Here is a 115,343-nt window from a genome sequence, read left to right on the forward strand (position 1 = left end):
ATCCCCTCCCCTCCTGTTTCCGCTATCCCCCCTGCACCCCGCAATAACCAAACCCCTAAAAGCAGCTACCGGATTTTAGGGCTGGATGGCCTACGCGCGATAGGCTGCGGCGCGGTTTTGCTTTACCACTTGTTGCCAGAGGTGGCACCGGGAGGATTCCTGGGGGTAGACGTATTCTTCGTGCTATCTGGATTTCTAATCACCGCCTTACTGCTACGAGATTACGAAAAATTCGGCAAAGTGAGGATCGCCAGGTTTTGGCTGCGCCGAATCCGCCGCCTCTTACCGGCAGTTGCCGCTACCGCTTTTTCTTGTACTATTGCAGGACTTTTCGTATCCCGCGACCTTTTGGTAGGAATAAAACTCCAGCTCTTAGGGGTTTTAACCTTTACCTACAACTGGTTAAAGATTTTCAAGGGCGAAGACTATTTCAACCTTTCCAATCCTGATTTATTTACTAACATGTGGTCACTGGCGGTAGAACAACAGTTTTACCTATTTTGGCCATTGATAATACTGCTGTTAGTGCTACTTCCGCGCCCTCTAAAAGTCCTGACCGCACTATCCTTGGCGGCAGGATCCGCCATCCTCATGGGACTATTAGCACCCGATGATTTGAATCGCGCCTATATGGGATCAGACACTCATGCTTTTGGTTTAATGATCGGAGCGGCACTGGCGTTCACAGTTCGCACCCCCTTAGCTCGCGCAGTTACTCCTGCCAAGGGAGCGCAAGTACGGGGTCTAGCTGGCACTTTCGGCTTTATTACACTGTTGGTTTGCTTCTATTTCGTTCCCGATCAAGGTCAATACACTTACCCCTGGCTAACTTTGATAGTTTGCCTAGCTGCTACCTCGGTTATCCAAGCGGTTTTAGCACCGGTAATCATCAAAAAAACTATAATTTCTCCCCTGGTTTTAATACTAGACAGCAGGCCCTTTGTCTGGTTAGGAGAACGTTCTTATGGCATTTATCTATGGCATTGGCCGATTTTAGTTATTGCACGCACCATTGCTCCTCTACTCAACCCATTAATAAACGCCCTGGTAGTAACAATGGCTTCAACATTTTTAGCTGCCGTAACTTATCGCTGGATCGAGAACCCGATGCGCAAGTGCGGAATCTTGCCTACTTTAAAACGTTGGATGAGCCCAATTAGGAAGCGCCCCTTCATTACGGTTTGCCGGTGGATAGCGGTCTGCACTTTCACTGCGGCAGTTATTGTCAGTGTAGTTTTGGCTCCAGCAAAAACCTCCGCGCAAGAGGCAGTTGAACGAGGGCAAGCCGCTAAGTCCCCCGTTCGCGAAGTACAATCCAACCCTCCTAGTAATTCACCGAATTCCCCTAAAGCATCGCCCCGCGGTCTGCCAATTCAACCGGTGGGATCTAATATAACTTTTTTGGGAGACTCGGTAATGCTCGCCTCTCAGGGCGAGATTCAAAGTGTTTTCCCGGGCGCCGTGGTAGATGCAGAGGTTTCTCGCGCCTGGCCAAAGGCGGTATCCCTGATCAACCAATACAAGAAATCTGGTCAATTGGGGCATTGGGTAGTGATCAGCTTGGCCACCAACACCGACTTAAGTACCGAAGAAATTGATCCGGTACGACAAGCCCTAGGATCCGACCACCATTTAGTTCTGGTAACCGGTTTTGGCCCAGCCAGCGCCCCTTGGATCACTAGAACCAACGAGGCTTTGATAGCTTACGCTGCCGCCCACCCTAAAGACACCCTGGTCGTCAGGTGGGATCAAGTCGCTGCTACCATCCAAGACCATTTGGCCTCGGACAGCGTACATCCGGATCAAGAGGGGGCCAAACGCTGGGTAGATACGCTCGTGCAGACACTAAAGAAATACCCAGGAGTCACTCAGGTAGGGGCGCCCTAGTCCGTTAACAGGCCAGGAAGCAAGGTAGAACCGAGTTTATTCACCGTGAACTTAGAGCGGACTCCCCAACAATACATCCCTAGTTGCCGCGCCTAATACGCGGTTTTTATCCGGACAACACCTGCGTAATAATTTCTTGGGTTTGCTCCGGTCCGGAAGTCGCGCAGGTTTGCACCCCGGTGCGTACCGCCGGGTAGTCATTTCCATCCGGATCAAGACGATCCCCCACAAACAGTACCTGCCCAGGATCAAATCCGGTTTGTTCCAGAAATTCCCCTACCCCATAGGCTTTATCAATCCCCTTCATGGTGATATCAACCGAGGTGGAACCACCTGAAAGTACCGTAAGTTCCGGCAGTAGCCTCCCAGCACAGGTGGCTATTTCTGCCCGCTTTTTGCCGCTAGGATCCCAGGCTTCCTTTTCTTCTCTACCTGCTTGTTGCCCTAAGGCGGAATAGGTTAATTGGGAGCCGCGATCCTCAATGATTTCCCCTGCCGGATGGTCGCACCAATACCCCAAGGAACGAGCTACTTCCTCGATTACTTTTTTTGCTCGCTTGGCAAGCGCTTGATCCATTTCCAAAACATACTCCGCCCGCCACTCGTCATTTTTAAACCGGTAGTAGCGAGTGCCGCAGGTAGGCATAAGATGCAGATTTTCCGGTGAAAACACTAGTGTCTGCAGGGGAGCTAGCAGCTGCCGCGAAAACTGATTAAAAGATCCCCCGCTGATCACTCCGGTTGGAAGAGTGCGGGTAAGACGGGCGAACTCCTTAGCCAACCCAGCTTGCATCTCCTGCTTTGAGGGAGCCAAAGTACCATCCAGGTCAAACACCATCGCTTTAACCGCGCCCATATCTTTTCTTTCCCTTCACCCTAGTTGCCAGCCAAACAGCTATTGTAAAGCCTAAAACCAAGCATCTCCTCCCCTGGCTGATTTAACCCCCTATATCCTGCGCATTCTTGGAGGTAGACCCTTTTAGGATCAAAAATTCAAAGCAGCCGAAGCGTCTGCTATTCAGTGGTGAATTTTCAGTATTTTCCAGCTTCCGGTAACTATGTAATCGTTTTCACATAAGTTACTTTAATCTACAATAATAGGCTCCTAGCTGCAGATTTGCTCCCTCGCAATACTCACTCCACCCCAACATTCTCATTTTCTTTTGTCCTGACATTGACCCCAAAGCAGAAGCTTCATATAGTAATCATGTAAACGTTTCCACGAGGGAGAAAGTTCAACCGGAACTTTCCGAATCGGAAGAACAGAAAGAGAGAAAATAAAAATGGCTATTTTGGTTGCACCGTCAATCTCGATGACTTCTTCTCGGCTAGAAGAGCCGAGCCTGGTTGCTGCTGTTGCGTTTATCGCGCTAATGTTCGCTGGCGCCGGAATTACCCTAGTCGGCATAGTTGCAGCTTCTGCGATTACCACCATCCTGGGCGGATTAATGACCGCCGCTAGCACTCTTGGAGTTGCTTGGACTCAGCTATACTTCGAACTCAAGGGAGAATAGGTTACTAGCGGCAACAGTTTTAGTTGCCAACAAGAACCCAATGTGCGTCGCCGCCAGCGACGCCTAAAGTCTAACCGAGCTGAGGAAAAGTGATGTAGACCCGCAACCTTGGGTGGCAGTACTAATAAATCAGGCTGCTACTAAAGTCGGGTTACCACTCAAATATCATACGATTGGCTGCAGAAAGCTCCTGAGCTTGGCAGACTCTCTCAAGACTGTTAGTTAGTGGGGCGGATGGGTATCCATCCGCCCCACATTTTTGTTTACAGTTACACTGCTCTCCCAGCCGGCAATCAGCGGCATAACCACCCACCCAGCGAGAAGCCTTTATCACCTCTATTTTCCCACCCTCTCCGAATTAACACTCTAAAGAACAGGCGCGAGCAGAATTAGCCAGAGGATATGCCCCGGCAGATGCTTAACAACAGCCAGAGGATGCAAAAGGGCGGGCACGTCCTTCCTTAATAAGAACACGCCCGCCCTAATGCGGTAACTACCAGTTACCTAGGTATTTTAACGGTAAGCGCCTAGCTTATAGTGACATATCTACTACCGCACGGCCTTGCACCTCACCCTTGGCAAGTAGCTTGTAAGTGGCACCGGCTTCTTCCAGAGGAACCCGCTTGGTAACAATCTTCTGGTAATCAATCAAACCCTGATCGGCCATGCGGATTACTTCCGGCAGATCCTGACGGGTGCGTGCACCGTAGGAACCCAAAATGTGCTGGGAACGACGCACTAGTCGATTGATTTCCACTTGCGCGGTCTGCACCCCGGCTCCCAAACCGATCGGCACCATCCGTCCACCATCTTTGAGAACATCTAGTGCGGTAGTCCAAGTTTCTGGCCTACCTAACGCCTCAAAGGCCACATCCACGCCCCGCCCATTAGTAATCTTCAAAATTTCCGCGCGAGCATCCTGGGTAACCGAATTGATAACGTCGGTCGCCCCCAATTCCTTGGCGCTGGCCAGTTTGTCATCGGAAATATCGATGCCCACAATCTGGCTCGCCCCGAAGGCCTTGGCAATCTGAATAATGTTCGAGCCAACGCCCCCAGTGGCTACTACCGCTACCGATTCTCCAAAGTGCAGGTCTGCACCGCGACGTACCGCACCGAAGGCGGTCATTGCCGCACAGCCGATAATTGCCGAAGAAACCAAATCCATACTTTCGGGAACAACCGCTACCGAAGTGGAAGGCACCACCGCGTATTCTGCAAGCCCACCCATGGAGTACATGGCAATTTCGCTACCGTCTAAATCAGCCAAGCGAGTGCTTCCGTCATAGAGTTTACCCTGCAGACGGTTGAGGTCGAAGAAAGGTGCACAAAGGTCATCACGTCCAGAGGAGCAAGCCTCACATTGCCCACAGGGCATCAGGAATGCACCCGAAACATACTGTCCAACCTTCAGGCCAGTATGCTCATTACCCTCTCCTAGTTCAACGATTTGTCCGGCAACTTCATGCCCAAGGACACAAGGCTTGGGGAAATCGATGGCTCCCCCGATTACATGTAGGTCAGAATGGCAAAGTCCGCAGGCTGCAACTTTGATAAGCACTTCTCCCGCCTTGGGATGGGGGGTACGAATCTCGTTTACTTCCAGACCTTTGTCAATATCACGTAGAACTGCGGCTTTCATTGTCTCGGGAATCGTCATGTCCTGCTCCTTCGCTAGAGTTTAGTGTAAAAACTTTCTTGACCTTGCAGCTGCGGCTAACTCTGCCACCCCTGTCGGCTATTTCCAGTATTGACCAGATTCAATTCTTTGTCCATACATTTTTACAAAATAGTATATTTATCTGGTTACTTTCAAACTAGAGAAGATTAGCTCAGGACCAAGGACACAGATAATCAGCTATTTTTAAAAGGGCGTGTACTTACGCTTCACCGTTAGTCTCTTCCCAATAAATTGTAAGTACAATAACCTCGTAGCTAGACTTATAGGTTTCAACCCTATGTCCCCAAGAGAGAGGAAAAACGGTGTTGGTTCTTACCCCGGGCTTAATTGCAACCTTAGCGGCCTGCGCCCTGATGTGCGGACTGGCAAAAACAGCATTGCCAGGACTCGCATGCATTCCGGTGGCAATTCTGGCAGCAGTAATGCCCACCCGCCCCTCTACTGCCCTAATGCTATTACTACTATTAACCGGGGATTTGTTGGCAGTCTGGACCTATCGCAAGGACGCTGACTGGAGAGTCCTCCGTGGCCTATTTCCACCGGTGGCAGTGGGGGTAGTAATCGGTGCAATTTTCCTAGCAAAGGTTTCAAACCAGGTGATGAAAGTTTCCATCGGGATTATTATTTTGGCGTTAACCGCCCTCACCCTGGGGTTAATCTGGTATGCCCGCCGCCATGGTCGTGACCTGGGTACCTCCATGAGCTCCTCCCTAGCTGCGCGCCTATTTTACGGTTCCCTTTCTGGCTTCACTACAATGGCCGCAAATTCTGGAGGCCCAGTAGTCTCCCTTTATTTTCTGGCCTCCCGTTTTGAAGTCCGGCGCTTTTTAGGCACCCAAGCCTGGTTTTTCTTTATCGTTAATCTACTAAAACTCCCTTTTTCTGCTGGCATTGGCCTGATTGACCGGCAAATGCTGCTGATTGCCTTGGCCTTAGCTCCCCTGGTTCTCGGAGCAGCTCTCCTGGGGCGCTGGTGGGTCGGGCGCATCGACAATAAAATATTTGACCCGATTGTCACTGCCCTAACCATCGTTTCCGCAGTATTCCTACTGTTCTAGCCGCAAGTGTGGGACAGATCTGAACCGCGGGGAGAGATTTTATCCGAACAGGTAGTACGGGGGCATATGAATTTGGAAAACGTAGCGACGCTTTCCAAATTCTTCGGCGGGAGGGAAAACCTTTCCCTGCAAGTATTTATACTCAATATCCTGTACGCCCCTTCTTCCGACTTCACCACTACTTAGGAATGAGCTCGGGATTAATCCCACCATCGGTTTCGCCAGTATTATCAGTAAAAGCAAACGCGGGGGCGAGCTAAGCTCGCCCCCGCGTATTAGGTAACTGACCTACAGATTTTCATCTGTAGATTTGTCACTTACTTGCTGTAAATGTGCTCCATGTAGGCTTCAATCTCATCCAAGGAACGACCGGAAGTTTCCGGCATGATCTTGAACAGCACCACCGCAACAATCAGGTTCAGCACCCCGTACATCGCGTAGGTGGGTCCTCCGCCCAGAGCGGCAATCATCGGCGGGAAAGTCCAGGTGATAATGGCGTTCATAATCCACATGCAGAAGATCGCAGTACCATTCATAATTCCGCGCACATTCGCGGGGAACATTTCACCGAGCATCGTCCATACCACAGTACCATTCGAAGACTGTACCACTAGCATGAACGCAGACATCATCGCCAAAACCAAGTATCCTGCCCATACCGGCACAGTGCCTGCTGCATCATGGGGAGCAATCACGAAGTGGAAAATCATCGCGATTCCTAGCAACAAGATACCTACCAGAGTAACGTCCCAGATCAAGATGGTGCGCCGGCGGAACTTGGTAATCAGGATCAACCCGATTGCCGAACCAATCACGCTCATCACACCATTAGCAACCTGCGCGGTAATCGCGGCAGAAGTTCCCATGCCCGCTACGCCCAATACTTTAGGCGCGTAATACATAACCGTGTTTACCCCGGTAGTCTGGTTGACAATCGCCAGGAAAATACCCACAAACATCAGTTTGCGCAGCCACGGAGTGCTCATGACATCGCGGAAAGTACCCTTCTTGCCATGTTCTTGGCTCTGGCGAGCCGCAATCATCTCGTGCAGCTCTTCGGTAAGATCGCCATCTTTCTGGGAGTCACGTACCCGCTTAAGGGATCCAATAGCGGCGTATACTTCCTGCTGCAGCACGTGCCAGCGGGAAGATTCTGGCATCATATGCATCCCCAGCCACAGGGCAACTGCAGGCACTGAACACAGTACAATCATCCAACGCCAGGCCGCACCGTTACCAGCGGAAACCGTCATATTGGAGATGAAATCATGAGCTGCCTGCACATCGTTGCTACCAAGGTGCTTGAAAACAATCTCATTCAAGGCATCCCAAGAGTACTCTCCAGCCTTCACTACCCCTGCAGGATCCGATTTCACAGTAATCTGGGGGCCACCGTGAGCAGAGTTAATAATCGCGTTCATAGAGAAGGCCAAAAGCTGCCCGACCACAATCATCAGCTGGTCTACCGCCACGATAGTACCGCGGATACGCTTAGGTGCAGTTTCTGCCAGGAATACCGGCACGGTTGCCGAGGCTCCACCAACTGCCAACCCCAGGATTAGACGGAATGGATGCATAATCCAAATATTGGGAGCAAAAGTATTTCCGAGTGCACCAATCAGGAACAAAATAGCCAGCAAGATAATGTTATGGCGACGACCGTAACGGTCAGAGAGGCGTCCTCCAAATAGTGCACCAAAGGCGGCGCCTAGCGTGAGAATACCACCAATCGCGCCCTCTTGCGCAGGAGTAATCCCCATGCCGCCCGCACCGTGGGGCATATACATATAGGGCAAAGCCCCGGAGATAACGCCGGTGTCATATCCGAACAGCAGGGAGCCCAGAGTCGCGACGGCTGCCACCGCAAGCACTCCGCGATGCTTTCCCGAGGCCGGGGTGGACTGCACCATATCGTGCAGTTTTTCTTTACTCAACTCATTTAGAGGAGTTTTTTCATTATTATATTCCACTGATTTAACTTTCTTTTTGAAGGGGATTAAGTTACTTATCGTAGGTGGTGGAGCCGCTTACCTTAGCGACCTCATGCCAACGTCCGTCCGCAGCTGAGGCAACGGTAGCCTCATCAATTTCAGCGGCAGACCAACCATCGGCGACCGAGGGCGCTACCTGCTTGCCCGTTAAAACTCCTGACAGGAACTGGAAACATTCAACCGCTTTCATATCGTCAAAGCCCATCGAAGTCCCTGCTCCTGGCTGGAAGCGCGAGAAATGTGGATAGTGAGGATTGGCCATTGAACGAACGTAGCCGTGGATAACACCGTTGTCCTGCCCAATACAAGCTTCCAGATCGTTAAGGTACTCAAAGTTCCAACGTACGGAGCCTTCGGTACCATAAACTTCAACAACATACTCGGCACGCGGCCCCACGCTAACGCGGGAAGATTCCATGGTACCAACCACTCCGGAATCAAAACGCACCATCATAGCAACGTAGTCTTCGTTTCCGACCTCTTTCTTTTCGTCGCTAACCTCCCAACCCGTGTGGCCAACTCCGACCTTAGTAGGGATAGGACGCTCTTTAATGAAAACATCTGTGAGGGCCGAAACCGCGCTAATCCGATCACGCAAAATATATTGCACCAAATCAGCACCATGACTCATTAGATCACCGACGACTCCGGCACCGGCCTTTTCCCGATCATAACGCCAGGTGTAAGGACCGTCCGGACTAGAGGCATAATCAGCGATGAGCCAGCAGCGGACATTGGTAATCCGCCCCAACTTACCTTCGGCAATCATTTCCCGCGCCTGTTCAACCGCCGGGGTGTGACGATAGTTGAAACCAACCGCGGTATTTACCCCCGCCTGTGCTGCAGCTTCCGCGATTTCACGGGACTGTTCAGCACTAACCCCCATCGGTTTTTCAATCCAAAAAGGCTTACCGGCTTTTGCCGCCGCAACCGCAATCTCGCGGTGCAGGAAGTTTGGCGAGCAGATAGAAACTACATCTACCTCTGGATCTGCCAATACTTCCCGATAGTCAGCAACCGCTTTTTCAAATCCCAAAGCTTCAGTTGCCAGTTTTTGAGTTTCTGCGATTGGATCGCAAGCTACCACCAGGCGCACATCGGCACCCAGCTCTGGGAAACGTTCTGCCATCGCCTTATACGAGCGAGTATGCAGACGTCCCATCCAGCCCAGGGAAATAACCCCTACGCCGATTTTCTTTTTATCTGACATATAGACTCCTTACCCAGCCACCATTGGCTATCGTTTGAGTGGGAGTTATGAGCATCCATTGCTCAAAACACCACGCCCCTCAATCTAACCGAAACTTTTCGGTTTGTCCACTTCTTTGACTTATCATTTTGACATTTACAAATCGTGCGTGGATTTCGGGTACAAATATGCAAAAAGACGCGGGGTAGAAAACCAGGTAAAACCCGGTTTAAACTACCCCGCGCCTTGCGGCTAAAGCAATCAGCCTAGAGGATCTTATCGTCCTTAGCGTTAACGATTACCTTAAAAAGCGGTAAATCTACTTGGCTTTTTCGATAATTTCGCTAACCCGCCAACGCTTGGTCTTGGACAGGGGACGAGTCTCCATAATCCGTACCAAGTCGCCAATGCCGCATTCGTTGTTTTCGTCATGCACCTTGTAGCGTTTACGACGGTTAATAACCTTGCCGTATAACCGGTGCTTGACACGATCTTCTACCTGCACAACTACCGTCTTGTCCATTTTATCGGACACCACGTAACCCTGCAGTACCTTACGGTGATTACGCTCCACAGTAGCGGTTTTCTCTGTTTCTTCGCTCATGAATCCTACTCCTCAACCTGCGGAGCGGTACGAATACCGAGCTCCCGCTCTCTAGCGATGGTGTAAATGCGGGCAATATCGCGACGTAACTGCCCGATCTGTCCGCGATCTTCACCGGCGCCGGTGGCCAGTTGGAAACGCAGATTGAACAGCTCAGTTTTAGCTTCGTCTAGTTTCTTGGATAGCTGTTCTTCATCTAGCATATCCAGATCCGACATTTTCAAGCCTTTTGCCATTACTGATCACCGCCTTCACGACTGATGAACCGGGTCTTAATCGGCAGTTTGTGCTGCGCACGGCTCATCGCTTCCCGAGCTACATCTTCGGACACGCCCGCTAGTTCAAATAGAACACGACCGGGCTTTACCGGAGCCACCCACCATTCGGGAGAGCCTTTACCGGAACCCATACGGGTTTCAGCCGGCTTCTTGGTTAGCGGGCGGTCAGGGAAGATATTGATCCACACTTTACCGCCACGCTTAATGTAGCGTGTCATCGCGATACGAGCTGCCTCAATCTGCCGGTTAGTAATGTAGGCGTGATCGAGTGCCTGAATCCCGTATTCACCGAATGCCAATTCGGTACCGCGCTTAGCCATGCCCTTACGAGTGGGGCGATGCTGTTTGCGCCATTTTGTCCTACGAGGAATTAACACGTTACTCCTCCGTTCCGTTTTCTTGCGGCTTTTCAGCTTCGGCTACCTGCTTTTCAGCAGCAGCCTCCGCTACAGGTGCCTCTTTTTCTGAGGAAGCAGCCTCAGGTTTTTCCGCCGGTGCCTGGGCAGCGCCCTCTTGCCGGCCTTCACCGCGTCCAGAGCGACGCCCGCCGCGTCCACCATCACGACCTGTGCGTCCCCGACGAGCGCCACCGCGGCCTCCTCGGCCACCAGATTCTGCTTGCTTGCGAGCGAATTCGGTTTCGGTGAGATCTCCTTTATAGATCCACACTTTCACCCCGATACGCCCGAAGGTGGTGTGAGCTTCATAGAAGCCGTAGTCGATCAGTGCGCGCAGCGTATGCAGCGGTACCCGACCTTCACGGTAGAACTCCGAACGTGACATTTCTGCCCCGCCCAGACGACCCGAGCACTGCACCCGGATACCAAGGGCTCCCCCGCGCAGCGCTGACTGCATACCTTTACGCATTGCGCGCCTAAAGGATACACGGGCAGCCAGTTGTTCAGCGATGCCTTGCGCCACTAACTGCGCATCAATCTCGGGGTTTTTAACCTCGAGGATGTTGAGCTGAACCTGCTTACCAGTGAGTTTTTCCAAATCACCGCGCAGGCGATCCGCCTCTGCTCCCCGCCGACCGATTACAATACCGGGGCGGGCAGTATGCAGATCGACCCGTACCCGATCACGGGTACGCTCAATATCAATCTGCGAGATACCGGCGCGTTCCAGGTTCTTTTCCATAATCCTGCGAATACGCACGTCTTCATCAACAAAATCGCTGTAACGCTGTCCCGGCTTAGTGGAGTCCGAGAACCAGCGGGAACGGTGTTCGGTGGTAATACCTAGCCGAAAACCGGTAGGGCTAACCTTTTGTCCCATTACTCGTTCTCCTCTTCCTGTTTGCCGTCAGAAACTTCGATAGTGATGTGGCTGGTCCGTTTGAGGATGCGGCCAGCGCGCCCTTGAGCACGCGGACGGAACCGCTTCATCGTGGGGCCTTCATCTACGTACGCCCGCGAAATCTTTAATTCCGCAAACGTATCTTTGCCACCGGGCCGATCAGCTTTTGCCGCGGCGTTGTACATTGCGCTGCGAAGCACCTTGCGAACATCGGTTGCGACCGCTTGAGGAGCGAAACGCAGGATGTCGTAGGCCTCGAGGGCGTTCTTGCCGCGAATCAAGTTCACGACGCGACGCGACTTCTGCGGCGTAGAGCGCACGAACCGCGCTTTCGCCATGCCTTCCATCTTTGCCTTCTTTCTCTTCGGGCACGCCTAGCGACGGCGTGCCTTTCGGTCGTCCTTATCATGTCCACGGAAAGTACGAGTAGGAGCAAATTCGCCCAACTTGTGACCAACCATGTTTTCGGTGACGTACACGGGAACGTGTTTGCGTCCGTCGTGTACCGCGATAGTGTGCCCAATAAAATCGGGGGTAATCATAGAGCGGCGTGACCAGGTCTTGATAACCGACTTTTTATTGGCGTCATTCAGAGCGTCGACTTTTTTCATCAGATGGTCATCGACGAAAGGACCCTTTTTTAGGCTACGTGCCATGATTTCTCTCCTACCTAACGCTTCTTGCCGGTCCGGCGACGACGCACAATCAGGCGATCGCTGGCCTTATTCGGACGACGGGTACGACCCTCGGGCTTGCCCCAGGGGCTAACCGGGTGACGACCACCGGAGGTACGGCCTTCACCACCGCCATGCGGGTGATCAACCGGGTTCATAACCACACCACGTACCTTGGGACGATGTCCCTTCCAGCGCATCCGGCCGGCTTTACCCCAAGTGATATTGCCGTGATCAGAGTTGCCAACTTCGCCGATAGTGGCGCGGCAGGCTGCCTCTACGTTTCGGATTTCCCCAGAAGGCATCCGCAGTTGGGCGTATTTTCCTTCTTTCGCCACTAACTGTACGGAAACTCCGGCGCTGCGAGCAATCTTGGCTCCCCCGCCAGGACGCATCTCTACTGCGTGGATCACAGTACCCAAAGGAATGTTGGTCAGCGGCAGGCAGTTACCAGGCTTAATATCTGCAGCCGGCCCCTGCTCGATGGGATCGCCCTGATGTAGCTTATTGGGGGCGATGATGTAGCGCTTGTCGCCATCTGCGTAATGCAGCAGGGCAATATTGGCGCTGCGGTTCGGATCATATTCGATGTGGGCGACCTTTGCGGGCACCCCATCTTTGTCGTGACGACGGAAATCAATCACGCGGTAACGGCGCTTGTGCCCCCCGCCACGCCGGCGGGAAGTGATACGGCCGTCGTTATTGCGTCCACCGGTTTTGTGGATAGGACGCAGCAGAGACTTCTCCGGATGGTCACGGGTGATTTCCGCGAAATCGGAAACCGACGCGAAGCGACGCCCGGGAGTAGTCGGCTTGTATTTACGAATACCCATTACTTGTTCACCCCTTACGCAGACGCTTCGTTGAAGATATCGATTGTGCCTTCGGCGAGGGTAATAATGGCGCGTTTGCCATCTTTCCGCTTACCATATCCGGTGCGAGTACGTACCCGCTTACCTTTACGCGCAATCGTGTTTACGTTCTTGACTTTCACATCGAAGATTTTTTCGATGGCAATCCGAATCTCGGTTTTATTGGCTTTGGGGTCAACTTCAAAAGTGTATTTCCCTTGATCCATTAGGCCATAGGCTTTTTCCGAGACGATCGGGCGGTAAATAATATCCCGCGGGTTCTTAGTAACCTCGAGTGCCATTGCTTTACGCCTCCTGTCCGGTCTTATCGGCGATGAACTGGCAAATCGCGGCCTCGGTGAAGATAACGTCCTCGTTGTTGAGCACGTCGTAGGTGTTGAGTTGGTCAACCATCAGCAGGTGAACCTGCGGTAGGTTGCGCACTGACAATACCTGTGCTTCCTCCGGGCGGGTCAGAACTACGAGGACGTAGCGCTGAGAAACCAGGGATTCGATATGTTCGCGACCAGCCTTGGTCGAGGGTGTTTCCCCGGCAACCAACTGGGACACGAGATGCAAACGATCCTTACGTACCCGATCAGACAGGGCGCAAGCCAGGGCTGCAGCCTTCATCTTCTTGGGGGTGCGCTGGGAGTAATCGCGAGGTTGCGGACCATGTACGACGCCGCCACCACGCCACTGGGGCGCGCGGATCGAGCCTTGACGAGCCCGACCGGTGCCTTTCTGACGCCACGGCTTCTTGCCGCCACCACGCACCTGGCCACGCGTCTTAGTAGAGTGCGTACCCTGACGGGCCGCTGCGAGCTGCGCGTTAACCACTTGGTGCATCAAAGCAATATTGGGATCCCGATCGAAGATGCTGGCGGGCAGGTCAACGCTGCCTACTTTCTTGCCAGCGGGATCAGTTACGTTTAGCGAAAGATTAGTCATAGTTACGCACCTTTCACTGCACTACGAATCAGAACAATGCCGCCCTTGGGACCGGGAATAGCACCGGTAACCAGGACAATGCCTTTTTCGGCATCGATTGCCTGAATTTTAAGATTCTGGATGGTTCTGCGTTCCCCACCCATGCGTCCGGCCATGCGTAGGCCTTTAAATACGCGTCCGGGGGTGGCGCATGCGCCGATGGAACCGGGTTTGCGGTGGTTACGGTGAGCGCCGTGGGAGGCGGAAACGCCGGCAAAGCCGTGGCGCTTCATAACCCCGGCGAAGCCTTTACCTTTGGTCTTTCCGGTAACATCCACTTTCTGGCCGACTTCAAAAATGTCGGCAGCCAGTTCCTGGCCAAGATTAAATTTGTCATCTCCGTTGGTGCGCACCTCTACCAGGTGGCGACGGGGGCTGACTCCTGCTTTATTGAAATGGCCGGCAAGGGGCTTGGTGACTTTGCGCTGGTCGATCTGCCCGAAACCGATTTGAATGGCGGTGTAGCCATCGGTTTCTTGGTCACGAACCTGCGTCACCACGTTCTTGTCGACCTGCACGACGGTGATGGGAATGACTTTTCCGTCCTCATCCCAAACCTGCGTCATGCCTAGCTTGCGGCCGAGAAGTGCCCGGGTGGGTACTGCGGCAGCCGGCTGGGTCTGCGTGGTCATAATTATTTTCCTTAGAGTTTGATCTCGATGTTTACGTCAGCAGGCAAATCAAGACGCATTAGCGAATCGACTGCCTTAGGCGTCGGGTCGACAATATCGATGAGCCGTTTGTGCGTACGCATTTCAAATTGCTCGCGACTGTCCTTGTACTTGTGTGGCGACCGAATCACGGTGAACGTGTTCTTTTCGGTCGGCAAAGGTACTGGGCCTACCACTGTGGCGCCCGCGCGCTGGACCGTTTCCACGATCTTTTTCGCGGACGAGTCAATGACCTGGTGGTCATATGACTTCAGCCGGATGCGGATTTTCTGTCCCGCCATTCCGTCTACCTCTTCTTCTTCCGTAGATGTTTCCCCGGTGTTTATCCCGGGCCTGCCAGGGGATTTCCTCCCTTGCTTGCGCTAAGCCCGCGAGGGCGAACTTAGCCGGTTGCAAGCGCAAGGATCCCTAAAGAGTTTAGGGAGGTGATCTGCGTGGTCCCTGGTGAACTGTTTTACCAGGCACGAATCGATTCCTGCGTTCTTGCTGCCGGGCGCTAGGAGAGCGGGTACGCAGAGCGCACCTTTCAACTAGAGCCAGTAAACTACTTTAACGCGCCAGCTAGAACCCTTTCAAGCTGCACTCATGTGAATGACCCCACGTCCCCGCATCCGGGCGTGTCGCGACACTCATTTTCTGCCGCGCAAGGGTTGTTTTTCGTAACCTTCTGCGCGGAAACTAGGTTTTTCCTCCCGCGCGCACGGTTCGCGGTAGGTTCGACGCATAGTAATCCCCCGCGCGGGCTTCGAACCGCGCGGGGGATGGAGTTATTAGGCTACGGCGGAATTAATTAGCGGCGGCGGGGGTTTCTTCGTCTTGGCGACGGCGCCGCGCGGCTGCCACCAGGATGCCGGTGCTAAAGAGCGCGGCCGCTGCGATCAGGAACGGCACCACGTAGACACCGGTCTTGGGCATGTGCGGCTTGGCTGGCGGCGGTGTCGATGGCGCCGGAGTTTCTTCCGCCATCATTTTAGGGGCAACCGAAATATTGAAAGTCCATACGTGCAGGTCAGGATTACCGGAGGGCATAGTAATCAGGAATGGCTTGATGCGACCATATTTATGGGTGGTGTCTGTCGGTTTCTGATCACTCACCAGGTAGAGTCCCACCGGCAGGTTAGTGAAGGTGGCGTTACCCGCGTCATCGGTGGTCATAGTTTTGGCGGGTTCTAAGCCTTTGGATTCGGCCTGCTTTACGGTCATCTTTTGCAGTTGTGTCCAGTCGGCGGTAGGTAAATCTACTCCCTTGACTCGGTTAATCTGAATCACCTGTCCCCCGGCTGGACCGTTGGGTAGGGCTCCCGGTTTGGGGTCATCATAGGGGTTGGCAGCGGTCTTACTTATATGTAGCTGTCCCAGGCGCGCAGGATTGAAACTTGTCGGGTCGAGACCGGTGATATCACCCACTACGACTGGTTTATCTGATTGCGGTGAGGCCATCGCTGAGGTTGGTACCAGGGCGAGCATTAGTGCGGCCAGCATCCCCAAGCCTGCTTTCAGCTGGCGTTGCGTGCTGTTCACTGTGTCCTCCTTGCTTTTCGTGGCGGGTAATGTGTGGTCATCTCGGCGTCAGTGACGGGGATTCCGCCACTGGCAATCGGGGGTGAATCCCCGGATGATTTTTTATTGTTTTCGTCCTCGTCGCGGCGGCGCTGTTTCCACAGCCACCAGCCGAGCAGCAGAGCGGCTAGGCAGGCCACAAAAATTATGGCTCCCATCCACCATGGCCATTCCAGTTTCCCAGGTCCAGCGAAGGGATCTTTTTTGTCCATCGGTACTCGCTCTCCGGTCACTAGCAGCCGGTGGCTGTTGATTCCGTAGGGCGTGCAGGTGAGGACGGTTAAGAGGTCTTTGCCTTCTTGCCGCTGTAGACTTTTCACCTGGTCGGGGCGGACTACTCGAATCCAGCGCACCTGGTACTTGAGCTTTTGCCCCGCTACCTGCACATAGATAGCGTCACCTTTTTTTACCTTGTTGAGGTTGTCGAGCAAAGTGGCTGTTGAAAGCCCGCTATGCCCGGTGAGTACCGCATGCGTTCCTTTGCCCCCGACTGGGAGTGAGGATCCGTACAGATGCCCAATTCCGCGTTCTAGGGTGTCTGGCTGGGAACCGTGGTAGATAGGTAAATCTACTTTGATTCCCGGGATTAGCAGACGCCCCATTTCCGGGACGATATTTAGTTGTTTTAGATAGAGCTGATAGGGGTTGTTGTCTTTGGCTACCCGCGCCAGCCAGGGATCCAGAATGGGAGCCCCCGGCGTGTGCTGGTTGTATGCCTGAGCTGCTTTGAAGGATTCAGACAGTTGTTGCCTATCAAGGTATTTTGCTTTTTTTGAGTATTCGTAGGCGATCTGGAGTTGGCGGGCATTGTTCCATTGGGTTGCTACCACGGGGTATAACAACACCGCGATACCCGCCAACGCCAGGATTACGGGAATCAGAGTGGAGCCGCGGCTGCGTTGGGCTTTGCCTTTACGCTGCGTACTTGCTCCGCTGCTTTTCTCTTTCTTCCCCAATTTTCGCCTTGCTATTAAGTGCTCGGGGGAGCAGGGCTGCTCCCCCGACACTTTATTTTAGTTATGCGTTCACCCGATTGCGACGAGCATAGTAATATGCTCCGCCCAAGAGTCCGGCTGCCACGATCAGGAAGAGGGCGATACCCGCTCCACCGGTTAGCGGCAGTTTCGAAAGTAGGCTGTCGGTGCTCAGATTGTTTTGGTATTCAACCTCAACTACCGGGCTGTTTGCGTCAGTATCAATAGCGGTCTTAACCATCTCGGCAGTGAACTGGACTTGCTGAATCGCACCTTTTTCATATCCGTCGGGGGCTTTAGTCTGCTCGATGCACAGGTCCTTACCCGCTGCCACCTTGCCAGCGATTTTGCCTGCTTTAACCCCAGTGTACAAAGGTTCACCCATGGTTACAGGAGCTTCCTTGGTGCTGTTTGCCGCGCAGGAGTAAATACTAAATTCAGCGTTCTTGTCGTTGATGTCCTTGTCGTTATCTTTATTCATGATTTTAACATTGGCCATCTTCGTGGTGGGGTGATCGCCTCCCCCGGTAGTGTTACCACCGTTTTCACCTTTTTCAGAATCCCACTTATAGCTTGCTTTGTTTTCGATTACCCAGTCAGCCGCAGGTCCATTCCACACAGTATCATTAGCGGGAGCAACTTTACCTGTTAGGGTTACGCGGACAACTTTACCTTGATTATTCTGCAGTTTCCCCAAACCTGCGGTAGTAAATTTGATACCGTAGGTGTCCCCATCAAGAAGTTCATAATCGGCTTCTTTTAACGGTGTCAGATTCTGGCCATCAACGATTTCAACTTTCTGAATCTTAGAGTTAGTTTTATCCACCTTCAGGGCTTTCGAGGGCGTATCAGTAATCTGATAAAGATTAAACTTATTGCCTTCTTTTTGCATTGTGGGAATCGGCGAATCAATCTGGAAGGTCATTTCCGACCCCGGGATGATCGCTTGGGTATCAGGGGTGATGTCTTTCTTTTTGATAACTCCAGCTTTCCCGTTCTTGGGATAAACGGTCACGGTATCCATCCAAGTTCCCTTATCTTTATCGGTCATTGGAACCAGGATAAGTGCCGGAAGTGCTGACTGATATCCGTCAGGAGAAACTGTCTGGGTCAGTTTGTAAAGACCTGGCTTTACCGTAAAAGAAGTCTTGCCTTCGGTAAGTTCTTGTTCTAGCGCAGTAAAATTAGGATCTGCTTTAAAGGTATCCACAGTAGCCTTAGTAGCAGCATTGTACCCAGCGGTGGTATTCACCGCGTAATTACCTTTTTCTAGCTTAAACTTACCGGAAGGAAGTTTACTTGCATCATCCCAATGAGTGTCTTTGCCGTCGGTTTTGGACTTATCACCCTTTCCGTCATCATTGGTTTGCGGCCAAACGTTGATTGTATAATCTTTGGTCATATCAAAACCGGTAGTAGGCTCGGCGTTAGCGCTGGGAGCACCGACTGAAACCAAACCTAAGGCAGCCATGCCCAAGGCGGCGGCTAGTGCCATCCCCCTCCGAGCAAATTTTTTGGTGTTGGAAAACATTTTTACCTCATTTATGTTTTTCTATTTATTTACGTTGGAAAATTTTCTGAACTAATTTGTTTAAGGATGTTTACGCGTTACCCCCTGTGAATCTGGGGTCGCTACCGGAGCGAAATAATCTTTCACGAGCTAAAGACTGTCTCCAGGCAGCAAGCATCCACCCCGCGGGTACGCATGGCAGGCATGCACAATGAACTACTTTCATTCGTGCCTCCGATGCCACATCACGGCTGCCGAAGCAGCCACCAAGGAAATCCCCACCAGCCACAACCAGGGCAGATATCCACCGGTGAAGGGGAGACTTCCAAAGTTTACATCTGCTAATTCAATCTGCCAGGCCTTGACCTGATCGGTTGGCGCATAAGCAGCAACTAGACCTGAACTGCCAGTTTCCTTACTGAGGGTAACCTTGGTGTCTTGCTCCGCTTTCTGATCGGCGGGATCTAGGGCGATGTCGAACTTCCAGGCGAAGGGGAACCTTTCACCCGCATTAGTACCGGCATTGGTGTTACCCATCAGGTAGGTACCCGGAGGCAGTTCGGTCTGCGATTCATACACGCCTGACTGACCCTCAACTGGGTTCAGCTTGATCTCCGCCCCAGCACTTCCGTCTACCTTTCTCTCATGTAGGGAGAAGGTAGCGCCCGGTACCACCTGTCCGTCAGGCTTAGGAGCCGTTGCCTTATAGATACGCACCTTGGTGCCGTTGCTGTAAACCGTATACAGCACCACGCCCTGTTTAACAGTTTGGGATTCAGTTTCACCTGTCTGATTTGGATCCTTGGGTACTGGCCCCAAAGTTATCGTGAACTGCTTATCTTTGATTAGCGACTTGTCTGTAGCCTTTTCTAGCTTTTCTTTAGTAGGGAACTGGTTCCCAAACCAAGGCAACCAGTTAGCAGCAACTTTCAAATAAGGTTGATTTGAAGTGGTTTTAGTTCCAGTAACGGTACATTTCGTGTCTACTGGCACCTGTGGTAACTCGACAAACTCCTCACTTTCAATTTGCGTATTAGGCTCGCCAGGGGTGGCAGTATGAGTTTCCGGAGATGTTCCGTCAGCGGTGGAGCCAGGAGTTGGCTTATTAGGGTCGGCTTGCGATTCCGACTCTGTTTTTTCGCTGACTGGTTTCGTAATTGTTTCGTTAAGAATCCCCTTTACTTCCTTATAACCGTTATTGGGAGTTGGCAAATAGTCGGGGTATTTGCAGGAATAGCGGTAGGTAACCTGCGGGAATTTACCGGTCTTATCCGCCAGAGCTTCCTCACTTCGCGTCCCCTCTACTGCCGTACCAATCCGATAATTCTCTAACGGCACTAGGTAGAAGTCTTCGAAAGTAATGGTAGTCTCTTTCGTACCTTGCGGATCCAGGTAGTTTATAGCGACTTTCAGTTGGTCCGGGGTTGGAACTGTCCCTAGTTTTTCTTCTTGGTCATTTGCTCCCTCAGTTTTAACCAACGCACTTGGATTCAGATATAGATTAGGTTTGTATTTATCAATCGGGTCTTTACCGGGTTTATTTTCATGCCAGACCACACAACTGGATGTGGCAGGAACAAAGTTTCCACCTTTGGTATCCGAAAGTAAGGAATACTTCTTAGTGCTTAAAGCACCGTCGCTGTCGGTAGGAGCACCCAGATCCAACGAACCCTGATATATTTTTACTTTGCCCTGCGAATCTTTCAAATATTTATCGGTGCACTTGTATTTAACGGTGTAGGAAACTTCTTTCTTGTCTACTAATGCCTGCCCCACTGACATATAGGAACCGGCATTATTTTTTCGTACCTTCTGCTGCACCATAAGCTTCGCTGCCGGGCGCTCAAATTTATTTTCAATAGTAAAGATAGATTGCTTTTGCGTTGCCCTAGCGTCATTAACCAAATCTGGGTGCACAATAAATGCCAGCATTTGTTTATCGCCAGGCTGCAAATTCAGATTCTTGTCATCTTTAGCTTGCGACGCTTTTTCCCCTTGCGCATTAGGCTTACCATATTCAAATAACTGGGTCACTCCATCTTTATCAGCAGTTTGAGTGGGTTGTGTCGCATCTTTGGTAATGGTAGTAGTTACTTTTGCGTCAAACTCGGGAAACTCCAGTTCCTTAAGTACACAGCGGTAGGCGACAGGAATTTTATCGCTGGTGATAGCACTTTCCCATGTTCCCGGAGTATCCGAACTTTCCTTAAAGGTGACTTCGTTCTTTTTGATTGCGGCTGCACTGGACGGCAAACCCTCCTCTTCGCCTCCTACTAGCGGCGGCGGCACACAATACAAACGTGCTTTAAAGATCTGACCTTTAGCGAGCTCCGCCCCTATTCCAGTGTTCTTTAAGTTAATTTTTATTTCAGTTTTCTGGAAGGTGTAGTTGTTCCAGGGAACCATAGTGCCGGCAAAGTTCTCCGGGAACACACTCGGAACAACCGGATTCTTCGGGTTCCCTGCAGTATCTTTGGGATTATCGCTGGCCTTAAAATACGGATTAGCCTTGGCAGGAACGTCACGTGGCAATAACACCTGTGTTTTAACCACTTTTCCTTCATCTGCGGGCCTACATTTTCCGGAGCTAGCTTCGCAAGCAGAAGCTGGTTCGCGGGAACGATACCCACCAGTGATTTCCCAATAGTGATCCCAAATAGTATTCGGCTCTTGGGCCACTTTAGGGCTTTCGGTAAGGGTACATACTGAACCAGCCGGCAAAGCATCAACTACATGCCATTCACCCTGTTCAAAACGCCCCATAGCGGTTCTAGATTCTGATTCTAGTGTGGCTAACCGAGACCGAAGATCATCCCCGAAGCTTTTTTGAGCATCAGTTTTTAAACCAATTTCACGCGGAGCAGGAATAGCAATATCTGCTCCGTTAAGTTTACAGCTCCATTTAATTTCGAACTGTTTATCACCGGAAATAATGGTAACGCCTTCACCGCCTACTTTCTTCTTTAGGTTAAAAGAGGACAACTGCATCCGATAGTCACGTTTTAAAGTAATATATTGCGCTGAATCTGAAACCCAGCTATGAATATAGCTGGTTCCCTCAGCAGGTTCATCTAAACCGCCACTATTTTCGCGGGTTGCCTGCCTATCCTGTTGGCCATTCCAGTGTACGGATTTTAAGTCAGTGCCTGGTATTTTAACCGCGTCTTCTAATACTTTAACTTTACAGGCCCATCCGGCCGGAATATTAACTGACGTAAATGAGCCGTCATTTGAGATTTCACTTAAGTAAGTGACCGTAGATTGGGTTTGTCCAGACCCCAAGGTACATTCAACATTTACCGGTAGTTTAGCTGTTTTTGCACTGTTAGAGGAGATCCCTAAAGCCGCATTCCGCCACGAGCTTGGAACCGGAATCTTATCAGCATCCGCCACCGCCTGCGCGTTCTTAGAAGTCCATATGCTTGCTTGGGTGCTGAAGTGGGCAGTGGTGTTCTTCATCTTTAACCACACGTACAAGTGATCAATCTTAGATTGACCTTCATCTGGAGTTGTAAGTTTGGCAACTTTAGCGAACTCTTCGGGAGAAAGAGCTTGCGCTTCATCATCGACGAAAGCATATTTCAGATCAATTTTATTAATTAAATTCTCTGGAAGTCTTGGAGCAATAAATTTTACTTCCTTACTCGAAGGAATACCGTATTCCGAAGTAATTTCGGTTTTCCCACCATCTCGCAGATTAATGTTGTGATTTATTGTTTTACCGGAATATAAATCAGGGAATTGTGCCTGTGCCGTTTCTGGGGTTAAGGCTCGCAAAGCCTGGTATTCTGGCTGAGTTTTAATTACCGTATGTAAATACCATTTACCGGCTTCAGGTAACGAATAGGTAGTATTTACGTGAGCTTCTCCCGAGCTGTTCCACGCCAAGGTATATTCCTGTGGCGCAGAGTCAAAGTTGACCTTGAGGTTAGAAATTCCTTGTGGAGATGACTGTAACGTACACACTGACCCCTGGGGCACGTTATGAACGGTAGCGTTCCCCTCTCCTTTAATGGTTACATAGCGTACCGGCTGAGGAGCATCCCCAGGAACCGTACATGCTACCGAAATTACATTATCCTTTTCCTTCAAAACATTCTGCAGATCAGTTCCAGGGACAGGATTAGCCCAATTAATCTTGTGCGTAATCTGCAAATCACGTTGTTTATAGGTAGCAGTGTTTGTAATAGTTACCGGTTTAGGTTCAGTAACGTCTGTAATGGGAGAGATGCTTATAGGATCGGGGACTTTTACGTTAGCGTTAGTTAGCTGACTACGTCCCTCGATTTCCGTTAACTTACAGTCAGTACCAGCAGGGATACCATCAATGATGGTAGGAGCCGTGCTTCTTACCCAAAACTTACCGTCCCGATTATTAATGTTAGAATCGTGCCCGGGAATGGGAATCACGGTGTCACCGTCTTTACATTCAACAGCAAAGGGGAAGCTGGCTCCGACACCTTGCCTATAGGCTTCGCCTGCTAATTCCTTGGTTACTTGTAATTTTCCAGTTAAACGTTTGAGATCTTGGTACAGCCGAATGGTTTGTTCCCCTCCGGAGTGCACCCAGAAATAGTTATTTCGACATTTCTTTACATTAGTCGGTTTTTTCAGGGCATCAGAGGCACAAACTGTAGATTCATAAGTGTCGCTGGTAATAACCCCCGGCAGATTCACCGGTGCCCCAATATTAGGATTCGGGCCGTGAATATTTTTATTGGGAGGAACCGTTGAGAACAGACAGTGAGTACCTACTGGCCAGGTGGGTTTACCAGCTTTATCTAGTCCTAGCGTAAAGCTAGTTCTGCCATCAGTGGGAACCCCAACCCAGTCTACGCCTACGAAACCGGGATAAGCTCCTTGGTTCTTTTCCGGTAGTTCTGGTGGTTTAGTGGGATCAGGCATAAACCGGCAGTTGTAATATACCGGAATTTTCTTGGGAAGCGTCCCCTTCTTTATGCGCGCGGCTAGTCCTGGGTCATTCTGAGAATTTGTGAAGTTTACATAGACCTTAATTGATGCGCGTACCGAGGAATACACGGTGTGCGAGATTAGTTTCGAAATCTTTTCGGTGGATGTGTTGGAATCGTAAAGCTTTAGGTTACCAACGATCTTGTTTGATACCGATTGCTTGCCCTCGTTATCTTTCTTTTTTTCCGTATCCTTAGTGTTGATTTCGAAATTTTTACCCTCTAAAGACGTATTAGAGGTAAATAAACCATTCGCTTTAGCAAGGTCATATCCAACAGGCAAATTAAGGGTTTCTTTGATAATACATTGGGTGCCGACCGGCATAGGTTTACCATCATTAATGTTGATGGGATCCAATGTTGCAATCACATTCAGGCCGTGTACTTTACGCTCCGCGGTACCACTGGTAACTACAGCTTCTGGATTTTCTGCTTTAGGATCTTTACATTCCCATTTAAATTCATAACTGACTGCGTTGTTCTTTCCAGGATATCCGCCTACTTCGTAACGGATTTGTTCATTGGCTACTTCAGCTCTTTTTACGAACTGCATTTTCTGTAAAGGACGTGAATAAGTCGAACACTTTATGGACACGTACTGATCGATTTGCCCGGCAGTAATCTTGAAACCAGCACGTCCCTGCCCATCTTTTTCAAGGTTTTCGGGCGCGAATTCCTCAAATTTTTTGGTGCCTTTGTTAAATCCAGCACAACGCCCATTATGTTTTTGGAACTGCGTCAGCAAAGAGTCATCAGTTCTACTGGCCTGCCGGATCTCAATTCCCTTAGTCATTTCCGCCTTGGTAAGGTTCAAAACCATACGGCCATCTACACCGGTGTAGTAGTTTTGCCGCCTATCAGGGTGATCTAACGGAGTGAAGTACAATTTTTGTTTTTCGACAGGTTTAACGAATCTAAAATCCCCGTCGACCATGTCGGAAGTAATAGATAGATGTCTATCTTCGAGAACCCAATCTCCGAGACGTCTCTCGACAGTACCGTTTCTTAAATCGTCCCAATCAGGATCCTTAAAGTAACGACCGTTGACCCCAAAGTAGCCACTCGGGACGCCACCATTATCTGAAGGGAAACGCACATACTGATACGTGTCCGTACTGGTGGTATTTTCCGAACTTTCCTTTTGGAAATAAGGATCCGACGGATCTGAGGGATCTAGGGGATTGCCGCGGTCGGGAAACTCTCCGGTCAAGGCACGTAGATAATAGTGCCGGCTTGACGACTTATGACCAGTTACTTTAAAGCGATCCACCCAATCGCCCATCCCGAAGGTTCGAATGTCGGCACCCATGCCACGAATCATACGAGCCACATCCAAAGCTCCAGCACGCCCCGGATTCATCTCCAAAGGAACACCAGCCCAGTTGCAATCGTGCAACCAGTCTGAATCGATGTTGTCAGGATCATCAACAAATCGACCTTCGGGGTCGTGGTAGACATTCCACTTAGTCCGTTGGCTGATAGGTCCGAGCTGTCGACACCCCTTCCATTGAGTCTGGGTAGATTTACTTAAATGCCAGTGCGGGTCAGCCATGGAAAAAATGATAATTTTAGAATAGAGAGGCCGAGGTTTGTAATTCGGATCCCCCTGATGCAACGCTTTTTCCTGTTGCTGATAGAGATACATATCACGGTAAAGCTTGCCCAAACCCCACTCGGTATTACCCCCGAAAGCGGTACTTAAGTTACCACCTTTACCATTCGTGGCGTCCAAAGACCAGATCTTGTCCATAACCCGCTGATATCCAGCTTCATCAGCAAGGGATGTAGCGCGCAAATCAGGAGTATTATTCCCGTAAACCCCTTCATCCATTTTACGAGCATAGTGATAAATACCGACAGATAAAGGAGAGCCCTTTAATGGTGCAATCACGTTGGCTACTGCTTGATTTTGATCCCAGTTCCTACACATACCCGAGGGCATAACCCTTTTTCTTTCCTCAGGTATATTCTTGCCGTAATTTACCGGGCAGCTAGTATTCCAATTTGTTCCTGGAATAGAGCCGCCCATAGTTTGATAGCCGTACCAAGAACCAAACTCGAAGACTAAAGCCACTGAACCAGCACTCTTAATATCTTGATCTTTAAAATCCCGAGGCGGATCGGCAGGAAATTTATCATCGGCGCTACCTATGACAGGATGTTTGACATCAGTGTCGGCTCCCTCAGCTTTGGGTAATGCAAAAACCACTACCGGTATAAGGGCAACAATCAACCCGAGCATAGTTAAAACTGCAGTGAGTTTTCTTGATCTGCTATGTATTACCATGTCACACCCAACATCATCACCTGTAAAAGCTCCCCCCCTATAAAAGGGCCAACAATACGCAAGGGGACAGTACTTTTATTTCCGCGTCGATTTTACAGTAAGTAATTTCCACGACGCAAGCGAAATATGGCGAATTTTTAAGGAACTTTTCATATTAGTTTACAACCAAGGAATTGCCTCACGCTCAGGCAGAACCCAAATAAAAAAGTCGTGCCCCGAGAGAAAACTCTCGGGGCACGACTTAAACTAAAAACTTAGTTTACAGATCAATCTTGGTTACGCGACCGGAACCAACGGTGCGGCCACCTTCACGAATAGCGAAGCCCAAGCCAACCTCCATAGCGATCGGCTGAATGAGCTCCACCGAAATCTCGGTGGTGTCGCCAGGCATAACCATTTCCTTGCCCTCGGGCAGGGTGATAACGCCGGTAACGTCGGTGGTACGGAAGTAGAACTGGGGACGGTAGCCAGAGTAGAAGCTCTTGTGGCGGCCACCCTCGTCCTTCTTCAAAATGTAGACCTGACCCTCAAACTTGGTGTGAGTGGTGATCGAACCGGGCTCCACTACAACCTGGCCACGTTCTACGTCTTCACGCTTGGTGCCACGCAGCAACAGACCGGTGTTGTCGCCAGCCTCGGCCTGATCCATTGACTTGTGGAAGGTCTCGATACCGGTAACAGTGGTCTTCTGCGGTTCGCGAATACCCAGGATTTCGACCTCGGAGTTGAGCGGGAGCTTGCCGCGCTCCACACGACCGGTAACCACGGTGCCACGACCGGTAATAGTGAAGACGTCCTCGATCGGCATCAAGAACGGCTTGTCCAGATCACGAACCGGTTCCGGAATGTATTCGTCAACCGCTTCCATCAGCTTCTGAATCTGGCCAACCCACTTTTCGTCGCCTTCCAGCGCTTTCAAAGCAGAAACGTGGACTACAGGGGCGTTATCCCCGTCAAAGTCCTGGCTGGACAGCAGGTCGCGGCATTCTTCCTCTACCAGTTCCAGCATTTCTTCGTCATCAACCATGTCGCACTTGTTCAGCGCAACCAGGATGGCGGGCACGCCCACCTGACGAGCGAGCAGTACGTGCTCACGGGTCTGAGCCATGGGGCCGTCAGTTGCCGCTACTACCAGGATGGCGCCATCCATCTGCGCCGCGCCGGTAATCATGTTCTTGATGTAGTCGGCGTGACCGGGGGCGTCCACGTGTGCGTAGTGACGCTTCTCGGTCTGGTATTCCACGTGGGAAACGTTAATGGTAATCCCCCGTTCACGTTCTTCCGGAGCGTTGTCTACGTCCTCGAAAGGAGTGAATTCGTTCAGTTCCGGATAGGTGTCGTGCAGCACTTTGGTGATAGCCGCGGTCAAGGTGGTCTTGCCGTGGTCAACGTGCCCAATAGTACCAATGTTAACGTGCGGTTTAGTCCGCTCGTACTTAGCCTTAGCCACTTAATGTCCTCCTGGACTCGGGTAGTTATCTATCGCTTGGTTGTCAAAGTAAAGGTTAACACCCAACGCGAATGATCTCCTACGGGTTTTTCTGTGATTTTTAATAATTTAAAAGGTACCCGCGAGGGCTATTCGCCTCGGGTCTTAGCAATGATTTCCTCAGCAACTGAGCGGGGGACCTCATCGTAGCTGTCAAACTGCATCGTGTAAACGGCGCGACCCTGCGTCTTGGAACGCAAGTCACCCACATACCCGAACATTTCCGACAGCGGAACCTTTGCCCGAACTTCCTTCACTCCATTGACATCGTCCATGGACTGAATAAATCCGCGGCGAGAGGAAAGATCGCCCATCACGTCGCCCATATACTCTTCTGGGGTCCGAACCTCAACGGCCATAATCGGCTCCAGCAAAATGGGCTTAGCGCGGCGAGCGCCCTCCCTCAAAACCATGTTACCAGCAATCTTGAACGCCATTTCCGAAGAGTCAACGTCATGGTAGGCACCATCCGTCAAGGTCGCCTTAATACCAGTTAACGGGTAACCAGCCAAGACGCCCCCCTCCATGGCTTCGCGAATGCCCTGGTCTACCGAAGGAATGTATTCGCGAGGAATACGTCCACCGGTAATCTTGTTAACAAACTCGTACGGTTCTTCCGCATCCGTGGGAAGCGGCTCGAAAGTAACCAGTACCTTAGCGAACTGGCCAGAACCACCGGTCTGTTTCTTGTGGGTGTACTCCACATCCTCGACCGTCTTGCGGATAGTTTCGCGATACGCAACCATCGGCGCGCCCACGTTAGCTTCCACGTGGAACTCACGTTTCATCCGGTCAACCAGTACGTCCAAGTGCAGCTCGCCCATACCGCCAATCACGGTCTGGCCAGTCTCGTCATCTAGGCGTACGGTGAAGGTCGGGTCTTCTTCGGCCAGGCGCTGAATCGCGATGCCTAGCTTCTCCTGGTCGGCCTTGGTCTTCGGCTCGATTGCCACGTGAATAACCGGATCCGGGAAGTTCATAGATTCCAAAACGACCGGCTGTTCGTTATCACACAAGGTGTCACCAGTGGTGGTGTCCTTCAATCCCACGAACGCGTAAATGTTCCCAGCGTGTGCGACCTCAATCGGATTCTCCTTGTTGGAGTGCATCTGGAAAATCTTGCCGACGCGTTCACGCCGACCCTTAGTCGCGTTCATCAGCGGAGAACCTGCCTTGATATGCCCGGAGTAAATCCGAACATAGGTCAGCTTGCCATAGAACGGGTGCGCGGCAATCTTAAATGCCAGCGCCGCGAAATGGGCGTTCTCGTCCGGAGGACAAAGAATTTCTTCTTCCTCGTTATTGGGGCTGTGTCCTTCCAGAGGCGGCACGTCCAGCGGGGAGGGCAAGTAACGCAGAACCCCATCCAGAACCGGCTGCACACCCTTGTTCTTGAAGGCACTGCCCGCGAACACCGGGTAAATCTCGCTCTTCAAAGTGAGTTCGCGAATACCCGCAATAATCTGCTCGTTGGTTAGCTCCCCGTTTTCCAGGTAAGCCTCCATCAATTCGTCATTGGCTTCTGCCGCCGCGTCAATCAGCTTTTCGCGGTATTCTTCTGCGCGATCCTGCAGATCGGCAGGAATTTCCGCGTACTCGAGAACCGCACCCAAAGTGGGATCACCCTCTGATACCTTCGCGCCCTTCTTGTTGGCCGCTGCGGCCTGCTCGGCACTGAAAGTCTCCGGGAAGTAAACCGCCCGCATTTCCAGCAGGTCGACGATGCCCTTGAACTCGGATTCAGCGCCAATCGGCAGCACCATAACTACCGGTTTAGCATGTAGCCGATCCTCAATAGTCTTTACTGAGTAGTAGAAGTCCGCGCCCAGTTTGTCCATCTTGTTGACGAAGCAGATCCGGGGAACGTCATATTTATCGGCCTGACGCCACACGGTTTCAGACTGCGGCTCTACGCCCTCTTTACCGTCGAATACTGCCACGGCTCCGTCGAGGACGCGCAGGGAGCGCTCTACCTCTACGGTGAAGTCGACGTGACCAGGGGTGTCAATAATGTTGATCTGCTGGCCGTGCCAGAAACAGGTAGTTGCCGCGGAGGTAATAGTAATACCGCGTTCCTTTTCCTGCTCCATCCAGTCCATCGTGCCGGCACCGTCATGGGTTTCCCCGATCTTGTAGTTGATGCCCGTGTAGTACAGGATGCGCTCGGTTACAGTGGTTTTACCAGCATCAATGTGAGCCATGATGCCGATGTTGCGAACCTTAGATAGGTCAGCAAGCACTTCTAATGCCACAATCGTTCCTTCCGGTTAGAGTTACCAGCGGTAATGAGCGAAAGCCTTGTTGGACTCCGCCATCTTGTGCATATCTTCACGACGCTTCACCGCAGCACCCAGGCCGTTAGAAGCATCCAAAATTTCGTTCATGAGGCGTTCGGTCATGGTCTTTTCGCGGCGCTGGCGCGAAAAGTCAACCAACCACCGCAGTGCCAATGTGGTAGCCCGTGCGGGACGTACTTCCACGGGCACCTGATAGGTGGCACCACCGACGCGGCGAGAACGTACCTCTAGAGCGGGGCGAACATTTTCCAGAGCGCGCTTTAGCACGCTAACCGGTTCCTGTTCGGTACGTTCACGCACGCCCTCAAGTGCGCCATAAACAATACGTTCCGCCAAGGATTTCTTGCCGTCTAGCAGCACCCGATTGACCAACTGAGTAACGATGGTCGAGTTGTAAACCGGATCTACTGCCAAAGGGCGCTTGGGAGCTGGACCTTTACGAGGCATACTACTTCTTCTCCTTCTTCGCGCCGTACTTAGACCGACCCTGGCCACGGTCACGCACACCCTGGGTGTCAAGCGCGCCGCGTACGATATGGAAACGCACACCGGGCAGATCCTTTACACGCCCACCGCGTACCAGCACGATGGAGTGTTCTTGCAGATTATGTCCCTCACCGGGGATGTAAGCGGTCACTTCAATGCCGCTGGACAGACGGACACGCGCCACTTTCCGCAATGCCGAGTTCGGCTTCTTCGGGGTGGTGGTGTACACACGAGTGCAAACTCCGCGACGCTGGGGCGAGCCCTTTAGCGCGCGAGTTTTACTCTTCGCCTTCTTAGTTGAGCGTCCTTTGCGGACCAACTGTTGGATGGTAGGCACTACTTCTCCTGTTACTTAATGTCGAAACACTTGCCACGCGGTACCGAAATATCGACCCCAAACGCGGGCACACTACACCGCCGGGGCCGGTCCGCAAGGTTAAGGCGGCAAAAATGCTGGCCTTGGTAATCAGCGGATCGCGCCTAACTGATTTACCCTTAACGTCCGGAGCTCAACGGAGAAGAGCCCGTGCCAGAAATTCTGGCTAGTCTGGAGCCCGGTATCGCGGGCACCATGATTTAAATTAGCTAGCCCCCCTATTGCTGGTCAAACCAGATTCGCAAATCGATGGTCTTTTGTGACTGATTCCATGAGTAAGCCTGATATTTTAGGATCCGCTGCCGATATTCCCGGGAGGTTAGTGTCCACTTGATTCCTGCGCCCTCTTCAAGAAATCCTTATACAGGGCAGAGGTAGACCGTTCTATGTACACTTAGCTCTACTTATATGTCCCTTACGATATTGGGAACGCGTTCCTATTCCTAGAGCAGACCAGTAAGATTTTTCTAACTGGACAAAAATTGCCATCTGAACGTAGATTTCTCGCCTATTTTCCAATATCTTTCGCGATTTCTTTGAGATTTCTACCGCTATAGACTACGCGGATTACCTCAGCTTTTTCTTGATCTTCATCTACCTCATAAAAAATAACGTATTTACCCGTTATGACTCTGCGTATTCCCATGCTGCGCCAAGGCTCCCACCCAACAAGCGGGTAGCGCAACGGTAAGGTGTCTAAATCTCGTATCTGTTCCCTAATGCTCTCGGTTTGTCTCTTAGCAGACTCGGGCGCAAGTAAAGAATAGGAAATATACGAAGTAATCCCGCGCAAATCGTTATAGGCAGCACGGGTATAAGACACTGTGAATTTCGCGCTCATAAATCAAACTCTGCCGCTAGAGCCTGATCGACTTCGTCAGGAGTTAACCCTTGCTGCTGCTTTGAGGCAATTCCCTTGGTAAGTTCGCGGTCGATTTCCTCGCGAGTCATCCCTCCGATGGCAACCGGAAGCGGATAAGTAATCCGGGGAGTAAACGGAATACCTTGTTGCATGACTACTTGGCTATAAAGCATCTGGATCGCCGCTGAAGGACTAATTCCTAGTTGCGTCAATATCCCTTCGGCCTGCTCTTTCAATCTGGTATCGATGCGGGCATAAACCGCAGATGTGTTCGCCATAGTTCCTCCTTTTTATCTAATTATGTTGCTGAAAATCGGCGATTGCAAGCGTTTCACATTTTCCGCAAGCCATTTTTATTCGTTTTAGGGGAGAGAAAAATAGGCTGCGAACGCCGATGGGGGAACGTGCAAGGCAGGGAGGTTAGTGTCCGCTTGATTCCTGGCTTATTATGGGGAATCGTGTGTTCCTCTAGCCTGCCCGCGAGCGGAGTCTTGCAATACCGTGTATCCCTGCTAAGCGGTGATGATTGCGACTTTGAGCAGGTAATAACACTTTTAGAGCAAAACCAACATTTACTTTCACCTGCCGCAGCTAACCGCAACGAACTTACGGTTTGGAGCGGAGAACGGCTTAAGTTAGCAGGTTCAGGTGTAGCTTGGCAGGCACATTTTAGCGGGGAAAACAGTTTTACTGCTGCCGAGGAAGCGTGGCGGGATTTATGCGAGCACGCTCAAGATACTACTGGTAGCGGGGAAGAGATGTCCCCTGTAGCTGCCAGGTTACGGCAGGGGGAAGCGGGGAAAAACTGCTGTTTAGAAGCAGAAAAAATCAACTGGCCGCTGGTTTTGGGCAGTTTCGGGTTTACTTCCTCCACCCCTTCCTTGCTGCTAGTTCCAGCTTTAGCGGTGGTTTCCAGTGGCGGTAATACCTGGTTATGGCAGGCTCGCTGGCAGGCGGGACAAGAAATTGTTCGAGGAAGCTGGGGTAACACACCTAAAAACACTGAGTCAGCCACCGTGTCTATCCCTAAGGATTCCCCACTCCCCTCCTCCGGATCCGCGCGAGTTTTGCGGGAAGCATATCCGCATTTGCACCCGGAAGCATGGATGGCCGCAGTAAGCCATGCGTCTAAGGAAATCCGTGCCGGACAGGCGGAAAAAATCGTACTTGCCCGCGACAAAGAACTGCGCTTTGACCGCGATATTTCTTTGGTGCGGGTTACCACATACTTGGCGAAAAAATACCCCGGTTGTTGGAGTTATGCAATCGGTGATCTGGTGGGTGTCAGCCCCGAAATGCTTGCGAGTGTGAGCGAAGGGAAATTGCTATGCCGTGTCCTGGCAGGCTCAGCTATTCCTTCCCAAGAGCAGCGCCTGCTTAGTGCCCCTAAAGAGCAACTTGAGCATCGGCTGGCAGTCCAAAGCGCCCAGGAATCGTTAACTGACCTGAACTTAGATTTAGAAATACCCGCCCCGCGCCTGCTACACCTGGGATATGTTACCCACTTAGCGACCGACATTACTGCCGAAAACCTAGCACACCACGCGGTTACCTCTCTACGTGCGGCGGCGGCGCTCCATCCCACGGCGGCGGTTTGCGGAAAACCGCGCGAAGTTGCCGCCGCGCGCTTGGCTGCGCTAGAGGCTATGGATCGACGTCGCTATGCCGCCCCGATTGGATGGATGGACGCTACTGGCGATGGAGAATGGGCAATTGCCTTAAGGTGCGCGCAGCGTGTCCCTGCTCGCGCTGACACCTATCGCCTGATTGCCGGAGCAGGAATCATGGGAGATTCAGATCCGCAACGCGAACTAGCAGAAACCGAAACTAAAATGTCTCCAATGCTCTGCGCCCTCCAGGCATAAACCAAAATTTATAGTGAGGACGTATTTACCAAATCTGCCCATCACAGATGATCTGTTGCAAAAGGTGATCTCCAATCACAATTACTTCCTGGTTAGATTTTGAAATTAAAGATCTATTAAAAGTATTGGAAACGCTATAGGACTTATGGGGGTAATTAAATAATAAAAAGTAAAAACAATTGTGGATCTTTTCACGCACCCTAAGGTATTGACAACTATATTAGCAGGTCAATCGCATATAATCCTTTATTTTAATAACGAAACAAAAGTTTTACACCACCTTTTTTAACCGGTAGTTTTGTCCTAATAAAAAGAGTTACCCCTCAAGAATATTTCCACCTAACCAATCGAAGGGAAAATAAATGAACGAAAACAAACGGTCTATCCGCTTGCTTGCGTTGATAGTGGCAACACTTTTTGCGATGACATCATTATTTTTTACGGGTTCTACCGGGAAAGCCTGGGCTCAAGATCCTGCAGAAAACAAACACATCACTGCGGTGCAATTCAGCTTATTTGACTACGAGTTTGGGAAAACCCCGAATGGTGTTCAAGTTGCTTCGCAAACTGATAATGTAGGTGTTGAATCGAAAAGGATTTTACAGGCTGATCCAAATGCGAATGCTTGGAAAGATGCCACCGGTACCTTTGCTCACGATTTTAAATATCGCGTTAAAATCGGCTTTACCGCTACCAAGGCTGGTTATGATTTTAATGGACTAACCCAGGATCACATTAAACTAGAAACAGGTGAAACTGCAGCTGAATACGACCCCGTTAATAAGATAGCTACATTCGACCTGAATCGCATTCCCGCAAATCACACTCTTACCTTTGAGACTAATGGCGGAACTCCTATCGCCGCGGTAACTAAACCGCTAAATACAGTTATTGACTTGACTCAATATGCACCTACCAAGGCTGGTTTTAAATTCGCAGGCTGGTATGGCAAGCCAGAGTTGACGCAAAAAATGGATGAAGTGACCTTAGGTCAGGACACCACTGTGTATGCGAAGTGGACAAAAGATGAAACCGCCACACCTGAAGATCCGCAGCCTGAGCAACCTGCTGATTCAGATAACCAACCGGCACCGCTACCCGCACCAGAGCCTGCCCCGGCGCCGCAAACTACTCCCACCCCTCAGTCTTCCGCAAATAATAGGAATACATCCGCGAAAGCAGCCGAATCCAAAGGCGGCGAAACCGCTAAAAAGAATCATCAGGAAGTGGCAGAAACCCCGGTTACCGGCAGCCATTCCCTATTGGCAATCCCCATGTCTGTCTTGATGACAGCTGCAGGTGCTGCCCTGGTTGCCTCTCGCCGGAGGAATGCGAGCATTTAAAAATAAATTCTAAATAATTTTAGGCAGTCAGAGTTTTCTGGCTGCCTAAAATTTTTTACCCTTGCTACCAGTTCATTCAGGATTTCTTTGATGCTTAGATATTCAGCTCTAATCCCGATATTCCTTTGCAACTCTGCCTTAATCTCGTTTCCAATGCCACTGCAGGATATTCTTACATCTGAAAAACAAAACCTGTTGTCTCCCTACAGGAATCCACTACCTCTTAGAAAACTGCTAACTCCCTAAGGATTTCAGAATCCAAAGCAGCCCGGCGACAACGCAGATCCGGTAAATAGGCATTAATTTCTACGATTTCCCGGCGCGGATTTTCACATAGAATCGCTTTCAATTCCTCTATATCTTGGGCACGGCGATAATCCCAGCCAAGACCAGCTGCCAGGGCAGAGAGGTCGAAACGCTGTGGCGTCAAAAAGTAACGCTTAAATACATCCTGATTACTAGCAGCACCATGTTCAAGAGTCGCGAAAATGCGTCCTCCTCCATCATTAAGTACCATCACCTGTACGGTAGGCGCCTCCTCTAACTGACCACCGAGCAACCCGGTTAAATCGTGCAGGCAAGTCAAATCACCAGCAATCAACCTCACTGGATGGCCAGTTCCAGCAGCTAACCCCAAAGCGGTAGCAATATTCCCATCGATGCCAGAAAGCCCCCGATTCGCACAATAGGTAATCCCCCGATCCCCGCGCGCGGCCAAATCAAAAGCGCGAATCGTGTTCGAGGCGCCTAGCATGGTTAGCGGAGGTGCGCTGGCAGCGATTACTTTTTTCCCATTCGGTTTGGCCAGCACGTTACTTGAACGACTAGCCTCCGGGACATAATCGCTACTGGCAATGTCCGACCTGAAAGATTTGCTGGGATCTTGGTAGGCCCACTCCTCATAGACATCCTCGTAGATACGGGCGAGAGCGTAAGGATCTATCCCCATTTCCAGTTCACGCAGGTTGTCGCCGAGTTCTTGGGCACCTTCGGGAGAAGACATGCGGAGACGATGAGCGACTTCGTTCGCACCTTGTCCACATTCACCAGAGGTGGCAAAAATATGATTTTTCATGTGTCCAGAGAATCTACCCTGCACGTCAGTTACTACTTGCGGTGGGTCTCGGGGGTCGAGCGCAGCGTAGTTGGCATTTTGCCACACGGTGACCGCCCTCCCATCTACACAATTGCGGTAGGCGTGTTCGATTGCCTGCGCCACTTCACGCCAACGTTCCAGCCACCTCGGGCTAGACATTGCCGGAAATACCTTAACCACCTGCTCCGGGGTAGTATCGATATATTTTCCAGTGAGGTTAGTTACCGCTCCTAAACTAGGCAGTCGGTAAATCGGGATATCTTCCCGGGACAGCAGAGCGCTTACCGGACGCGATAAAGTTGCATGACCAGCTACAATCACCTGTTCAACTTCTTCAGCAAGAGCAGATAATACTTGCGGCGCATGTGCAATCTGCACCGGATTTCCAGGACTTAGACACACCGTCGGTTCCGCCAGTACCGGGAGTCCCCATTGCTGAGCCGCCTGCACCACCTGCGGCGGGCATTGATCAGCTAAGACCACCACCGTTTTGGCGGTCTTTTGGGGAGCCTCCCCTTTCTCCTCAGGAATGTCCAGCGTTTTTCGCGGACTTTCCAGGGAACTTACCATGGCAGCTTTACCAGAGGCCAGATCCTGTAGCTGGCTAGGAATCTGCCAGCAATTGTCGCTAACCAAAGGCGGCGTGAAACATAAATTCAGCTGTAGAGGACACAATTGCCCGCGTACTGTAGCCCCCGTACCCCAAGCCTCGTCTAAAGCAGTGTGAAGACTTTCTTTTACCGTACCCGGGTTATCCTCGCTGGCGTCAATATCTAGTGCCACCGGACAGGCATTCCCAAAAATTCCCATTTGCCAAGTAGTTTGATTTGCTCCGCCACCCCGAGCAGAACGGGGACGATCAGCGGTCAAAGCGACCAGGGGAATACCACAGTGGAAAGCTTCTAACATTCCCGCATGCAACTCGGCCACAGCCGTACCCGAAGTCACCACCAACCCTACCGGCCTATAGGCCGCGTCCTCGTCATGATAAATTCCGGATTTGGCCAGTCCCAGGGCAAAGAAAGCTGCGGAACGTTCATCCAAACGAATATGGGTACGCACTATTCCTGCTTGTGCTAACGCCGCCACCGCATAGGTGAGCGGCGCGCAACGGGAACCGGGAGAAATCACGAAATCTCGCACTCCGGCGCGCACCAACTCGCTAACTGCCAGCCGCGCCAAGGCCGTGGCCGATTCAAGGTTCCCTTCGGATAGGTCCAAACTGTGAGCAACTTGGGAGGGATGACAGGAGCCAGAAACGTCACTCACCGACTAGCTACCTCCGCCACGTCTCGCACCCGTTGACTCCAACGTTCTACCAAATCACGGCGATCATCATTGTCGGGAGCACAAATTAAATCGGTGTTGATATCCACTTCCCGCACTTCTAATTGGCCTGCACGCACCTGCCAAGGTTGGCGAGAAACATCAGCTTTAAGCAGCTGACTGGTGGCCAGGCCACAGGCATGTGGCAGCTGCGCCATCGCGGCAGCAGCGCGCACCCCCAAACCGATACCCACCGCACTATCGACTGCGGAAGAAACCACCACATCCATGCCGCGGGCGTTAGCTTTCTTCGCCAAATCGATAACTGCTGACACTCCTCCTAAGGGCTGAATTTTCACTATCATCACATCAGCACAACCTGCCGGTAGGTCTGCGAGCGGATCCGGAGAACGGCGAATCAGCTCATCGACCGCTAGCGGCACCGAAGTAGCTGCACGTAGCGCTAAAAGATCTTCCGCACTCTTGCAAGGCTGTTCCACATATTCCAGTCCCCCGGCGGCCTCGTCTAAGGCTGCGATTGCGTTCTTAGCTTCTGCGAGGTTCCACGCGCCATTAGCATCTACCCGAATCCGATAATCCTGCCCGAACTGTTTTTCTAGAGCGGCACGCACGGCTTTAACTCGCTGAACGTCATCGGCGAGCACGGTTCCACGGTCTGCAACTTTGACTTTCGCGGTTCGACATCCGCCACTTTGTTCTACGATTTGCCCAGCACGGTTGGGGGAAACCACCGGAACCGTCACGTTCACGGGGACGCTGTCCCGTAGCGGTGCAGGCAACTCCTCGGTGAGGGCATTAACTGCTGACCAGAGCCAACGTTTGGATTCGTGTGGCCCATAATCCCAGAAGGGAGCAAACTCACCCCAACGGTTCCCCGAACGCAACAACACCCCCTCACGCACGATTATCCTACGGAAACGGTTTACTAAAGGTAGGGAATAGACCAGAGCCTGATCAATTTCAATAGGGGGATACTCGGAATAATTAAATAGTTTACTAAGGTTGCTGACTTGTGAAGCCGGTACCTCAACTAGCATCGGGGTGCTGATGTTTCCTGCCATTTCTTTCCCTTAAAACCTCTAGCTATCGTTCTAATTGTTGTAAACGATAATTTTCGATTACCACTACCTATTTCAATCCACTTGCTTCTTATCTTGGGTCTTTCACCCTTGAAAAATTTAATAGTAATAGGGGAAGTTTGACCAATCCGGTTCTCGGTGCTCCAAAAAGGCTCGCCGTCCCTCTTCAGCTTCATCGGTAGTGTACGCCAAACGAGTAGCCTCCCCGGCAAATAATTGCTGTCCCAGCAAACCATCATCCGCCAAGTTAAACGCGTATTTTAGCATCCGGATAGCCTGTGGGGACTTGCGAGCAATAGTCAGCGCCCATTCCAGTGCGACGATTTCTAGTTTCTGGTGTGAAACTGCCGCATTAACCACCCCCCAATCTGCCGCCTGCTGAGCATCATAAGTGTTCGCTAGATAAAAGATTTGCCGCGCTCGTTTGTCTCCAACTTGCCGCGCTAACAGTGCCGATCCGTAACCCGCATCGAAGGAACCCACATTCGCATCAGTTTGTTTAAAACGGGCATGTTCTTTACTGGCCAACGCCAAATCGCAGACCACCACCAGGGAGTGCCCACCCCCGGCAGCCCAACCCGGAACTGCAGCAATTACTGGTTTAGGCATAGCTCGGATTAGACGCTGCACTTCCAGAATGTGCAAGCGTCCGGTGCGTGCCAAATCCAAGTTTTGGCGCCGCTGGGAAACTTCCGCGTCCGGGTCGGTCCCCTCCCGCTCGTACCGATAACCATCCCGATCACGAATCCGCTGATCACCACCAGAACAAAAACTATAGCCCCCATCGGAATCGCTTGGACCGTTCCCGGTTAGGATTACCGCGGCCACATCGGCGGCACTGCGCGCATATTCCAGGCAAGCCAGCAGTTCATCTACGGTATGTGGGCGGAAAGCATTGCGAACCTGCGGCCGGTCGAAGGCAATCCGCAAAACCGGAAGTTCATGCCCGCTTTCCCCGCGATCTGCCAGTTCGGTAGCCGCTAGTTGACTTAGTTCATAGCGATCCCGTCCCGGTTTATAGGGTTTTTCTTGCTCCTCCAATTCGAATGAGGACGCGGAAGGGGTAGCATCCGGATTACCCACTTTCGCCACTGCTCGATGAAAGGTCAGGTCGGTTAGCTTTTCAAAGCCGGGAACCGGAATCCACCGTTGCGCGTCGAAAGTATCAGAAACATATTCAAGCTGGCTCATACCCCCAGCCTACCGCGCAAGCTGCTCTCCCAAGTTTTCCGCCAAGGCGTCCACTCAAGGCAACAAGTTTTCCCTCCCTTCTAAGCAGATTCATGTCATACCTCGATCCAGGTCTGGCTCGGTAAAAGCACTCCGGGTTCAGCGCGGGGGATCAGTTTCCCCCTGCAGTTTCCGCGCGAAGCCTAGGTTTTTCCTCCCGCCCAAAAAATCGGGCAAGGCTACAAAGCTTTGCCCGATTTTTACGCCCGCCTAGCCTATTCGGATAAAACCTAGGCTCCACGCTCGCTGGTACCACCTACCTCGGGTCGAGCTGTAAAAGATGCGAGAGGGGGCTTGAGCCGAGCGAAGCAAGGCTCACCGGGGTCCCCCGAGCGCTTTTACGGCCCAACCCGCCCCCAGGAGAAAACCTAGCCCTTGCATTTAAATTGGGAAGGCTGGGAGTGGCGATAGACTGGGCGGCGACGGTTATTTTCGGAGGTTGACTGTGCGCATTGTTCCCCCACCGAGCGCTAAGGCTCGAGAAGCCAGCGAAGTTTTAGCTCCTAAAACCGACAATAGCGGTAAAGAAGACCGGCTTGAAGAAGAAAAAGTCGCTCCGCAAATTATCTGGTTGCAAAGCGAAGTAGACGCAGATAAGGCAGCGGGACAAAACCTCAAAGATGCAGCCACGCTCCCGCGACCGCTTATTTTCCTGCCAGTATCCGATAATCCCGATAACGATACCTTATTTTTTAGCGCACTCCGCACGGCCCTCTGGCCGGATAAATTTATTTCCCTCCCTACCATCGATTTATCAGCGGTTGCCAAATCGGCAAAACCATATTTTGCGTTGCGGATCCTTGCCGATCACCAACCGATATTTTTCCCAGCACGTACCGACCAGCTCAATCTCTCATGGGCACGCCAACAGGCACAACGCTTACGTCGCCTACCTGACCAGACAGGCTTTATTCTTTCAACCTCGGGATCTACCAAACCTGGAGGGCGCCTAGTTGGGATTTCTCTAGCGGCTTTACATGCCTCCCACCAGGCGACCGCGCAGCGTTTGGGGGGAACTGGTATTTGGGTGTCGGCGCTACCGCGGGATCATATCGCTGGTTTCCAAGTGATTGCCCGCGCTTACGCGGGGGGAACTGAACCAGTAACTATCGATATGACCGGCGGTTTCAAGCTTAGCCGCCTCCGGGAGGCGCTCCAGAGCATTTCCCCTACGAATTCCCCTGTTTACCTATCGTTAGTTCCCACCCAGCTTCGCCGCGCCCTCGCCGATCCAGAAACCCTCGCAATTCTACGGGTTTGCTCCGCAATTTTAGTGGGAGGAGCACGCATTTCACCTTCGCTACTTGCTGCAGGGCGCGAGCAAGGACTAAGTCTAGTGACCACCTACGGCATGACCGAAACTTGCGGGGGGTGCATCTATGACGGTATTCCTTTACCGGGAGTCAAAGTTGCAGTTAATGAGGATAGGATTTGGCTCTCCACCCCCACTTTAATGAACGGATATTTGGAAGCAGAATCAGATTCAGAACTCCGCGAAATATCAGGTACAACTTGGCTGGTTACTAATGATGCCGGCAAGATCGTCTTTGAGGACAAGGACGCGGGGGAAGCCACAGGGGTAACTATTGATTCAAGTACCCCCGCCCACCTAGAGGTGTTAGGGCGTCTCGATGAAACCATTATTTCTGGTGGGGAAAATATTTCGCTACCCCTGGTGATGCGGGCTGCAGAAGAGGCTGGATTTGTGGGCATTGAGTTTTGCGGACTCCCCGATGATGAGTGGGGCCAAATCCTTTGCGCAGTATTTTCTGAGTCCTTACTCTCCAAGTCCAACCTGACCCCGGAAAACTTAAATCCCATCCATCTGGGGTCACAGCTGCGAGCAGCGTTGCGTGGGACTCTACCACCTTCCCATCTCCCCCGCGCGGTGGTGTTGCTCCCCTATTTCCCTATGCTGCCCAGCGGAAAACTCGACCGCCTCTCCCTGCAAGAATCTGCGCGCGTCCTCGATAGTCCAAACCGCACCTGGCGCAAATAAGATGAGGCGGCGAGGAAAACCTCGCCGCCTCTAAAAAACATAGAACGTTTTTTAGTCTTTAACCCCTGACACTAGCGCACCGAATCCAGCGCCCAGCTACCAGAGCGATCCCAATCATCGCCAACCGGGATCTCCTCCCGCGCAGGGATTAGATTCCTGATTTACGTTATTGCTTTGAGGTTGAGGGTTGCTGGGTTGCGAGTTTTGTTGTGGGGCAGGGGGATTGTAATTCTGAGTATTAGGCTGTTGCGCTGCCTGTTCCGCCGCTGCCTGTTCCGCTGCAGCTTTTTCTGCTGCCTTTTTTTCTCCGCTGCAGCTTTTTCTGCTGCTTCCTTATAGGCTTGAGCTTTTTCTGCCGCCGCTTTTAGAGCCTTCTGAGATTCTAGAGTGTTGAACTTTTCGCCCTTCTTGGTTTCGCCCGCGAAATAAACCAAATCAGATTCAGCATCAAAGCGCAGTTCCGCTTTCTTTAGGGTTTTCAAAGTTTCCACCGGAAGCTGGTCAACCTCATGTTTTTCCTTTTGAGAAAAGCTGAGCGATAAATCAATAAGATGCCGATGGTTTACTTTTGCAGCCCCCGGATCACCATCTTTTTCTACCGCATCTGCAGAATCTTTCAAGTACTTTGCGGGAATATTGAGTTCAGCAAGTTTTGTATTCTTAAACTCTGAAGCCTTCGAAAAATCTAGTTTAGAGAATTCACCATCACCCGATTGCCTAATAGAAACTTCTTTAATAGCTTTACCGGTTTTGTTCCTTACCACAGTTTTAACTGAGCCTTTGCCGGTTTTTCCGATCACAACACTGGCAGCTGTTTCCTCCTGAGGAGCTTTTGCTTTTTGGGGAGCACTCGCGGAGCATCCGGTAAAAGCTAGCATCAGACCTAAAGCACTTAACAGCAAAACAATTTTTTTCGCGCTATTTTTAAGCACAGACACCATTTCTAGCCTTTCTGAACATAACTAAATTCAATTTTTAATTATCCAACATTTTCGGAAAGCACGTTAAAGGCTCTCCCGAAGCGCCCTAGTTGGCTTCTACTTTCCTGTTATTGCCGCTATTTTCTTAGCCTGAGCACCATAGTCTTTGCTCACTGCATAAATCTTGATATCCGCTCCTTTAGGAACTTCAGCTTCTGGAAGATAGAACCGATAACCATAGTCATTAACAATCCGGTGTGAATGATTAGTAACTGAGCGCCTGTATCCGCGATAATCTCGCACCTGAGCCCCCTGGAATTCGTTCCCCGGTATCGTTACTCTCGCAAATACTTCCACATCAGCTTGGCGTTGCCGGGCAGGAATGGTTCCATCTATAACCTTAAATATCCCGTTTTTCGTCATACTAGCCTCACTGTTAGCAGCGGCATCAAGCAATCTATACGGCTTAAGGGTGCTCAGCGGACTCGCCATTGCCGGCGGTTCCGTGGCGAAAAATGGAATCAGCCTTTCGGCTCGCTCAACCACCAATACGTCGGGTTTTAAGGAAAAAGCGTAGGTAGCGTCATAAGGAATCAGTTTGGAATAGTGGGCACTAGCAAAACTCGGGGAAAGTACCGGAACCAGTGAGTTCCCAAAAGAATCCCGAAACATGAAAAGATTCGCTTTCCCCCGCCCTCTTGTTTCAAAAAGATCGGCGGTGGTATCCGGTTTATCCCCGATGTATTTCCAGAGATTACCCTGGAAATCCTGTAGGTCGTTGATTCCTTCTGCCCGCCAGTTCGGTTCTGTCAAAGTGGAAGTAGGATCCTGCATCCTCTCAATATCGCCTACAAATCCTTCCCCCCGTTTCCACCGCGGATTTTTAGCGAGGTTCTCAACCTGCAACTGGTTAAGCAGATAGTCGGCACCGATGTAGGCGCCTTTGTAATTCCAGTGGGTGTCGGTTTTTTGATAAAGGACTTCCTCACTATTTTTAAGTTTTTTAGTGAGATCCACGTAAGAAACCCCCAGGGCACCTAATCTGTTCTGCAGACGATTCAAGTTAGACTGCTTAAAATCTGCTGCCTGGTAACGACTGGGCATGAACTGCCCATATAGAGTGTTCTTATTGGGCGCTAACGCAACCGTAAACTTGATTCCCCGTGCCTGCGCCTGGCCACCTAAAATCTTCAGGTTAGTGGCAGCATTATCTATCCCCCGCGAAGATAATCGATTCACTCCCTGATAGTCGTTGAGGGAATCGGCATAGAATAAGTAACCATCTTTACCGATAACCACTTGATTGGTCAGTGCAGACGAGAACAGGCTAGTTTTCAAAGTAGCGGCAACCCCAATTATGTCCCCTCTTAAGGGAAAAGTTTTCTCCAGATAGGTGCCTGCATCCTGTAAATAGTTGATATTTAGCTCGCCAGACGGCTTAGTTAACGAAGGCGTCGTTATTTTTGCTTCTTGAGAGGGCTCTTGCCATTTTTTAATGGGGAGCAGATGTGAGAGTGCGGGAGTCAGCATTAGGCATAAACCTAAGGTCACAAAGATTAGCATCAGGTTATTCTTGCCGCGTCTTGCTGGCGGGGTATTTCTTTTTTGAGGCGAACATTTGGACTCGTTCATCAGCATTTACTTCACCTCCTAGAAACGGAAATAAATAAAAGGGTGGTAGCCGCCAGCTGCCAGGAGTAGCAAATTGGCTGCTAATAGCGCCAAGGTTAGCAGCAGGTTCCATATCCGCGTATCTACTAACGCTGGAGTATAGGTCGAAGGGGGGTTGGTAATCCCTAGCTTCTTCCATAGTTTTGCTTGCGGAGCCAGGATTTGAGTAACTGGAAGCATGGCAATCAAGGCAGTGAAGAAAATAGTTAAGGTCCAGGGGTCTAGATAGGATAGTGCGAGTGCGCCGGCTGGCAGGCTGGAGTCGGGGTTGACACCAAACATCTTGGCATATATTTGCAAAGCTTGGGAGAAACTATCCGCTCTGAAAACTACGAACGATACCACCACTACTAACATGGTGTAGAGGTGTCCTGCCCAGTGCGGAAGCTTCTTGAGAGGGACTATTTCCTCGAGAATCAAAAATATCCCGTGGAATAGACCCCAGGCCACAAAGGTCCAGGCAGCACCGTGCCAAAGACCGCAAAGCATAAAAACCGTGAACTTGTTGATAACTGTTCGTGCTTCGCCCTTGCGATTTCCTCCTAAAGGAATATATAGGTATTCCAGGAACCAGGTCGATAAGGAAATATGCCACCGATGCCAGAACTCTTGCATGGTACGTGAGATATAGGGGTAGGTGAAGTTTTCTTGGAATTGGAAACCGAACATTGCCGCCATCCCAATGGCCATATCGGAATATCCTGAAAAATCAAAGTAAATTTGGAGGGCGTAGCAGATAGCGGCTAACCAGGCCGCATAAAAATCTACCTGTCCAGACTGATTCCCGTAGATTCCATCTACCACCACTGCCAAGGAATCAGCAATAATCACTTTTTTACTGAGGCCGATAACAAATCTACGCATCCCGCAAGCCACCCCGTTCAGGGTAAGGAAGCGCTGCGCAATCTGTTGCTCGATATGGCGGTAACGCACAATCGGCCCCGCAATAAGTTGCGGAAAGAACGAGATATAGAGCATTACCACCAGGGGATCGCGGGCTGCAGAAATTTTGCCACGGTAAACGTCTATTACATAGGAGAGCGCCTGGAAGGTATAGAAAGAAATCCCAATTGGTAAAGCCACTGCCCCGATTTTTAGGTCGAGCCCCAGCAGGGAATCTATGGTACCTAGGAACATTCCAGCATATTTGAAAAACCCTAGTACCCCTAGGTTTAGAACCAGCGCCAGCGTCAAGATAGCTTTACGCTTCGCCGGTACCGCGCCCTCTTTTCTAGTATCCAGTGCCAACGCCAGACCCCAGTTCGCCAGACAGGAAACCAGCATCAATAGTACATAAATGGGTTCCCCGTAGGAATAAAACAGGAGGCTGGCCAATATCAGCACTGCGTTCTTTCCTCTTACCGAAGGAAATATTAGCGTAAGGAGAAAAACCGTCGGTAAGAAGAAAGATATAAAAAGAACAGTGCTAAAAACCACTAGTTGAGTCGCCTCTTAGAGGAATCCCAATAGTAGATCGGCGCATTCCAGTAGGTCTTGTAATAGAACGCCCAGCCGCCTTTAGAACTCTTAAATGCCATGTCCTCATCCGGATCGAAAATATAGGTTGTGCCCGAAATATCAATCTCGTTCCAGCCGTGAGGCCACCGGGCGTTAAATACGTATCCTAAACGGACTCTTGCCGACGGATACCCCAGTGCCCGGGCTAACCATTTGTAGGCTGCGGCAAAGCTGTAACAGTTACCTCCACCGTTGGCGAAAAATTCTTTAGCGTATTGGATATCCCAATTGCTACCAGTCGGATAAGGCTTCCCGCTAGCACCAATATAGTGATAGTTGTTTACCACATAGGAATAGGCACTAGACAAGGAGCCGTGCCGCGCAAGGATAGACTCAAGGGTTGCGTCCAATTGGGCATCACCGGAACCAACGTAGTCAAAGTACATTCCCTTCGCTTTTAGCGCCCGTATCGTTGAGTATCCAACTTTTCCATCTGGGTAAATACCGTTTTCACTTTGGAACTTTTTGACGCATTCCTGCGTACCCCAGCCAAATGACCCATCCGGGGTAAACGTACAGTATGACGGGTTCAAATGAGCAAGTGCTGTTTGCACTACCTCAACCTTGTAACCGCTAGAACCATAGCCCATAACACTAATGAACCTGGTACTTGGAATTACCCAGACTGGCACTCCCCCTGCACGGAGAGCTTTGGCAGTTAGCATCCCCACGCCCCCATCTGGATAGATTCCATGATCCCGCTGAAAAGCTTTCACTGCAGCAGCTGTTCTCCCCCCAAAAATGCCATCAGTCCAAAAACCGGCATATTGCGGAAAATACTTATTTAACCCCTGCTGCAACACGCGCACACTGTTGACCCGCGAACCAGACCACATAGTGGCACTAGTCCAATGGTTAGGGCTCGGTTCCGGGGCGTCCTTGATGAAAATTTCCGCTGCTGAATCCTCACGAACCGCATCCGCGAAACTCCTATCCGCGACTTCGCTAGCAGATAGACCCAGTTTTTGCCGAATATTCCGCACGCATCTCGCAGTGCCGGCACCAAAAGTAGTATCCGGCCAGACAATGGCACATTCATCTGGATAGTTCACCATCATCCAAGTTTGTAGATTGCGAACGTAAACACTGTTAACCTGTCCCCGCACCAGATTAAAGTTAATATCTATTTTACCGACAATCGCGGCCGGGATACCGGCATGACGCATTTTTAAGGTCGTCGTAAAACCGAAACCACCATCGGGATATACCCCCAGCTTTCGTTGCACACACTTCACTGCTGCCTGGGTTTTAGCCCCAAATCCACTATCGGGAGTGAAATTTACGCATTCGGGATAATAATGCGCCAGACCCAGCTGCATGGTTCTGACTTCATTACTCCACTCACCGTACCAAAGCACATGGGAAACAAAAATGGTTGGTCCGCGGGAAGCCCCAGCCGAACGCTCCATAGTTTTTGATTCTTCTTCGCCTTGCTTCTGCCCCTTATCATCGGCATTCTGCTGGGTGTTTTCTGACTGCGCTTCACTATTGCTATCTGCATCGGCAGATTCTTGGGCACGATCACCAGCCGGAGAAGAATCTTCCGCCTTAACGATTTGCTTATTAATACCAGCTTTGACAATACCCACACCTTCATGTGCGTAAGCAGTCTGAGCTGAAAGAGGAACCACTAATGCAGAAGCTAGCAAAAACACTGCTAGCCGGAAGCAACCGTTAAAAACTTTAGACATAAAACTCATCCTTATGCTTGGGGATTACCGGAGTATATTACCACTGGAGATTAATGGATTGTAAGGCAGATCCCCTCCTGGAGAAAGGCTTCATCCAATCTCACACCCAAAACTTTCCTTCTGGCTCACTCAAACTAACTGAGGGTGTATCCGACATCAGCTTTAGAATTTTATTCGCAAAATAAAGGTCGTGAGCCACAATTCCAATGTTATAAACCAAAATCCTTTCCTCGAGGCTGGTTCTTCCCGGTTTTTTCTTGGTTAAAACTTCCGCCACCTCGGCAAAATTTGGAAAACGATCAAAATATTTAAAATCTTCTATCTGACTTAACTCGTCACCGTATATGCGATCAAAAACCAGATCCGCCTGCATATATCCGCGAGTATGGATGGGGATTAAGGTAGTACCGGGCTCGAATACCTCCGGAGATACCACATCATCATGGAAAACAGTTACCGCTGAAAAAACTACTTTCGCACCGGCCACCGCTTCTTCTAGCGAATCACAGTAAGAAAAACGAAGATTCGGATACCCGCTAAAGCGCTCCGAAAAAAGTCGGTGCTGATTCTTGTATTTGACTAACCTAATGTCGAATTTCCGGTCAGGGTGTCGGTGAGCCATAACTAACATCGCTGCACGGGCAGTATTTCCCAGACCGACTATAGCGATCGCTTGATAGCCTGGAACTGCAAGTAGGTCGGCGCTGTGAACCGCCACTGCCCCAGTACGCATAGTCGTTATGTAATTGCCGTCGATTAGGGCAAGCGGTTTACCAGTTTCAGTAGAATACAACAGAATCTTAGCGTCCAAAGCTGGAGTTCTACCAGGATAACGGTTGACTAGTTTAACTCCCCCAATTCCAAAAGTTGGCATCACTATCGGCATAGTGTTCCAGAAACGGTCTTCCCCGGGATGAATACTTATTTTCGCGGGCATAAGCATCTCAGATTTATGCCGCAAAGCATCATCAACCCAATCCCACATTATTGCAGGATCCAGGTGCAGCCCCTCAATCTCTTGGTGCCCGATTACCTTCATAGCTCCTATGTTTCTCCTGCTTGTAAACAAAAATATGTTTAGTCTTACCCGTCAATCCCGCGTAACACTTCCAGTAAGCGGGCATTGTCCTGGGTGGAACGAACCGCTAGCCGAATGTACTGTTTCCCATCAAAACCCTTTTTTGTCGAAAGATCTTTTATTATCAGGTCATTTTCCAAACACGCGATAGTAAGCTCCTTTGCTGTGTGAGGAGCAAGAACCTCCGCGGTTACAAAGTTAGCTTGCGAAGGAAGTACTCGCAGATAGCTAAGCTGGTGCAAACCTTCCACAAATTTCGCCCGCACCGCTTTTATTTTTTCTAGGGCAGCTGCGTAATCTTTTTGGTATTTTTCTTCTATTTGCAGATAGAACTCGGCAAAAGAGTTTATGTTCCAAATAGATACATCTTTCTTAAAACTTGCGATAGCAGCCGTATCCGAGCTCGCTAAAATCCCCAGACGCAGTCCGGCCACCCCGTAACTCTTGGAGATAGATTTCATAATGAACAGGTGGGGATGAGAATCCAGGATTTCCTGGCTCAGTAGCGAATTGTCCCGGCCTTCAGCAAAGTCAATGAAACTTTCGTCAAGAACTAGGGTTACCCCCTTTTCTTCCGCCCAATCTGCCAGACGGAGCGCATCTGCCTGGGGGATGAAGTTACCCGAAGGATTGTCGGGGTTAATTACGATCAGGGATTTTATCCGCTCTCCGTTGACGTTTTCGCCTTGTTCGCTGCTCCCGAAAAACTCCATCAAATCATCTGCGGTGTAGGAAAAATCCGGATTATCTGCTTGGAAAATAACCGGTTTTCCCGAGCAGCGGTTGGGATATTCCTCGAAGGTGGGTCTAACAACCCCATAGGGCATCGGCAGCTGCGTCATCAAAGATTTAATCAGCTCTGCTGCTCCGTTTCCAACCACTACCTGTTCAGAGCGTAAACCAAAATTCTTTGCCGCCAGTAAAGAGTTGACTCCCATCCCGGAGGGGTAGTCGGCCAGCAGGGAATCAAAGTTCGCTCGGATCTCGTCCTTCATCCGCTGCGGAGGAAAATAGGGATTTACCAGGTAACAGTAGTCCAGCATCTTGGGGTAGCGCCAATAACCGCCGTAGCGGGATTCAAACAGTTTCTTACGCTGGGCGGTATCGGGATGGAATATTGAGGACGCGATATCTAGATCCTGCACATCATCTATCTCGTACCACTTTTGACCATCTAGGCGCTTGGCTTTTATCCCCGGATCATCCAGCAAGGTAATAACCCGCAAGACCTGCTCGTAATATTCATTACGCCCCAGAGCCTGAGTGTAGGCATCTAAGAAGGGGACATAATGCGTGGTGGAGAACTCTTTAGAGAACTTATAGATATTGACAGTTTTGTAGTAGGAATCAATGTCCTGGTAAACAAACTGCTTCCCCGGAACGAACGCAGAAATATTGTCAGCTGCATCAAGTTTGACCACCGTACCATCCATCCAAGACTCGTATTTATCTACGAGCGCTAAGGTAGGACGAGGATCTTCAAGGAGGTCCTCTAGTACCCGATCCTCGAAAATAAGATCCGACTCTAGCAGTAACGTATCTTCTTCTAAGAGTTTATCTTTGGCCAACCATAGAGAGTAGATGTTATTGGTCTGATCATAAATGGGGTTATCTACAAATTTTACCGGGGTAGAGATATCTAACGTTTCGACGTAATCGACCAGCTTTTGTCCCTCATAACCCGTCACAATCACAATTTTCGAAAGCCTTTTGGCGTCAAGCTGATGCAACATCCGCTCAATCATGGTTACCCCATTGACTTTCACCATGCACTTAGTGTTATTCGCGGTGAGATCTTTAAGGCGCGACCCCATTCCTGCCGCCAGGATTATTGCCTGCATAGAACCAGCTTTCTTTCTATCGGTAACTTTTACTTGATACAGATGCTCTAATCCTACCGAATCTACTTCCTTAACCTGAGCTCTCATACGGCTTGGTTACAGCACAGTTAGACAACATTGTTAACATCTGTAACAATAAGAACATGTTTACCTGCAGCAACAGAATTGGCAAACGTACTTTAGCGATCTTGGCATTCATTGCCACCTTTGTTACCTTTAATGGCTTGACGGCCGTAACTGCACCTCAGAAGGCAGCAGCGACTCCAATCGCCGATTGGCAGGCCGGATATATCATCTCTGATTCCAACTTTTACACGCAGGGAAACATGAATGTATCCCAGATTCAAACCTTCCTCCACAACAAGGGAAGGTATTGCAACGGATCCAGATGCTTAAAAAACTATCGCGGGCACCTCGCTTCTTTTTCTGCGGGCTCTTGTCCTGCTGCAGTTACCGGAGGGAACAACCTATCGGCCGCGGAAATGATTTATCGAGTTTCTCGAGCTTGCAATATCTCCGCAAAAGTATTGCTGGTTACTTTGGAAAAAGAAAACGGTCTAGTAACTTCACCTGCCTGGTACAACTCCCGCACTGGCGCAAACGCGTTTAGAACCGCCCTAGGATACGGCTGCCCCGATACCGCTCCCTGCGATGCTCAGTACTTCGGAGTAGGAAATCAGCTTTATCATGCTGCGAAACAGTTCAATATCTATAAGAAATACCCCAACTACTACAATTTTAGATCCGGAAAAACCTCATGGGTGGGATATAACCCCAGCTCCGCTTGCGGAGGAAGTAACGTCTACATGCGCAATGCCGCTACTGCCGGTCTCTACAACTACACACCCTATCAACCAAATGCTGCTGCTTTACAGGCAGGACTAGGAACCGGAAACTCTTGCAGTTCTTATGGAAATCGCAATTTCTATTACCTCTATAAGCTGTGGTTCGGCAATCCGCGCGCTGCCTCGAAACGCACTGTAACCCCAGCACAAATCAATGCGTTATCACCAGTCATTTCCGACACTGACCTCACGAGCGGCATGTGGAACGACACAATAAAGAAACTGCAAGCAGCCATGCTTTTGGCGGTACCCAGTTATCCGCTCTTTACTCCTGACGGGGGATACGGGGCTAAGACCGAAGGGATTGTGAAGCAATTCCAAAGTGAGAACGGTATTTATCCCAGCGGGGTGGTTAACCAAGAGACCTCCTACACCCTGCTGCGAAAAGGATTCCCGGTGTATGTATTCACCCCGCATAGCTATTACAGCACTTTGGGGTGGGGAGCACGCTCCGATACCGTGACCACGCTACAAATAGGGGCGAAAGCATTATTCCCCCAGTGGTATTCAGCAGGTATAGACGGAATTTATGGCACCAAGAGTACCGCTTTCGTGAAATCATTCCAAAAGTCCAAGGGGATTTCCCCAAGCGGAACTGTAGACGAGGCTACCGCCCAGCAGCTTCGCGATGCCGGTATTCCTATCACCCTGGTGGCAATAGCAGACCCCAAACCTATTTACTTGCGAAGCATCCTTTGGAATGGCGCCTGGAATGACGACGTTCTGCAGGTGCAGCGGGCATTAGTCAAGAAATTCCCGCAGTACGCCCAATTCCAACCGGACGGTGGATTCGGAGCCAAGACCGAAGCAGCAGTTAAAGCAATTCAACGTGCAAATGGAATTTATCCGGACGGTGGCGTAGGAGCCAAGACCACGGAACTCCTCCGAAAGAACGGAATTGAGGCCGCAATGTTTAGCTCCGCTAAATCGACCACCGCTCTGAACCACGGGGTGTGGAACTCGGCGGTGACTACTTTGCAACAGGGGTTGCGTAAGTATTTCCCGGAAAGTTTCCCCTGCTGGCCGGATGGCGGATTCGGAGCGAAGACCGAAGCCGGAGTAAAGGCCGCACAGAAATACTTCGGATTACCGGAAACCGGTATTGTAGATAAGGCAACTGCCGATCAACTGCGAAACTTGGGAGTACCACTTACCGTTTCCGCTCCGCCTGAAGAGCTCGGCCAAGCTCTAAATACTCCTTTGGGACAGTGGCAATGGAATTCCCAAGTGTTGGCGCTACAAAAAATACTCAAATACTACTTCCCCACCCAGACTCCTTACACCCCCGACGGAGGTTACGGAGTAGGTAGCAAGGCAGGAATGATCAGAATTCAGAACCTGCTGCAAATTGCACCAACCGGGGTGTTCGATAAAGAAACCGCTGCAAAAATACAGGAATACGGGGTACCCCTCTCTTATAAATAAAGTTATCCAAACGAAAGCACTAGCTAACTGACAACCTTAAACCAACTTTAGATAGAGGAAACTGTAGTGAAGAAGTGGCTATTTTTGGCTGCAATTGCAGCCATTACTTTAAGCGCCTGCAGCCCCGCCCAGCCGCAGGAGAAGTCCAACAGGGACGGTACCGCCAACAGCGGGCAAACCAGTACCAGTGCCTCAGCTACAACGAATACAAAAGCAGAGCCGCAAGCAACCCCCACAAAGTCCACCGCTCAGGCTCTGCCCAGTTCCAAAGTTAACGCTGACCAAAAGACTCCGCAGGGCGCAGTCATGCTCTTCCTGAAAGCCTTTGCCTCCAAGGATACGGAAACACTTTGCAAAATCGTTCCCACTTCCACGGTTAACCGCTTAGAAGCCCTGGGGCAAGACTGCGAAAGCACCTACGCTGAATCAGCGGTTCCTGAACCCGCTAAGAATCTTTCCAAATTGCAATTTCGCAATAATGGCACGACTAGCGATGGACGCGGAGTGTCGATGCTGGTTACTTCGGGGAACAGGAACTACTCCTTCGTCTGTGTAGACGAAGGGGGTAGCTGGCACGTGGATCCGGAAAGTTATACTAGGCAATAGTAAATAGTAAGAGCTTGTCGACTCTTTCTACAGCCCAGTAAATAAGAAAGGCGTTGCTACATGATTGCAAGCGTGAAGCATTGGCTTCGTACTTCTCGGCTAACCCGCGACCTCTACCAACATCTATACGATGTCAAGCATCAGCGCGAAGAACGTTTAGCCAATGCCGCCCTCAAAAACGATGGTGCTGAAGTACTGGCCGACTTCCAAGCTCTGATGCAAAAACTCGATGCAGAATGGTACTTAGCTTATGGCACCTGCCTAGGCGCCCTCCGTAACCATCAGTTCATATCCCACGATCTAGATATGGATTTTTATCTATGCCCTAAGCCTGGAGTCGGGATTGAAGAAGTTAAGAAAGCTCTTTGCGCAGCTGGATATCAACACCATCACGATTACACGGTGGAGGGAAAGACCGCGGAATGCAGTTGGGAACGTAACGGGGTAAATTTTGATATTTTCGTTCTCGAAGAAAAACCAGAGGGATACGGATGCTATTTATTTAATCGTTTCCCTGATTGTTCCTATAGTCAGGAACATGAATATTCGGTGAGCTTGAGTATCGCCCCCCGGATTACCGGTAAACGCGATATTGATCTGGCCGGCGTGATGGTTCCCATACCAGCAAACGCCGAGGATTTCATGAAACTTTATTACGGCGAAAATTGGATTGTCCCTGACCCCAGCTACACTTGGGAAAACTCACTCTCGTCACGAAAAAGATGCGATAAACGCGGATATTATATACAGCACTGATTTATCCACGGCCTACCCAAGGAAGCACTATGAAAACCTTTGAGCCTCTCAGTAACCCCCATATTTCTGTGGGTATTGTTGCGTTAAATGAAGAAGATTATCTTCCCGATATGCTCTCTTGCATCATGGCTCAAAACTACCCGCACCACCTTATCCAGGTGGTACTGGTAGATAGTGGTTCTAACGATTCCACCCCCCAAATTATGAAGGACTTTGCCACGCGAGCAACCGACTTTGAATCCGTGGTGCTACTCCATAACCCCGGAAAGACCGCCCCGAGAGGATGGAACGTATTTCTCGAGGCTGCTACCGGTGAGGTACTGGTACGACTTGATGCTCACGCCCGCATTCCAGATAATTTTTTGAGCCAAACCATAGCGGTCTTGCATGAAGGTGAAGCGGTAGTTGGCGGCTCGCGCCCCACTATTACTCCAAAAAATGCCAGCGACTGGCAACGGGTTCTACACACCGTTGAAGAATCTTTGTTCGGAGCATCGATCGCGAAATACCGAGGTAAGTCAAAATCAGGCTCAGACGCACCTCAGTACGTAAAATCAGTATTCCACCCGGGATATCGCAGATCCGTAATTGATGCAGTGGGCCCCTTTAACGAGGAGCTCACCCGCACCGAAGATAACGACTACTCCTATCGCATCCGTAAGGCGGGTTATAAGATTCGTTTTGATTCCCGAATCTATTCCGAGCAAATAATCCGCCCTTCACTGTTTGCCATGATTAAACAGAAATACAATAACGGCTACTGGATAGGACGGACTCTTTTCGTACAACCCGGATGTATCGAGGTTTATCACCTGGTACCGGGAGCTTTTGTTTTAGCGATTGCCGGGGGAATTGCACTGCGACTGCGGGGAGTTAAGCTGCCGCTGCGGATGCTAGCTGCCAGTTACGGCACGGCTGACCTGGCTTTGAGCGCTGCTTCGCTTCCAAAAGTTAACCCGCCTACTAGTAAAGCTGGCTGCTTACCCCTAATTTTTCCCGCCCTCCATATTGCCTATGGCATCGGTACCTGGAAGGGAATATTAGAGGGACTAAAAGAAACAATCCCAGGAGCGCGAGGGTGAATCTTGATTTCCTGCGCAGCTTGAAAAGTAAGCTGCAGCTGCGCTGGCATTTACATAAAAACCGGAAGCTCACGAATCGGGAAGTCACCATTATTTCCAATAACTGTATTGCGGGGGTCATCTATCATGATTGCGGTTTACGGTTTCTATCCCCTACCGTGAACCTTTGGTTTCAGACTGAAGATTTCTTCACTTACGCCGCTAACATCCTTCAGTACTCTCCGCAACAGGGAGCAAAACTACGCGAGATTTTTGAGGAAGGAATCAGTTACCCCCTGGGGTTACTAACTCCAAAATCTGCGGATCTACCCGCGATAAAGCTTTACTTTCAGCATTACCCCAGCTTTGAACTTGCTAAGAAAAAATGGGAAGGGCGCTCGAAACGAATTAACTTTGACAACATTTGCCTAATTTTTGAGTGTTCCCAGCCTATTACAGGGAAAAGCCCTATTCCAAAACTTTTCCGGCAGGCACCCTATTCCCATAAGGTTATAGTTACCAGTAAGCATTCGGTAACTGATACAGGCACTGAAGTTGTGCATCTTCCGGTATATGACTTGCCAGGTTATCAGCCGGGAAAGCTTTTCACCACGAGAAGAAAATTTTCTTTATCCCGGTGGCTTGATGATTTTAATTATGTAGAGTTTTTAAATCGCACTAGAGGTAAGCTGCTTCCCGCGATGCTCAAGTAGATTGCCAGCACTCCCTACAGGCATTGCCCGCAAAAAGGTATTATAAACAACTTCTAACTGACAAATAAGGACGTCAAATAACGCGACGCCACTACCCACGATATGACAATCTCTCGCAGATTAAAAAGTTCAACGGATTTAACTATCCGTAAGTTTTGACATTAGTTTTAAGCACTGCGTTCCTTAAGTATCAATTTTTCATAGCGATTTACAAGTAACTGCGAGGCTTGCCGAATATCGAAACCCTTCTGGGCGACGAGCCTATCTGCCCCTTCTAAACGATTTGTCGGCAAGGATAGGATAGTTTCCGCCCAACGCTCCGGCGGGTCACCTAACCCCTGCTGACGATAGCTAGGAAGAATTCTAGCTTCCGCCGGCACCTGGTTACTTACTAGGCAAGGTAGACCGTTGGTTTGTGCTTCTATCAAAACTATTCCGAGTCCTTCGTGAAGAGAGGGTAAACAGAAAGCGTCCATAGCACTCAGAACTGCACCTATATCCGTACGAAGACCCGCAAAACACACAGAATCTTTAACTCCAAATTTTTTTGCCTGAGCTTCAACTGCAGGACGCAGAGAACCGCCTTCCCCGACTAAGAGGAGACACGCATCGGGTCGATACCGTTTTACCACTGAAAAAACCCGGAGTAAAAATTCATGGTTCTTTGGCTCAACGAAACGCCCAATATGCCCAAGCACAAATGCTTCCGGTGGAACATTAAACTCCCGTCTCACTTGCGTTCTTTGCTCGGGAATAAACAAGAAACGCTCCAAATTTATTGCATTATTAATCACCGCGAATGCAGCAGTGGAAGTTATGCGTTTACCGAAAGCCGCGTTTCCCGCCGCAATCGAAGCTGCCCAAAAGTCAGTAGCCAGATAAGGTAAGGAACGATACAGTATCCAGTTTCGCCAACCGCCTAACAGGTGCTCAGAATACTTTTCAGAATGACTGTGTGCGATTCTTACCTTCACTCCATATTTTTTTGCAAGGGTAAAAACCACCGGATTCAAATAGAGATCGTGAAGTTGCACCGCATCGTATTCACCAGCGTGAACTCGGAAGAAATCCTCGACAGCTTTCCAATAGCTAGCAAAATTTCTGAGACCTGGTTCTGGGGTAACAAAAACCCTACCCCCTAGTTTTTCGATTTCTGCCGCAAAATTTGAGTCACTTTCCCAGAAAACCAGAAAGTCAAAGGTTACTTCTTTGGCAATCTGACGATAGTAATTCATCATTGCCTGCGCTACGCCCGAGACGCGAGCACACGAAGCCATCACCTGCAAGACTTTCATGGTAACCTCATTGCTCGATACGTTTTAGTTGCCAGAAACCAGTTTTGCTTCCCGCAGAGAAATCACCGGAATCCGCATCGGTTCCGACTGGGGACGGACGATTAGATAACTCATGATAATCAGCAGAATCCCAAATAAGTAATCCAATCCCAAGAACGAATCAGTCAGAAACATGACCCCACTCATAATAGTCAACCAGGCCATCCCCAAGAAGAAATCGGACCAATCGGGGTGACGCTGTTTCAAGGCTTTAAGATAGCTAACCAGACAGCCCAAGAAAAACACTACGTAGATTCCAAACCCGAGAGCCCCGTAGCTGATTAAAACATCTAGATAGGAGTTATGCACATAGTATCCCCGCTCCAACATCTTTTGCTCAGTCGGTAAATGTTCTGCTTTCGCGTAGTCTGCAGTGTTATAGGGGCCAATACCAACGGCTCGATGCCCCTTCCAAAGTTCCAGGGTTTCTTCCCAGATATAAACGCGTGCTGATTTAGTAGAGTCTCCTTTATTTACGCGGAGCATACTAATGTCATCTACCATCTTCCAATCAGAACTGGTTTTCTTTGATCCATCAGGATGAATTAGTTTAAAAGCTTGGGCATAATAGGCGATTTCTCCTTCTATCAAGGTGTCTACGGCGGCATTAACCCCGGTATAGCCCAAGCCTCCGACAAGGATAACCCAGACTACCAGCAGAGCTTTGGATTTCTTTTGTAAGTACTCGCTGCGCCGGTAATAAAATACGAATAGGCAAAGACCGATCACTGCCAGGGTGATTAATAGGGATAAGCGAGCACCCCGTGAATTACATCCAGCAGTGGCAATGATTAGCAGAACCAGATTTATCCAATACAAATTCTGGTATCTTTTTTTACCGCACGCGGTAAGGAAGATCTTTTCCCGGTAAATCAATGCCCAGGTGGTAACAAAAATACTCACTATCCCAAAGAGTGCAGCGTGATTCGAATCCACGTTCATACCGAAAACAATAAATACCCTATTTCCGGACTCATAGGTGAAAGATTGTGCTCCGAGATGACGAGTAGCACCCGCTAATTTATCCAGGAAAGTAAAGCCTACAGCAATCATCGCAACCGAAGTTAGCGCCTGTAATCCGGTAATTATTTGGGCGGGCAGCAATACCTTGGCAAGCTCCCTATGGGGTTTAGAACTGTGCGCTATATAGGCGCCCAGGGGATATACCAATAGCACTGATACTGCGAGCAGCATTGCCGATTTTATTTGAGTTACCGGGTTTACCGCATAGTTGACAGCTAAAGTGATTAGAGCAGCCGGCAACAACAGCATCAAAACTTTTATCCAAGGGGCTTTAAAAAAGGCTCGATCCTTTAATAGAAAATAGCCAATCAAGCCATACGCCCAGAGCACAAGTGGATACTGGAGGGAACCTAAAAAATCCCCTAAAACCGCAATTTGCCGTAACAACAAATAAACTAAGTAGGAACTCACACAATGCACCGGGTTAAAAAGGACACTACGGAAAGCTGCACTCCTCCCCGGTTTTACCTGCGGCGCGACTCCATTATTCGCTAATGATTCGTTCACATTCTCACTCCGGTAGATAAGTTTCCACTTAACTTATTAAAGACAAGTTGAGTTTACCGCAGAGAAAGGTTTTCGCTTCAAAGCAGAGAGCATTTCCTATGAGATACTGACAATATGAGGTTAAGCGTAATCGTTCCTTTTTATAATTCGGCAGAATTCTTACCGCGTCTGGAAAAAACATTATGCAGTCAGACAGTCCCCCGGGAAGAAGCCGGAACTAAAGTTGAAGTAATTATTGTTGATGACGCCTCCCGCTCAGAAGATCAGGCTCTGCTAGCTAAGGTCTCGGCTCGAAATAACTGGCAGCTAGTGACCCTGGCTGAAAACCTGGGACCTGGAGGGGCACGCAATGCCGGAATCTCTGCCGCCAGTGGCAACTACCTCGTATTTCTAGATTCCGACGATGAATTCGCCCCTGGCGCCCTGGAAAAACTTGCTGATGCGGTAACTAAAAAACCTTGCGATGTATTACTTTTTGACTTCAGCATTATCGATGAGGGGAAAGCACACGATTATACCGTTCTTCCCGAACCCCCAGCACAGCTTGATTACGTGAGTACTGACTATGCGCTGGCTTTTGCCCGGGGGGGAACCTGCGGGAAAGTCTATCGCCGCGATTTTGTGCGTGAGCACAACCTAGGCTTTGGAACCGGCGTTCGACATGAAGATACAGTACTTACTAAAACCGCACTGGCCTGGGCAGATAAAGTTGCTTACTTGCCAGAGAGTCTTTACCGCTATCAGATTCACGCAGGTTCTTTGGTAACTGATGACTCTAACTCTTCCCTGGAAGCATCTTTTCAAGCCTTCGAGCAGATTCGTAAACTTACTACGGGCAGGCATCCTCAAGAAATTGAATACGTCTACATTGTCGAAGTAATCATTTCCTGCGCGATGAAGTTCTATCCCTTAAAAGTAACCCGCAGCCAGGCACGAAAACTATTCTTACGGTTCGCCGTGGACTATCCTAGCTGGGCAAAGAATCCTTATCTGAAGCAAAGCGGAATCCGTTACCGCCTATATGCCGCCTTAGCTAAACGTCATTCCTTTCTCGGTTTACTTACACTTTCCTATGCAGAAACCGTGATTCGAAAAATTCTAGGTCGGGGACACTGACTCCCTCCCTACCTGGAACAGATTTTAGGGAAGAAGGCAGAAATGAAAAACCAGGATCTCCCCTAAGAAACCTAGTTGCTATCTGATTACGGAGGTAACAATACTTAACCCTGGGGTAGTTTGTCCGCTACTAGATATTGTTTTACCATTCATTACTTATAGACATTGGGTCTTTTGCAGCGAATCCTAAGGAGAAGCGTGGAGATAGAAAAAAAAGACACTCCCAAAGGTGCTAAGCCAGTTCCCAGCGGCGATAATGTTTTTAGCGACGTTTCTGCCACTGCGAGCTCCGAACCTAAAACTACCGATTCTGGCGTTACGACTAATAACGATACCGGTACTAAGGATACTGGAAAAACCAATAAGAAAAGGTTACTTAAGAATACGCTTTTCCTCTATATCTTAGTGTTCTCCGGATATTTCTTTTCCTTCATCACTGTCCCCTATCAAACGCGAGTGTTGGGCGCCGAACTCTACGGAAAAATCGGGTGGGCAATGGCAGTGATGGCATACTTCAGCGTCTTTATCGAGTTTGGGTTTTTACTCTCGGCTACTGCCTCAATCGCGGGAAATCGCAATGATAAAACCTATGTCGAAAAGGTGGTAGGTGCGGTAACCATAGATAAAATACTACTTACCCTCCTCAGTCTGGCAGTCCTCGCCCCCATGGCGTTTTTCTGGCCGAAGATGAGTTCGGACCCCTGGTTCTACCTGCTATGTTTCCTCTCGGTTTCCTCGGCAAGTTTTATGCTTGATTTCTTCTACCGCGGTATCGAAGAAATGCAAACCATCACCATCACCTCAGTTTTCTTACGCGCCCTCTTCACCATCGGCATTTTTGTCTTTATGCACGAACCGGATGACTACTGGATGGTTCCTGCCCTAAATTTGGGAGGCAACTTCCTCGCCGCCGGATACGTCTACGGACACATGATTTTTAAACTCGGATATAAAATGCGCTGGCCCGGTCTCGGATTCGCCTGGCAAATTCTAAAAGAATCTACTTGGTTTTTCTTATCCCGAGTTGCCAGCACCATCTATACCGCTACCAATATTTTCCTTCTTGGCTTCGTCTACCCGGTAGCCAGCATCCCCATCGGCGTCTATAGCGCCGCCGACAAACTGCTGGGGGTAATGAAACAAACCATGGGGCCAATATCCGACAGTCTTTACCCCTACATGGTGCGCAACCGCGACTTTAAACTCCTAAAGAAAATATTGCTCTCCTTAATGCCAGTGGTGGCGCTGGGCTGCATAGTGATTGCAATTATTGCCGAGCCGATGTGCTCTTGGTTCTTCGGGGCGCAGTTCCGTGATGCTGGAAAAGTATTGCGCCTGATGATGCTTATCCTATTTATTACTTTGCCGGTCTACCTTCTGGGATTCCCTACCCTCAGTCCCCTGGGGGGCGCAAAAGCAGTAAATCAATCGGTGATCGTGGCTTCCATTTTCCATGTTCTTGCCCTCTGTATTACTTTCCTCCTCGGTTTCCTAAACATCTACTCGGTAGTAGTGCTAACTTTCTGTACCGAGATGATTATTCTTATCTACCGGGTGGCTGCGGTAGCCAAGTACTGGAAGAAAACAAAAGGTGGGCAGTAATCCTGTCAACCCAGCTAGTTACTTTAGGCGCAAGGCGATTCCATAAATAAACGTCGCTACCGCGATACTTATGCGCGCCGTCACTACTGTAGCAGCATCTATTTTCCGCAGTCCTTTTATAGGTATCCGTTTGGCAAGTTTCTCTACTCGTTTCTGCAACGAACGGTAGCGGGGATCTTGGCGATAACTGGGATTAGCAGAATATTCTGTAAGACAATTAATCCCGGCTTTAAACGCAGCGAGGAGCGCGAGTTTAGCTTGCGGCATGTGCAGGCCGCTCAACAACCTATAGTGTTCTTCATAAAAATCAATTCCGTCAACATGTTTCCAGGAGGGAGTAGTCATTATTGAGGACTCGTTACAACGATAGTGATAAAGCAGTGAAGTGGTAAGCGCAACCCGCTGAGCCTGCAACAACACCGGAAGCGCTACTGCTACGTCCTCGTGAAGACGCCCTTCAGGGAAACGTAGATTTTTATAGATTTGCCGTGGATACAGTTTAGATACTGCCACCGTAAATTGCTGTAAAAACCCGCCCCCATAAAGTTCCGTTATTGCTTTTTCCTGGGAATATAGGTGAAACTCCGCTCCGTTAACTACTTCATTCATAGTGGGTAGCTCACTATCGCACGAAAACCTAGCCAAACCACAGACGGCTAAATCAGCTTGCGTCTGCAGAATCCCATCCAAAAGTAACCGCACAAAATCCGGATGTAGGGCATCATCGGAATCAACGAAGCAAAGATAATCCCCCCGTGCCCGCGCTAAACCATAATTACGCGCACTAGAAAGACCACCATTGGATTTGCTGAATACCTCTAGGCGAGAGTCATTGTAACTTTCAGCTATTGCTAGGGAAGCATCACAAGAACCGTCGTTTACCAGGATAACCTGCAAATTTGTGTAACTCTGCGCTAGCACGGAATCCAGACAGACATGCAGGTATTTTTCTACGTTATAAACCGGGATCACCACAGAAACCAACGCTTCGCTGCTGTCACACTGCATTTTAATCGTTTCTTTTAGTCGCTCATTCCTGCTTTTCGAGGATCGAAACGTCCGTTGGTCATGTATTTCTGATAGGGGGTATCCAAATCCATGAAATAAACTTCATGCTTGGGCTGCTGCTCGTCTGCAGGAGGCGGGGTCAGGTATCCGTCACCGTACTCGGCGCGCAAATAGGTATCATAGTCATCGGGCATCCGGTACTGCTGTGGTGTTCCCACCACCTCCAGTGGCATATCGATTCCCTTTCCAAACCATTTACGCTTGAACGGGGTAAACATTAGCTTTGGGCCGTCGCAAATCGTTGCGGACCATTCTTGCCGATCATAATCCCACTTGCTAATTTGTTTCTCGCAAGCCCGCCAAAGTTTATATCGCCAGCGGGGATGCGGAACTAGTGCTAACGCAACCTTCGCCACCAGTGCCACTACTTTGCCGTGGTTCTTCGGCACCTCGGCCACATTGTAAAGATTGAAAATGAGTCCCATCAGCATCTGCCACCACCACGCGAAACTCTTTGGCTTTGGCGCTCCGTCTAATGGAAAAATATCGATGGTCAACCCCTGAGGAATTTTTTTATCAATTTGATAAGGGGTAACCAGAGTGGTGAAGTTGTCACATATTTTTGCCATTACATCCCCGGTATGAGTTTTAGCACTGGTACGAACATAGCTAAAACGCTCGGTATCGGCCTCTCGGTTCCAAAGCCTCGCAAGACGCTCGTAATCATGGCGGGGCATATAAACATCTACATCGTCATCCCAGGGAATAAATTTCCCATCGCGAGCCGCGCCGATTACGCAACCTCCGCAACCATAAAAGCGCAACCCTCGTTGGTCGCAAAAATCTGCAAAATACTGGTAAATCTCCCAAGACTTTTGTTGCATCTTGTGCAGTTCGTCGGCACTCACTGGACGTGTCTTAGCTGCCCCCAAATTTTTCACCTTGCCATCCTCCTCAGTCGTTTCCATTAATTTTGATTCCCGATTCCAGCCCGTAAAATACTCCACTAAATCAAGTAAATAAATTTACCTATATTAATCTTCTGCTAGCAGCAACTATTAGTACAGCACCTGATCTTTTGCGGTCACAAAATCATGCTCTGTCATTAAGGCTTCTGGAGAGATTTCAGGGACAGTGGTATGCGAAATCAAGGGATGGAAGGGCCGCTCGTCTTTTTCAGCCTCAAAATGCAAGACTTCGGATAGCTTTTCCCCAGGACGCATGCCCGTAATCTTGATTTCAATATCCTTGCCACTCATTTCAATCATGCGCCTTGCCACGTCGATGATTTTTACCGGCTCGCCCATATCTAGCACCAGTACCTCACCGGGCCTGCCAATGGCTCCCGCTTGAATCACCAAGGCGCACGCTTCCGGAATCGTCATAAAGAAACGTTCTACATCTGGGTGAGTAATAGTGATCGGTCCGCCATGCTCAATTTGGGAGGTGAAAGTCCATAGCACCGAGCCACGTGAACCTAAAACGTTACCAAACCGCACGCTAACGTAACGCCACCCCTTATCGGCTACCTGCTGAGAATAGTGCGCCACTATCCGCTCCGCCATGCGCTTAGAACGCCCCAGCACCGTGGTAGGTTCTGCAGCTTTATCGGTAGAGATATTTACCAGATTAGTAACCCCGTACTCCACGGCTAGCTCTACCACATTCTTAGATCCCAAAACATTGGTTTTCCAGCCCTCGTCCGGGTATTGCTCCAGCATTGGTAAATGCTTTAGCGCGGCGGTATGGAAAATAACTTCCGGATGATGAGCCTCAAAAATCGCGCGTAGCGCCTCTCTATCCCGAATATCGCAGAGAGCGAAATCGGGGGTATCCAACATTCCAGAGCCATAAAGATCCAGTTGCATGGCATGCAGCTCGGATTCGTCCCGGTCTAGCAGCACCAATTCTGCCGGATTCAAGGCTTTCACCTGACGGCAGATCTCGGAACCAATAGAGCCCCCCGCGCCAGTTACCAGCACCCGTTTACCTGTCACATAGCTGGCAATTTGCTTTAGGTTAGTCTTGATTTCTCGCCGCCCCAAAAGGTCAGTCACGTTCATCTGGCGAATATTACTTAAATCAACTTTCCCATCCAGCATCTCCCCTACTTGCGGAGCTACCAGCAGTTTCAAACCGGCATCTTTCGCCAGCTGCGAGTAAGCACTTTTAACATCCCGCAACTTCACACTGGAATCTGCTTGATCGGGATGCTCAGCATTTATAGAGAAAATCGCGGTAGTTACCCCTAGTTTTTTCGCTACCTCCGCTAAATCCTGCCGTTTGCCCCGAACTGGAACCCCCCGCAGCCGCAAATTTCGTTTAGCGGAAGCATCATCTATCAAAGCCACCGGCCTATAGGGAGATTGAGAATCTACCTGCATCTGATTAATTAGCTGTTCCCCAGCGATCCCGGCGCCGATAATAATCACCGGTTCCGGATCCTCAGCCCCGTTCCTGCGTGCCTTTTTGACAAGTCGCCAAAAAACTCGCGCACTGCTCATAATTAATAGACCTAAAGCCGGGCTGGCTACCGCCACCACAATACTGACAAACCGACCGGGATACACCAGAGTAAATAGCGCACCGGCCAGTGCTGCTGCCACTACGATGACCCCTAAGCTGACTACCTCTTCGAATGAGGCAATCCAATACCGGTTCATATAGTGCTTAGAAACCAAACCGGCAATCGTTTGTAACGCCACCGCGACCACTGCGAAAGTGACAATCGCTTGTTGGTCAAGAGCGCTCAAAGTGAAATCAAACCTGAGCCAAGAAATAATAACTATCGCCAGAACCCAACTGAGAATATCTGTCGCCAGTAAAATACCGCGTCGCAGCCATGTAGGAATAAACACGTATCCTCTTTTCTGCCTATTCATAAAACCTAGAGCCATTCTAGCGTTTACTCATTAACTTCCTAAAGACCAGGCCGCAGGTAAAGGAACAAACATATTAGTGAGATAATGGCGCCAGGATTGCTTGCTGACCGAAAGGCTAAAAATGAAAGTACCATTTTCTCCTCCTGACATTAGGGAACAAGATATTGAGGCAGTAGTAAAGGTGCTGCGCTCAGGTTGGATTACTTCTGGTCCGGTGGGAGAAAAGTTCCGTCAGGCACTCACAGAGTTTTCAGGTACTGCCGGTACTATGCTGCTTAACTCGGCTACTGCTGGGCTTAAGAATGCCCTGCGGTTTTTGGGGATTGGCCCCGGCGATGAGGTAATCGTTCCCGCCTACACCTATACCGCCTCGGCCTCTGTGGTTGCCCACGTAGGGGCAAAAATCGTGATGGTAGATGTGGAAGCTGGCGACTACTTTACCTCCGCTCAGCGCATTCGGGCGGCTATCACCCAGAATACAAAAGCGATTATCCTTGTGGATTTAGCAGGGCGAATGGTTGACACCGCACCAATTTATGAAGTGATTAACGATACCCAGCCGCTTTTCCACCCAGGTAACGCCCTCCAAGAAACTTTAGGGCGCATCGCGCTGATTATTGATGGCGCACATTCTCTGGGAGCTACCGGATATGGGATGCATTCGGGACAAGCCGGCGACTTCACCGCTTTTTCTTTCCACGCAGTCAAGAATCTAACTACTGCCGAGGGCGGCGCTCTGACTTGGCGTGCAGAAAACCCGCTGTCCGATCAAGTAGAGCACTTCGTCAAACTCAACACTTTGCATGGACAGTCCAAATCGGCTTTAGAAAAAACCAATACGGCAGGTTGGGAATACGACGTTCTTTTCCCTGGCTATAAAGAGAATATGCCCGACACTCTGGCTGCTTTGGGATATTCACAGCTGCAGCGCTATCCGCAGACAATAGCGCGCCGCCACCAGATTATTGATTCCTATACCCAGGCACTGGCCGATCTGCCGGTCACGGCGCTGGCTCACAGCGGCACTGATGCTCAAGGGCGCAGCTGGAATAGTTCCGGCCACCTCTATTTACTTTCTCTAGATACCCTAGGGCTGGCGGAACGTAACCAGTTCATTGAAGAAATGTTTAACCGAGGGATCTCGTGCAATGTGCATTACAAGCCGCTGCCAATGCTGACCGCCTATCGTGACCTCGGGTTCAAGATTGCAGATTTCCCGAATGCCTACGAGGCGTACTGTCACGAGGTCACGCTACCTCTAAACACGGTATTAGACGATAAGCAGGTAGAATACGTGCAGGAAACCGCTAAAGAAATTTTGTCTAGGATGACGAAATAATGTTTCCGGCAGACGCAAGGAAAAAATCTGTGGACACTAAAGAGGTTATTGACCGCGCTATTTCAGCAGTGGCACTTATATTGCTCAGCCCCTTATTTGCGGTGACCGCGCTGGCCATCAACCTTGATTCCCCCGGTCCGGTATTTTTCCGGCAAGAAAGGATAGGACGCTTCGGGGTTCCCTTCCGGATCCATAAATTTCGCACTATGCGCAATGAAAAACCGAAGAAAAATATCTCTGCCAGTGGCGATCCGCGAGTAACTAGGGTGGGGCGGGTTCTGAGAAAAACTAAGATTGACGAGTTAGCGCAACTTATAGATGTTGCTCAAGGCTCAATGTCGCTGGTGGGGCCCCGTCCGGAGGTACCCGAATATGTGGAGCAGTGGCCACAAGACCGGAAAGCACTGATTCTTTCTGTGCGCCCCGGAATCACTGATCCGGCGTCGATTGCTTATCGTAATGAGGCCGACGAGTTAGCTAGTGCTGCTGACCCGGAACGCTACTACACCCAGGTATTGATTCCTAAGAAGACCAAAATGTATGCCGATTATGTGCGTTCACGGTCTTTACTAGGTGATTTTCAGATTATTTTACAAACTATAGCAACGGTTGTGCGCGGGTAGCTGACTGCCATCCCGCACCAAACATTACCTTAGACCGGCATATTCCCTGCTAACGTAGATAAAAAGCGGCGGCGAGGTTATCCTCGCCGCCGCTGCGGTAGTTTCAGCTACTCGGCTACTTGTTTAGCACCTGGTGGTAGGCCGCCAGATCCAGTACCCCGTTACCTGATACTCCAATCAAGACTACCTGTCCATCATGAACCTCACCCGAGCGAATAAAGTCCAGCGCCCCAGCTATCGCATGAGTCGATTCGGGGGCGGGAATAATCCCCTCAGCACGCGCAAACTCTATTCCGGCGGCAAAGGTTTGTTCTTGCGGATAGGCCCGTGCCTCCATCAACCCCAGGTGATAGGCGTGTGAAACCATTGGCGCCATCCCGTGATATCGCAAGCCACCAGCGTGAATCGGATCAGGTACGAACTCGTGCCCCAGGGTGTACATCTTCATTAAAGGCGTTAGCCCCGACATATCCCCAAAGTCATAGCGGTATTCACCCTGCGTCAGCGAGGGGCAGGCGGCCGGTTCGCACGCTACTACCCGCGCATTTTTACCTTCACGCAGATTCTCACCGATAAAGGGAGTTGCCAAACCACCCAAGTTAGAGCCTCCCCCGGCGCAACCAAAAATAAAGTCCACATCGGACTCGCCAGCTTTAGCCAGTTGAGCTTGTGATTCCAGGCCGATCACCGTCTGGTGGATAATCACCTGATTCAGGACCGATCCCAAAGCGTAGTGAGCCTGCGGATCTGAAACTGCAGATTCTACTGCCTCCGAAATCGCCATCCCTAAAGACCCGGAAGTTTCAGGGTCTTCGGCTTGCATGCGGCGACCTGCCTCGGTGCGATCGGAGGGCGAACTCCAACATTTTGCACCATAAGTCTCCATTTGCATCCGCCGATAGGGCTTTTGATCATAGGAGGAACGCACCTGCCATACTTCGCATTCCATTCCCAACATGGAACAGGCCATCGCCAGGGAAGCACCCCACTGCCCGGCACCAGTCTCCGTGGTTAACCGTTTAATCCCGGCCGCGCCATTGTAATAGGCCTGCGCTAAAGCCGAGTTTGGCTTATGGGAACCTGCCGGAGAATTACCTTCGTATTTGTAGTAAATACGACATTTAGTACCTAATTTTTGCTCTAGATTGTGTGCTCGATAAAGAGGCGCGGGACGAAAATTGGCGTATAGTTCGCGAACCCGTTGGGGAATATCGATATACCGTTCCTTGCTCATCTCTATTTCAATAAGCCCGGGAGCGAACAACGGTTCGAGCTCTTTCGCGGTGATTGGCTCCCGAGTTTGAGGATTCAGATAGGGAGGCATCGGTTCCGGGAAATCAGCGGCCAGGTTGTACCAGCGAGACGGAATATGGTTATCGATTGGAAATCCTAAAGGCTGGATTTTGGGGTTATCAGTCATCTTTTGCTCCTCGATGAAATATCACTTATTTTTAATAGTTTCCGCTGGCGGGAGACAAAAAAATACCCGCCATTGGGCGGGTTCTATGAATGCCTGAAAGAAAGGACCCGCCTAGGCGAGCCACCACCACTGAATCGATTTGATCGCTGTTTCTTCCATGCCCCTATGCTAACTAAAACGTGAGAGCAACTACAAGCCGTCTCAAAATTTGGCGTTTTACTTCTCGAGGCTTTAATCTAAACGTAGCCATCAAGAGCAGCGCAGAGACCTGGCTCGCGCGCTGCAGCAACCGATAAGACGGTGCTAATGCCAGGACCGATGGGAAGGAACTAATGAGCAACGCTAAAGCGGAAAATTCGCTAATTGAGCTGCGGGACGTCTATAAAATTTATCCCCGTAAGAAACAGGAGAAACTGCACGCCCTCGACGGCATTTCCCTAAAGATTGGAGCCGGGGAAATCCATGGAATTGTGGGGCAATCGGGAGCTGGAAAATCTACGCTGATTCGTTGCCTAACCGCCTTGGAGCATCCCACTTCGGGGGAAATCCTGGTGGCGGGACAAAATCTTTCAACCCTTTCTGAAAAGCATTTACGCCAGGCACGCCGTTCTATCGGGATGGTGTTTCAGGCAGCTAACCTGCTGGATTCACGTACCGCTGCTGGCAATATTGCCTATCCGTTGTACTTGGCAGGAGAAAAACGCGGGGAACGTCATGACCGAGTCCAAAAGCTATTAGATTTAGTGGGACTACATGACCGGGGTTCCTCTTACCCTTCTCAGCTTTCCGGGGGGCAACAACAGCGAATAGGGGTAGCCCGGGCACTTGCCGATGAGCCGCAAGTATTACTGTGCGACGAACCTACCAGCGCTTTGGATACCGAATCCACTCAGCAGATCCTGCATTTAATTAAAGACGTGCATGACCGTCTGGGCGTCACCGTGGTGATTATTACCCACGAGATGAGCGTAGTTCGCGAGATTTGCACCCACGTTACTTTGCTGGAAGGCGGAAAGATTATACAGACGGGTTCGGTGGAAGAGGTAGTCAAGGATCCTTCCTCCCGCCTCGCAAAAGACTTGGTTCCGCCCCCCAATGTTGATGATGAAGTAACTTTAGACGGTCAGCCTGCCTCGGTAGTGGATATTGCTTTCACTTCCTCACCAGGCGTACCCACCGGATCTAAAGTTATGGATTTGGTCGCCAAGTTGGGTGGCGACATTGTGGCCGGAACTTTTGAAACCGTGGGAACCACGCAGGTCGGCCGCTTAGCTCTGGGGGTAAAAACCACGGAACTGGAAGGCTTTCTTCAGGAACTGGAAAATCATCACATCTATACGGAGGTGCGAGCATGAGTCTTATCGCTACTACCTCACAGGTTGTGACCCTGATGCCCTTGGCTGCAGATGGTTCCGGCAAGTGGTTTTCCAATCCAGTAATTTCCAACAACCTACTAGAAGCCACTTTAGAGACGATTTATATGTCGTTTTGGTCGGGATTTTTCTCGATTCTACTGGGGCTGCCAATCGGTTTACTGCTAGTTGCTACCGCCCCTGCAGGACTACTGTCAGCTTCTAAGGTCGCGCGAGTTATCTACTCGGTGTTGGGACTCATCGTGAACGTAGGCCGCTCGCTGCCCTTCGTCATTTTGATGATTTCAATTATTCCCTTCACTCGTCTGCTGGTAGGCACCTCTTTAGGGTGGAAAGCGGCGGTAGTGCCACTAACTCTGGCAGCTGCTCCTTTCTTTGCTCGCCTGGTGGAATCTAATGTGCAAGGCGTAGAAAGTGGCAAACTAGAAGCCGCAAAAATGGCGGGAGCCTCCAACTGGCAAATCATGTTGGGAGTACAGGTTCGCGAGGCACTTCCTTCTTTAATCCAGTCGGTTACCGTCACCTTAATCTCTTTGATTGGTTATGGTGCGATGGCAGGTACTTTAGGTACCGGCGGCCTGGGCGCTCTAGCCATGAACTATGGTTACACCCGCTTTATGGGTGACGTGATGCTAATCGTCGTTATCGATATCTTGCTGATTGTTGTCATCGTGCAGTGGGTAGGCGACATGCTTAGCCGGCTGGTCGATCACCGCTAAGGGAAAACCAGTCGGAGACCTTCACCGCTAAACCTAGCGGTTTAAGATTTAACCTTTTTCCTCCCTGGCACCACGCTAGGCAGCTGGGGAAACTTCCGGCCTCGTCCGCTTGATAGACGCAGGCGAGGACGGGTAATAAAACTTTGTAAACTACCTAAAAAACAACCATTTAAAAGGAAATGAAAATGAAAACTTGGAAGAAAATTGTAGCCGCAGCTGGAGCTGCTGGTCTGGCCCTAAGTCTGGCTGCTTGCGGTGGTAACTCCGCTGCTGACACCAACAAGCTAATTGTGGGAGCCTCTCCTACGCCTCATGCGGAGATCCTGCGTTACGTGGCCGATAACTTAGCTAAAAAGCAGGGCATCGAGTTGGAAGTCAAAGAGTACACCGACTACGTCCTGCCGAATGAAGCCTTGAACTCTGGGGATCTGGATGCCAACTATTATCAGACGGTTCCCTACTTCGATGAGAAGACCGCTAAGAACAACTGGCACTTCGATCATGGTAAGGGAATCCACTTGGAGCCAGTGGGAATTTATTCCGAAAAGCTCAAGGATATTAAGGATCTCAAAGATGGCGCCAAGATTGGGGTCATCACCGATGAAACTAACCAGAAGCGCGGTCTGAAGCTACTGGCTGATAATGGTTTGATTAAATTGCCAAAGGATGAAAATCAACATTTAGTGTCGGTAATCGCCAAGTCTAAAGAATACAATCCGCGTGGCTTCGACCTGTCTGAGGTGGAAGGTCCCCAGTTGGTGCGCTCCCTAGCTGACCTGGATATCGCGGTGATTAACGGTAACTTTGCTCTAGATGGGGGCAAAAAACCCTCCGACGCTTTGGTTCTAGAATCCCCCAAGGATAACCCTTCGCTGAACATTCTGGTTTGGAAGAAGGACTCCGAAAAGCTGGAAGCGATTAAGAAGCTGGACGCTTTGCTGCACTCTCCGGAAGTCAAGGCTTTCATTGAAAAGAAATGGCCGAACAAGGCAGTGCTACCTGGTTTTTAATCCTTCTCACCTAGCTGCGGTAAATATCTAGTTGGTTTAAATATTAGAGGAGGGTTCGAAGATTTTCTTCGAACCCTCCTCTTTTTTATTTGGTCAGTGTCCTTTCTGGTTGAAGGACATCTTTCAGTTTTCCTGAAATCTCGCCTTACCGGTTAGCTTGCAAAGTGATCTGACATAGTGGGGTTCCTGCCTGCACTGTGCCAGGGGTAAAGTCCACTGCCGCCACTTGATTTCGCCCGATAAAAACCACTGGGGTAATCGGATCTTTCTTGAGAGCTACCAGGCGCGGGATATCAACCTTAACAACAGGCTGTCCGGCTCTAACCTCATCACCCTCTCTAAGTAGCTGCTGAAAACCCACACCTTTAAGCCCCACAGTATCTAATCCCACGTGCACCAGTACTTCTAGGGAATTAGCCTCCCCCACCAGCGCGAAGGCGTGTCCAGTTTTGAATAGTTTGATGATTTTTCCACTAACCGGAGACAACACTGACTGCACCTGTACTAAAGGGCGAATAGCCATTCCCTGTCCCAACATTTTTTGGGAAAAAACCGGATCTGGAACCGCTGTTACCGGAATAACTTCTCCACTAAGAGGAGCCAGAATCGAAAGGGCTGTCATTTAGTTCCCCTTTTTGTTTTCAGTCGGAACATATGCCCGAGTCTTAAGCGGTTTTTCGCACAATCAGTCGGGTTTCCACCTGGGTTTCGGCGGCATTCCATTTCTTGGCATAGTTATCTTCACCTAGGAAGAACTCTACGTGCTCTACCAGGCGTTTAACCGCGAGTTTGGCAAGTTCTTCGCGATCTTGCCGCACGGTAGTTAGTTCCACATAGGATTCAGCAGCAATCGGGGTATCGTCAAAACCAGCTACCTCAATTTGGTGTGGAATACTAATGCCTTCTTGCCACATCCTGATCATGAATCCTTGAGCGCACAGGTCGTTAAAGCACATTACTGCCCGGGGAAAATCCCTCTCTCCTGTGCTTACCTGACGCATTATCTGATCGGCCACCCGCGCCCCGTCGCTTGGATTCTGGCCCCCCTGATAGATACGATTCGCGCCCCCAGTGCCAGGTTCTAATCCGGATTCCCTAAGGCAACGCCGAAATGCTGCTTCTCGTACCCGAGCGTTAGCCTGATTATCGCCGCAAATATGCACGATGTCGTCTAGTCCCTGCTTCCGTAAATACTTGAAACATTCTTCAATCCCGGAGGCGTCATCGGATACTACCGCATCGACATTGTTGGAACCAGATTCTTGACAGAGGGTAATTAGCGGTATCGTGGCAGCAACTTTCTCTAAATAATCGGCGGGAAGCTTTGTTCCTATTAGCACGATTCCCTCGCAGCGGTCTTGCAGTAAGGATTCTATGCAATCCATTTCGCTGCGCTGCCCCACGCAACCCGCTGCCACCAAGCGATAGCCCTCTTTATCGGCGTAACGATATAGCGGATCCATTAACGAAATTTGGAACTCTTGTTCCATATAAAAAACGACACCTAGCAAATAGCTACGATCGAGGCGAATTAGGGCGGCCTGCCGGTCAGGGCGGTACCCCATCTCAAAAGCGGCGCGCTGAATCTCTGCACGTCTCTTTTCCGAAACTCCGGGTCGTCCGGACAATGCAACAGACACCGTAGAAATGGCGGCTCCCACTTCCTTGGCCACATCGGAGATAGTTAATTTTTGTTTCATAATGCTGCTCTTAGGCTATCGCTACATAGCCCCTAATCATGAAGATTCAAACCCCGGGAACACAAACTCGATCAAAATATTAAAAAACTGACTAATGTACGCCCATACTTTATTCAAATAATCACCAATAGATATAAATTAACCTACCCCTTTCACGGGTTGCAAACTGGTATTCCATTATGTAAGGAAGATTTTCCGAGGACACCCGCGCCCTCGAAAAATCTTCCTTACGTGTTTACGGAAATACTGCTACTGACCGAACTCGCTTTTTACCCGGGCAATCATCTTTTTATTGATCTCATCAGCATGATCATGCCAGCCAAATACACACAGCGACAACACTCCGTCGAAGTTCATATCCCGCAAGGTGCTAAACAGCTCATCCCAGGGAACTTCACCCATGCCAATCTCGTTATGCTGATGCACCCGCGCATCGACCCCCGGAGGATTAATTACATAACGATTCCCATCGAAGGCTTTGTGGTTAAACACATCGGCGATATGTACTTCTTTGAGGAGATCTCCCGCGGAGCGCAGCATTCGTTCAACATCGCCCTTACCGTCTGAGAGGTGGAAAGTATGCGGAGCGCAGTATTCATACCCGATCCAGGGCTTATTTACGCCGCGAATCAAGTTGATGGCAGGATCTTGCATCTCCACGAAGTCATAGGGATGCGCTTCCATATGTAGCTGAATCCCATATTTTTCAAAATCGGGAGTGAGTTCTTCGATGGACTTGTACCACTGATGTTCGCAGCGCCGCGGGGTGTTGGGATCCCCAGAAAATTCAGAAACAATCTCACGTACATCTAACTGATCTGCAATCTCCAGCAACCGACGCCAGTTATGCACTTGAGCTTGCCGTTCTTCCTCGTCTACACACGACCAGTTAAACACCGGGTTCAAAGTGGCAATTTTAACCCCGGATTCCTTCTGTGCCTTGTTAAGCTCTGCGATGTAAGCATCGTCAGCTTTGGGGTAATGATGCCAGAAGTGAAAATCTGCCGTTGGTGAAAGTTCTACGTAATCAAAACCCAGTTCCCGAGCTTTATGCAAGGTTTGGGAAACCGGCATAAACCAGTAATACATATTGGGGTCGAGGGCGATCTTGACCATAATCCATTCCTTCTATTTTTGGGGGTGACTATATTTATCAGGGCGGTTTCCGAGGCTTCCCCGCAGGCAGCAGCCTCTTCGCTCCGCTTATCTTTATTGGGTACCCTCAGTCTAGCCGAAACGTTTCGTTATGTCGAGGCTTTTCCGAGATTCCCTTTTGCGAACTTGGCATTCACCAAATCCCGTCCACCTTTATTTAACACGCGTTAAGCTAGGGAGTCAAGGTAGCTTTCTCTGCTGTTTTGCACGCGCAAAAAATAGCTGCGGCCTACACATTTACCCCCAGAGCCCTCTTTGCCAAAAAAATAACTATTACCCCAAGTTAGTTTGTAAAGTAGATGCCTAGAGGGTGGCGGCACTACTTTGCTCCGCAAACCCAGAAGGCTAGGCATAGAAAGAAGGAACGGAAATGGAAACCGCTAACGCAACTACTGTCCAGGAATCGAACGACCTCAAAGAGCGGGTGGCACTTAACCGCCAGCTCGCGCAAATGCTAAAAGGCGGCGTAATAATGGACGTCACTACCCCGGAACAGGCACGGATTGCCGAGGACGCGGGAGCGGCCGCCGTTATGGCTCTAGAACGCATCCCCGCCGATATTCGTGCCGCAGGCGGGGTATCCCGGATGAGCGACCCAGCAATGATCAAAGGCATTCAGGAGGCAGTTTCGATTCCAGTTATGGCGAAATGCCGAATTGGACATTTTGTGGAAGCTCAGCTTTTGGAGGCCATCGAAATCGACTACATCGATGAGTCAGAAGTTCTTTCTCCGGCCGACGATGTTTACCACATCGATAAAACCCAGTTCAAAGTACCTTTCGTGTGTGGGGCACGCAACCTGGGTGAAGCGTTGCGACGCATTGGCGAGGGCGCAACTATGATTCGCACCAAGGGTGAACCGGGAACCGGCGACATAGTACAGGCAGTTACCCATATGCGCGCCATGAACGCCGAAATTCGCCGAGTCTCCAGCCTACGTACAGACGAGCTTTTTGAAGCTGCCAAGCAACTAGAAGTCCCGCTGGCACTCCTGAAAGAGGTACACGATTCTTCGCGGCTACCGGTAGTAAACTTCGCGGCTGGCGGAGTAGCTACTCCGGCGGATGCAGCCTTGATGATGCAGCTTGGAGCCGAGGGCGTATTCGTAGGTTCGGGAATTTTCAAGTCCGGAAATCCTGCCAAACGTGCCAGCGCCATCGTCAAAGCGGTAACTAACTTTAGGGACGCGAAACTAATCGCAGAACTATCCGAAAATCTAGGCGAAGCCATGGTAGGAATTAACGAAAGTGAAATTGACCTGCTGATGGCAGAGCGCGGAAAATAACCCCTTCGCACAACAGAAACGGCCAGTGTAAATAAATGGAAAAAGTTGGCGTCCTCGCAGTTCAAGGAGCATTTATAGAGCATGAACAATGCCTGCAGAAACTGGGGGCTCAGGTGGTTGAACTGCGGGAAGCCGCAGACTTACACAGCGGTTTTAACCGCCTGGTACTGCCGGGTGGAGAATCCACAGTGCAATCTAAACTGTTGATTGAACTGGGTATGGCTGATCGGCTACGGGAAATGATTACCGCTGGAATGCCGGTTCTTGGTACTTGCGCAGGATTAATCTTGCTGGCCAAGCGAATTATGGGTAAACGCAGCGTGGATCGCACCGCACTAGGTACCCTAGATGTGACCGTGGAACGTAATGCCTACGGACGCCAACTAGGTTCCTTTAATACTCGAGCTGACTTTGCGGGGATGGAAGATCTGCCGATGACTTTCATTCGTGCTCCACGGATTAACAACGTGGAGACGGGCGTAGAAGAACTCGGACGAGTAAATGGGGCAATTGTGGGGGCGCGAGCCGCCAATCAGATCGGGGTTACTTTTCACCCCGAACTAACTGGCGACCCGCGCCTGCACCAAATGTTCTTGAACTTATAAGTTCCTTAACTGTCCTTATTCTTCCTCGCGCTGGAAGCTCATCGAGGCTTCATAGTGTCCCGACTCGCTCGGCCAACGGGTGGTAATCGCCTTGGCTTTGGTGTAGAACTTCACGCCCTCGGGACCGTGAATATGGGTATCTCCAAGCAGAGACTCCTTCCAACCACCGAAGGAATAGTAGGCTACCGGGGTCGGAATCGGAACATTAACCCCAACCATTCCGGCCTCAACCGCTAGGGTGAACTTGCGTGCTACCCCGCCGTCATTGGTAAAGATCGCGGAACCATTGCCGAAGGGCGAAGAGTTAACGATTTCGATGGCTTCTTCATAGGTGTCCGCGCGGGTAATCACTAGTACCGGCCCAAAGATTTCCTCGTAATACACCGGAGCGTCCTTGGGGCAGTTATCGATAATGGTCGGCCCCACGAAGTATCCGTTCGGGTAACCTTCCGGCCGGAATCCACGTCCGTCACGCACGATAGTCGCACCACGCTCTTCAGCGTCAGTAATCAGACCTTCGATACGTTCCTGTGCTTTCTTGTCGATAACCGGACCCATCTCGCAGCCCTCGACCATACCTTGATCTACGTGGATCTTATCGGCGTGAGCCTTAATTTTCTCGGCTAGCTTTTCACCAGCGCTTCCTACTGCTACTACCACCGGCAAAGCCATGCAGCGTTCACCCGCAGCGCCGAAAGCTGCTGCAGAAAGATGCTTGGCAGCGAAATCAATATCTGCATCTGGCATCACGATGGCGTGATTATTTGCGCCACCCAACGCCTGTACGCGTTTACCATGAGAAACTCCGGTGTTCTGCACGATATGAGCAACTGGAGTAGAGCCCACAAACGAAATGGCATCAATACCCGGATGTTCCAGAATCGAGGTCACCAAATTACGGTTGCCCGTCAAAACCTGGTAAATCCCGTCCGGTAGCCCCGCTTGCTTGTAAAGCTCTCCGGTGAAGAGCGCAGCGGAAGGAGTAGAAGATGCGGGCTTAATAATAATGGCGTTACCAGTGGCGATAGCCAGAGGGTGCATCCACATAGGCACCATTGCCGGGAAGTTAAACGGGCAGATGCCTGCCACTACCCCGACCGGCTGCCGCACGGTGTAAATATCAACACCAGTTGAAATCTGGTAGGAGTGTTCGCCCTTCATGTTGGCGTTAATACCGCAAGCGTAATCAAGAGTTTCCCGCCCACGCTGAATTTCACCGATTGCGTCCGAGTAGTTTTTACCGTGTTCCTGGACGATTAGGCGCGCCATCTTATCTTGGTTTTCCAAGACCAAGTGGCGCATCTTGAACATGATGTCTACCCGCTTAGCCAGGGAAAGCTTAGCCCATTCTTTTTGTGCCTTGCGAGCAATTTCTACCGCGTGATCCAAATCTTCACTCGACGCGGAGGGAATCGTAGCTACGACCTCTCCTAGCGCTGGATCTTCAATCTCAATTTGCCCGGTGGGTTTACCCTGCGCATATTCACCGTTAATCCAATGCTGCAATTGTTTCACCATTATCAGCGTCTCCTTTGAATATTGCTGACCTTATCGCCGGTCATGCCGGATTATCGACATCCCCGTTGATTAACTAAATTGTCCTTACAATAGCGACTATAGTCGACCTAAGTCCCAGACACAAGGAGAGTCTACTTAAAACTAGCGATTCTTTCATTAATGCTTGAATTTAGAAAATCGGGAGCGCCTAGATAGTCACCACTGAGTATCTCCCCGATGAAACACATCCCTTAATTTTCACTTTACTGTTAAGCCGTATTCCCGCACTATCAGCACAAACCCTCGGCAGTTATGAATACAACCCTACTATTGGCTACGGGCAGGCATTCAAATTAGACAGACACTCACCCTTCCCGCCAGTAAAGAATTCCTCTGCGACCTAGCCATAACCGCTACAACTTCCACAAAGACCCCTTCCCCTAACAGCACCCAGATTAATGCAGTCCCAGATAAACCTGCACTTAAGCCCGTACAGATAGTTTCGACAGCTCCGCCTGGAATAGGAAGGAACACTTAGCGAAAATTCGGGTGTAGATCGCGGCTTAGCCTGCAGATAGCTAAAACCCGAAGCGGCGGCAAGCGTAAGGTGCTATCGACAACCAACTATAGGGCGTAGTTGCTTGAACTCTTATCGCCGACCAGCAAAGAAGGCTTTTAATTGTGCCGAGCATTCCTCCTCTAAAATCCCCCCGATTACTTCGATGCGGTGATTTAGGCGGCTATCGCGCAGAACATCACGGACAGAGCCAGCAGCTCCCGCTTTGTCATCCCAGGCGCCAAACACTACCCGCGAAACCCGGGCATTAACCAAGGCACCTGCACACATAGTGCAAGGCTCCAAGTTCACCACCAAAGTGGTTCCAGTAAGTCGCCAAGTACCAAGGCGAGCAGATCCTTGCCGCAAAGCCATAATCTCTGCGTGCGCAGTGGGATCAAAGGGAAAGATTTCCCTTTGGTTAAATCCACTTCCGATTATTTCCCACTCTCCCAAATAGGAAGCATTATCACTTTCGGGAGTAAGTGCTTCCTCACCCGCAGAAGCCAATGCACCCTCGGCGGTAAAAAAACCAGTATTCCGGGCATTATCGGGCGAGAAATTTTCGACACGCGGAGCTAACAAAACTGCCCCCACCGGCACATCTGATTGCTGTTGTGCCCGGGTGGCCAAATCCATAGCCCGGCGCATCACCCCGTCAAAGCGATTCATGTTCTCAATTTACCCGGCACTTATTAGTTACAACACCTTGTTCTTTTCACAGACAAAAAACTAAATAAGTGAAAGACTTAATACATGTTTGAAAGAGCCGGGCAAAAAGCCAAACCAGAAGATTTAATCAATGTAGATGACCTCCTAGCCGCCTACTATGACCTAGAACCAGACCCGCAAGAACCTAGCCAACGGGTAAGTTTCGGAACTTCCGGACACCGCGGCAGCGCCTTTGATCACGCATTTAACGAAGCCCATATCGTGGCAATAACTCAGGCAATCGTGGAATATCGCCGAAACCAGGGAATTAACGGACCACTATTTATGGGGCGCGACACCCACGCCCTCTCAGAGCCCGCTCACCGCAGCGCCCTAGAAGTACTGGTAGCTAACGGAGTGGATGTGCGAATAGATTCGCGCAATTCCTATGTCCCCACCCCGGCAGTTTCTTTGGCAATCTTGCAAGCCAACGGGGCACCCGGCAAAGTACGCACCTCGGGCGCAGATGCGGCCGACGGAATCGTAATCACCCCTTCTCACAACCCGCCGCGCGACGGGGGCTTCAAATACAATCCTCCCACTGGCGGCCCAGCAGATGTGGATGCTACCAGCTGGATTGCCGACCGCGCTAACCAGATCCTTGAAGATGGCTGGCGCAATGTTCCCCGCTCTACTTTGCCGGATCTAACTCGTGCCGACTGCGTACATTCCCACGATTACCTGCGTGAATATGTGGATGCATTACCCACTGTAGTTGACCTGGATGCGATTCGCTCCGCGGGAGTACGCATTGGCGCAGACCCACTTGGCGGGGCTTCAGTGGACTATTGGGGCATGATTTCCGAGCGCCATGACCTAAACCTGACGGTAGTTAACCCGAATGTGGATCCCGCTTTCAGCTTCATGACCTTGGATTGGGACGGAAAAATTCGTATGGATTGTTCCTCCCCCTATGCGATGTCTTCATTACGGGAACAGATGGCGCCCGACGAGGATGGGATTACGCCTTTCGACATCGCCACCGGTAACGATGCCGATTCGGATCGCCATGGGATTGTAACCCCGGATGGGCTAATGAATCCCAACCACTACCTGGCAGTTGCAATCGAATACCTGTACACCCATCGACCCCAGTGGAGCCAAAATTGCGGAGTTGGAAAAACCTTGGTTTCCTCCTCGCTAATTGACCGCGTTGTAACCCATATGGGACGCAAACTCGTGGAAGTTCCGGTCGGCTTTAAATATTTCGTTCCGGGATTGCTCTCCGGGACTATCGGTTTCGGGGGCGAGGAATCCGCCGGAGCTTCCTTCTTACGTAGGGATGGATCTGTGTGGACTACCGATAAAGATGGCATTATCTTGGCGCTTTTAGCCTCTGAAATCCTGGCAGTAACGGGAACTTCACCTTCTCAGTTGCATAAACAGCAGATAGAGCGTTTCGGGTCTTCTAGCTATAAACGTTTCGAGGCCGCGGCCACCCCGGAGCAAAAAGCCAAACTCAAAAAGCTTTCTCCCGAGGATGTCACCGCCAATAAACTCGCCGGCCAAGATATCACCGATAAGCTGGTGCGCGCCCCGGGTAACGACGCGGAAATCGGCGGACTAAAAGTCGTCACCAAGGACGCCTGGTTCGCGGCTCGCCCCTCCGGCACCGAAAATATCTACAAGATTTACGCGGAATCCTTCCGAGGGGATACCCACGTAGACCAAGTAATTTCCGAAGCACAAGAGGTAGTAGGCACCGCTCTCTCCTAGTCGGCTCTACCCCTGATACCGCAAGGGCGGAGATTACTTTTTCCTCCCGCCCGCCGTAAGCGTTGGGGGCTAGGTTTTTCCTCCCGCCCTCGCCACCTCTCCCCGAGACCGCAAGGGCGGCGATTACTTTTGTCTCCCGCCCAAAGAAAGTGGGCAATACCGCTGGTATTGCCCACTTTCTTACGCCCGCCTAACCTGATCGACAAAAAGTACTCGCCCCCCTCTACTGTTTGCCGCCACAAGTATCTAACCGGCGTGAGGAACCGGTTGTACCCGCGCCGAGCTACTGCGGGGGCGGGGGATAGATTTTATCCGAGTGGGCGCGGTGGGCATAAGAATTCGGAAAACGTCGCTACGTTTTCCGAATTCTTGGGCAGGAGGAAAAATCTATCTCCCGCCCTTACCGTGGGAGACAAAAGTAATCCTCGCCCTCTTAGCGGGAGCGGAGTTGGCGGTTGGTGGCGGCGGTCGCGATGGCGGAGCGGGGATCTTCCGGCCAAGGATGCTTACGATACCTGCCCCGCATTTCTGCTCGAACCTGCGGATATATCTGATTCCAGAAGTGGTCTAAGTCGGTTACTAACGCCAGTGGACGTCCTGCCGGTGACAACATTTCCATCGCCAAATCAACCTGACCGCCCAGGATTTTAGGCGCAGATGACATCCCAAAGAACTCTTGCAGCTTTGCCTGTACCCGAGGTGGACCGCTGGTTATGTCATCTGGATAGCTGATGGCGGCGCGCCTGCCCGCAGGGAGCAGAAACTCGCTGGGTACCTCTTGTTCCAAGGCGTGCCGAGTTTCATAGTCGAGCAAGCCCTCCAACCAGGAGGCTACCGGGGCATTTACGGCATTTTTCCCATCTGCAAAATAACTGATCAGTACCTGCCAGAAGCGGGGATTGTCATGTAAATCCTGGTCACTAACCGGGGGCATAGTCGGCAAATAGTGCGCGCCCCATGCCAGGCGGGCACGTAAGCGACTGGCTTTAGGGTTCCAAGATAGAAAATCTAGTCCCTTTCTCTGATATTCAGATTCGAGGACACGTTCAGCCTCCAGGATTTTAACAGGTTGAGTATGCAGAAGGATTTCGCCTAAATATTTTTGTTGCCAAGCGCAGATTCTCCCGTTCCGAAATTCTTCAAGATGTCTTTCCTGCAGTAAATCTTTACCCAGATTCAAAGCTAATTCTTCACTCAAGGGTGCAGCCAAACGAATCAGGTCATCATCGCCTTTCCGAAGCCCGATTTCCGCGATTGCCAACCATTTGCTATCGGCAAGGCCACTGTCATTTTTCAGGCGAGCCGCTCCCGAGCCAGAAAGCTGATAAACCCCGCCTTTAGTGGTTAAGCGACCTATTTGGTCAGGGAAAGCCATCCCCAGCACTAATCCAACGCTTAAATCCCCCGTGATCGTTTGTTTAGCAGTTAATGGTTTTTTGTCTTCTTCGCTCATTTGGGTTTCTTTTAGCTGCTTGATGCTATCCAGAAACGACAAACCTTTAGCTCTGCTAACGGTATCAAGATCTTGGTAACGTCGCGCCAATTTTTCAAAGCGGCTACATTCTGCGCGATAAGTGCTATCTCCTTGATTTTCGGCGCGACGAATAGCTGCCCATAAATCACCGTCCGAACTGCGTAAATCTGTCTGCAAAGCCGCCACTACCTGGGCGGCGCGGCGCTTCCCCACTAAACGCGCCCCCATAATCAAGGCGCGCGCCAGGCGCGGATGGGACGGAATTTGTACCAAGTTACGTCCCAAAGCGGTAATCCGAGAATCTGCATCTAAGGCGCCGAGTACCTGCAAATCCTTCTCCGCCTGCTGCCAGGCAGCAGGCGGAGGCATGGTAGGCAGCGCCAGAACTTCCAGATCGGTTTGCCCCCAGTCTGCCAGCTGCAAATAGGTCTGAGTCAAGTCACTGCGCAAGATTTCCGGCTGAGTATCAGGTTCCATACGCGCGTAAGTTTGCTGGTCATAAGCACGAATCACATATCCAGGCCCCAGGCGGGCAGCGCGTCCTGCACGTTGAGTGGCCGCTGCCCGCGAGCAACTTAAGGTGCTCAGTCCTCCGGCATTTCCGCGCAAGCGGCGATTCGGAATCCGCGATAGTCCGCTATCGATCACCTGACGAACCCCGGGAACCGTCAGTGCTGATTCTGCCACCGAGGTGGCCACAATAATCCTGCCTTCCCCGGGTTTTAGGGCGTCCTCGCCAGCGCAAGCTGCCCCCTCAGACAGTACTTTAGCCTGTTCACGCGGAGACAATTGCCCATGCAAAGTCATGATTCTCTCCGGGTAACTAGCATGAGAGCGTAAAGCTGAAGCAATCGCCTCTACATCCGCGATTGCAGGGGCAAACATCAGGGTGTCAGCCCGTATGCGATGTTTTAGCGCCAGATCTGCCAAATAGTCGCGAAATTCCCAGGAGGTTCCCCGCTCGCTAATCCGCCTAACTCGCGCTGGCGGCGGCGCGAATACCTCTTGTAGAGGGAAAAGTTTGCCTTTGGCCTCCAAAACTGGGGTATCTTCCCCTAATACCTTGCGGAAAAGATTGCTGTCCAAGGTCGCGGACATCACCACTATCCGAAGCTCCGGACGTAATTGCCTCACCTCAGTAAGTAGGGCTAATAAGACATCGGTATCTAAAGATCGTTCATGTACCTCATCAATAATCACGGTGCCAATAGCAGAGAGTTCAGGATCTGCCAGCAGACGCCGCAAAAACAGGCCGGCGGTCACGAAATCTAGGCGGGTGCCGCGACTACGAGTAGATTCTCCCCGAACTGAAAACGCCACTTTCGCTGCCAGATTATGTTCATCTCGCGGTAGTAGCTGCTGGAGGTAACTGGCGGCAACCCGAGCTGCAACCCGGCGTGGCTCGGTTACCACTGTCCCCGCTCCGCAACTATTTTTTGCCCGCACATCCTCTAACGCCCAGCAAAAAGGAGGAACCAAAGTAGTTTTCCCCGACCCCGGCTCCGCCGTAATGATCGCTTTCCCTACAGCTTCCAGAGCTCCTTCCAGCTCAGATAGGATACTTGCCGCCGGCAGGGTCGGAGCGAGAGCACGCGCCTGGGAAAGCATAAACATGCTTCTATTGTGCACCGCGGGCGATAAAAGCAAACATTTCCGGCAGTGGAACCGCTAATTAGGAAAGCCTCCAAAAGTTGCCACAATGGAGTTATGGGGTATTACCAACGAGGCAAGCGCAGGCGTTCAAGAAAAGACTTTTCCTGGGGCACCCGTATCATCGCGGGATTCATTATTGGACTACTTGCCTGGGCTTTTATTCCCGGTTTAGGTCCGGATTTAGCAGGGCTTTCCCAAAAAGGCGCCCCCAAGATGGGACTTCCCAATTGGGGAAAGAACGCGGATCAGATCCTGTCAGAATCAGTGCAGACTGATTTAGTAAAAGCTATTGCCGACTTACCGGAAGGCGAGTGGGAAAGCGCCTCCCCCTATCAGCGTTCACAGTTCGGAATCCGCTGGGCAGATATTGACCACAATGGTTGTGACACTCGCAATGATATTTTACGGCGCGATCTTTCGCAGGTGCGAACCAAGGCGGGTACTCATAACTGCTTGGTCCTTTCTGGAGAATTCACAGAGCCCTACACCGGGCGATTTCAACAATTTCGAAAAGGGGCAGACACTTCCAGCAAAATCCAGATTGACCATGTAGTTGCCCTCTCTAATGCTTGGAAAACCGGAGCCAGCAAATGGGATGCAAAGAGTCGCGAGCAGTTCGCCAATGACCCTTTAAATCTGCTAGCGGTTGACGGACCAGCAAATCAAGATAAACAAGATAAGGACGCTGCGAGCTGGCTGCCCCCTAATCCCGGATTTCACTGTCAATATGTAGCTTTACAGACTGCAATTAAGCAAAAATGGAAACTGCTGGTTACCCCGCAGGAAAAGCGAGCGCTGGCGACAGTGGCGGCCTCCTGCCCTACGCAGCCCCTTCCTACCGGTTAGCCTGTCGGATAATGGCTTGGTTACTGAGCCTGCTCGTGCTGAAAACACTATGTACGCAGGGGTAGATTTTTCCTCCCGCCAAGCATGCGAAAAGTGTAACGACATTTTCCGAATGCTTATGCCCACCACGCCTACTCGGATAAACCTCCCCCTGCTTCCTTACCCCGCAAATCCGACCCTGGCTCGGTAAAAGCACTCCGAGAATCCCGCTTTTCTCGCTTCAACGAGAATAGGGAGATAAAACAGAAGACTATAAAACGTGTTTCCGACTAATAAAACGATGGCAACACACGTGTCCCTCTCACATCTTTTACCTGCCGCGGTTTTTACAACCCCCGCACCTACTCGGCCAAACTATCCCTTACGACTATTTACCCAGATGACTGACATCTCTTGGACAGGGGTTACCTGGGAGATGAGGCTGCTCGGGCAGATAGTTTTAAAATTTCAGTTGCTTAAGTTTCTTAATTATTAATATACTTAACTACATGGATAAGACTTCAAAACCTGCAAGCGAGCGCGAACAGCTCATAGATCAACTCCTCTACGAACTCCACAGACTAGTTTTTGCCTCAACCGACCTAGTCAACCGATATTCCTCGAAATTGGGATTGCATGGCAAAGACGGAGAAGCACTTCTACAAATCTGGCAGGCAGAACTTGCCGGTACGCCTTTGTCCCCCTCAGAGCTAGCCGAACAACTACATATCACCCGAGCAGCAGTTAGTTACCTCACCGACCGCCTAATCGATTTAGGCTACGTAAGCAGAGAAAGCAATGAGACCGACCGCCGCAAAACCATACTGCGTATCTCGGAGCTTGGCGGACAAATTGGGCATGACTTCACCGCCCCTATGGAGGCTGGGCTGAGCGGATTGTTCGCCGCACGCACTCAGAAAGAACTAAGAACTTTTACCGAAATGCTCCAAGAATTTGTGGAATCCCTAGATACTTCCCACGAGCCTGAAGCCTAAGAATCTCGCCAGAAAACTACGGTAAGACTAAGGATCAACCATGAGCCATAAACTTGGCACCTCCCGCCCAGAAGCAACAGTAGAACCAAAGAAATTCATCGCAGCGGTAACAACGAAAAATAATACTGATAACACTGAATTTACCGCCCCAAAACGCTGGAAACTCGTTCTTGTCCTCTATCTAGCAGGAATTGGGATGGGCGCCCTCGACATGGGGATTGTGAACCCGGCGCGCACCGTTATCCAAAACGGTTTAGGAGTCGACGACAAGGTGGGAGTTTGGGTTTTCACCATTTACACCCTTGCCTATGCGGCCGCAATTCCCGTAATCGGAAAAATAGCTGACATCATTGGACGCAAACCAGTATACGTACTGGCTATTGGCCTATTTGGGCTTGGATCCCTGGGGTGTGGACTAGCACAAGAATTTTCCTCCCTGGGTCTACTATTGACATCCCGGGCGATTCAAGCAATCGGCGGAGGCGGAATGGTACCAGTAGCAACCGCCGCAGTGGGAACCATAGTCCCTCCCCCTAAGCGTGGCATGGCCTTAGGACTAGTAGGTATGGTTTACGGAGCCGCCTCAGTATTTGGAGCCTCCGCCGGATCTTTGATTTTAGATATCGCCGGACAAGAAAACTGGCAGTGGATCTTCTACATCAACGTTCCCATCGCGATAATCGTAGTGTTATTGGGGATATGGGCGCTGCCGCAGGAAAGCCAAAACTCGGCGCGAAAACTAGATTTACCAGGCATTTTCATCCTGGTAGTGATGATTAGCGCCTTGCTTTGGGCATTCCAGCACCTAGACTTCACTAAAATAACCGAATCTATTGAGGCTCGCGATGTCTGGGGAGGAGTGCTAATTTTTCTGGTTATGATCCCGGCTTTTGCGATAGCAGAAAATCGCGCAGAGGATCCGATAATCGATTTTAAATACTTCGCCACTATCAACGTGGCAACTACCCTAATGTTCGGCGCAGTCTCCGGCATTTTAATGATGACCGTCATGTTTATCCCACAATTCTCGGAAAACTGCATGCGACTGCCCTCGGGAGCCGGTGGTTATCCCACTATTATTATCGGTGTCGCTTCTGCTATCGGGGCGCCCTTGAGTGGACGATTAACTGACCGTTTCGGCCCCCGCTGCGTGCTAGGAATTGGGGTGCTCATTTCCGCCATTTCCGGGTTCATGTTGATTTACTGGGCTAGCCCCTACCCCGGCTTTACCTCTACTTCAGTTTCAATTTTCGTAATGGGTCTAGGACTGGGTTTCCTAATGGGAGCACCTTTGACCTACCTAATCTTGCATTTAATTCCGGAAACTGACGCTAACTCCGGGCAGGCGACACTCTCACTAATTCGTTCGCTGGGCACCACTTTAGCTCCCGCAATATTAGTGGGACTACTGGCCACCGCTATGGGAGGAGTCTCAACCAAAGTTATGGATGCCATGCCTACCCTAGATATGCCGGCAATGCCCGCCATGGCGGCTCCAGCTCGCGAAAGCGCGGGTGATGATAGCACCCAAAAACCACCACTAGTCAAAAGCAGCTCTCAAAGAAAGCCAGAAAATAGGGGTGAAGACAACCAAAATATCTCCCCAAATACCCAGGTAGAAAAACCAATCGGGAAAGCTAATAGCCCCATGAATAAAGCAAATATGGGGTTCAAAATGTCCGACCTACCCGCCTCTCTGCAAGACAAAATTAAGTCAGCAGATGTAACCAACGTCGTAGATCGTACTAAAGAATTAGCGAAATACCTGTTTGCTCAGCAGGAAAAGAAAATGAAATCCAAAATGGGGATGGTTCCACCGGGCATCGAAAAAATGCAAGCGCAATATCTAAAAGATATTGAGTCTCACCGTGACCAGATAGAAACCGCATTCCAAATGGGGCTAAACGAAGGATTCTCTCGCCTCTTCTGGTTCTATACTATCTTGTCTTTAGCAGGGTTATTACTACTGGCTGGGTTGCCTTCAAAGCGTAAAATCGATGCCACAATCAATCTGGAGCCAGAGCCAGGTCCGACTCGCTAAAAACACTCCGGGGATCCCAATTTTCTCGCTTCAGCGAGAATAGGGAGTTATAACAGAAGACTAAAAACATGTTTCCGACTAAAAGATGCTGGCAGTGCGCGTGTCCCGTTCGTATCTTTTAGCGCCCGCTAGCCTCACGCGCTCCTTTCGCCCAGGAATTCGGAAAATGCCAAGGAATTTTCCGAATTCCTCTGCCACCGCGCCCACTCGGATAAAACGTAGCCCTACGGTAATAAGTTTTTCGCAGACATTCTTTCCATCACCATCACGCCTACTCCCCCCCTCCTAAACTCCAACAAAAGCCCTCTCCTGCGTATTTGCGTACCTAAAAATGGAGGGAAAGGTGGGGGAGGATAAATCCATGAGTGGAAAACCTAAGGGGAAAAAGAGAAAAATAGAGTTATGTCTGCAAGTGGCTTTGGCCCCGAAGTTCTTGAGCTCGCATTTCGGGTAGTCGATGTAACCGGAGTATTTTGCGCCGCAGTAATCGGTGCAAAACTCGCTCGTGAGCGCCGTTTTGACGCGGTAGGATTTGCGACCCTCGCGGTCATTTCCGCCCTGGGCGGTGGAATGGCCCGAGACGTATTACTCCAGCAAATTCCGGTAGCCTTCACCGACCCCTTTTACCTAGGCGGCGCTCTCTCGGGAGCAACCGTAGCTTTTTTCTGGCGCTTGGAATCCAAATGGACTAATCGCCTGATAACTGTAGCCGATGCTCTCTGTCTAGGGTGTTGGGCTGCCACTGGCGCTCAAAAAACTCTCGCCCTAGGGTTGGGGATACTACCCGCAATGATGATGGGACTAACTACCGCTGTAGGCGGAAGTATCATTCGCGACGTCATGGTGGGAAAAATTCCCAAGATCTTTGGGGGCGCTAATCTTTATGCCACCCCCGCTGCCACCTCCGCGGTAATAATGGTAGTGTTTTTCAAGCTAGATATGCCAGTGCTCGGAATGGCACTCTCGATTATTTCCGCACTGATTTTCATACTTTTGTCGCAGTGGCGAGGATGGGTGCTTCCCGAGGCGCCGGATCTTAGGATTACGCTAACTCCCCGCCAGCTTCGGCATTTATTACGGTTGGGAGCCAGCCGTTCTGAGAGCGCTAAATGCACGCCTCCAGAAGCTAAAGAAAAAAGTAGCAAGAGTAGCAACCGGAACGATTCCCCTGACGAGTAGGTAGATCGGGAAAATCCGAAAAGTAACCAAGTCCCCGAGTGCCTGAGCTAAATGACTGACAGTTGGGAGCCGATAGCTAACCCCAATAGGTAAGTTGCCCCCGCTGCTCCATAGCCAATCAACAATTGCCGCAATGCCTTAGGCGCCGGATCTGTCCCCGAAAGTAATCCTACGATTCCTCCAACGATTATTAGCGCCACCCCCACGAGAACTACCGCAGCTATCGCACCGTGCAGGAGCGAAAGCGGCAACAGGAACGGAAAGAGCGGAACAAACGCCCCGATAGCAAAGAAAGTAAATGAAGAAATAGCAGCCTTCATACCGGTTCCGATTTCTTCATATTCCCGATTAGCCGACGCGATATAGGCGTGACCACCAGTCTTAATCTTAGTAAAGGCGGCTTCAGCCTTGCGGTCGGCAGTCTCGGCATCATCCCCACGCGCCCTAAATACCAACGCCAGTTCATTTTGGTTCATATTCAACTTATCGATAGCGTGTTCAGATTCGGGATCCGGTGAAGAGGAAGCCAAAAGTTCAGTTTGCGAACGCACCGAAACGTATTCCCCGGCACCCATGGAGAGGGCGCCAGACAACAACCCCGCCAGACCGGTAACGATAATGGCAGTTTTAGAAACTCCGGTACCGAAAATTCCCAGGATTAGGGCGCAGGTAGACACTAAACCATCGTTTACCCCGAAAACTGCCGCCCGGAAGCTACCGGAGATAGTGGCGCGTTGACGGGCAGCCAACCCACGCACCACTTCGGAATGAATTTTTTCATCCGCCACGATTTCCTTGGGAACATCTAGGTCTGCCTCGTAGTCATGACGCTGCTCAGCCCGCTGCATCATCGCCAACATAAAGATGGTTCCAAAAATTCGGGTGAAAAAGTTGAGTAGTCGCGAGCGCAGGCTTGCCCGCGGGATAGGTAGCGCATCTTCGCCCAGTAAATTTAGCCAATACTCCTCGTGACGTTCCTCGGCCATCGATAGCTCTTGCAGGACTTCTCGTTCATCACCACTGCGCCGGCGGGACAAGTAACGATAGGTATCAGCTTCTAGGCGTTCTTCTGCGAGATACTTTCGCCAACGTCGCAACTGTTTCTTGGACGCGGAGGATGTCTGAGAATTGCCAGCGCCTATGCCTTTATCAGTAGATTTAGCCATTTTGGAGGCGAGAATCCGGACCTTCAACGGTTATTTCTTCGATTTCAACATCCACGAACTCCGGGTTTGTTTTATCAGAGGAAGCTACTCCGAAAATCCGCTCTTTAACCACATCCGCAATCTTGTCAGTAACAGCTTCACCTTGGCGACGAAAAATCTCGGAAGCCTTTTGTTTCGTAGCCTCTCCCGCCCGGCGTACCTGCGGATTGGAAGTAACCGCATTAACGGTTTTAGCAACCCCACCCTCCGGGTTTTCTCGCACTTCGCGACGAACTAGGGCAATACCTGCGCCGATACCGAGGACGGTTAGGAGTTTCTTTCCCACGGCTATCACCTTTCAAATTGACGAGAATAAGCTTTCCTTATTCTATCTCAAGCGTGAAGAGAGCAGCGATTGTCTATTGTTGGGAATTACCCTTAAGTAAATTCCGTATTTTTTCACAACATATTTTATGTTTCGCGGTTTACGGTGGATACATGAGCAAGATTAGGATCGACACTTCCCGAGGCATCGACTTGGCAGCCGACTTCGTAGTGCCGGTGGATTCCTGCAAATGCGCGGTGGTATTTGCGCATTCTTTCCTGCTTGACCGCCACGGCCTAGGCTGGTTCGATGTTTTCGCAAAATCCTATCGCAGCGCTGGTTACGCAACTTTGCAACTGGATTTTTCTGGCTGTGGAGACAGCTCAGACGATGTGATTTGTGTAGAGAATCAGATTGATGATTTGAAGGCGGTTTGCGGCTGGCTCTCAGAGCGAGGTTTCGAGCGGATCATCTTGCACGCCGATGGTTCTGGGGCATTGTCGGCTTTACGTGCGGTTACGGATAAAGTTCAGGCGCTGGTACTGACAGCACCCATTTTAGGTCCGGCCGAGGTTTCCTGGGAAGACGTGTTTTCTTCCTCCCAACTAGCAGAGTTAGAGCGCGTGGGACGTACTCGTATCCCCAATGATCAGGGAGCTTCGCGACCATATTTTGTAGTTGGGAAACAAACCTTGGGGGAATTAACCATGGTTGACACCGAAAAACTACTGCAAGATATCTCCCTCCCGACTCTATTTGTAGTTGATCCCCAGACACTCGCCTCTCAATGGTTTGCCCCACTTGTAGATGATCCCCGGTCATTACTACCACCCAGTTGTGAGCTGTTGTTCCTAGACAAGCTCAGCCTGTATGGTGAGCTACCTGCTAACTACGGCAAAGCTGACTATGCATATCCCGATGCAGAAAAGGTTGATTTTCTTCGCGAACAGGTAGTTTCCTGGGTTACCCGCGTAGTTCCCCCTTGTCAGGAAATGACCTAATCCGAAACAGAAAGTTTTTTCATCTTCGCAAGTGTTTAGATCCCGGGGAGTTTCTATGTAAAGGCATTAAAACTCTACACTCCCTCACTACCTGCAGATTTTACCAAACATGAAGCTAACTCTCAGGTTCGTTTATATTATTTTTCAGACAGATATCTTATTGTTATCAGCAGCAATAAGGATTAAGCGTTGATCGTTTGATATCTCCTTATTTGCTTGAGATGGGGAACATAAGTGGGGGCGGATTCCAATGGAATCCGCCCCCACTTTTCGTCTATGATGCCCGACATGGCAGCTTGACGCTCGTATAAGGAAATAGTTTTCAGAGCCGATCACGGCGCTATTTTCAGTGGTTCACAAGCTAAACAGAGTCATTAGTGACCGGGCCAGCGATTTCAAAGAGTAAATCCCCGACTTCAACTTGGTTACCTTCTGGGCGCAGATTTTCCAGATCCAAAGGCGTAGAGTCGAGTACCACCACCGGACATAGCGGGGAATAGTTTGCCTTTTCAATCCGTTTAACCGAGAAAGAAGTTACGGGGTCACCGACTTTTAGTATTTCATTTTCTTGGGCATGACAAGTAAACCCGTCCCCACGCATCTTTACAGTGTCAATCCCCAGATGCACCAATACAGTCTGGTCTCCATCGGCAATCATAAAAGCGTGCGGAAACAACTTAATTAGCCTGCCAGAAATAGGCGCTACCGCAGTTAGCTCCTGAGCTTGGGGGAGCGGACACACCGCAATCCCTGCACCCACAATCATCCCGGAGAACACCAAGTCTGGTACCTGACGCAGCCCCACTAGCCGCCCAGGAATTGGCGAACACACCTGCAAGGATGGTTCCTCCATGCTTCACCTCAATCCCAAAAGAAGAACTACCTTTCTAACCAGCCTAGCCCGACCCGCATCTTTACGGAAACCTAAACTTTCAAATAACTGACAAAGAAATCAACTCAGAGCAAATATTCATAGTTAGCCTCAGCAAGCTTCTCTCAATATTCACCGACAACACGAACACCAGGAATTACCCCAGATTGGCAGCAGCCGCCAGCATTTTTTCTATCTCTACACGATATCTTCCGTCAGAATTCCGGATTTCCCCACTGTCTTCTAGATAGGTTTTCAAGAATTTTTCTAGCGGCCTCCCTAAGCCCTTCCCCACAAGCTGTCCGGTAAGAGCATCGATTCCCGCGTGAGCTCGTCCTCCGAAACTGAGAAGCCACATATCCTCTCCTACCGGAACGTTCACACTCAGGCGCGGCATTGCGAAAGGAAAATCAAGATGTTTGGCTCCTAGGCGCCGATAGAACTGCCAACGCCGCTGAGGATCTCCTCGGTCCTCCGAAGATGTATGAAGCCGTGGATCCTCAATTTCTCCCAGGATTAACAGAGGATTATTACGAGATTCCAGATAGGAAATCGTTTGCTGGAAAAGTTGGGATCCTACTCCATGTCCACGAGTACGGGGACTAACCGCCAACCAACTCAAAAGGGTAACTTCGCTGGTTGCCGGCCATGCGATTGCCGCCCCTAGGGGACGGGCACCCTCCCATGCAGAAAAAGTTTGAAACTGGTTCTCCTGCAGCTGAGCGATTAAAGCTTGCGTCTCCCCCAGTTCTTCAGGACCGAAAGCAGTTTCTAAAAGTTCATGCACCAGGACTTCAGGCTGCCCTGGCGCCAGGTGGTTTTGATACTCGATTTGCACCCCTCAACCCTAGCCCACAAACCAGCCTTTAGCTTTCCAATGTGAATAGTGCAGTAAAAAAATAGCGGAACCCCTATTTAGATTCTGACACTACTGCCATTGTTCTCTTTACCAACCGTGCCCGCTGATACTACTGATACCGAACCGGAAAGTTCTAAACTTCATAATCAAAACGATCAATATCGCCCTTAGAATCCACGTGGCTCTCAGCCAGAAAATCCATCTGGCGCAGCCCCTTCATCGAGGCCACTATCGATATCGGAAAACTTACTACATCCTGGTTGAAGATACTTATATTGTTGTTAACAATCCTTTTGGCTGCAGCCAGTTGTTCATTCTCATCATCAATCTGGTTTTGCAAATTTACAAACTCATCCGAAGATCGCAATTGTGGATAGGCTTCTGCTAGCGCATAGATCCGCCCCAAAACCTGTTCCTGGCTTTCGATTACTTTATTGAAGTCTTTAATGCTTACTCCTGTTCTAAGCTGCACCAAATCAGAGAAAGTAGTTTTTTCGTGCCTGGCGAAGCTTTTTGCGACCTTCAGCATCTCAGAAATAGTGTCATAACGTTTCGCCAATGCAATATCTACATTCTTCTTTGACTCCGCAATGATCACTCTGTACCTATTCAGTCTATTTGAGGTCTTAATAAAACTGAACAATACAATTAAGATTACCGCTCCAATAGCTAAGAAATAAACATAGTAATTATCCAAAGTAGCTCCTCTACGCCTTTTCTATAAATATATCGATTAAATCATAAAAGTCTGCCAACAATTTCCGGACTTTTTCATACTCATTTGCAATTGAAATATCTTCAATTGCTTTCCGACTAGTAGGCGTGGAAAATAGCCAACGCCCAGAATCAAAACCAAGAACAATATATTCCCCAGCTACATATAGAGAAATAGGCATTTTTTGCGCCCAATTATTCAAAATAGTTATCACATTTGGATCCAAAATTAACCGTGCATAAAATTCGTCTGTTGAAAATATCGAATAGGCGTCATTAAATTCCAGAGATTCGGTTTGAATCTCCACTTCATCTTTTTCCCTGTCCCCGTAACGCCCGTGAGCTTTAGAATTCCCCCATCTTTTCCCGATTACAGGGACTATCCTTAAACGCCCCTTCACCTTGGTTGGTAACCTAACTAAGAATACTTGCCCGTAGAAATCGGTTACCTTAATACTCTTCTTGGTATTGTGTCTCTCATAGTGCCAAGACTGCATATTGGTAAATTCTGTTTTATATTTGTCAGCAAAGGTTATATGGCAGCTAGATGAGCATCTGTGGGATTTTGGAAGTATGCAGTCGTAAAAACCTCTATCAAAACCTTCCAAATAGTTTAACGTAGTGCCCGGAAATACAGTTTGTAAAAGTGGCGACAAGAAATTATTAACATAGGATTCATCGAGATCAGTCTGGTTTTTATCGTTGGGATTAGTGAACACCCACCAGGCTATAGCTACAAAAAGAAGCGGGTAATAGGTGGTGCGTAAAAGCGACATAACCAGAATTACCATTACGATAAATCTGACACTGAGCGGATTAAAGGTTTTAGTTTTCATATCCGCTTTTACCTGCTGTAGCCTATTTTGCATTTCGGGAGAGTTCTCAAGCTGAGCAATTTTTTTCGCAGTTTCCGGATCAGTAAAAACATTCTGGTGTTTCTCGGTCACTTCTATCACCCTCACAACCGAATTAACCGCTATCGCCAAGAATGATTTACACAATAGAAAATTCGGTTCCGTATTCTTCTACCGTTATTAGGCTAGCTATACCAGGCCGGGTTTAGTTTATATTCCCAAACCTAAGCCTTCAATACTTTTAAAGATTTTTTATCTCCTACATGCATATATTTACTGGTTGAGTTATTATGCGAATTAGCTTTTACCCAAGTTTCCTGACGCTCTGTTTTATAAGTTTCCGGTCTTCCGCTTTCGATGGATGTCAAAATACACTATCTTTTGACGGAATTTTCTATGACAATCGCGTCTTCGCTTCCTCAAGCAACTAAAAATTTCGCTTTAGAAGCAGGTTTTTCGTTTTATTCCCTTACTTATTTGTTTCCGGCTTTAACTAGGCGGATAACAAGTTGGCTGCGGCCGGAAAAATGGGGGGGGTAACGAGTGCTGCGTCCCACCTTTCGCAGTGACTTGCGAATAGCTACTATTTTGCGGTTAGGAACAGTTTTAGGTATTAACTCAAGATTGAGATCAGGGCTTTGAGAATTGGAAAAACCCCGTCACCGCTGGATCGCAACGAGAACGGGGTTTGGCGCGCTCGACAGGATTCGAACCTGCAACCTTCTGATCCGTAGTCAGATGCTCTATCCGTTGAGCCACGAGCGCATTTGCCGCTGCCTAAGCAACTATCTCAGTTTAAAACAGAGCCGATAAGGCCTCCAAATCTGAGACAGCTTATTTAATGCGATTCACACCCGCGACTCATGACCAGGAAAGCTACGCGCGGAGTCTGGGTTTTACCTCCCGCCCAAGAATTTGGAAAACATAGCTACGTTTTCCAAATTCTTATGCCCACAGCGCCCACTCGGATAAAACCCAGACCCCACGCTCATTGCATCGCACTCGGGTCGCGACCGGTAACGAAAAGCGTAGGGGCAGATTTATGCCGAAGGGTAGACAGATTTCACATCAGGCTACTCGATATTCGGACACCAGGTGCTCAATCAAACAGTGGATATATCTTAGAGGTCACTACACGCGGGGCACGGCCGGTAAAAGATGCGAGAGGGACAAGTGGGCTGTCACTATCTTTTTTAGTCGGAAACACACCTCGTAGCCTCCTGCTATAACTCCCTATTCTCGCTGAAGCGAGAAAATCGGGGTCCCCGGAGTGATTTTACCGAGCCAGCCCCGCGGTAACTCCACGCAACCTAATCGGTAACGAACTCCATAAATAGCTCGTTTAAGGACTGCGCATCCTCATCGGTTTTACAGATGACCAAAATAGTATCGTCACCGGCGATACAGCCGAGCACGGCATCGAACCAGGCCATATCAATTGCGCCCGCCAACAGCTGCGCACCTGCCGCCGGGGTGCGTAGCACTACCTGATTATGTACCACCGCAGACGATACCAACAGATCTTGACACCATTTCGCCAGCTTTTCATTACCGGAATCTTCCTGTCCGCGCCGCACTCGCACCGGATAGGGATCGGGCAACATATAGATAGTTTTCCCGCTGCTAGCACGTACTTTGGTGGCTCGCAAGGCTAAAAGATCGCGCGACAAGGTGGCCTGGGTAGTAGGGATTCCGCGTTCAGCCAAATGGCTAAGCAGCTGCGACTGACTAGAGATTTCCTGTTGATTAAGGATTTCGCGGATTGCTTCCTCGCGCGCAGCTTTAGTGGTCGGTACGGTTGCCATGCCCTTATCTTCCCATTACATACGCTCGGGAGCTACTACTCCGCACAGATCCAAACCATTTGCTAGCACTTGCCGCACGGCCTCGTTCAAGTGCCGGCGCGCCACGTGCGCGGCAGTTATCTCTTCACCGGAGCGGGGAATCACTCGGCACTGGTTGTACCAAGTGTGATAGCCCGCCGCCAGTTTCTCCAGGTAGCGAGGAATCCGGTGCGGTTCACGTTCTTCAGCGGCCAGTTTGAGCTCTGCCGGGTATTGCGCTAAAACCCCAAGCAGATCCTTATCGGCTTGGCTAGACAGCGCAGAGGCCTCATAGTTACCGTCAGCTTTCACCCCGGCTTCATCGGCGTTGCGCCCCACCGAACAGGTACGAGCATGAGCATATTGCACATAGTAAACCGGGTTTTCATTGGTATGGGAGCGCAGCAAATTCAGGTCAATATCGACAGTAGAATCCATCGATACCCGCACCAGCGAATAACGAGCAGCATCTACTCCGACCGCCTCTACCAGGTCATCTAGGGTAATCACGGTGCCGGCGCGTTTAGACATTTTTACTTCTACGCCGTTTTCTTTCAGGTTCACCATTTGCCCGATAATGATCTCTAGGCTTTCTCCAGGCTTTCCCCCGAAAGCTGCACACATGGCATACATGCGGTCGATATATCCGTGATGGTCAGCTCCCAAAATCAAGATTTCGTGGGTAGCTCCCCGACGCTGTTTATCCCGGTAGTAGGCAATATCGGCTGCGAAATAGGCGGGATCGCCATCGGACTTCAAGATTACCCGGTCTTTATCATCCCCATATTTTGTGGACTTAAGCCAGGTAGCTCCATCTTTTTCATAGATTACGCCACGGGAACGTAGCTCCTCGATTGCGTTAGCTACTGCCCCCGAAGTGTGCAGCTCGTCCTCGTGGAAGAAAACATCAAAATCTGCACGGAAATCATGCAAACAGTTTTTGATCTCGCCAAACATCAAGGTAGTACCGGCTTCCCGGAAGTATTCTTCTGCTTGTCCTTCCGGCAAGTCTGCTAGTTGCACACCCTCTGCTTTAGCACGCGCAGCTACTTTACTGGCAATATCGAGAACATACTGCCCACCATAGCCATCCTCCGGCACCTCTTTGCCCTGCCAACGCGCCAAAAGGGACTTGGCAAAGCGAGTGATCTGGGCACCGTGGTCATTGAAATAGTATTCGCGAGTCACTTCCGCCCCGCAGGCTGATAAAATCCGGCAAAGGGTGTCACCAACTGCCGCCCAGCGTCCTCCGCCCAAATGGATGGGGCCAGTCGGGTTGGCAGACACATACTCCACGTTAATGTTTTGACCGTTCAAAGCAGCACAGTGCCCATAGTTTTTACCGGTCTGCAAAATCGTTGACACTAGCGCCCCGGCAGCAGCCGCCCCCAGCCAAATATTTACGAACCCCGGCCCGGCCACCTCGGTTTTGGAGATGCCTTCAACCTGTTCAAGCTGGTTAGTAATCTTGGCGGCAAGGTCGCGTGGCGCCATGCCCGCTTTCTTTGCCAACTGCATAGCCACGTTAGTTGACCAATCACCATTATCGCGTGAACGCGGACGTTCAACTTTTACGATTTCCGGGATATTATCCGGATCTAAACCGATTTCGGTCGCCAATTTCGACAGAATCTGGCGGATGAGGGCACTTAGTTCTTCTGGAGTCATACTTTAAGCCTAGACTGCCAGGCGCATTTCTCGCCAAATCCGGCGAGCTAGCCCACATCGGTATCTGACTGGCACAATAGGACTATGAGCGAGCAGGTTTACCACAAGGTTGATAATCGCCACCCCGAGTCTCTGGAGTTAGAAGAGCTGGGATTAAAGTGGCTGGCAGAACCGATGGAAAAAGGTGGAGCGCACGTAGTGCGAGTGGCAGCTTCCGGGCACGGATTTTTAGACACTGAACTAATCCCCTCTACCGCTATCACCAGTGAAGCGGCACGTGCCTTCGGGGCAGCATTGGCTTTTACCCACGCGGGTGGAGCCGATTGGTACGGCCAACCTCCTCTGGGTTATTCCGGTCCCGGTTATATGGGACGCTCTCGTTTGGATTTAATTTATGAAGACAATAGGCAAAACTGGGGCGAATTTTTCGCTACCCACCGGATTATGCCGAACCTGCCACCCGCCCTTGCTAATGGCTCTATTGACAACTCCGGAGCAGCAATCTTAGAGCGCTTAGCGCAACGTTTGCGGGATGGAGTTTTCGATGTTCCCGAACCAGAGCTAGTAAAGTCACGGGCTGCGCGAATCCACGGTGACCTGTGGACGGGGAACGTAATGTGGGCACCATCGGGGGCGCTAAAACGTTTCCCTCGCCTGGCGGGACGGGGCGCTAGCCCCGATCAGTCACTTCCCAAAGTGGTGGGAGTATTGATAGACCCGGCTCCGGCGGGAGGACACGCGGAATCTGATTTGGCAGCACTGGGAGTGTTCGGCCAACCCTACCTGGAGGAAATCTATCAAGGCTATAGCCAGGTTTCTCCTTTAGCTTCGGGATGGCAAGAACGAATTGGTCTGCACCAAATCCACATGTTGGCAGTTCATGCCAATCTTTTTGGTGGTTCCTACGGCTCCCACACAGTACAGCTAGCTCGCCAGTACCTCTAGTTCCTTTAAGGCTGCTGACCACTATCCCCATCCGGGAAATGATGCCAAATTTATCGAAGATGGTTGCGACTCTAGACTCCCGCAAACTTCAAAACAGGTTAGGCTAGTTGCTATGAACCACATTGTCGCCTTGCTTATGGGAGTGGTATTACTGGCTGGCTCAGTCTGGATTCGTCGCGGCAGCGCAAGAGCCCGTTTTTGGATTCCGAAGCAAAAGAAAGACATTTCCCGCTCCGGAATACTGATTATGGATGAACGCTGGGTACTGGTGTTCTTGCCGGCGTTAGGACTGTTCTTCCTGACGATTGGGGCATCCCTTCCTGCGAATGCTGCCCCGCACCCCTGGAATTATTTACTGTTGACCATTTGTTTACTTGGAGCCGCTATTGGTCTGGTTGGGATTATTTGGGGAGTCACTAACCTCTATTATCCGGAGAGGTTGCGACCGGTTTGGCTACAGGCCTACTATCGGCAACTGGGATTTTCGCCTTCACGCGGTACCCGCCTGGCTCCTGCCTGGTACCGCGAGCACCTAGGTGGCGGGAATTTAGAAAATCCTCACCTGAACCACAAGCACCAAATAGCAGAAAAAAGTGGAGAGAAGATTTCCCCTACGACATCACAGAATAAACGGAGCCACCAGAAACGGCGCCCTCATTAAAATGGAAACTCATCTAAGATAGCTAGATTCTGCTAGCCCATAGCTATTTTCCCCATTCAGAAAACACCCAGAAAACATCCAGAATAGAAACAGTTGTCGGTGCCAGTATGGGGGTTAACGCAATAAAGAGGAGATTGAGACTAATGATGAACAACAACGATTCACCCCGACCCGATGATGCTCATCAGCCGCTTGACGACTGGGAATTAGACGATTGGCAAAGCGCCGGCTGGCCGGGAGAAATACCAGAGAACGAGATTTCTTCCTCGGATACCCCACCCGTAAGTAACTATCCCTTATCCTCGTCACAACCGAGCGGCTCCCCCTCGCCTTATGGCTCATTCCCACAGAACGCTCCGTCGCAAAACGACAATTGCTCTGCTAAAGATTTTTCCTCGACCGCAGCAGGAAATAATACCGATTTCCCACCCGAGTTCGCACCCTACCCCGCCTACCAGGATACGAATACCGCCAATACATCTTTCGAGGCAAATTCTTCCACCAACACCCCCTACCCCACATCATCCCCGGGAGCATTTCCCTACCCTGAGCAACCTATGTGGGAACCAGCCGCGATGCCTGCACAGAAAAAAGAAAAAACTAAACGGGGGCCAGGTTGGCTTGCCACTATCGCAATCGCGGTAGCAGCCGCCCTCTGCGTCTGGCTTTTACCTTCCGAATTGGGATCCCGCACTACCGCGCTTGGTAAATCTCCAGTTAAAGTTGCGACGGAGGCTCCGGTAGTACAAGCAAACGCCAAACACACCAACTGGGAGACAGTCGCCAAAGCAGTCCAGCCTTCAGTAGTAGCAATTCAGGTAGATGCCGGTAATTCTGGAGACACTGGATCCGGAGTAATTTTCGATGAGTCCGGACACGTGATTACTAATTATCACGTAGTTGCCTCTGCTGTTTCCGGCAAAGCTAAAGTCCAGATTGAGATATATAACGGTAAAATCTATGAAGCCAAAATATTAGGCACGGATGCTTCCACTGACCTGGCAGTCCTAGAATTCGTGAAACCTCCGAAAGATTTGCAGATGGCAGCGCTGGGTAGCTCTTCGAATTTACGAGTGGCGCAGCCGGTAGCCGCAATTGGTTCCCCTCTAGGATTAGAGAATACGGTTACTACTGGAATCATTTCGGCACTGGATCGTCCGGTAGTAGTGACTCAGTCTTCGGGTAAACCGGGAATTCAGATTCCGGGACTTAATGATCGCTCCGGCGCAGGTGAGCAGGTAGTTACCAATGCTATCCAAGTAGATGCGGCAATTAATCCTGGGAATTCCGGTGGCCCCCTCTTTGATGCTTCCGGAAAAGTTATCGGGATTACCTCTTCAATTGCTTCTCTAGGCTCTTCTGGGGAAGGACAGGCTGGCTCTATCGGTATCGGTTTCGCTATCCCAGTAAATCTGGTACGCAACGTAGCCGATCAAATACTTACTTCCGGTAAAGTCACCCACGCAATGCTGGGAGTCACCATTGAAACCGGGATTGCGCAACTTTCAGGGGAAGCACGTATGGGAGCGAGGGTGTCCTCGGTAGTTTCCGGCTCAGGAGCCGATAAAGCCGGACTAAAAGAAGGGGACCTAATTACGAAGATTGATGGACGTCTAGTAGGTTCTGGGGTAGCGTTAACCGGTTATGTGCGCTGGTATAACCCGGGAGACAAAGTGAAACTCACGGTTATCCGAGAGGATGGCTCTCATGAGATTGAAGCACAGCTCGGTGCACAGAAGGCTGATCGCTAGCCGCTAGGCTGCCTAAACGTAGTGGACCCGCGGAACAACCCGCGGGTCCACTTTTAGTCTTTAAACTCTAGGAAAAAATTGCGCGGAAGAACCCGCCTAACCAAGAGAATACCCTCACGAAAAAGACCCGCACCTTAACCACAAAGCTATTAGAGTTATCTGCTTGCTCATCAGGTTGCGTAGTCGGCTCCGGTACCGCAATAGGCGGATCGTCAGGGGTCGGTGCCTCAGTAAAGTTCGGATTAGATACTGTCGGACTGGGTTCTATGCTGGGCTGAGGAGTCTCCACACTCGGTTCTTGCCCCGGCTGCTCGGCTATCTCGCTAGAAACCGCAGGTTGGGATGGCTCAGCCGTAGGCGGTACGTTCGGCAGGGGGTTCTGACTAGATTCGGTAACCTCAGAAGTCGGCTCTTCACTAGGCTTAGCGGTTTCGCTAGGCTGCGAATCTTGAGTAGGATCCGCTACCGGTTGCGGATCCTGGCTGGGGATAGGAGCTGCACTGGTAGGTTCGGGAGTGGGCTGAGCCGGTTCTGCCCCGGCCGGATAACCTAAATATTTTTCCAAGCCCTGCAGCGCCAGCGCCACATCAGCGTCCCCAATCGGGTTCTTGAAATCTTTAACCCCCGACATACCGGCCGCCATTAAATCGCCCTTACAGGTATGATCTAACCCCAAAAGATGCCCAATTTCATGAGCAACAGTAGAAACCTGGGTAAGCCAACCACTGCGATCAAGACGCAGGTACAGTAACCTTTGCGCAGCATAAGCCGTACCTAGCGCTTTCCCCTCGGAATAAGGAGAATCAATTACCCTAACCGGGCGATTTGCCATCGAATCTACGAAACGGAAATTGATTTTGCCGCCGCTACGTTCCGTCCACATTTTGGTGGCGGCCTCGATAGCTGGACGGAACTGGGTCTTACCCAGGTATAGCGACAAAGTGTAAGAGTCGGCACTGGTAGCACCGATCAAGAAGAGATCTATATTGGAAATAGGCTGACCTTTAGCTACTTGATTATGCATTACCCGGCATTCGCGTACCGTGGGAGTACGATCCGCGGCCTGCACATTTTGACTACCAGATACTGCAAGTAGCCCCCCAAGCGATAGACCTACCATCGTTAAGGTGGCCACCAGAATATTTTTCTTCCGTGTCTTGTTCATATTGAAATCTTACCAAGCGGTAACATTAAAGCAAGGTGATAGCAGCGTTCCTCTTGAGAGCTTAATCATAAGTGGTTACCCAACGTGACTCTACAGCTAAACCCGCAGGTAAACACGAAGGGGGCTTACCTAGCTAAGTTAGCTAGGTAAGCCCCCTTAAGGAACTCAACTATTTAGATTAGAGATTCAAGCCGAAAGAATCTTCAAAATTAATTCCGGCTAAGAAGTCATCGTCTAGCTCATTCACTTTGAAGTCGTCAGCTGACCATCCCATCTTTGCCATCGCTTCCTCGGTAGGTTCCACGCTGGCATCACGGAACATCGATAGACCAGTACCCGCCGGAATCAACTTACCGAGAATCACGTTCTCTTTCAGCCCTACCAACGGATCTTTCTTCGCGCTCAAAGCCGCATCGGTTAGCACCTTCGTGGTTTCCTGGAAGGATGCCGCCGACAACCAAGAATCAGTAGCCAAGGAAGCCTTGGTAATCCCCATAAGTTCCGGACGAGCCGCAGCCGGCTCCCCGCCCTCGGAAACAACCTTACGGTTAATCGCGCGGAAACGAATCGAATCCACCAAAGTACCCGGCAATAGTTCAGTGTCACCAGACTTCAACACCGTTACCCGCCGCAGCATCTGACGCACAATCACCTCAATATGCTTGGAGTGAATATCCACACCCTGCGAGCGGTATACCTCTTGCACCTCATTAACCAACTGCCTTTGAGTGGAGTTCACACCCAAAATACGCAGCACCTTCTTTGGATCCAAACGACCCTCAGTCAGCTGTTGGCCGACCTCGACATGATCACCGTCCGAAACAATCAGTTTCATACGACGCGGAGCATCGATAATCAAATCATCTTGACCATCATCCCGCACCAATACCAGATGACGGGGTTCACCTGGCTCGTCAACGACTTTGACTCGCCCTGCGGCCTCGGTAATCAGCGCTTCACCCTTAGGAGTACGTGCCTCAAACAATTCCTGTACACGCGGCAAACCCTGAGTAATATCAGCAGCACCCGCGGCACCACCGGTGTGGAAGGTACGCATCGTTAGCTGAGTACCAGGCTCCCCAATTGACTGGGCAGCAATAATCCCCACAGCCTCGCCAATATCTACCCGTTTACCGGTCGCCAGTGAGCGTCCGTAGCAGGAGGCGCAAGTACCGGCCTCAGACTCGCAGGTCAAAACCGAACGCACCGGAATCTCGGTGACCCCCGCTTCGATCAGCACATCAATCTCGGCATCGCCCACATCGGTACCCTTAGCGAATACCAAGTTCCCGTCTTTATCGGTAACATCCTTGGACAAGGTACGCCCATAGGCAGTGGTCTCTACAACATCCAGTTTATAAACCTGTCCATCTTCGGTAACCCCGCCAATGGGCAGCACCAGACCGCGGCGAGTGCCACAGTCCTGTTCGCGCACGATTACGTCTTGAGAAACATCTACCAGACGCCGAGTCAAATAACCTGAGTCTGCAGTACGCAGCGCGGTATCGGCCAGACCTTTACGCGCACCGTGGGTAGCGATGAAGTATTCCAACACCGACAGACCGGAACGGTAGTTCGACTTAATCGGCTGCTCAATCAGCTTCTGCTTGGGGTCAGCTACCAAGCCACGCATACCGGAAATCTGCCGAATCTGGTCCCAGTTACCACGAGCCCCAGACGAAACCATCCGGTTTACTTGGTTACGAGTCGGGAAGTTATCCCGCATAGCCTGTGCCACTTTGGCAGTACATTCGGTCCACAAATCCACCAGTTCGTTGTAGCGATCCTGCGCAGTAATCAAACCGAGGTCGGCGTCCTCTTGTACCTGCGTAGCTTTCTCGTCGTATTCGGCAAGAATCTTCGCTTTTAGTGGCGGTTCCACTACGTCAGCGAAACCAATAGTTGTGCCCGACCAAGTTGCCCAATGGAAACCAGTCTCTTTCAAAGCATCCAAAGAGGCAGCCACGTTGCCTTTGTCATAACGCTCAGCCAAAGTGTTGACAATCCGAGAAAGCTTCTTCTTGTCAATCTGCTCATTTACAAACGGGAAGGAAACCGGCAGTGCTTCATTGAAGAAGCAACGCCCAATCGAAGTTTCGAACTCTACCGGATCTCCCTCTTCGAATCCTTCCGGAGCCTGCCAATCCTTCGGCGGCACTGTACCCGGCTCGAAGCGAATCAACGCAGTAGCGTTAATATCCAAGCGGTTTTGATCAAAAGCCATAATGGCCTCGCCCAGCGAGGAGAATTTCGGAGTAACCGGGTTTCCGTCCTTGTCGGTCGGAACTGGAAGCGCGGGATCAGGATCTGAAGTCAAATGGTAAATACCGATAACCATATCCTGCGAAGGCATTGTTACCGGCCGACCATCAGCAGGCTTCAAAATGTTGTTTGAGGACAACATAAGAATCCGCGCCTCAGCCTGAGCTTCCGCCCCTAGTGGCAGGTGTGCTGCCATCTGGTCACCGTCGAAGTCAGCGTTAAAAGCCCCACAAGCCAGCGGGTGTAGCTGAATCGCTTTACCCTCAATCAAGATGGGTTCGAAAGCCTGAATACCCAGGCGGTGCAAAGTAGGCGCCCGGTTCAGCAACACCGGATGCTCGGTAATAACTTCGTCGAGGACGTCCCACACCTGTGGGCGCTGACGTTCTACCATTCGCTTCGCGGCCTTAACATTTTGAGCTTCCTGCCGCTCTACTAGCCTTTTCATTACGAACGGCTTGAACAGCTCCAGCGCCATTTGCTTGGGGAGACCGCACTGGTGCAACCGCAGCTGCGGACCTACCACGATTACGGAACGACCAGAATAGTCAACCCGTTTACCCAATAGGTTCTGGCGGAAACGTCCCTGTTTGCCCTTGAGCATATCGGAAAGGGACTTCAGAGGACGATTGCCCGGACCAGTTACCGGACGTCCGCGACGGCCATTATCGAACAGCGCATCCACTGATTCCTGCAGCATCCGTTTCTCGTTGTTCACGATAATCTGAGGAGCGCCCAGATCCAACAGTCGCTTCAGGCGGTTATTACGGTTAATCACCCGGCGGTAAAGATCATTCAGGTCAGAGGTCGCAAACCTGCCACCATCTAGCTGCACCATCGGGCGCAAATCTGGCGGGATTACCGGAATACGATCTAGCACCATCGACTCCGGGCTATTCCCAGTCTGTAAGAACGCAGAAATCACTTTCAACCGTTTAAGGGCACGGGTCTTGCGCTGGCCAGTTCCAGTTTCAACCTCTTCTTTCAGCTTTTCAGCTTCGGACTTCAGGTCAAAATCCCGTAATCGTTTCTGAACTGCTTGCGCGCCCTTGTCGCCCTTGAAGTAAATGCCATAACGCATCTCCAAGTCGCGGTAGAGACGCTCATTACCTTCAAGGTCACCTACCTGCAATTCCTTGAAGCGGGTAAAGACCTCATCACGGTGGGAGACTTCCCGATCCAGTTGACGTCGCAGCTGAGATACCTCTTTATCAGCGGCCTTGCGTACTTTCTCCTTTTCAGCATTCTTGGCGTCTTCTGCCTCAAGCGCTGCCAAATCCTTTTCCAGTTTTTCCTGGCGGGCAAGGATCTTTGCCTCGTAGCGTTCATTCAAACGCTGTATCTCCAGGGAAAGCTCATTTTCTAGATTTGGTAAATCCTGATGGCGCGCTTCTTCGTCAACCTCGGTAATCATATAGGCCGCGAAGTAAATAACTTTCTCTAGGTCTTTAGGCGCTAAGTCCAGCAGATACCCCAAACGGGAAGGGACACCCTTGAAATACCAGATATGGGTAACCGGGGCAGCCAGTTCAATATGTCCCATACGTTCACGGCGTACTTTGGAGCGAGTTACCTCTACCCCACAGCGTTCACAAACGATGCCCTTGTAACGAACACGCTTATATTTTCCACAGGCGCATTCCCAGTCCCGGGTAGGACCGAAAATACGCTCACAGAAAAGGCCGTCTTTCTCGGGCTTTAGGGTGCGATAGTTAATAGTTTCCGGCTTCTTAACTTCCCCGAATGACCATTCAGCCACGCCCTCGGCGGTAGCCATGCCGATATGTAGTTGATCGAATTTATTTGCATCCATAATCGACTCTTACCTTCTCTTCCCTGCAGCCTAGATTTCTTCCAAAGAAACATTGGGGTTTGGCCGCGAGCCAATATTGATCCCCAACTCTTCGCTGGCACGCTCAGCGCCGTCATCGTCTTCAGCCAGGGACACCACATTATCTTCGGCATCTAAGGCCTCTATATTCAGGCAGAGGGAGCGCATTTCTTGTATGAGGACGCGGAAAGATTCCGGAATGCCAGGCTCGGGAATATCCTCGCCTTTAACAATTGCCTCGTAAACCTTCACCCGGCCAGTAATATCGTCAGATTTCACGGTTAGCAGTTCCTGCAGCGAATAGGCCGCTCCATAGGCCTCCATCGCCCAGACCTCCATCTCGCCGAAACGCTGTCCACCGAACTGGGCTTTACCACCCAGAGGTTGCTGCGTAATCATCGAGTAAGGCCCGGTGGAACGAGCGTGAATCTTGTCATCTACCAAGTGGTGCAGCTTCAACATGTACTTGTAGCCCACCGAAATCGGGTAGGGGAACGGCTCACCACTACGCCCATCGAACAGGCGCGCTTTACCGTCCGCGTTGATTAGGCGATCCCCGTCCGCATTCGGGCGGGTGCAACCCAACAGACCGGTTAATACGTCCTCTTGCACACCGTCGAATACCGGAGTGGCCACTTTTTGACCTGCGGGAGCCGATAGTCCTTCCTTGGGGAGTTTCTCAATCCACTTGGCGCCTTCTTCTGCGAGCTGAGAAGCATCCCAACCCTGATGAGCAATCCACCCCAAGTGGAACTCCAGCACCTGTCCGATATTCATACGGCCGGGTACGCCCATGGGGTTCAAAATAATGTCAACCGGAGTACCGTCCTCGAGGAAAGGCATATCTTCGATCGGCAGAATCTTCGAAACCACACCCTTGTTACCGTGACGACCAGCCATTTTATCGCCAATGGTAATCTTGCGGCGCTGCGCTACATATACGCGCACCATTTGCTTTACCCCGGGAGGTAGTTCATCGTCCTCGTCGTTAAATTCCCGAACCCCAATCACAATTCCGGATTCACCGTGAGGAACACGTAACGAAGTATCCCGCACCTCGCGTGCCTTCTCACCGAAGATAGCGCGCAGCAGGCGCTCTTCGCTGGTGAGTTCGGTTTCACCCTTGGGGGTTACTTTCCCGACCAGGATATCGCCCGCCTGTACCTCGGCGCCGATGCGGATAATCCCGCGTTCATCGAGGTCAGCGAGTGCGTCCTCGGAAATATTCGGAATATCCCGGGTGATCTCTTCCAGACCTAACTTGGTTTCACGAGCGTCAATCTCGTGCTCTTCAATGTGGATAGAAGTAAGCACGTCATCTTGGACTACCCGACGGGAAAGAATAATCGCATCCTCGTAGTTGAGCCCTTCCCATGACATGTAAGCAACCAGTAGGTTCTTACCGAGGGCAAGTTCACCATGATCGGTTGCCGGGCCGTCGGCGATTAGCTGCCCGACTTCCACCCGGTCGCCGGCAGCCACCCGTACATGCTGGTTGTAGCAGTTTCCAGGGTTGGAACGCTGGAACTTATCCAGCTTATAGGTGAAGTAAGAACCGTCATCGCACATGATCTGTACATGCGACGCATCGGCTTCTACTACTACCCCGGAGTGTTCGCTAACCATTGCTTCCCCGGCGTCCATCGCAGTACGGCGCTCCATGCCGGTTCCCACTAGCGGAGCCTCGGTGGTTAGCAACGGTACCGCTTGACGTTGCATGTTCGCACCCATAAGGGCGCGGTTGGCGTCATCGTGTTCCAAGAATGGAATCAGGGCGGCGGCAACCGAAGTCATTTGCCGCGCCGAAACGTCCATGAAATCGACCTCTTCGCGCCGCATTTCCTGCGGATCTTCCCCGGCAATCCGGCATAGCACCAGTTCCTCCGCGAAAGATCCATCATCGTTTAGCGGAGCCGAAGCCTGAGCGATATTGTAACCGGACTCTTCGTCAGCACTTAGATAGTGAACCTCGTCAGTGACTTTTCCGTCTTTAACCACTCGATAGGGGGTTTCAATGAAACCGAAGGAGTTCAACCGCGCGTATGTTGCCAGCGAACCAATCAGACCAATGTTGGGGCCTTCCGGAGACTCAATCGGGCACATCCGGCCATAGTGGGAGGGGTGCACGTCACGAACTTCCATACCGGCGCGGTCACGCGAAAGACCTCCTGGACCAAGTGCAGACAACCGCCGCTTGTGGGTTAGCCCTGATAGCGGGTTATTTTGATCCATGAACTGCGACAGCTGCGAAGTACCAAAGAATTCTTTGATGGCGGCCACTACCGGGCGGATGTTAATCAGCGACTGCGGGGTGATTGCCTCCGCATCCTGGGTGGTCATCCGTTCGCGTACTACCCGCTCCATCCGGGAAAGTCCAGTGCGAATCTGTGCCTGGATTAGTTCCCCAACTGCCCGAATCCGGCGATTGCCGAAGTGATCGATATCGTCAGTTTCTACCCGTAGGTCAACGATTTCGCCATCTTCGTTGGTAGCTGAGACTGTTTGATCGCCTTTTTGCAGCGCCAAGAGGTATTTAAAGCCGGCGACAATATCGTCCAGGGTCAAAGTGGAGGTGTGAATGTCGCTGTTCAACCCCAGTTTGCGGTTAACCTTATAACGGCCTACTTTAGCCAGGTCATAACGCTTGGGGTTGAAGTAGAAGCCTTCGATGAGGTTACGCCCGGCTTCGGCACTGGCCGGCTCGCCGGGACGAATCTTCCGGTATATATCTGCCCGCGCATCATCGGTGGACTGAATGTTATCCGAATCCTTTTCCAAGGTGGAAAGCATAATCGGGTAGTCCTGGAACTCTTCGCGGATTTCTTCCGCAGTCATGCCCAGGGCGCGCAGGAAAACGGTGCCGGATTGCTTACGGCGCCGGTCAATACGGATTCCGACGTTTTCCCGTTTATCGATTTCCAGCTCTAGCCAAGCTCCCCGAGAAGGAATGAACTTACAACCGTAAATATCCTTATCAGAGGTCTTGTCCGCAACTTTCTCAAAATAAACACCGGGAGAACGTACCAATTGGGATACTACTACCCGCTCGGTACCGTTAATAATGAAAGTTGCTCGCGGAGTCATCAGTGGGAAGTCACCCATAAACACGGTCTGAGATTTAATCTCTCCGGTGTTTTCGTTCATGTATTCAGCAGTAACGAAGATAGGAGCCGCATAGGTGTAATCCTTGGCTTTACATTCTTCGATGGAATACTTGGGGGGCTCGAACTTGGGGTCAGAAAACGATAGCGACATGGATCCAGCAAAATCCTGGATGGGGGAAATCTCTTCAAAGATTTCCTCTAAGCCAGACAGCACCGGATCGGTGCGGTGGGTCGCTTTCGCTTTTTCTTCTGCACTCTCGCGCCACTGGGGAGTGCCCAGGAGCCATTCAAAGGATTTCCTTTGAATATCTAGCAGATTCGGGGGAGCCATAACTTCCTGCAGTTTCGCAAACGACAGGCGAGAGGGCTTATTGGCAGATGCGGTTTCAGCAGCCAAAAGGATTCCTTCCGGACGACGTAACTTCGCGCGTATTTCTGGTTTCCGGCCCCTTCCGGGCACTGGTTGCTTCGCGATCGCCTTGCGCATTTTAGAGGCGAATCAGCAGACCAGACCACATCGGGCTACGGTAAACGCAAATATTAATGCTAGTTTGAAAGCGCAGATTATGCCACATATAGAACAAGGACGTGCGCATTTTCACAGCTTTTTAGATTTTTTGGGGAGATTTATTGCTCCTCCCCCTATTAACAGTTTCCGGAGAGATTTCTCGTAACTATCTACCCGTTTTTTCTGGCTCGAGCATAAATTCTGCTTCCCGTTCATGAGCAACTAGCTTTGCGAGTTCACCCGCCTGCGCCAACACCTGTCGGGGAGAACCCTGTTCTACTAGCTTACCTTGAGAAAACACCAATACCTGGTCAACTTCCTCCACCTGTCGCAAGGTATGGGTGATTTCAATAATGGTGGCCTGCGGGCGAATCTGACGTACCCGGTGACGTAACCTCCCCGCTAACTCCGGTTCTAAATGAGCGGTAAACTCATCCAATACCAATACGGGGGAATCTGAAAGCAGCGCCCTCGCTAAAGCCAGTCTTTGACGTTGTCCTCCCGAAAGCGCCCCGCCGTGCCGACCTACTCGGGTGTTTAAGCCGGCAGGTAAATCTGCAATCACCTGATCCAGTTCCACCATTTTCAATGCCTGCCAGAGCTGATCCTCCTCGGCAGTAGGTTTCCCGAGACGTAAATTATCTGCAATCGACGCTGAAAAAATATGAATCCGCTGAGTTACCAGGGGAATGTTACGGCGGATATTTGCTGGATCTAAAGTCCTTAGATCCCGATTTCCCAACCGGATATTTCCATTATCGACATCCCAATAACGCAGCAATAACCTAGCAAAAGTTGATTTCCCACTCCCGGTTGCTCCACAGATAGCCGTCCAGGAACCAGGAGGAATAACGCAGGAAACATCACTTAGCGCCGTGGGAGCTGAAATCTGTTTTTCACTTTGGGGATAGGCGAAAGACACGTCCTCGAAAACGATTGGGAAAGGCGCATCTGGCAGTTTCTTCCCTCCAGAAGGTACCTGAGGAGCGGTATTCGCCACTTGCCATACTCGTCGCGCGGCCGCGAACGAGTTAGCCAGAAAAGTAGAGAAATCTTCGACCCCCTGGCAAACCTCCCAGGACCGCAACACCGCGAATACCGCAGCCAGGGCGGGGGCAACCGTATTCAAATCTGTTACCTCCGGCATCCCCATCCAGATCACCGCGAGAGCTGCCAGGTACATTCCACTTTGTGTAAAGGCTCGTCGCAAAGCATATAAAGAGGTCAAAGCCCGAGAAGCAGCACCATCAATCGACATATAGCGTTCTAGTTGGATAATCCGTATCCGCTGCAAACCGTAGCCTACAATCTCGTTAATCCCATTGACTGAATCGGTCACCGACTGTGAAACCTGCCCTTTGGCACTGGCAGAGGCATCGGCAGCCCGGTTTCCTTCTCCCCCGCCCAAAAGAGCTAAGGACACTAAAACCACCAAGTAAATCAGAAATAGCAGCGCACCACTAAGGGGAGAAACCAAAAATCCGGTCAGAGCCGACACCCCCAAAGGAATTATGAAGGCACTGAAGGCAGGAACCAAGGTATGAGCAAAAAATACTTCGATACGGTCAATATCAGCGGTAATGCGCGCCAGCAAATCTCCACTTTTCGCCCTCACCATACAGGCTGGGGATTGTGGCGACAACCGCAAGAACATTTCTTGGCGCAAAATTTCCAGAGCTTTGAAGGCCACGTAGTGTCCGGCGAACTGTTCCAAGTAACGAAATATTGCTTTCAGGAACGCTAAAGCGGCCATCACCGCAACACTCACCCAAAGATAAGAGATTGTCAGGGATTCACCACGGGAGATTTCTACCACTGCGGCACTAACCCGGTAAACACCAAAGGTTATTAGGCCGATACCTAGCCCCTGGTCTAATAAACGCGCCACCCCCGATATATATAGAGGTTTTAATACCGGACGCGCCAGGTGTAGCATCCAGGCAATGAGCTGGCAGGTTCCTACCGTAGTAGGCAAAAACGCTGCTTCACCAGTTGCCATAGTAGATGTTGGCCTCGGTTGATTGTGATTGGGGTTTTCTGTATCGCCTTTAGCTGGATCTGAACGGTTTAAAAATCCCGGTTTTGTGCACATGCTGCCACCTCCTCTAAAGCACCATCCTTCAGGTAGAGGATCCGGTCGGCATTGGCCAAGGCACTGGCACGATGGGTGAGCAAAACAATGGTTTTTTCTTTCGCTACCTCCGCGAGCGCCTGAGTAATCGCCGCTTCAGATTCCAAATCTATCTGCGAAGTTGGTTCATCCAAGAGCAGCAAGTTTCGGCCGGATAATAATGCCCGCGCCAAGGATAGTCGCTGCGATTGTCCCCCGGAGAGTGCATACCCGTCCTCCCCCACCGGAGTATCTAGTCCTTGCGGGAAAGAACGAATTTCCCGGTCGAGGCGTGCCTGTTTTAGACATTCCCACAGCTGCCTTTCACTGGCACGAGGGGAAACCAACATTAAGTTAGAGCGAATAGTGCCACTAAAAATCCAGGTACGCTGCAGTACCAGCGCAGACTGTCTCCGAAACCAATCCCGATTTTCGGCATTCAAGAGATGTCCTTGCAAATAAATAGCGCCTTTACCAGGTAACAGATTACCTTTCATCAGCTCCATCAGCGTAGATTTTCCCGCTCCAGACGCCCCACAAATTGCTACCCATTCTCCGTTCTTAACCTGCAAATTAAGTTCACTGAGGACGGGCTTGGCATCGGGGTACGCAAAGGTTAATCCCTGCATGTCGAGCATTAGGTCAGGATTGGGAGCTTTCATACCCAAAGTCTGATTGCTACCCGAAGCTGACTTCTGTCCGTCATATTGCCCGTTAGCCGCTTTCTGGTCACTAATAGGGTCTGGCACGCTAGCAGAGCGGACATTAGCAGTGTCATCAGGGACACAAGACTCTTGTTTGTTTGAAACGACAATTAGGTTGGTAGAGGGGGTTCGTTTCCCAGGTTTTCGTTGCGGACGGGAAGCTTTTCCACTCAAAAAGGCACGTACCAGCCGCTGATTCGCCATCCCCGCCATTCCCACATAGAAGAACGCACCAATTTTATTCATCGGTTCCAGCAGGAGCAGCGTCAATCCCAACATGGAAACCACTGGAGTAATCGCGGTGATATCGGTGCCCCAAGAACAATTGATAACTTTCCAGAGGGTGAGGGCAAACCCGCAAGTCAACAGCAAAAGATTAAACCCCATGTCGATTACCAGCAAGATCAGCTGGTTAGCCGCTAGCAGGCGCATAGTAGACAATCGGTTCTCTTCCCCAGCTTTTGCTAGTTCCTGTCCCCGCGAGTCCGTGGCATCTAACAGACTCAAGGTTTCTAAACCGGAAATAGCATCCAGGTAAGCCGCAGCCAACTGGTTACGTCGCCGTCGTGATTTACTGGAAACTTTGCGGGTCAGTTTGGAGAACAAGAAAATAATGATTGGAACCAGAGGAACAAAAGCCAGCAAAATCAAAGCACACCAGGGGTCGACGAATAACGCCATTATTATCAGCACTAGCAGCGGGCTAAGCATTGCTCCCACCATGCTACCGAGGAACCCCTGGCGATAACGTTGAATTTTTTCGGTACCGGCAGTCATCATATCGACCAGGGAACCAGCATTGCGCCGAGTAAGTACCCCAGGTCCTTGATGAAAATAATTTCGCAAAAGGCGAGCCTGCAAAGCCACCTGTTCCTTATGGATGGAACGCTGTTCAATCGCGATTCGCGTCCCTTCGCACCCTCCTAGCCCAATTGCGAGAACAACCAACCCGCTCAACTGTCCAGAGAAACTTTTCCCGGAAAAAGCTTGCCCCAAAGCATTACCCAGTAAAATCATGAATCCAGCAGCCAATAACACCGAGAACAGAGTAAGAACCACGCTGGTGATAATCGCTACTGTCCCCACAGGGCGAGCAAGTGACAGTTTCTTCGGCATAGATTCCTCTAGTTAGATGGTTTTCTTGGCTTAACCTTACCCGTTTTAACCCGCAGAAGGCAGCGCCGAGCCACGTCCTACTCTCCAAGAGAGGTAAAGTAACAAGCATGAATAAAACCCAGGTGAGCCCGGGCGGCGAAAAAGATTTACAACAGTCGGAAATGGTGACATCCCCTACTCCCAGTGATCCGCTGGCAAATCTTAGTCCCTACCAGCGTTATGTACGACGCCGCCAACAGCGTGAAACCATGGTTTTCACTATTATCGGTTCGGTGATGGCCGGCCTCTTAGTGCTTTCTATTCTCATTGGTTTCGGGATTTTACCTTTCCCGTTCTTCAATGATTTCAAGCAGGCTCCCCAATACGCCCAGGCTGGGGACGTCCCCTGCCCAACCTCCGAAAAGGCGGTTCCCCTTGACAAAATGGAAATCCATGTAGTTAACGGTACCGATGTTTCGGGATTGGCAGGGAAAGTAGCCGAGGGATTAAAAGAACGGGGAATCCCAGTGAAAGATATTGGCAATATTACCAGCGGCTCTTACGAGGGAAATGTTCAAATCATTACTGGCCCAACGGGGGTTAACGTTGCCTATACGTTAGCACGCGCCTTCGAGGAGGCGGAGATCATTTTAGATCCCCGCCCCACCTCGGATGTAACCGTGACTATCGGGTCTCGTTACTCCGATATGGTAGCCCCCGAAAAGTTCAAGGGCATGGTCCGAAAAGATTTAGAGGAAGCCGATGGCTGCAAGCTGGTGCAAATAGCCTAAACCCAGCAGGGTTAAGTGTCCTGATTCTTTACGGATCATTCAGGCGCTCAGGCGACAGAACCATCCGGAGCGGACGCTACCCGCTTTTCATAGGAGCGAGACTGTAAATCCGTTCCCGCCGGGGCAGAGGCCGGGGAAGCCTGCTCGAGGAAAGTACCGCGAGCTTTCGAAATACCGCGCATCGCATGGTATACCACGATTGCGGCGGCCGACCCCAGGGCAATACCGTTGAAGGTAAGCGAACCAATCTGCCAGGTGTAGTCAGCGATAGCAATAATCATGGCGA

General features: G+C 50.5%; 90 protein-coding genes and 1 tRNA gene (1 of these 91 running past the window's edge). 30 read left to right on the forward strand and 61 right to left on the reverse strand.

The features are described 5' to 3' along the window. Nucleotides 1-1,887, forward strand: a 1,887-nt coding sequence (locus EFB02_RS00005; protein WP_160115329.1) for an acyltransferase family protein, incomplete at its 5' end; no start/stop codon positions are given. Nucleotides 1,888-1,993: 106 nt separating this feature from the next. Here the strand turns inward: EFB02_RS00005 and EFB02_RS00010 are convergent. Then, the gene (locus EFB02_RS00010) at nt 1,994-2,743 is read right to left on the reverse strand and encodes an HAD-IIB family hydrolase (protein ID WP_122819254.1); all 750 of its coding nucleotides are present in this window, start codon (nt 2,741-2,743) and stop codon (nt 1,994-1,996) included. A gap of 427 nt (nt 2,744-3,170) precedes the next feature. Here EFB02_RS00010 and EFB02_RS00015 point away from each other — a divergent pair, with 427 nt between their 5' ends. Further along, nucleotides 3,171-3,401 carry a hypothetical protein gene (locus EFB02_RS00015; RefSeq protein ID WP_122819256.1) on the forward strand — a complete coding sequence of 77 codons (231 nt, stop codon included), beginning with the start codon at nt 3,171-3,173 and terminating at the stop codon, nt 3,399-3,401. A 532-nt stretch (nt 3,402-3,933) separates the two neighbouring features. Here the strand turns inward: EFB02_RS00015 and EFB02_RS00020 are convergent. Then, on the reverse strand, nt 3,934-5,061 hold the full coding sequence (locus tag EFB02_RS00020; protein ID WP_122819258.1) for a zinc-binding dehydrogenase: 1,128 nt from the start codon (nt 5,059-5,061) through the stop codon (nt 3,934-3,936). A 323-nt stretch (nt 5,062-5,384) separates the two neighbouring features. On the opposite strand from EFB02_RS00020, the gene EFB02_RS00025 reads away from it, so the two are divergent. Beyond that, nucleotides 5,385-6,140, forward strand: a complete 756-nt coding sequence (locus tag EFB02_RS00025) for a sulfite exporter TauE/SafE family protein (protein ID WP_268811509.1) — start codon at nt 5,385-5,387, stop codon at nt 6,138-6,140. 317 nt (nt 6,141-6,457) lie between these two features. Here EFB02_RS00025 and EFB02_RS00030 read toward each other — a convergent pair whose 3' ends face one another. The 23 genes from EFB02_RS00030 to EFB02_RS00140 all read right to left on the reverse strand — a co-directional run bounded on the left by EFB02_RS00030 (nt 6,458) and on the right by EFB02_RS00140 (nt 31,776). Further along, the gene (locus EFB02_RS00030) at nt 6,458-8,050 is read right to left on the reverse strand and encodes an MFS transporter (protein WP_122820578.1); all 1,593 of its coding nucleotides are present in this window, start codon (nt 8,048-8,050) and stop codon (nt 6,458-6,460) included. Nucleotides 8,051-8,141: 91 nt separating this feature from the next. Then, the gene (locus EFB02_RS00035) at nt 8,142-9,341 is read right to left on the reverse strand and encodes a Gfo/Idh/MocA family protein (protein WP_122819260.1); all 1,200 of its coding nucleotides are present in this window, start codon (nt 9,339-9,341) and stop codon (nt 8,142-8,144) included. A 298-nt stretch (nt 9,342-9,639) separates the two neighbouring features. Then, nucleotides 9,640-9,924 (reverse strand): 30S ribosomal protein S17, encoded by a 285-nt coding sequence (rpsQ, locus tag EFB02_RS00040; protein ID WP_122819262.1) that lies wholly within the window; start codon nt 9,922-9,924, stop codon nt 9,640-9,642. 5 nt (nt 9,925-9,929) lie between these two features. Further along, a complete protein-coding gene (rpmC, locus tag EFB02_RS00045; protein ID WP_122819264.1) occupies nt 9,930-10,160 on the reverse strand; it encodes a 50S ribosomal protein L29 in 231 nt (76 codons plus the stop codon). Continuing rightward, a complete protein-coding gene (rplP, locus tag EFB02_RS00050; RefSeq protein ID WP_122819265.1) occupies nt 10,160-10,579 on the reverse strand; it encodes a 50S ribosomal protein L16 in 420 nt (139 codons plus the stop codon). The genes rpmC and rplP overlap by 1 nt, the downstream gene beginning before the upstream one ends. Nucleotide 10,580: 1 nt before the next feature. After that, a complete protein-coding gene (rpsC, locus tag EFB02_RS00055) occupies nt 10,581-11,480 on the reverse strand; it encodes a 30S ribosomal protein S3 (protein ID WP_122819267.1) in 900 nt (299 codons plus the stop codon). Beyond that, nucleotides 11,480-11,848, reverse strand: coding sequence for a 50S ribosomal protein L22 (gene rplV, locus EFB02_RS00060; RefSeq protein ID WP_122819269.1), 369 nt, complete (start codon nt 11,846-11,848; stop codon nt 11,480-11,482). The genes rpsC and rplV overlap by 1 nt, the downstream gene beginning before the upstream one ends. Nucleotides 11,849-11,875: 27 nt before the next feature. Then, nucleotides 11,876-12,157 carry a 30S ribosomal protein S19 gene (rpsS, locus tag EFB02_RS00065; protein WP_022864274.1) on the reverse strand — a complete coding sequence of 94 codons (282 nt, stop codon included), beginning with the start codon at nt 12,155-12,157 and terminating at the stop codon, nt 11,876-11,878. Between the two features lie 14 nt (nt 12,158-12,171). Continuing rightward, complete coding sequence (gene rplB, locus EFB02_RS00070; RefSeq protein WP_122819271.1) at nt 12,172-13,008, reverse strand: 50S ribosomal protein L2; 837 nt, start codon at nt 13,006-13,008, stop codon at nt 12,172-12,174. A 14-nt stretch (nt 13,009-13,022) separates the two neighbouring features. Beyond that, nucleotides 13,023-13,328, reverse strand: a complete 306-nt coding sequence (gene rplW, locus EFB02_RS00075) for a 50S ribosomal protein L23 (protein ID WP_022864276.1) — start codon at nt 13,326-13,328, stop codon at nt 13,023-13,025. A 4-nt stretch (nt 13,329-13,332) separates the two neighbouring features. Next, nucleotides 13,333-13,977 carry a 50S ribosomal protein L4 gene (rplD, locus tag EFB02_RS00080; protein WP_122819273.1) on the reverse strand — a complete coding sequence of 215 codons (645 nt, stop codon included), beginning with the start codon at nt 13,975-13,977 and terminating at the stop codon, nt 13,333-13,335. Between the two features lie 2 nt (nt 13,978-13,979). Further along, nucleotides 13,980-14,648, reverse strand: coding sequence for a 50S ribosomal protein L3 (rplC, locus tag EFB02_RS00085; protein ID WP_122819275.1), 669 nt, complete (start codon nt 14,646-14,648; stop codon nt 13,980-13,982). 11 nt (nt 14,649-14,659) lie between these two features. Beyond that, nucleotides 14,660-14,968: a 30S ribosomal protein S10 gene (gene rpsJ, locus EFB02_RS00090; protein ID WP_022864279.1), complete on the reverse strand. Its 309-nt coding sequence runs from the start codon at nt 14,966-14,968 to the stop codon at nt 14,660-14,662. 505 nt (nt 14,969-15,473) lie between these two features. Then, nucleotides 15,474-16,208 carry a pilin N-terminal domain-containing protein gene (locus EFB02_RS00095; RefSeq protein ID WP_122819277.1) on the reverse strand — a complete coding sequence of 245 codons (735 nt, stop codon included), beginning with the start codon at nt 16,206-16,208 and terminating at the stop codon, nt 15,474-15,476. Next, a complete protein-coding gene (locus tag EFB02_RS00100) occupies nt 16,205-17,203 on the reverse strand; it encodes a class C sortase (protein WP_234992669.1) in 999 nt (332 codons plus the stop codon). The genes EFB02_RS00095 and EFB02_RS00100 overlap by 4 nt, the downstream gene beginning before the upstream one ends. Before the next feature lie 61 nt (nt 17,204-17,264). Continuing rightward, nucleotides 17,265-18,752: a SpaH/EbpB family LPXTG-anchored major pilin gene (locus tag EFB02_RS00105; RefSeq protein WP_122819279.1), complete on the reverse strand. Its 1,488-nt coding sequence runs from the start codon at nt 18,750-18,752 to the stop codon at nt 17,265-17,267. Nucleotides 18,753-18,953: 201 nt separating this feature from the next. Beyond that, on the reverse strand, nt 18,954-25,943 hold the full coding sequence (locus tag EFB02_RS00110) for a DUF5979 domain-containing protein (RefSeq protein ID WP_122819281.1): 6,990 nt from the start codon (nt 25,941-25,943) through the stop codon (nt 18,954-18,956). Between the two features lie 304 nt (nt 25,944-26,247). Then, the gene (tuf, locus tag EFB02_RS00115) at nt 26,248-27,438 is read right to left on the reverse strand and encodes an elongation factor Tu (protein WP_122819283.1); all 1,191 of its coding nucleotides are present in this window, start codon (nt 27,436-27,438) and stop codon (nt 26,248-26,250) included. 128 nt (nt 27,439-27,566) lie between these two features. Then, nucleotides 27,567-29,729 (reverse strand): elongation factor G, encoded by a 2,163-nt coding sequence (fusA, locus tag EFB02_RS00120; protein WP_122819284.1) that lies wholly within the window; start codon nt 29,727-29,729, stop codon nt 27,567-27,569. Nucleotides 29,730-29,750: 21 nt separating this feature from the next. Continuing rightward, a complete protein-coding gene (gene rpsG, locus EFB02_RS00125; protein WP_022864283.1) occupies nt 29,751-30,221 on the reverse strand; it encodes a 30S ribosomal protein S7 in 471 nt (156 codons plus the stop codon). Nucleotide 30,222: 1 nt separating this feature from the next. Then, the gene (gene rpsL, locus EFB02_RS00130; protein WP_022864284.1) at nt 30,223-30,597 is read right to left on the reverse strand and encodes a 30S ribosomal protein S12; all 375 of its coding nucleotides are present in this window, start codon (nt 30,595-30,597) and stop codon (nt 30,223-30,225) included. 547 nt (nt 30,598-31,144) lie between these two features. After that, on the reverse strand, nt 31,145-31,477 hold the full coding sequence (locus EFB02_RS00135; RefSeq protein WP_122819286.1) for a type II toxin-antitoxin system RelE/ParE family toxin: 333 nt from the start codon (nt 31,475-31,477) through the stop codon (nt 31,145-31,147). After that, on the reverse strand, nt 31,474-31,776 hold the full coding sequence (locus tag EFB02_RS00140) for a type II toxin-antitoxin system RelB/DinJ family antitoxin (RefSeq protein WP_122819288.1): 303 nt from the start codon (nt 31,774-31,776) through the stop codon (nt 31,474-31,476). Before EFB02_RS00140 ends, EFB02_RS00135 begins: the two co-directional genes overlap by 4 nt. Nucleotides 31,777-31,902: 126 nt before the next feature. Between EFB02_RS00140 and EFB02_RS00145 the strand changes: the two genes are divergently transcribed. Both EFB02_RS00145 and EFB02_RS00150 read left to right on the forward strand, forming a co-directional pair. Then, the gene (locus EFB02_RS00145; protein ID WP_147471004.1) at nt 31,903-33,363 is read left to right on the forward strand and encodes an isochorismate synthase; all 1,461 of its coding nucleotides are present in this window, start codon (nt 31,903-31,905) and stop codon (nt 33,361-33,363) included. 362 nt (nt 33,364-33,725) lie between these two features. Continuing rightward, nucleotides 33,726-34,706 carry an InlB B-repeat-containing protein gene (locus EFB02_RS00150; RefSeq protein WP_122819292.1) on the forward strand — a complete coding sequence of 327 codons (981 nt, stop codon included), beginning with the start codon at nt 33,726-33,728 and terminating at the stop codon, nt 34,704-34,706. A 223-nt stretch (nt 34,707-34,929) separates the two neighbouring features. Here the strand turns inward: EFB02_RS00150 and EFB02_RS00155 are convergent, their stop codons facing one another. The 3 genes from EFB02_RS00155 to EFB02_RS00165 form a co-directional block, all read right to left on the reverse strand. Further along, nucleotides 34,930-37,071: a thiamine pyrophosphate-binding protein gene (locus EFB02_RS00155; RefSeq protein ID WP_122819294.1), complete on the reverse strand. Its 2,142-nt coding sequence runs from the start codon at nt 37,069-37,071 to the stop codon at nt 34,930-34,932. Next, on the reverse strand, nt 37,068-38,150 hold the full coding sequence (locus EFB02_RS00160) for an o-succinylbenzoate synthase (RefSeq protein WP_200831510.1): 1,083 nt from the start codon (nt 38,148-38,150) through the stop codon (nt 37,068-37,070). The genes EFB02_RS00155 and EFB02_RS00160 overlap by 4 nt, the downstream gene beginning before the upstream one ends. A 117-nt stretch (nt 38,151-38,267) precedes the next feature. Further along, nucleotides 38,268-39,359 carry a 1,4-dihydroxy-2-naphthoyl-CoA synthase gene (locus EFB02_RS00165; protein WP_122819296.1) on the reverse strand — a complete coding sequence of 364 codons (1,092 nt, stop codon included), beginning with the start codon at nt 39,357-39,359 and terminating at the stop codon, nt 38,268-38,270. A 484-nt stretch (nt 39,360-39,843) separates the two neighbouring features. Between EFB02_RS00165 and EFB02_RS00170 the strand changes: the two genes are divergently transcribed. Further along, nucleotides 39,844-41,397, forward strand: coding sequence for an AMP-binding protein (locus EFB02_RS00170; protein WP_160115331.1), 1,554 nt, complete (start codon nt 39,844-39,846; stop codon nt 41,395-41,397). Between the two features lie 161 nt (nt 41,398-41,558). Here EFB02_RS00170 and EFB02_RS08735 read toward each other — a convergent pair whose 3' ends face one another. The 6 genes from EFB02_RS08735 to EFB02_RS00195 form a co-directional block, all read right to left on the reverse strand. After that, on the reverse strand, nt 41,559-42,335 hold the full coding sequence (locus EFB02_RS08735; RefSeq protein ID WP_200831511.1) for a hypothetical protein: 777 nt from the start codon (nt 42,333-42,335) through the stop codon (nt 41,559-41,561). A 99-nt stretch (nt 42,336-42,434) separates the two neighbouring features. Continuing rightward, nucleotides 42,435-43,880 carry an alginate O-acetyltransferase AlgX-related protein gene (locus EFB02_RS00175; protein ID WP_160115332.1) on the reverse strand — a complete coding sequence of 482 codons (1,446 nt, stop codon included), beginning with the start codon at nt 43,878-43,880 and terminating at the stop codon, nt 42,435-42,437. A gap of 87 nt (nt 43,881-43,967) precedes the next feature. After that, entirely contained in the window at nt 43,968-45,332 is a 1,365-nt protein-coding gene (locus EFB02_RS00180; protein WP_200831512.1) for an MBOAT family O-acyltransferase, read from the reverse strand. Between the two features lie 92 nt (nt 45,333-45,424). Then, a complete protein-coding gene (locus tag EFB02_RS00185) occupies nt 45,425-47,197 on the reverse strand; it encodes a peptidoglycan-binding protein (RefSeq protein WP_160115333.1) in 1,773 nt (590 codons plus the stop codon). A 100-nt stretch (nt 47,198-47,297) separates the two neighbouring features. Further along, nucleotides 47,298-48,236, reverse strand: a complete 939-nt coding sequence (locus tag EFB02_RS00190; protein WP_122819304.1) for an ornithine cyclodeaminase — start codon at nt 48,234-48,236, stop codon at nt 47,298-47,300. Nucleotides 48,237-48,280: 44 nt separating this feature from the next. Next, nucleotides 48,281-50,203: an aminotransferase class I/II-fold pyridoxal phosphate-dependent enzyme gene (locus EFB02_RS00195; protein ID WP_234992670.1), complete on the reverse strand. Its 1,923-nt coding sequence runs from the start codon at nt 50,201-50,203 to the stop codon at nt 48,281-48,283. A gap of 56 nt (nt 50,204-50,259) precedes the next feature. On the opposite strand from EFB02_RS00195, the gene EFB02_RS00200 reads away from it, so the two are divergent. The 5 genes from EFB02_RS00200 (at nt 50,260) to EFB02_RS00220 (ending at nt 55,522) form a co-directional block, all read left to right on the forward strand. Further along, complete coding sequence (locus tag EFB02_RS00200; protein WP_122819306.1) at nt 50,260-52,386, forward strand: peptidoglycan-binding domain-containing protein; 2,127 nt, start codon at nt 50,260-50,262, stop codon at nt 52,384-52,386. A gap of 66 nt (nt 52,387-52,452) precedes the next feature. After that, nucleotides 52,453-52,992, forward strand: a complete 540-nt coding sequence (locus tag EFB02_RS00205) for a hypothetical protein (protein WP_122819308.1) — start codon at nt 52,453-52,455, stop codon at nt 52,990-52,992. A 60-nt stretch (nt 52,993-53,052) separates the two neighbouring features. Then, nucleotides 53,053-53,748, forward strand: coding sequence for a LicD family protein (locus EFB02_RS00210; RefSeq protein ID WP_122819310.1), 696 nt, complete (start codon nt 53,053-53,055; stop codon nt 53,746-53,748). Between the two features lie 29 nt (nt 53,749-53,777). Beyond that, entirely contained in the window at nt 53,778-54,830 is a 1,053-nt protein-coding gene (locus tag EFB02_RS00215; RefSeq protein WP_122819312.1) for a glycosyltransferase family 2 protein, read from the forward strand. After that, nucleotides 54,827-55,522 carry a DUF1919 domain-containing protein gene (locus EFB02_RS00220; protein ID WP_160115334.1) on the forward strand — a complete coding sequence of 232 codons (696 nt, stop codon included), beginning with the start codon at nt 54,827-54,829 and terminating at the stop codon, nt 55,520-55,522. Before EFB02_RS00215 ends, EFB02_RS00220 begins: the two co-directional genes overlap by 4 nt. Nucleotides 55,523-55,689: 167 nt before the next feature. Here the strand turns inward: EFB02_RS00220 and EFB02_RS00225 are convergent, their stop codons facing one another. Further along, nucleotides 55,690-56,817, reverse strand: coding sequence for a glycosyltransferase (locus EFB02_RS00225; RefSeq protein WP_122819316.1), 1,128 nt, complete (start codon nt 56,815-56,817; stop codon nt 55,690-55,692). Nucleotides 56,818-56,841: 24 nt separating this feature from the next. Beyond that, nucleotides 56,842-58,128 (reverse strand): O-antigen ligase family protein, encoded by a 1,287-nt coding sequence (locus EFB02_RS00230; protein ID WP_147471005.1) that lies wholly within the window; start codon nt 58,126-58,128, stop codon nt 56,842-56,844. A gap of 372 nt (nt 58,129-58,500) precedes the next feature. Here EFB02_RS00230 and EFB02_RS00235 point away from each other — a divergent pair, with 372 nt between their 5' ends. Together EFB02_RS00235 and EFB02_RS00240 are read left to right on the forward strand one after the other, a co-directional pair. Next, a complete protein-coding gene (locus EFB02_RS00235) occupies nt 58,501-59,502 on the forward strand; it encodes a glycosyltransferase family 2 protein (RefSeq protein ID WP_122819320.1) in 1,002 nt (333 codons plus the stop codon). 198 nt (nt 59,503-59,700) lie between these two features. Next, nucleotides 59,701-61,104, forward strand: a complete 1,404-nt coding sequence (locus tag EFB02_RS00240) for an oligosaccharide flippase family protein (RefSeq protein ID WP_160115335.1) — start codon at nt 59,701-59,703, stop codon at nt 61,102-61,104. Nucleotides 61,105-61,122: 18 nt separating this feature from the next. Here the strand turns inward: EFB02_RS00240 and EFB02_RS00245 are convergent, their stop codons facing one another. From EFB02_RS00245 to EFB02_RS00255, 3 genes are all read right to left on the reverse strand, one after another. Further along, on the reverse strand, nt 61,123-62,112 hold the full coding sequence (locus EFB02_RS00245; protein WP_122819324.1) for a glycosyltransferase family 2 protein: 990 nt from the start codon (nt 62,110-62,112) through the stop codon (nt 61,123-61,125). A 14-nt stretch (nt 62,113-62,126) separates the two neighbouring features. Beyond that, entirely contained in the window at nt 62,127-63,080 is a 954-nt protein-coding gene (locus EFB02_RS00250) for a LicD family protein (RefSeq protein WP_122819326.1), read from the reverse strand. 90 nt (nt 63,081-63,170) lie between these two features. Next, nucleotides 63,171-64,994: a polysaccharide biosynthesis protein gene (locus EFB02_RS00255; protein WP_160115336.1), complete on the reverse strand. Its 1,824-nt coding sequence runs from the start codon at nt 64,992-64,994 to the stop codon at nt 63,171-63,173. Nucleotides 64,995-65,115: 121 nt separating this feature from the next. Between EFB02_RS00255 and EFB02_RS00260 the strand changes: the two genes are divergently transcribed. Further along, the gene (locus tag EFB02_RS00260; RefSeq protein WP_122819330.1) at nt 65,116-66,333 is read left to right on the forward strand and encodes a DegT/DnrJ/EryC1/StrS family aminotransferase; all 1,218 of its coding nucleotides are present in this window, start codon (nt 65,116-65,118) and stop codon (nt 66,331-66,333) included. A 29-nt stretch (nt 66,334-66,362) separates the two neighbouring features. After that, nucleotides 66,363-66,956: a sugar transferase gene (locus EFB02_RS00265; RefSeq protein ID WP_234992671.1), complete on the forward strand. Its 594-nt coding sequence runs from the start codon at nt 66,363-66,365 to the stop codon at nt 66,954-66,956. Between the two features lie 115 nt (nt 66,957-67,071). Here EFB02_RS00265 and EFB02_RS00270 read toward each other — a convergent pair whose 3' ends face one another. After that, nucleotides 67,072-68,376, reverse strand: coding sequence for a TrpB-like pyridoxal phosphate-dependent enzyme (locus EFB02_RS00270; RefSeq protein WP_122819334.1), 1,305 nt, complete (start codon nt 68,374-68,376; stop codon nt 67,072-67,074). Nucleotides 68,377-68,708: 332 nt separating this feature from the next. On the opposite strand from EFB02_RS00270, the gene EFB02_RS00275 reads away from it, so the two are divergent. From EFB02_RS00275 to EFB02_RS00285, 3 genes are all read left to right on the forward strand, one after another. Further along, nucleotides 68,709-69,731 (forward strand): methionine ABC transporter ATP-binding protein, encoded by a 1,023-nt coding sequence (locus EFB02_RS00275; protein ID WP_122819336.1) that lies wholly within the window; start codon nt 68,709-68,711, stop codon nt 69,729-69,731. Then, nucleotides 69,728-70,468 (forward strand): methionine ABC transporter permease, encoded by a 741-nt coding sequence (locus tag EFB02_RS00280; protein ID WP_122819338.1) that lies wholly within the window; start codon nt 69,728-69,730, stop codon nt 70,466-70,468. Before EFB02_RS00275 ends, EFB02_RS00280 begins: the two co-directional genes overlap by 4 nt. Before the next feature lie 185 nt (nt 70,469-70,653). Then, nucleotides 70,654-71,478, forward strand: coding sequence for a MetQ/NlpA family ABC transporter substrate-binding protein (locus EFB02_RS00285; protein WP_122819340.1), 825 nt, complete (start codon nt 70,654-70,656; stop codon nt 71,476-71,478). Between the two features lie 145 nt (nt 71,479-71,623). Here EFB02_RS00285 and EFB02_RS00290 read toward each other — a convergent pair whose 3' ends face one another. The 3 genes from EFB02_RS00290 to EFB02_RS00300 all read right to left on the reverse strand — a co-directional run bounded on the left by EFB02_RS00290 (nt 71,624) and on the right by EFB02_RS00300 (nt 74,294). Further along, nucleotides 71,624-72,100 carry a PTS sugar transporter subunit IIA gene (locus tag EFB02_RS00290; RefSeq protein WP_122819342.1) on the reverse strand — a complete coding sequence of 159 codons (477 nt, stop codon included), beginning with the start codon at nt 72,098-72,100 and terminating at the stop codon, nt 71,624-71,626. Between the two features lie 43 nt (nt 72,101-72,143). After that, nucleotides 72,144-73,178 (reverse strand): LacI family DNA-binding transcriptional regulator, encoded by a 1,035-nt coding sequence (locus tag EFB02_RS00295; protein WP_122819344.1) that lies wholly within the window; start codon nt 73,176-73,178, stop codon nt 72,144-72,146. Nucleotides 73,179-73,427: 249 nt separating this feature from the next. Continuing rightward, nucleotides 73,428-74,294, reverse strand: a complete 867-nt coding sequence (locus EFB02_RS00300) for a sugar phosphate isomerase/epimerase family protein (RefSeq protein WP_122819346.1) — start codon at nt 74,292-74,294, stop codon at nt 73,428-73,430. Between the two features lie 409 nt (nt 74,295-74,703). Here EFB02_RS00300 and pdxS point away from each other — a divergent pair, with 409 nt between their 5' ends. Together pdxS and pdxT are read left to right on the forward strand one after the other, a co-directional pair. Next, the gene (gene pdxS / locus EFB02_RS00305; protein ID WP_122819348.1) at nt 74,704-75,618 is read left to right on the forward strand and encodes a pyridoxal 5'-phosphate synthase lyase subunit PdxS; all 915 of its coding nucleotides are present in this window, start codon (nt 74,704-74,706) and stop codon (nt 75,616-75,618) included. Nucleotides 75,619-75,653: 35 nt separating this feature from the next. Further along, the gene (gene pdxT, locus EFB02_RS00310; RefSeq protein WP_122819350.1) at nt 75,654-76,223 is read left to right on the forward strand and encodes a pyridoxal 5'-phosphate synthase glutaminase subunit PdxT; all 570 of its coding nucleotides are present in this window, start codon (nt 75,654-75,656) and stop codon (nt 76,221-76,223) included. A gap of 15 nt (nt 76,224-76,238) precedes the next feature. On the opposite strand, the gene EFB02_RS00315 is transcribed toward pdxT, so the two are convergent. Together EFB02_RS00315 and tadA are read right to left on the reverse strand one after the other, a co-directional pair. Next, nucleotides 76,239-77,738 carry a CoA-acylating methylmalonate-semialdehyde dehydrogenase gene (locus EFB02_RS00315; protein ID WP_122820582.1) on the reverse strand — a complete coding sequence of 500 codons (1,500 nt, stop codon included), beginning with the start codon at nt 77,736-77,738 and terminating at the stop codon, nt 76,239-76,241. Between the two features lie 631 nt (nt 77,739-78,369). Then, nucleotides 78,370-78,948 carry a tRNA adenosine(34) deaminase TadA gene (gene tadA, locus EFB02_RS00320; RefSeq protein ID WP_200831513.1) on the reverse strand — a complete coding sequence of 193 codons (579 nt, stop codon included), beginning with the start codon at nt 78,946-78,948 and terminating at the stop codon, nt 78,370-78,372. Between the two features lie 84 nt (nt 78,949-79,032). Here tadA and pgm point away from each other — a divergent pair, with 84 nt between their 5' ends. Then, nucleotides 79,033-80,703, forward strand: a complete 1,671-nt coding sequence (gene pgm, locus EFB02_RS00325; protein ID WP_122819352.1) for a phosphoglucomutase (alpha-D-glucose-1,6-bisphosphate-dependent) — start codon at nt 79,033-79,035, stop codon at nt 80,701-80,703. Nucleotides 80,704-81,136: 433 nt separating this feature from the next. Here pgm and EFB02_RS00330 read toward each other — a convergent pair whose 3' ends face one another. Beyond that, complete coding sequence (locus tag EFB02_RS00330) at nt 81,137-83,791, reverse strand: ATP-dependent RNA helicase (protein ID WP_122819354.1); 2,655 nt, start codon at nt 83,789-83,791, stop codon at nt 81,137-81,139. Between the two features lie 93 nt (nt 83,792-83,884). Here EFB02_RS00330 and EFB02_RS00335 point away from each other — a divergent pair, with 93 nt between their 5' ends. The 4 genes from EFB02_RS00335 (at nt 83,885) to EFB02_RS00350 (ending at nt 88,870) form a co-directional block, all read left to right on the forward strand. Beyond that, a complete protein-coding gene (locus EFB02_RS00335; protein WP_122819356.1) occupies nt 83,885-84,676 on the forward strand; it encodes an HNH endonuclease family protein in 792 nt (263 codons plus the stop codon). Nucleotides 84,677-85,164: 488 nt separating this feature from the next. Beyond that, nucleotides 85,165-85,650 carry a MarR family winged helix-turn-helix transcriptional regulator gene (locus tag EFB02_RS00340; RefSeq protein ID WP_122819358.1) on the forward strand — a complete coding sequence of 162 codons (486 nt, stop codon included), beginning with the start codon at nt 85,165-85,167 and terminating at the stop codon, nt 85,648-85,650. A gap of 40 nt (nt 85,651-85,690) precedes the next feature. Then, complete coding sequence (locus tag EFB02_RS00345) at nt 85,691-87,691, forward strand: MFS transporter (RefSeq protein WP_122819360.1); 2,001 nt, start codon at nt 85,691-85,693, stop codon at nt 87,689-87,691. A gap of 402 nt (nt 87,692-88,093) precedes the next feature. After that, on the forward strand, nt 88,094-88,870 hold the full coding sequence (locus tag EFB02_RS00350; protein WP_122819362.1) for a trimeric intracellular cation channel family protein: 777 nt from the start codon (nt 88,094-88,096) through the stop codon (nt 88,868-88,870). Nucleotides 88,871-88,917: 47 nt separating this feature from the next. On the opposite strand, the gene EFB02_RS00355 is transcribed toward EFB02_RS00350, so the two are convergent. Further along, nucleotides 88,918-90,036 carry a VIT1/CCC1 transporter family protein gene (locus EFB02_RS00355; protein ID WP_122819364.1) on the reverse strand — a complete coding sequence of 373 codons (1,119 nt, stop codon included), beginning with the start codon at nt 90,034-90,036 and terminating at the stop codon, nt 88,918-88,920. After that, nucleotides 90,029-90,361, reverse strand: a complete 333-nt coding sequence (locus EFB02_RS00360; protein ID WP_122819366.1) for a YtxH domain-containing protein — start codon at nt 90,359-90,361, stop codon at nt 90,029-90,031. The genes EFB02_RS00355 and EFB02_RS00360 overlap by 8 nt, the downstream gene beginning before the upstream one ends. Nucleotides 90,362-90,513: 152 nt before the next feature. Between EFB02_RS00360 and EFB02_RS00365 the strand changes: the two genes are divergently transcribed. Further along, nucleotides 90,514-91,341 carry an alpha/beta hydrolase gene (locus tag EFB02_RS00365; protein WP_122819367.1) on the forward strand — a complete coding sequence of 276 codons (828 nt, stop codon included), beginning with the start codon at nt 90,514-90,516 and terminating at the stop codon, nt 91,339-91,341. A 361-nt stretch (nt 91,342-91,702) separates the two neighbouring features. On the opposite strand, the gene EFB02_RS00370 is transcribed toward EFB02_RS00365, so the two are convergent. The 7 genes from EFB02_RS00370 to argS form a co-directional block, all read right to left on the reverse strand. Then, the gene (locus EFB02_RS00370; RefSeq protein ID WP_122819368.1) at nt 91,703-92,194 is read right to left on the reverse strand and encodes a PTS sugar transporter subunit IIA; all 492 of its coding nucleotides are present in this window, start codon (nt 92,192-92,194) and stop codon (nt 91,703-91,705) included. A 175-nt stretch (nt 92,195-92,369) separates the two neighbouring features. Further along, a complete protein-coding gene (locus tag EFB02_RS00375) occupies nt 92,370-93,050 on the reverse strand; it encodes a GNAT family N-acetyltransferase (RefSeq protein WP_122819369.1) in 681 nt (226 codons plus the stop codon). 154 nt (nt 93,051-93,204) lie between these two features. Further along, nucleotides 93,205-93,669, reverse strand: coding sequence for a LemA family protein (locus tag EFB02_RS00380; protein WP_234992672.1), 465 nt, complete (start codon nt 93,667-93,669; stop codon nt 93,205-93,207). Nucleotides 93,670-93,778: 109 nt separating this feature from the next. Beyond that, a complete protein-coding gene (locus EFB02_RS00385; RefSeq protein WP_122819373.1) occupies nt 93,779-94,732 on the reverse strand; it encodes a DUF3137 domain-containing protein in 954 nt (317 codons plus the stop codon). 596 nt (nt 94,733-95,328) lie between these two features. Then, nucleotides 95,329-95,404 (reverse strand) — tRNA-Arg (locus EFB02_RS00390). A 545-nt stretch (nt 95,405-95,949) separates the two neighbouring features. Next, entirely contained in the window at nt 95,950-96,444 is a 495-nt protein-coding gene (locus EFB02_RS00395) for an arginine repressor (protein ID WP_122819375.1), read from the reverse strand. A gap of 15 nt (nt 96,445-96,459) precedes the next feature. After that, nucleotides 96,460-98,130 carry an arginine--tRNA ligase gene (argS, locus tag EFB02_RS00400; protein WP_122819377.1) on the reverse strand — a complete coding sequence of 557 codons (1,671 nt, stop codon included), beginning with the start codon at nt 98,128-98,130 and terminating at the stop codon, nt 96,460-96,462. 84 nt (nt 98,131-98,214) lie between these two features. On the opposite strand from argS, the gene EFB02_RS00405 reads away from it, so the two are divergent. The 3 genes from EFB02_RS00405 (at nt 98,215) to EFB02_RS00415 (ending at nt 101,487) form a co-directional block, all read left to right on the forward strand. After that, nucleotides 98,215-99,075 carry a fructosamine kinase family protein gene (locus EFB02_RS00405; protein ID WP_122819379.1) on the forward strand — a complete coding sequence of 287 codons (861 nt, stop codon included), beginning with the start codon at nt 98,215-98,217 and terminating at the stop codon, nt 99,073-99,075. Nucleotides 99,076-99,187: 112 nt separating this feature from the next. Beyond that, nucleotides 99,188-99,736: a hypothetical protein gene (locus EFB02_RS00410; RefSeq protein WP_122819382.1), complete on the forward strand. Its 549-nt coding sequence runs from the start codon at nt 99,188-99,190 to the stop codon at nt 99,734-99,736. Between the two features lie 143 nt (nt 99,737-99,879). Then, complete coding sequence (locus EFB02_RS00415; RefSeq protein ID WP_160115337.1) at nt 99,880-101,487, forward strand: S1C family serine protease; 1,608 nt, start codon at nt 99,880-99,882, stop codon at nt 101,485-101,487. 67 nt (nt 101,488-101,554) lie between these two features. On the opposite strand, the gene EFB02_RS00420 is transcribed toward EFB02_RS00415, so the two are convergent. The 5 genes from EFB02_RS00420 to EFB02_RS00440 all read right to left on the reverse strand — a co-directional run bounded on the left by EFB02_RS00420 (nt 101,555) and on the right by EFB02_RS00440 (nt 114,287). Further along, nucleotides 101,555-102,652 carry a reprolysin-like metallopeptidase gene (locus EFB02_RS00420; protein WP_122819386.1) on the reverse strand — a complete coding sequence of 366 codons (1,098 nt, stop codon included), beginning with the start codon at nt 102,650-102,652 and terminating at the stop codon, nt 101,555-101,557. A 178-nt stretch (nt 102,653-102,830) separates the two neighbouring features. Continuing rightward, nucleotides 102,831-106,730 (reverse strand): DNA-directed RNA polymerase subunit beta', encoded by a 3,900-nt coding sequence (locus EFB02_RS00425; protein ID WP_122819388.1) that lies wholly within the window; start codon nt 106,728-106,730, stop codon nt 102,831-102,833. Between the two features lie 27 nt (nt 106,731-106,757). Continuing rightward, nucleotides 106,758-110,246: a DNA-directed RNA polymerase subunit beta gene (gene rpoB, locus EFB02_RS00430; protein ID WP_234992673.1), complete on the reverse strand. Its 3,489-nt coding sequence runs from the start codon at nt 110,244-110,246 to the stop codon at nt 106,758-106,760. Between the two features lie 277 nt (nt 110,247-110,523). Beyond that, on the reverse strand, nt 110,524-112,449 hold the full coding sequence (cydC, locus tag EFB02_RS00435) for a thiol reductant ABC exporter subunit CydC (protein WP_122819392.1): 1,926 nt from the start codon (nt 112,447-112,449) through the stop codon (nt 110,524-110,526). Then, nucleotides 112,425-114,287, reverse strand: a complete 1,863-nt coding sequence (locus EFB02_RS00440) for an ABC transporter ATP-binding protein/permease (RefSeq protein WP_122819394.1) — start codon at nt 114,285-114,287, stop codon at nt 112,425-112,427. The genes cydC and EFB02_RS00440 overlap by 25 nt, the downstream gene beginning before the upstream one ends. Before the next feature lie 107 nt (nt 114,288-114,394). Between EFB02_RS00440 and EFB02_RS00445 the strand changes: the two genes are divergently transcribed. Beyond that, a complete protein-coding gene (locus EFB02_RS00445; RefSeq protein ID WP_122819396.1) occupies nt 114,395-115,057 on the forward strand; it encodes a LytR C-terminal domain-containing protein in 663 nt (220 codons plus the stop codon). A gap of 47 nt (nt 115,058-115,104) precedes the next feature. Here EFB02_RS00445 and EFB02_RS00450 read toward each other — a convergent pair whose 3' ends face one another. Continuing rightward, a protein-coding gene (locus EFB02_RS00450; RefSeq protein WP_122820584.1) for a uracil-xanthine permease family protein crosses the window boundary here: on the reverse strand, nt 115,105-115,343 show its 3' portion. Its footprint extends 1,177 nt past the window's final position; the window shows 239 of its 1,416 coding nt (coding positions 1,178-1,416); its start codon lies off the right edge, out of view — the gene reads right to left on this strand; it ends in the stop codon at nt 115,105-115,107.

This window comes from Varibaculum vaginae (assembly GCF_900604285.1).
Classification (GTDB): Bacteria; Actinomycetota; Actinomycetes; order Actinomycetales; family Actinomycetaceae; genus Varibaculum; species Varibaculum vaginae.

Bases quoted from the DNA above. Each gene is read 5' to 3' on its own strand.
- EFB02_RS00410 (WP_122819382.1), top strand. From the start codon at position 99,188: ATGAACCACATTGTCGCCTTGCTTATGGGAGTGGTATTACTGGCTGGC.
- EFB02_RS00105 (WP_122819279.1), bottom strand. From the start codon at position 18,752: ATGTTTTCCAACACCAAAAAATTTGCTCGGAGGGGGATGGCACTAGCC.
- EFB02_RS00365 (WP_122819367.1), top strand. From the start codon at position 90,514: ATGAGCAAGATTAGGATCGACACTTCCCGAGGCATCGACTTGGCAGCC.
- EFB02_RS00355 (WP_122819364.1), bottom strand. From the start codon at position 90,036: ATGGCTAAATCTACTGATAAAGGCATAGGCGCTGGCAATTCTCAGACA.
- EFB02_RS00275 (WP_122819336.1), top strand. From the start codon at position 68,709: ATGAGCAACGCTAAAGCGGAAAATTCGCTAATTGAGCTGCGGGACGTC.
- EFB02_RS00370 (WP_122819368.1), bottom strand. From the start codon at position 92,194: ATGGAGGAACCATCCTTGCAGGTGTGTTCGCCAATTCCTGGGCGGCTA.
- EFB02_RS00035 (WP_122819260.1), bottom strand. From the start codon at position 9,341: ATGTCAGATAAAAAGAAAATCGGCGTAGGGGTTATTTCCCTGGGCTGG.
- EFB02_RS00030 (WP_122820578.1), bottom strand. From the start codon at position 8,050: ATGGTGCAGTCCACCCCGGCCTCGGGAAAGCATCGCGGAGTGCTTGCG.
- EFB02_RS00200 (WP_122819306.1), top strand. From the start codon at position 50,260: ATGTTTACCTGCAGCAACAGAATTGGCAAACGTACTTTAGCGATCTTG.
- pdxT (WP_122819350.1), top strand. From the start codon at position 75,654: ATGGAAAAAGTTGGCGTCCTCGCAGTTCAAGGAGCATTTATAGAGCAT.
- EFB02_RS00160 (WP_200831510.1), bottom strand. From the start codon at position 38,150: ATGGCAGGAAACATCAGCACCCCGATGCTAGTTGAGGTACCGGCTTCA.
- EFB02_RS00195 (WP_234992670.1), bottom strand. From the start codon at position 50,203: ATGAGAGCTCAGGTTAAGGAAGTAGATTCGGTAGGATTAGAGCATCTG.
- EFB02_RS00185 (WP_160115333.1), bottom strand. From the start codon at position 47,197: ATGTCTAAAGTTTTTAACGGTTGCTTCCGGCTAGCAGTGTTTTTGCTA.
- rpsJ (WP_022864279.1), bottom strand. From the start codon at position 14,968: ATGGCGGGACAGAAAATCCGCATCCGGCTGAAGTCATATGACCACCAG.
- EFB02_RS00270 (WP_122819334.1), bottom strand. From the start codon at position 68,376: ATGACTGATAACCCCAAAATCCAGCCTTTAGGATTTCCAATCGATAAC.
- EFB02_RS00245 (WP_122819324.1), bottom strand. From the start codon at position 62,112: ATGCAGTGTGACAGCAGCGAAGCGTTGGTTTCTGTGGTGATCCCGGTT.
- EFB02_RS00350 (WP_122819362.1), top strand. From the start codon at position 88,094: ATGTCTGCAAGTGGCTTTGGCCCCGAAGTTCTTGAGCTCGCATTTCGG.
- EFB02_RS00340 (WP_122819358.1), top strand. From the start codon at position 85,165: ATGGATAAGACTTCAAAACCTGCAAGCGAGCGCGAACAGCTCATAGAT.
- rplC (WP_122819275.1), bottom strand. From the start codon at position 14,648: ATGACCACGCAGACCCAGCCGGCTGCCGCAGTACCCACCCGGGCACTT.
- EFB02_RS00280 (WP_122819338.1), top strand. From the start codon at position 69,728: ATGAGTCTTATCGCTACTACCTCACAGGTTGTGACCCTGATGCCCTTG.
- rplB (WP_122819271.1), bottom strand. From the start codon at position 13,008: ATGGGTATTCGTAAATACAAGCCGACTACTCCCGGGCGTCGCTTCGCG.
- pdxS (WP_122819348.1), top strand. From the start codon at position 74,704: ATGGAAACCGCTAACGCAACTACTGTCCAGGAATCGAACGACCTCAAA.
- EFB02_RS00010 (WP_122819254.1), bottom strand. From the start codon at position 2,743: ATGGGCGCGGTTAAAGCGATGGTGTTTGACCTGGATGGTACTTTGGCT.
- EFB02_RS00285 (WP_122819340.1), top strand. From the start codon at position 70,654: ATGAAAACTTGGAAGAAAATTGTAGCCGCAGCTGGAGCTGCTGGTCTG.
- argS (WP_122819377.1), bottom strand. From the start codon at position 98,130: ATGACTCCAGAAGAACTAAGTGCCCTCATCCGCCAGATTCTGTCGAAA.
- EFB02_RS00405 (WP_122819379.1), top strand. From the start codon at position 98,215: ATGAGCGAGCAGGTTTACCACAAGGTTGATAATCGCCACCCCGAGTCT.
- pgm (WP_122819352.1), top strand. From the start codon at position 79,033: ATGTTTGAAAGAGCCGGGCAAAAAGCCAAACCAGAAGATTTAATCAAT.
- EFB02_RS00250 (WP_122819326.1), bottom strand. From the start codon at position 63,080: ATGGAAACGACTGAGGAGGATGGCAAGGTGAAAAATTTGGGGGCAGCT.
- EFB02_RS00210 (WP_122819310.1), top strand. From the start codon at position 53,053: ATGATTGCAAGCGTGAAGCATTGGCTTCGTACTTCTCGGCTAACCCGC.
- rpsQ (WP_122819262.1), bottom strand. From the start codon at position 9,924: ATGAGCGAAGAAACAGAGAAAACCGCTACTGTGGAGCGTAATCACCGT.
- rpsG (WP_022864283.1), bottom strand. From the start codon at position 30,221: ATGCCTCGTAAAGGTCCAGCTCCCAAGCGCCCTTTGGCAGTAGATCCG.
- EFB02_RS00335 (WP_122819356.1), top strand. From the start codon at position 83,885: ATGGGGTATTACCAACGAGGCAAGCGCAGGCGTTCAAGAAAAGACTTT.
- EFB02_RS00190 (WP_122819304.1), bottom strand. From the start codon at position 48,236: ATGAAGGTAATCGGGCACCAAGAGATTGAGGGGCTGCACCTGGATCCT.
- rplD (WP_122819273.1), bottom strand. From the start codon at position 13,977: ATGACTAATCTTTCGCTAAACGTAACTGATCCCGCTGGCAAGAAAGTA.
- EFB02_RS00150 (WP_122819292.1), top strand. From the start codon at position 33,726: ATGAACGAAAACAAACGGTCTATCCGCTTGCTTGCGTTGATAGTGGCA.
- EFB02_RS00395 (WP_122819375.1), bottom strand. From the start codon at position 96,444: ATGGCAACCGTACCGACCACTAAAGCTGCGCGCGAGGAAGCAATCCGC.
- EFB02_RS00255 (WP_160115336.1), bottom strand. From the start codon at position 64,994: ATGAATAGGCAGAAAAGAGGATACGTGTTTATTCCTACATGGCTGCGA.
- EFB02_RS00420 (WP_122819386.1), bottom strand. From the start codon at position 102,652: ATGAACAAGACACGGAAGAAAAATATTCTGGTGGCCACCTTAACGATG.
- EFB02_RS00135 (WP_122819286.1), bottom strand. From the start codon at position 31,477: ATGAGCGCGAAATTCACAGTGTCTTATACCCGTGCTGCCTATAACGAT.
- EFB02_RS00440 (WP_122819394.1), bottom strand. From the start codon at position 114,287: ATGCCGAAGAAACTGTCACTTGCTCGCCCTGTGGGGACAGTAGCGATT.
- EFB02_RS00215 (WP_122819312.1), top strand. From the start codon at position 53,778: ATGAAAACCTTTGAGCCTCTCAGTAACCCCCATATTTCTGTGGGTATT.
- rpsC (WP_122819267.1), bottom strand. From the start codon at position 11,480: ATGGGACAAAAGGTTAGCCCTACCGGTTTTCGGCTAGGTATTACCACC.
- rpsS (WP_022864274.1), bottom strand. From the start codon at position 12,157: ATGGCACGTAGCCTAAAAAAGGGTCCTTTCGTCGATGACCATCTGATG.
- EFB02_RS00260 (WP_122819330.1), top strand. From the start codon at position 65,116: ATGAAAGTACCATTTTCTCCTCCTGACATTAGGGAACAAGATATTGAG.
- EFB02_RS00230 (WP_147471005.1), bottom strand. From the start codon at position 58,128: ATGCTGTTGTTGCCGGCTGCTCTAATCACTTTAGCTGTCAACTATGCG.
- EFB02_RS00235 (WP_122819320.1), top strand. From the start codon at position 58,501: ATGAGGTTAAGCGTAATCGTTCCTTTTTATAATTCGGCAGAATTCTTA.
- EFB02_RS00290 (WP_122819342.1), bottom strand. From the start codon at position 72,100: ATGACAGCCCTTTCGATTCTGGCTCCTCTTAGTGGAGAAGTTATTCCG.
- EFB02_RS00300 (WP_122819346.1), bottom strand. From the start codon at position 74,294: ATGGTCAAGATCGCCCTCGACCCCAATATGTATTACTGGTTTATGCCG.
- EFB02_RS00175 (WP_160115332.1), bottom strand. From the start codon at position 43,880: ATGCTAATCTTTGTGACCTTAGGTTTATGCCTAATGCTGACTCCCGCA.
- rplW (WP_022864276.1), bottom strand. From the start codon at position 13,328: ATGGCACTCGAGGTTACTAAGAACCCGCGGGATATTATTTACCGCCCG.
- EFB02_RS00330 (WP_122819354.1), bottom strand. From the start codon at position 83,791: ATGTTTATGCTTTCCCAGGCGCGTGCTCTCGCTCCGACCCTGCCGGCG.
- EFB02_RS00445 (WP_122819396.1), top strand. From the start codon at position 114,395: ATGAATAAAACCCAGGTGAGCCCGGGCGGCGAAAAAGATTTACAACAG.
- EFB02_RS00020 (WP_122819258.1), bottom strand. From the start codon at position 5,061: ATGACGATTCCCGAGACAATGAAAGCCGCAGTTCTACGTGATATTGAC.
- tadA (WP_200831513.1), bottom strand. From the start codon at position 78,948: ATGAATCGCTTTGACGGGGTGATGCGCCGGGCTATGGATTTGGCCACC.
- EFB02_RS00015 (WP_122819256.1), top strand. From the start codon at position 3,171: ATGGCTATTTTGGTTGCACCGTCAATCTCGATGACTTCTTCTCGGCTA.
- EFB02_RS00415 (WP_160115337.1), top strand. From the start codon at position 99,880: ATGATGAACAACAACGATTCACCCCGACCCGATGATGCTCATCAGCCG.
- EFB02_RS00140 (WP_122819288.1), bottom strand. From the start codon at position 31,776: ATGGCGAACACATCTGCGGTTTATGCCCGCATCGATACCAGATTGAAA.
- EFB02_RS00295 (WP_122819344.1), bottom strand. From the start codon at position 73,178: ATGAAACAAAAATTAACTATCTCCGATGTGGCCAAGGAAGTGGGAGCC.
- EFB02_RS00345 (WP_122819360.1), top strand. From the start codon at position 85,691: ATGAGCCATAAACTTGGCACCTCCCGCCCAGAAGCAACAGTAGAACCA.
- EFB02_RS00165 (WP_122819296.1), bottom strand. From the start codon at position 39,359: ATGAGCCAGCTTGAATATGTTTCTGATACTTTCGACGCGCAACGGTGG.
- cydC (WP_122819392.1), bottom strand. From the start codon at position 112,449: ATGTGCACAAAACCGGGATTTTTAAACCGTTCAGATCCAGCTAAAGGC.
- EFB02_RS00225 (WP_122819316.1), bottom strand. From the start codon at position 56,817: ATGAAAGTCTTGCAGGTGATGGCTTCGTGTGCTCGCGTCTCGGGCGTA.
- EFB02_RS00110 (WP_122819281.1), bottom strand. From the start codon at position 25,943: ATGCTCGGGTTGATTGTTGCCCTTATACCGGTAGTGGTTTTTGCATTA.
- rplV (WP_122819269.1), bottom strand. From the start codon at position 11,848: ATGGAAGGCATGGCGAAAGCGCGGTTCGTGCGCTCTACGCCGCAGAAG.
- rpmC (WP_122819264.1), bottom strand. From the start codon at position 10,160: ATGGCAAAAGGCTTGAAAATGTCGGATCTGGATATGCTAGATGAAGAA.